Below are 111,384 nucleotides of genomic sequence, written 5' to 3' on the forward strand. Positions count from 1 at the left end.
TCGGCATCGGCGATCCGCCGACCGGCCCGTTGTGGAGCGCGGTCGCCGGCCGCGGACCGATCGACGGGGTGTCGGCGCCGGTCGGCTATCTGCCGCTGCTGCCCTGCCCGCTGTGGGGCGACGCCTGGGCGCGCGACGCCAGCACGGTTCGCGACCAGACCGACGAGACGGCCGAGGCCGGCGCCCTGGCGGCGCCGGAGCTGCGCAAGCGGTTCGCGGTGCGCCAGGACGAGGACCAGAATCGCAAGCGCGAGCCGTTCGCGCTGAACCGCTTCGAGAAGATCCTGGCGATCGCCGAGATGGTGAAGGTCGACCGCCCGACCGACGAGGACGAGGACGAGGACGCCAAGAAGGCGGCCGACGATCTCGACGAGATCACCGTCGGCGAGCGCCGCGAGAAGCCGGCGACGCGGCTCAAGTTCGATCTCGACCTGCCGCCCGACGCCGTCGACGGCACCCCCCTCGCCGCCGACTGCCTCTATCCCGAATGGGACTATCGGCGCGGCGCCTACTGGCCGGATCACTGCCGCGTGCTCGCCGGCCCGGCCGCCGAGGAAGGCGAGGCGTGGTCCGCCGACGACGACGGCCGCCGCCGCATCCGCCGGGTCCGCCGCCAGTTCGAGGCGCTGCGTCCGCGCCACGAGGTACTGCGCGCCCAGGCTGACGGCCCCGATCTCGATCTCGACGCGCTGGTCAGGGCTCGTTGCGACATCCGTGCCGGCAACGGCGGCTCCGACCGCGTCCACCTCGCGGTGCGCCCGCAGGGGCACGACCTCGCGGTGACGATCCTGGTCGACGTGTCGCTGTCGACCGACGCCTGGGTGGACGGCCGCCGGGTGCTCGACGTCGAGAAGGAGGCGCTGCTGGTGCTGGCGCACGGGCTCGCCGCCTGCGGCGATCACCACAGCATCCTGACCTTCACGTCGCGCCGCCGCTCGTGGGTGCGGGTCGAGACCGTCAAGGCGTTCGGCGAGCCGATGAGCACCACGGTCGAGCGCCGCATCGGGGCGCTGCGGCCCGGCTACTACACACGCATCGGCGCGGCGGTGCGCCACGCCGCAGCCGATCTCGCCAAGCAGCCGCAGCGCAAGAAGCTGCTGCTGGTCCTCACCGACGGCAAGCCGAACGACGTCGACCACTACGAGGGCCGCTTCGCCGTCGAGGACACCCGCAAGGCGGTACAGGAGGCGCGCCGGCAGGGGCTCGCGGTGTTCGGCGTCACCATCGACGCGACCGCGCAGTCATACTTCCCGACGCTGTTCGGCCGTGGCGGCTATGCCATCGTGGGCCAGGTGGCGCGGCTGCCGGCGGCGCTGCCGGCGATCTACCGCCAGCTCGTGCGCTGAGCCGTGCCGCCGCTCCCGCCGCCGGGCTCACACGCCGGCGGCGGCCAGGAAGCCCTCGACCATGCCGCGATAGCCGCCCCCGAACAGCCGCAGATGCACCAGCGCCGGCCACAGGCTGTATACGGCGCGGCGCTCGGCGTGGCCGGGCGGGAGCGCCCCGTAGGCGTCGAGAAAGGCGGGCGGCGGGCGGTCGAACAGCGCCAGCATGGCGAGATCGACCTCGCCGTCGCCGTGATAGCAGGCCGGATCGATCAGCCCGGTGACGCGACGGCCGGCCGCCATCACGTTGCCGCCCCACAGGTCGCCGTGCAGCAGCGCCGGCCGCGGCCGCGCCGGCAGCCGGTTCGGCAGATCGGCGGCGAGCGTCTCGATACGCCGGGCGAGAGTCGCCGGGAGATGCGGCAGATGAGTCCGCAGGCGCCGCTCGCCCCAGAAGGTCGGCCAGTCGTCGCACCAGCCGTTGGGGATCGCCACCGGCCCGAACGCAGAGTCGTCGGGCCAGCCGTAGCGCGGGCCGGCCGTCGTATGCAGGCGGGCGAGGGCGGCGCCGAGATCGGCCCATGCCTGGCCCGGGCCGCTGGTGCCGGCGATCTCCTCCAGCACCAGCACGTGGTCGTCGACGGCGAGCACCGCCGGGGCGGGCGTACCCGCCGCCGCGATGGCGCGCAGCATGGTGGCCTCGACGGGCGGCGCCGGGCCACCCTTGACGATGGCGCGGCGCCCGTCGGCGAGCACGATACGGATCACCTCTGAGAGATCGCCGCCGTGGATCGGCTCGGCACGGGCGAGCGTGGCGCCGAGCAGCGCGGCGGCGCGCGCCGCGAGCCGGCTCATCGGGCCGCAGTCGCCGCGGCGATGCGGCGGGCGAGCGCCGCGGCCCCGCTGGTCACGTCGGCCCAGGTGATCTCGAAACCCTCGGGGCCGCCGTAATAGGGATCGGCGACGCCCTCGCCGGCGCGGCCGTCCACCTCGTCGAGCAGCAATCGCAGCACGGCCGGGCTGCCGACCGGACGCAGCCGTTCGAGCGTCGACAGCACGCTGGCGTCGAGCGCCACCACATGGGTGAAGCGGTGAAAGTCGTCGCGCGTCACCTGGCGGGCGCGACAGTGGCCGATCTCGACGCCATGGCGCCGCGCCACCGCCTGGGCCCGCCGGTCCGGCGGCTCGCCGACATGCCAGTGGCCGGTGCCGGCCGAGTCGATCTCGACGTCGAGGCCGATGCGCTCCGCTTCGGCCCGGAACGCCGCCTCGGCGAGCGGCGAGCGGCAGATGTTGCCGAGGCAGACGAACAGGACGGCGGGCTTTTCGGACGCGGGCGTCATGGACGTTTCCGACGCGGGGGCTTGCGGCGCTGGCAGTTTCGACACGGGCGACGACCTCGGCACGAACGGACCGGCCGCCACTATGGCGACCGCCGCCGCCTTCGGGAAGCAGCCGCCGCCGGCCGGCCGCTCATGACAGCTTGGCGAGCGCCGCCAGCACCGCGACGCTCGCCGCGATGACGGCGCCGAGCCGGACCGTGATCTGAAGAGCGAGCTTGTCGAGCTTCGATTCGAGCAGGTCGATGCGGGCGTCGGAGCGCGCCGCCAGCGCGTCGATGCGCCCGTCGAGCCGTGTGGAGTGAGCGTCGATTCGGGCGTCCAGTCGCGCCACGGCGGCATCGATGGTCGCCTTCAGGTCCGCCTTGGTGACCAGCTCCGCCATGATGAAGTCCCGCGCCGCCGTGGCGTGCGCCTCCGCCTGTCCGACCGGCACGCCGGCCTCCTGCAACCGCTTGGCATAGCCGAGCGTATCGAACGCGAACGCCATGTCCACCCGCCCCGTCGGTGTCCCTGATCGGGACCAGCCTAGCACGACGCGACTTTTGGTTGTAGTCGGCGACATCAGCTATCCGCTGCGCCGCCGTCGCGCCGCCGCGCAGCCGAGGACAGTCGCCTGATGTACGGTCGCGCGCGTCCATGTCACAGTCGCGCTCCCCGCCTCGACCCTGGACTCGCCATGCCCAGCCTCGCCGACTTTCTCGACACCCTCCCGGCCAGCGACAAGCTCGTCGTCTCCACTCCGACCGAACTCGACTATCTGCCCACCGCCCTGGTGCTGGAGCTGGAGGCGCAGAAGCGGTTTCCCGCCGTCGTCATCGAGCGGCCCGACGGTTACGACGTGCCGGTGGTGACCAACCTGTTCGCCGATCGCGACCGCATCGCCCGCATGGTCGGCGTCGGCCCCGGCGAGTTCGCGCGCGCCTGGACCGAGGCGATGGCCAAGCTGGTGCCGGCCGAGGTCACCCGCGCCCGGGCGCCGGTGCAGGAGGTGGTGGCGCTCGGGCACGAGGCGGACGCCGGCGCGCTGCCGATCTCGCGCCACTTCGAGGCGGACGCCGGGCGTTACATCGGCTCCGGCATCCTGATCTGCAAGGACCCCGACACCGGCGTGCGCAACCTGAGCTTCCAGCGCATGCAGCTCAAGGGACCGCAGAAGTTCGGCGTCAGCCTGCATTCGCGCGGCCACATCTGGGATCATCTCCAGCGCAGCGAGGCACGCGGCCGCAACCTGGAGGTCGCCGTGGTGATCGGCTGCCATCCCGCCATCTACATCGCGGCCGCCGCCAAGGTCGCCATGGAGATCGACGAGCTCGCCATTGCGGGCGCCCTGCTGAAGCGGCCGGTCGAGCTGGTGAAGTGCCGGACCATCGACGTCGAGGTGCCGGCCGACGCCGAATACGTGATCGAGGGCGAGATCCTCGCCGGCACCCACGAGGACGAGGGGCCGTACGGCGAGTACACCGGCTACTCGACCTATCGGTCGACCCGCAACGTCTTCCACGTCAAGGCGATCACCCGGCGCGCGAAGCCGATCTTCCTCGACATCGTGCCGGGCTACTCGTCCGAGCACCTGCTGCTGAGCCGCTGCACCCGCGAGGCGCACGTCTTTCATCGCCTCAAGGAGATGGTGCCGACCCTGACGGCGCTGAACTATCCCAAGTCGGGCACCCACTTCCACGCCTACATGTCGTTTCGCAAGACCGCCGAGGGGCAGGCGCGCCAGGCGCTGATGCTGCTGATGGGGCTCGACTCCTACATCAAGCTCGCAGTGGCGGTGGACGACGACATCGACGTGTTCGACGAGGACGAGGTGATGTGGGCGCTGGCGACGCGCTTTCAGGCCGATACCGACCTGTTCATGGTGCCCAAGGTGTTCTGCAATCGGCTCGACCCGTCGTCGGTCGACGGCATGTCGGCCAAGCTGGCGCTCGATGCCACGAAGCCGCTCAAGTTCGAGGGCGAGCGCACCCGGTTGCCACAGCAGGCGCTCGACTGGGCCCGCGAGATCGCGAGCCGCCGGCCACGCTGAGGGCGCCGGGGCATCGTTGTGACCGCAACCCTGTGACGTCGCTGGCGCGTGACGCCGCGGACTGTGAGAGGGCCGGTTCACGCGCCTCTCGGCACGGTGTCGACCGCACTGATCGTTACAGGCAGGCGTGAGACAGGCGGGTTCGAAGCAGGCGGAGGCAGTGCAGGTACGCGGTGGTGCAAGCCGACTAGAGTTGGTGCAAACCGACTCGATCCGGATCGGATCGGTTCATCGGCTCGGTTCGGGCGCGGTTGTCGTCCGGCGCCGCCATGGATGGCCGGGCTCGCCCGGCCATGCCATCGGAGGTCACCCGCGGGCGACCGTGGTGGTCTTCGTCCCGGCACGCCAGCGGCGAGCCGCGACGCCGTCCGGCCGGTCAGGCCGTCTCGATCCTGAACTCCCAGTTGGCGAAGCCGTAGGTGTTGTCGGCCGACGGCGGGAACACGCCGCTGGCGATGTAGGCACGCACCAGGCGCTCGATGATGACGCGCTCCTCGGCGGTCGGCCCCTCGACGATCTCGCTCGGCGAGCGGTCCTCGGGCAGCTCGATCTCGGCCGCCACCTCGATGGCGACGCCGACGGCCGGATGCAGCCCGTGATGCTCGATCCAGTCGCGCGAGATGTAGGCGACGTCGCGCAGATAGTTGGGTCTGAGATGTTCCACGTGTCCTCCTGAGTGACTTCGGCGCGACCGCAGGCGAGCCGGGCGCTCGGCCCAGAGTCGTCGCCGTCGCGCACGCGACGGGCATCGCTTCCTCACACATCAGGTGCCGTGGCGAGCCGAACTGCGGTCCCGCACGGAACAGCGTGCCGGCGGGGCCGCGACACGCGACCCATCCCGCCCACCGACGCAGGGGTCCGGCTTCTTGCCCTGCTGGTCCGATCGGTCCGTCGCCGCGTCTTCGTCGATCGCCGTGCGCCGGCCCGTCGCCGGTCACGTCGTCGCGACAGCGGCTCGGGCGATCCGCATCCGGACCGCGCCCGCCCTCGGTCTCGATCGTCCCCGCGGTCGTGATGACCGCGCTGCGTCGCATACTTGCCGCGACGCACAATCACTTCGTCGCTGCACAAATGATGAGCAAGGCAGACTCCTGCCCTGCCGAGGTCGGGGATACAGGAAGATCCCGTGCGTCGGTATCCGGGAGACCACCGAGCCGTGTGTCCATACCGACGTCACAAACATCGAGGGACGACGCCGACACAGCACGATCTCACAACAACACGCACGCGATGTCGCAGCGGAGCATGCGCCCGGGCGATATCGTCGCAGCCTGCCCCACCCGGGCGACGACGAGTCGTCGCCGCTCGCCGAGCGGGCACGATGATGCGGCCTGCGGCATCCCGGGCGGCGACCGAACCCCGTGTGTTTCTTGACCCGTCCTGACCGATCGTCTATTCGTCGACACGTCGGTAGAAGCGGTCAGCCGAACACGTCCGCACCGTGATGCGGATCGGTTCGGTCGGAGATTGCTGACGAGCCAGTCGCATTCCGAGCCCGACCGGACGCTTCCCGTGACGTCCACCTCTCGCTGTCGATCCCATCGTCGTCGATCGCCTGCTGATCGATCACTTGTCGATCGATCGCGTGCACGTCGACTTCGCATACAGAGCCGGCGCGTCGCCTCGCCCGCGGCGATTCCGGCCGCCGATCCGACCCGCACCGCCGCCGCCCGCCGTCTCCGCGCCTCCCCTCCGCGCCCCGCCGATCCGCAAGGAGCGATCTCATGATCATCGACATCAGCTGTTACCCGACGAACCTCGTCGATCTCGCCTGGCGGCACGACGGCGAGCCGTTCACCGGCGAGCGCCTGCTGGCGATGATGGACGGCCCCTACTGGGTGAACGGCAAGCCGCGCCGCGTCGACAAGGCGTTCATCCAGCCGCCCCAGGGCAACACGCTCTACACCGACGGCGTGCTGGAGAAGGCCGGCCGGGCCGGCATCGACGAGTACATGGCCTACACGCTCGAGATGACGCGCAAGTATCCGGACCGTTTCATCGGCTGCTTCGTCTACAACCCGCGTTACGGGGTGCAGAACGGCGTCGAGGCGATCGAGCGCTACGTCAAGGAGCACGGCTTCAAGATGGTGCAGTTCCAGGCGAACATGCACTGCTATCGCCCCGACCGCGCCAAGGACTGGCTGCGCCCGGCACTCCAGAAATGCGCCGAGCTCGGCGTGCTGGTGAAGGTGCACACCGGCGACGGCCCCTACTCGATCCCCAACGAGTGGACGCCGATCATGTACGAGTTCCGCACCGTCAACTTCATCATGGCGCATTTCGGCGTGCAGACCGGCGGCGTCTACTGCTTCGAGCCCTTCCAGCTCGCCATGGACAACGACAACGTCTTCTGCGAGTCCGGCTGGTGCCTGCAATCGCGCATCGTCGAGTTCTCCAAGGATCTGCCCAAGCACAAGATCCTGTTCGGCACCGACACGCCGCCCAACGAGCCCGGCATGTGGCTGCGTCATCTCGAGGTGCTGTGCACCGAGCCGCCGCAGGGCCTCAACCTCGACGAGGACACGCTCGAAGACTACTTCGGCAACAACGTCGCCCGGATGATCGGGCTCGCGCCGACGGCGCCGCCGCGCACCCGCGAGGAGGCGGAAGCCTATCTCGCCGCCTGCAAGCAGCGCGACGCCGCCTGACGAACTCCGGAGAGCCCCGATGATCATCGACACCCACCTGCATCCGACCAATCTCGTCGACGAGGCGTGGCGCCACACCGGCACGCCCTTCACGGGCGAGCGCCTGCTGAAGATGATGGACGGCCCCTATATGATCAACGGCAAGCCGCGCCGGATCGACATGGGCTTCATCCAGCCGCCGCCCGGCAACACCGGCTATCGCGACGGCAACCGCATGGGCCGTGAGGGCATCCGCGACTACATGAGCTACATCGCGGAGCTGTGCCAGAAGTATCCGGACCGCTTCATCGGCAACTTCACCTTCAATCCGCGCTGGGGTCCCGAGAACGGCGCCGCCGAGCTCGAGTTCCATGTCAAGGAGTACGGCTTCAAGATGCTGAAGCTGCACGCCAACATGCATGGCTACCGGCCCGACCGCGCGCTCGACTGGCTGCGCCCGGCGATGAGGAAATGCGCCGAGCTCGGCGTCGTGGTGCTGATCCACACCGGCGACGGTCCCTACACCATCCCGACCATGTTCTATCCGATCATCCGCGAGTTCCCGATGGTGAACTTCATCATCGGCCACTTCGGCATCCAGACCGGCGGCAACTACTCGTTCGAGGCGTTCTGGATGGCGATGGACACGCCCAACGTGGTCTGCGAGACCGGCTGGTGCTTCCAGGCCCGCATCGTCGAGTTCGCCCGCGAGCTGCCCAAGCACAAGCTGGTGTTCGGCACCGACTCGCCGCCCAACGAGCCCGGCATGTGGCTGCGCGAGCTGGAGGTGCTGTGCGCTCCGCCGCCCCACGGCATGAATCTCGACGAGGACACGCTCGAGGACTACATGGGCAACAACATCGCCCGCATGTGCGGCATCAAGACCACGCCGCCGCCGCGCACCCAGGAGGAGGCGCTGGCACGGCTGAAGGACACCTACGCCATGGTGGAGCCGGCGCCGGCCGCGTGACGCCGCAGGCGGCGGCGCGCTCCGCGCCGCCGCGCTCCGCGCGCCTCGCCGTTCGAAACCTCGTTCGACTCCGGAACCCGCGGTCCATGCACCCGTTCGCCTATTTCGAGCCGACGACCGTCGACGAGGCGATCGCGCTGCTCGCCCGCCACGCCGGCGATGCCCAGCTCATGGCCGGCGGCACCGATCTCCTGGTCGAGATCAAGGAGAGCCTGCGCCGACCCGCCGTCGTGATCAACATCAAGAAGGTGCCGGACCTTGGCGGCCTCGCCTGCGACGAGGCGCACGGCCTGCGCATCGGCGCCCTCGTCACCGTGCGGGCGATCGAGACGTCGGCGGCCGTCGCGCGCTTCTATCCGGCGATCGCCGAGGCGGTGCGCGAGATCGGCTCGATCCAGATCCGCAACCGCGCCACCCTGGTCGGGAACGTGTGCCGCGCCTCGCCGTCCGCCGACACCCTGCCGCCGCTGATCGCGGCCGACGCCGTCGCGGCGATCAGCGGGCCCGGCGGCGCCCGCCGTGTGCCCCTCGGGGAGTTCTTCACCGGGCCGGGCCGCACCGTGCTGACGGCCGGCGAGATCGTCACCGGGATCGATCTGCCGCCGCCCGCCCCGCAGGCCGGCGCCAGCTACATCAAGCACGGCCGCCGCCGCGCCATGGAGCTCGCCACCGTCGGGGTCGCGGTATCGCTGCGGCGCGACGGTGACGTCTGCCGCGATGTCCGCATCGTGCTCGGCGCGGTGGCGCCGACGCCGATCCGCGCCGGTGCCGCCGAGGCGCTGCTGGAGGGCCGCGCGCCCGACCCGGCCCGGCTGGAGGAGACCGGCCGCGCCGCGCAAGACCAGTCCCGCCCCATCGACAATGTGCGGGCGAGCGCCGCCTACCGCCGCGCCATGGTGGGCGTCCTCACTCGTCGCGCCATCGCGACCGCCTGGGAGCGCACCCGATGACCGACGGTCTCCACGCCATCACCGTGACCATCAACGGCGAGGCGCGACCGCTGCGCGTCGCCCCCTCCCGCACGCTGCTCGACGTGCTGCGCTCCGAGCTGGGCCTCACCGGCACCAAGAAGGGCTGCGACGTCGGCGATTGCGGTGCCTGCACGGTGCTGCTCGACGGCACGCCGGTGAACGCCTGCCTGGTTCTCGCCGTGGAGGTCGACGGCGCCGCGGTGACCACCATCGAGGGCATCGCGCCGGCGGCGGGCCAGCTCCATCCGCTCCAGCAGAGCTTCATGGATCTCGGCGCCTCGCAGTGCGGCTTCTGCACGCCCGGCATCATCGTCATGGCCAAGGCGCTGCTCGATCGCCATCCCGATCCGAGCGAGGAGGACATCCGCTTCGGGCTCGCCGGCAACATCTGCCGTTGCACGGGGTATACCAAGATCGTCGAGGCGGTGAAGGACGCGGCGCGACGGCTCGCCGCAGCGCCGCCGCCGGCCGGCCGCTGAGCGCGGCGCACTCGTGACCGGCGCGACGCGGACGCGCTGGCGGCGTTCACGGCATCGCCCTACCATGGCGACATTGGACCACGACGGCCGGTTCGCCGATCGTCGGCCCGGGACACTGGAGTGTGACACCATGATCCGATCCCTGCTCGCCGGAGTCGTGGCTGTGCTGATGGCCGCCACCACCCAACCGGCCGTCGCCGACACCGACGTGAGATTCTCGCTCGACTGGAAGTTCGAAGGCCAGACGGCGCCCTACTTCGTCGCCCTCGACAAGGGCTACTACAAGGCCGAGGGCCTGAACGTGTCGATCGACACCGGCTCCGGATCGGTGGCCGGCATCCCGCGGGTCGCCATCGGCACCTATCAGATCGGCTTCTTCGACATCAACTCGCTGGTGCGCTTCCGCGACCAGAGCCCCGACAAGGACGTCAAGGCCGTCCTGATGGTCTACGACCGGCCGGCCTTCGCGGTCGCCAGCCTGAAGCGCACCGGCATCGCCAAGCCGAAGGATCTGGAAGGTCGCGTGATCGGCGCCCCGCCCGGTGACGGCGCCTTCGCCCAGTGGAAGGCGTTCGTCGATGCCGCCGGCATCGACGAGAGCAAGCTGAGGATCGAGAGTCTCGGCTTCCCGGTGCGCGAGCCGATGCTGGCCGACGAGCGGGTCGACGCCATCGTGGGATTCAGCTTCTCGATGTTCTTCAACTTGCGCCAGAAGAACATTCCGCCCGACGATATCGTCATGATCCTGATGGCCGACCACGGCCTGTCGCTCTATGGCAACGCCATCGTGGTCAACTCCGACTTCCTGAAGGCGAACCCCCAGGCGGTGCGCGGCTTCGTGCGCGCCACCATCAAGGGACTGATCGACACGGCGCGCGATCCCGACTCCGCCATCAAGGCGATGATGAAGCGCAACGAGACCGCCGACGAGAAGACCGAGCTGGCCCGCCTCCGGCGCGTGCTCGCCGAGAACATCGTCACGCCGTGGGTGAAGCAGAACGGCATCGGCGACGTCGACCCGGCGCGCCTCGCCAAGTCGATCGAGCAGATCGGCCTCACCTACGAGTACAAGAACAAGGCGAAGGCCGCCGACGTGTTCACCAATGCGTTCCTGCCGCCGGCGGCGGAGCGGATGCCGTGAGGGCATGACGACCGCCCGCGAGCGACACCCGGGACGCGAACTGCGAGGAGCAGCACAGCCATGACGTCCGTGATCGGCCGAAGCGTCACGCGCTGGGACACGCTGGGCAAGGTGACCGGCAGCGCCGTCTATGCCGGCGACGTGGCCCTGCCCGGGCTGCTGCACGGCAAGATCAAGCGATCGACGGTGGCGCATGCGCGCATCCGCGCCATCGACGCGGCCCGCGCCCTGGCGCTGCCGGGCGTGCGGGCCGTGCTGACCCACGCCGACGTGCCGCGGGTGCTGCATTACGGCTCGCCGCATCCGCGCTCCGCCTCGGTCACCAAGGATCAGTACATCCTCGACACCACGGTCCGTTATCACGGCGAGGGTGTCGCCGCGGTCGCGGCCGACAGCGAGGAGATCGCCGAAGCGGCGCTGGAGCTGATCACGGTCGACTACGAGCCGCTGCCGGCGCTGCTCACGGTGGCCGACGCGCTCGCCCCCGGCGCTCCGGCGATCCACGCGGTCGGTCCCGGCGGCAACCTGGTGCTCGACCCCGTGGTGGTGACGCGGGGCGACGTCGCGGCGGGCTTCGCGGCCGCCGACCTGGTCGTCGAGGGCACCTACACGCTCGGCCGCCCGGTGCCGGCCTACATGGAGCCGAACGTCTGCGTCTGCCAGTGGGACGCGCTCGGCAAGCTCACCATCTGGACCTCGACCCAGAGCCCCTTCATGGTGCGCGGCACGCTCGCCGAAGTCTTGGGCCTGCCGCTCACCAAGGTGCGGGTGCTGGTCGACCACATGGGCGGCGGTTTCGGCGCCAAGCAGGATCTCTTCCAGCACGAGTTCCTGTGCGCGCTGCTGGCGCAGCGCACCGGCCGCCCGGTGCGCATGGAGTTCTCCCGCAAGGAGACGTTCCTGGGCGGCCGCACCCGTCACTCCGGCTCCATCCGGCTGAAGCAGGGCTTCCGCCGCGACGGCACCATCACGGCGCGCGAGGCCGAGATCGTCTTCGACAGCGGCGCCTACGGGTCGCACGGGCCGGGCGTCACCGCGGTCGCCACCGCGTCGCTGACGTCACTCTACCGCTGCGACAACGTCCACCTGGTCGGCCGCTGCGTCTACACCAACACGCCGATCGCCGGCGCCTTCCGGGGCTACGGCGTGGTGCAGTCCTATTACGCGCTCGACAGCCAGATGGACGAGGCGGCCGAACAGCTCGGGCTCGACCCGGCGGCGCTCAAGCTGATGAATGCCGTGCGCGACGGCGACCTCGCACCCTCCGGCCACCCGATCGTCGGCCATGGCCTCGAAGACTGCATCCGCCGCGGCCTGGAGGAGACCGGCTGGGCCGCGCGCCGCGCAGCGCCGAAATCACACGATGCGGGCCGCCGCCGGCGCGGCTGGGGCATGGGTTGCGAGATGCACGGCTCCTCCGCCTATCCAGGCATCAAGGAGCAGGGCAACGCCATCGTCCGCATGAACGAGGACGGCACCGTCACGCTGTTCACCGGCACCACCGGGCTCGGCACCGGGGCCCACACGGCGCTCGCGCAGATCACCGCCGAAGAGCTGGGCGTTCGCTTCGAGGACGTCGCCGTGGTGCATGGCGACACCGACGTGGTGCCGTGGGACATCGGCGCCTTCGCCAGCCACACCACCTACATGGCGGGGCGCGCCTGCCAGATGGCGGCCGCGCAGGTGAAGGCCAAGGTCCTGGCGCGCGCCGCCGACCGGCTGGAGGTCGCGGCGGACGATCTCGATATCCGCGACGGCGTCGTCACGGTGCGCGGCGTGCCCGGCCTCTCCCTCACCGTCGCCGACGCCATCGCGGCGGAGCGCGGCATCCCGGCCCCGCAACTCGTCGGCGAGGGCAGCTATCGGCCGACCAAGTCCTACTCGTTCGCGGCGCATTTCGTCGAGGTCGAGGTCGACACCGAGACCGGGCAGATCGACGTCGTGCAGGTCGTGCCGGTGCACGAGATCGGCAAGGTGATTCACCCGGTCGCCGCCGCCGGCCAGATCGAGGGCGGCATCCAGCAGGGCATCGGCCACACGCTGACCGAGGACTTCCGCGTCGACCCGCGCGACGGGCGCCCGCTCAATGCGAGCTTCGTCGACTACAAGATGCCGCTCGCCATGGACATGCCGCCGATCCGCACCATCATCCTGGAGACGGCCCCGGACGAAGGCGGCCCGTTCGGCGCCAAAGGCGTCGGCGAGGACCCGATCATCGCCATCGGGCCGGCCATCGCCAATGCGGTGCACGACGCGATCGGCGTGCGCTTCCGCCACTACCCGATCACGCCCGAGCAGGTGCTCGCCGCGCTGGCGGAGAAGGGCGCGACACCGACGCTCTGCGCCGCCGACCAACACGACCAGACGGACCCATGACCAAGACCGAAACCACCACCCCCGTTCCCGTCACCATCCTGACCGGCTTTCTCGGCGCCGGGAAGACGACGCTGCTCAACTACATCCTCACCGAGCGCCACGGCCACCGCATCGCCGTGATCGAGAACGAGTTCGGCGAGGTCAACATCGATTCGGGTCTCGTCCTCACCTCGGAGGAAGAGATCTACGAGATGACCAACGGCTGCATCTGCTGCACCGCCAGCGTCCGCCAGGATCTGATCGAGGTGTTGCAGAAGCTGATGGCGCGGCGCGAGAAGTTCGACCACATCCTGGTCGAGACCACCGGAATCGCCGATCCGACCCCGGTGGCGGCCGCCTTCTTCGTCGACGACGCGGTGGCCCGCCAGGTGACGCTCGACGGCATCGTCACGCTGGTCGACGCCAAGCACATCGGCGCCCATCTCGACGATCCCGACCTGCACGGCGTCGATAACCAGGCGGTCGACCAGATCGTCGCGGCCGACCGGCTGATCGTCAACAAGGTCGATCTCGTCGACGAGCCGGAGGTGGCGAGCGTGGAAGGGCGCCTGCGCGGCCTCAACGCCACCGCCGACATCATCCGGTCGAGCTACGCCAAGGTGGAGCTGGAGCAGATTCTCGGCATCGGCGCCTTCGACCTCTCGAAGACGCTTGCGGCCGACGCGCATTTCCTCGACGTCTCCCATCATCACCATGCGCACGATCCGGCGCTGGAGACGATGTCGTTCGTCGATCCCGGCGCCTTCGTGCCGGCGAGGCTCGACGCCTTCCTGCGCGACCTGCTCGCCGCGCGCGGCGACGACATCTTCCGCCTCAAGGGCATCGTCGCGATGGCGGGCGACCCGCGCCGCCACGTCATCCAGGGCGTCCACCGGATGATGGAGATCCGCTCCGCCGATCCATGGGGCCGCCAGCCGCGCGCCTCGCGCATCGTGCTGATCGGGCGTCACCTCGACCGCGCCGCCGTCGAGGCGGGCCTGCGGGCGTGCCTGGCGGGGTAGAGTCCTTCTGCATCTCGCCCCGCCGTGCGGGGCGAGGCAGCGCCGGATGACGGGCGTCATACCAGATTCGATGATCAATTCGGTGGTCATTCCGGAAGCCGCGAAGCGGCTATCTGGAATCCAGCCGAGAGTTCCGAGTTGCCGCTGGGTTCCGGGTTCGCCGCTGCGCGGCGCCCCGGAATGACGGCGCGCTGATCCCCCGAAAACAGGATCAGAGCACCCCCGCGGCTCGCGTCAGATCGGCCGCGAGGTCGTCGGCGTGCTCGAGCCCGACCGAGAGGCGCAACAGCCCGTCCGAGATGCCGAGCGCTGCGCGCTCCTCCGGCTTGAAGCGCGAATGCGTCGTCGTCGCCGGATGGGTGATCAGGCTCTTGGCGTCGCCGAGATTGTTGGAGATGCGCACCAGCCGCAGCGCGTTCTGGAAACGGAACGCACCCGCCTTGCCGCCCGCGACCTCGAAGGCGATCAGCGTCGACGGACCGCTCATCTGGCGGGCGATCAGCTCGGCTTGCGGATGATCGGCGCGGCCCGGGAAGATGACGCGCGTCACCGGCGCGAGGCCCGCCAGCATATCGGCAAGCTTGCCGGCGGTCTCCGCCTGGCGGGCGATGCGCAGCGGCAGCGTCTCCAGGCTCTTCACCAAAACCCAGGCGTTGAACGGCGACATCGACGGGCCGGTCATGCGCAGGAAGAGCTGGATGCGCTCCTCGATCAGCACCCGTGACGCCAGAATGGCGCCGCCCATGCAGCGGCCCTGGCCGTCGATATGCTTGGTGGCCGAGTAGACGACCACGTCGGCGCCGAGCGCCAGCGGTCGCTGATGGAGCGGCGTCGCGAACACGTTGTCGACGACGAGCAGCGCGCCGACCGCGTGGGCGATCTCGGCGATCGCCGCGATGTCGAGCACCTCCAGCGTCGGATTGCACGGCGTCTCCAGGAAGAACACCGCGGTCTCGGGCCGCACCGCGGCGCGCCACTGGTCGAGATCGGCGCCGTCGACCAGAGTCGCCGTCACGCCGAAGCGCGGCAGCATCTCCTCGATGATCCACCGGCACGAGCCGAACATGGCGCGCGGCGCCACCACATGGTCGCCGGCCTTGACGAGGCTGACGATGGCGCCGTGCACGGCCGCCATGCCGGTCGCGGTGGCACGGCAGGCCTCGGCGCCCTCGAGCGCCGCCAGCCGATCCTCGAACATCGACAGCGTCGGGTTGCCGTAGCGGCTGTACTGGTAACCCGGGTCCTCGTTCTTGAAGCGCGCCTCGGCGGTCTCGGCGCGGTCGTAGACGAAGCCCTGGGTCAGATAGAGCGTCTCGGCGGTCTCCCCGAAGGGCGAGCGCAGGATGCCGGCATGCACCAGGCGGGTTTCGGGATGCAGGTCTTCGAGATGCAGGTCGGTGTCCGACACGGGCGGGCCGGGCGGAGAGGCTTTGGTATCGAGCATCGCGGCGGTTCACTGACGGGAGCGGCGCGGCCGCTCCGGGGACATGACGCCGCCGCGGCCTGCGGCGGCTCGGCTCGCCGCCATAGAGCACAAGCCACCGGCCGCCACCAGCGGCACCACGGGGGCGCTGCCGCGATGCCGTCCTCTGCGGCACTCCGATCCGGCCCACGGCCGCGGACGGCTTCTCCGAACAGGGGCGCAGACGATGGGTTCGTGGTTCGAATTTGGTCCGGCGGAGAAGGATGTTCCAAACTGTAGCCGCCATATTGCGGTCCGGAGAAACAATCGCCTTGTTGCAGCACACAACACCGTCCGCGTCACCCGGAGCCCGCGATGACCCGCACCCGTTCCCTCTCCCGCCGGACCATCCTGGCCGGCTCCGTTCTGGGCGGCCTCGCGGCCGGCTCCGTTCTGGGCGGCCTCGCGGCCGCCATGGCGGCCGGCCCGGCGCTCGCGCAAGGCACGGCTCCCGCGGCGACGCCCGTCAAGGCGCGCATCGGCGTGATCCCGATTCTCGGCGCCGCCCCGGTGTTCGTCGCCGACCGCGAGGGCTGGCTGAAGGCCGCCGGCATCGAGGCGACGTTCACCACCTTCGAGTCGGGGCCCAACATGATCGCGGCGCTCGCCTCCGGCACCATCGACATCTATGTGGCCGGCGTCGCGCCGCTGGTCGTCGCCCGCTCGCGCGGCGTCGACGTGCGCGTCGTCGCCGCCACCGCGGTCGAGGAGATGACCTTCGTGGCGACCGCCAAGCTGGCCCGCCACTTCGAGCCCGGTGTCACCCCCGCCGAGGCGTTCCGCCGCTATCGCGCCGCCGCCGGCAGCCCGGCCCGGCTCGCCACCCAGCCGGCCGGCTCGGTCCCCAACACCACGCTTCAGCACTGGCTGTGGGAGGTCGGCAAGGTCGACAAGGCCGACGTCACCATCGTGCCGATGGGCATCGACGCCACCCAGCAGGCCGTGCAGGTCGGCGCCGTCGAGGGCGCGACGGTGCGCGAGCCGGCGGTCGCCATCGTGCGGGGCCGCGATCCCGGCATCCGGCTGGTGGCGCTCGGCGGCGAAATGTTCCCGGGCCAGCCCGGCACCGTGGTGGCCGCCACGGCCGCGTTCCTGGACAAGAACCCGGCGCAGGCGCAGGCGCTGGTCGACGCGGTGGTGCGTGCCGTCCGGCTGATCCAGGAGGACCCGGCCCGCGCCGCGCCCCCGATCGAGGCGGCCCTCGGCAAGGGCATCGTCGACAGCGCCACCATCCGGGCGGCGCTCGCCTCGCCCGCCTCGAAGTTCGTGGCCGACCCGCGCAGCATCGTGACGGCGACGGCCGCGATGCAGCGCTATCAGGTGACGCTCGGCACGCTCGACCGCGAGCTGCCGCTCGATGGCCTGTTCGAGCCCCGGTATTTCGTGAGGGCGACGGCGACGCAGTAGCGCCGGCGGTTTCGTCTCACGTCGTCATGTCCGGCCTCGTGCCGGGCATCCACGGTCTTCCGGTCTCACCGGACGAAAAGGCGTGGGTGGCCGGGACGAGCCCGGCCATGACGAGCAAATGTGGTCACATCGGCGTCGATTTCGGCACGAGCTCGTTCAGTGCGCCTCTCCAGTGTCCTCCTCCCTCTCGCCGGCCTCGCGGTCTTCCTGGCCGTGTGGGAGGCCGTCCCTCGCCTCGGGCTGGTCAATCCGGCCTTCCTGCCGCCGCCGAGCGTCATCCCGTCCGCCTTCCTGCGCGAGCTGGCCTCCGGCCTGTGGCCGAGCGCGGTCGCGTCGAGCCTCGGCCATTATGCGATCGGCCTCGTGGTGGGGGCGGCGCTCGGCATCGCGCTCGGCATCGTCACCGGCATGTCGCGGGCCATGGAAGGGCTGACCGCCTGGGTGGTGCGGGTGCTGCGGCCGGTGCCGGGGCTCGCCTGGGTGCCGTTCGCCATCATCTGGTTCGGGGTGGCGCCGTCGGCCGCCGTGTTCATCATCGCGGTCGGGGTGTTCTGGATCGTCTACTTCGCGGCGCACGGTGCCATTCGCGGCGTCGACCGCGACCTGATCGAGCTGGCCGCCGCCTTCGGCTTCCGCTCGGCCCCGGCGCGTCTCGTCAAGGTGCTGCTGCCGGCGGCGGCGCCCGGCATCCTGGTCGGCCTGCGCACCGCCCTCGGGCAAGCCTGGATGGCCGTGGTGGCGGCCGAGATCTTCGGCGTGTTCGGGCTCGGGCAGCGGATGATGCAGGCGTCGAGCCTGCTCGCGACCGACATCGTGGTCGTCTACATGCTCACCATGGCGGCGCTGTACGGCCTCATCGACAGCTTGTTCGTGGCTCTCCAGGGATGGCTGCTGCGATGGAAAGCGTGATCGCGCTGCGCGGCCTGTCGCTCGCCTTCGCGCGCGACGGCACCGTCACCGAGGTGCTCCAGGGCGTCGACCTCGACGTCCGCCGCGGCGAGCTGCTGGCCATCGTCGGCCCGTCCGGGGTCGGCAAGTCGACGCTGCTGCGGGTCGTCGCCGATCTCGCGCCGCCGAGCGCCGGCACCGTCACGGTGGCGGGCGCCGGGGCGGGGCGCCGGGCGGTCGCGCTGGTGTTCCAGGACGCCCGGTTGATGCCGTGGCGGCGGGTGATCGACAACGTGGCGTTCGGGCTGGAGCACCGCGACGTGCCGCGCCGCGATCGCCGGCCGCGTGCCGCGGCGGCGCTCGCCGTGGTCGGCCTCGCCGACCTCGCGCGGCGCTGGCCACATCAGCTCTCCGGCGGGCAGCGCCAGCGTGTCGCCCTCGCCCGCGCCCTCGCGGTCGATCCCGCCGTGCTGCTGATGGACGAGCCGTTCTCGGCGCTTGACGCCATCACCCGCGAGAGCCTCCAGGACGAGCTGATCCGCATCCGTGCCGCGACCGGCAAGACCATCCTGTTCGTCACCCACGACATCGACGAGGCGACCTATCTGGCCGACCGCGTCGTGGTGCTGGCCGGCAGCCCGGGCCGCATCGCCGCGATCCACACGATCGACGCCCCGCGACCGCGGCGGCGCAGCGATCCGGGCCTCCAGGGGCTCGCGCTCGCGGTGCGGGCGGACCTCGAAGCGGACGTCGCCGGCGGCGCCGGCATCTGACCGGCCCCGTACACGAGACCGCACCGCGCCGCGACCGTCACCCGGCCACCCTCCGACCCTGAATCACCGGGACGTGTCCGGCCGTGATCGCTCGCCGTGATACGACGGTCACCGCGGGCGCCCATAATCAACGGCCGGCACACTCGTCGGTGGTGTCGCTCCACCGAACGAACGGCGACGGGCAGGGGAACCGAATCCCTGGATACCCGTTCGCACGAGACGGACCTCGGATTAGCTGCGCCGCACCGCGATCGTGGCGAGCGTCGATATCGATCAATGGAATCAGCATGACCCTCACGGCCCTCACGCCGCGTCGCGGCACCCCGGAGCCGCCGGCCAGCTCGCCGCCTCCCGGGTCGCCGGCCGCGCCGGCCCTCGCCGACGCCTACGCCCGAGTTCGCGCCCACACCGAGGCCCTGGCGGCGCCGCTCTCGGCCGAGGACCAGGTGATCCAGTCGATGCCGGACGCCAGCCCCACCAAGTGGCACCGCGCCCACACCACCTGGTTCTTCGAGCAGTTCGTGCTGGTGCCGCACGCGCCCGGCTATCGCGTTTTCGACGAGCGGCTGGCCTTCCTCTACAACTCCTATTACCTGGCCGCCGGGCCGCGGCACGCTCGTCCGCGCCGCGGCATGATCACCCGGCCGAGCAACGCCGAGGTCGCCGACTACCGCGCCCATGTGGACGCCGCCATGGCGCGGCTGCTCGCCGACCCCGCGGCGCTGACGCCCGCGCTCGCCGAGGTCGTCACCATCGGGCTCAACCACGAGCAGCAGCATCAGGAGCTGATCCTCACCGACATCCTGCACGCCTTCGCCGAGAACCCGATCGCGCCGGCCTACGACCCGGCCTGGCGCTGGCGCCCGGCGACCCCGGCCGACGGCATGGTGTCGCTGCCCGAGGGCATCCACACGATCGGGCATCGCGGCGACGGCTTCTCCTACGACAATGAAGGGCCGGCCCATCGCGTGCTGGTCGGCCCCGTCGGCATCGCGCGCGGTCTCGTCACCAACCGCGACTGGCTCGCCTTCATGGCGGACGGTGGCTACGCCGAGGCGGCGCTGTGGCTCTCCGACGGCTTCGCGGCCGTGCAGGCCGAGGGCTGGCAGGCGCCCGGCCACTGGCGCGAGATCGACGGCCAGTGGCACGCCGTGACGCTGGGCGGTTCGCAGCCGGTCGAGCCGGACGCCCCGGTCTGTCACGTCAGCTACTACGAGGCGGACGCCTTCGCGCGCTGGGCCGGCCGCCATCTGCCGAGCGAGGCCGAGTGGGAGGTCGCCGCCGCCACCGGCGAACTCGCCGACGCCTTCGGCGTTGTCTGGCAATGGACCCGCAGCGCCTACCTGCCCTATCCGGGATATCGGGCCGCGGACGGCGCGCTCGGCGAGTACAACGGCAAGTTCATGGTGAACCAGATGGTGCTGCGCGGCAGCTCGCTCGCCACTTCGCCGGGCCATGCTCGCCTCACCTACCGCAACTTCTTCCCGCCGTCGGCGCGCTGGCAGTTCACCGGCGTGCGGCTGGCCGCGTTTTCCGCATAAGGCGCGGCGTCCCCCGAGCGAGGCACCCCCGATGACTGCTCATGTGCGCGTTCCCCGCGGCCTCCGGTTGCCGTCCGATGTGGTATCGGACGTCGGCCGTGCGGCTTTCCTGACCGACGTGATCGCGGGCCTGTCGGCCGACCCGAAGCGCATTCCGCCGAAGTACTTCTACGACGAGCGCGGCTCGCAGCTGTTCGAGGCGATCACCCGCACGCCCGAATACTATCCGACCCGCACCGAGCTGGGCATCCTCACCGAGCACGCCGCCGACATCGCCCGCGTCATCCCCGATGGCGCCGCGATGATCGAGTTCGGGGCCGGCGCTCTCACCAAGGCGCGGATTCTTCTCGCCGCGTCCCCTGTCTCGGTGTTCGTGCCGGTCGACATCTCGGGCGACTTCCTGGCCGGCGAGGCCGCCAAGCTCGCCGCCGAGTTGCCCGACCTGACGGTGCGGCCGGTCGCGGCCGACTTCACGGCTCCGTTCGTGCTGCCGGCCGAGGCGGAGCATCGCCCCCGGATCGGCTTCTTCCCGGGCTCGACGCTCGGCAACTACGAGCCGCACGAGGCGGCCGCCTTCCTGCGTCACGCCGGCCAGATCATCGGTCCGGGCGGACGCCTGATCGTCGGCATCGATCTCGTCAAGGACGTCGACGTGCTCAATCGCGCCTACAACGACGCCAGCGGCGTGACGGCGGCGTTCAACCTCAACCTGCTGCGGCGGATCAACCGCGAGCTGGGCGGCAACTTCGATCTCGACACGTTCTGGCATCGCGCCTTCTACAACCGCGAGCATCACCGCATCGAGATGCATCTGGCGAGCCGGGTCCGCCAGCGGGTGCGGGTCGACGGCCGCTGCTTCGACTTCCGCCGCGGCGAGACGATCCACACCGAGAGCAGCTACAAGTACACGACCGAGCTGTTCCGGGCCCTCGCCGCCGGCTCCGGCTGGCGACTCGCGGAGACATGGACTGACCGCGACGGCTGGTTCGCGGTGCATGCGCTCGTGCGCGCCTGACGGGCGCGTCCGTCGAACGACCCGATCTCATTCTCTCCCCGACGGCCCGCCCCACAGGCGGGCCGTTTCGCGTTGCGGTCTGCGGTCCCGCGACGATCGCGCGGCACGGCGACGTCGCTCCCTTGCGGGGCGGCCACCTGTCATACACAGTAGGGTCGTGCCGGCTCCGCCGCCGCACCAAGCCGCGAACAACAGTCCGGGAGAAACGCATGTGCATCGCCTGCGCCGAAACGTCGTTCGGGTTCGTCACCAGACAGCCGTCGCGGCGCCGCTTCCTCGCCGGAGCCGCGGGCGCCGCCGCCCTCTACGCCGCCGCCCGGACGCTCGGGCCGATGCCGGCCGCCGCCGAGGGCGGCAAGGCCGACCTGATCATCGAGAACGCCACGATCGTGACGCTCGATCCGACGATGCCGCGGGCCGAGGCGATCGCCATCGCCGGGGACCGCATCGTCGGCGTCGGTACGCGCCGTGACCTGGAGGCGCTGCGCGGCCCCTCGACCCGGATCGTCGACGCCGGCGGGCGCACCGTCATTCCCGGCCTCAACGACGCCCACACGCACTTCATCCGCGGCGGCCTCACCTACTCCCAGGAGCTGCGCTGGGACGGCGTGCCGTCGCTGGCCCTGGCGCTGTCGATGCTGAAGGAGCAGGCGGCGCGCACCCCGGCGCCCCATTGGGTGCAGGTGATGGGCGGCTGGACGCCACACCAGTTCCGCGAGAAGCGGCTACCAACCCTCGACGAGATCAATGCGGCGGCCGGCGACGTGCCGTGCTTCGTGATGCACCTCTACGACCGCGCCTTCGTCAACAAGGCCGGGCTGCGGGCGCTCGGCTGGAGCCGCGACACGCCGGAGCCGTTCGGCGGCGTCATCGCACGCGACGGCAACGGCACGCCGACCGGGCTGGTCATCGCGACGACGAGTCTCGTCAGCCTGCTCTCGGTGTTCGCCAAGGTGCCGAAGCTGTCGGCCGACGAGCAGATCGCCTCGACCCGCCACATGATGCGCGAGCTGAACCGGCTGGGCCTGACCAGCCTGATCGACGCCGGTGGCGGCGGCCAGAACTATCCCGAGCACTACCAGGCGATCGCCCGGCTCGCCGCCGACAAGGCCCTGACGGTGCGCATCGGCTACACCCTGATGGCACAGCGGCCCGGGCGCGAGATCGACGACTATCGTGGCTGGCTGTCCAGCGCCAAGCTGCACCAGGGCGACGACTATTTCCGCCTGTGCGGAGCCGGCGAGTACGTGGTGTGGGCAGCCGGCGACAACACCAACTTCGCCAAGGACCCGGTGACGCAGCCGCCGATCATGGAGGAGAAGCTCACCGAAGTGCTGACCTTCGTGGCGCAGAACGGCTGGCCGTTCCGCATGCACGCCTCGTTCGACTATACGGCGCAACGCATTCTCGGCGTCGTCGAGAAGGTGCACCAGCAGGTGCCGGTCGACAAGCTCCGCTGGGGCCTGGAACACTGCGAGGGCATGACGACGCGCTCGCTCGAACGCCTGCGCGCGCTCGGCGGCAGTCTCGGCTTGCAGAACCGCATGTCGCTCGATGGCGAAGCCTATGTGGAGAAGTGGGGCCGCGAGGCCGCCGAGGATGCGCCGGCGTTCGGCCGCATCCGCGAGATGGGCATTCCGTTCGCGCTGGGCACCGACGGCAATCGCGCCGCGAGCCACAATCCGTGGGTCGGCATCCAGTGGCTCGTCGGCGGCCGCACGGTCGGCGGGCTGCGCCACGCGGCGGAGCGCAACCTGATGAGCCGTGAGGAGGCGCTGCGCGCCTACACGGCGAACGGCGCCTGGATGAGCGGCGAGGAGGACAAGAAGGGCACGCTGTCGGTCGGCAAATGGGCCGATCTGGCGATCCTCGCCGACGACTACTTCTCGGTGCCGGAAGAGCGCATCGCCCAGATGTCGGCCGTGCTCACCATGGTGGGGGGCCGCGTCGTCTACGGGGCCGGTCCCTATGCGAGCCTGGCACCGCCGGCTCTCGCGGTCGCCCCCGACTGGCTCCCGATCGGGCACTATGCCGGCTACGGACGGCAGGCGTCGCACGATGCCGGCCGCCGGCATGCCACTGCCGATACGGACGACGGCCGGGCCCTCGCGGCCGCGATGATCGCCGAGGCGATGCCGACCGTGCTCGGCGCCGACGGCCGGAGCTGGACGCTCGGCTGCGGTTGCGGCCTGCTCTGATCGGTGGCGGCCGATGCATGGGGGCGCCGGCGGGGCCGGCGTTCGGATCGAGGCGGGCGGCGGTCGTCAGTGGCGGCGGCGCGAGATGACGTAGGACTCGTCGTGGAACCACAGGCCGCCATGGGCGGCCAGCACCTCGCGGGTGGCGTCGAGCCAGTGGCCTTCGCGCACCGCGACGGTGAGCCGCTCGTCCTCGACCTGCGCCACGTACACGGCCGCGTTCCAGGCCGCGAACAGGGTCGAGATGCCGATGGTGTCGCCGATCTCGCGGGGCAGCGTATGCATGTCGTAACGGAACAGGGCACGATTGTCGGCGAAGGCGTTGAACACCAGGTCGCGCCCTTCGGCGCCGAGCTGCTCCTTGGTGGCGCGCAGGATCTCGTGGCGGTCGTGCAGGAAGGGCGCATCGTCGGGCCAGATGCGGCGGACGATCTCCTGACCCGGATCGTGGCCGTAGGCATGCACGCCGATCAGGCGGCCGCCGGGCGCGAGGGCGCGCGCGAGCGGCGCCACAACGCCGCGGACCTTGGTGTCGAGCCGCGCCCGCGCTCGGTAGGATTGCGACGCGACGACGAGATCGTAGCCCGCCACGGCGGCGCCACGACGCGGAATCACGGCGTCGAGCAGGAAGCGATGGTCCTCGCGGTAGATCACCAGCACGGCGGGCCGTTCGCTGCGGCGACCGCCGGTGCGCGGATCGACATCGGTGAGCCAGTTCTCCGCCAGAAAGCCTTCCAGCCCGGTGATCTGCTCCTCGAAACGATGGGCCGAGTCGCCGGACAGCGGCAGCTCGTGCCAGACGACGCGGCTGTCCGCCTCGGCGTCGCGCAGCGACAACCACGGCGCCGCCCCGTAGGGCAGATTGGTCAGCACCAGCACCTGGGCCGGATGCTCGTACAGACGGTCCGGCATCTTCTGGAGCACCAGCCGCACGTCCTCCAGGCTGACCTCCTTGCCGACCACGTAGAACGGCATGGTGGGGAAGCGGTGATGCATCGCCCGCATCACCCGCTCCAGCACGGTGCCGTCGCCGACCCCGGCGTCGAACACCCGCACGGCCGGCGGCCGCGGCACGATCGACGCGAGCTCCAGCGCGACGCGCTGGGCGATCACCCGCTTCTCGCTGCATGTCTGCACGAACAACAGATAGCGCTGCCGGTTGTCGAGAAAGCGGAAGCGCTGCTGCGGCGAGACGATCTCGGCCATCGGCGCCGGCGCCAGGGCGGCGCGCATCGCGAGCCCGTTGCCACGCGCCGCCGGCGCCCCGGCGAGATCGAGCGGCACCCGGTTGGCCTCCATGAAGGCGCGGATACGGTCGAGCGTCTCGGTGGTGATGCGCCCGCCGTTGCGCAGCCGCGCCGCGAGCTTGCCGTCGTTGACGGCGCGCCGGCCGAAGGTCGATTCGGCGAGCCCGGTCTCGCGGCAATAGGCGGAGATCTCCTGAATTAGCTCGTGGGCGTTCATCGCGGCGTCCTCCCGACCGTGAGCATCCCGCGTCTGACGCACGGGTTTCTGCCCACCATCATTCGATCGTCGCGGTTCCAGGCGGTCAACCCCCAAGGAGTCGCGCGGGACGGTCGGTCGCGGGTCTTCCGGTCACGTTCGCGTTGGCGGCGCAGCATCGGATCGCGTATCGATGCACGAAACCCGTCTCGCGTACGGCGTCTCGCCGCCGCCGGCGCCCCGTCTCCGGGAGTGGACATGATGCCGCGCTTCGCCGCCAACCTGGGTTATCTGTTCACCGATCGGCCGTTCCTGGCGCGCTTCGCCGCCGCGGCCGCCGCCGGCTTTCCGGCAGTCGAGCTGCAATATCCCTACGACCAGGACCCGGCCGCGATGCGGGCCGAGATCGTTCGCCACCGCCTGACCATGCTGGGCGTCAACACGCCACCGCCGCCCGACGCACCGTCCGGACTCGCCGGCGTGCCGGGCCGCGAGGCGGAGTTCGCGACGCTGCTCGACCGCGCCCTGGCGCTGGCCAACGCGATCGGAGCGCGGGCCATCCACTGCTTGGCCGGCACGGTGCCGGAGGCACGCCGCGCCGAGGCCGAGGACGTGTTCGTGGCCAATCTCCGCCACGCCGCCGATCGGGCCGCCGCGCACGGCCTCACCGTGCTGATCGAACCGCTGAACAGCCGCGATCGGCCGGGCTATCTGCTCGTCCGCGCCGAGCAGGCGGCGGCGATCATCGGCCGTGTCGAGCGCGCCAATGTGAGGATGCAGTTCGACGTCTACCATGCGCAGATCATGGGTGGCGACTTGATCCGCCGCCTGGAGCGGCACCACGACCTGATCGGCCACGTCCAGATCGCCGCGGTGCCGAGTCGGGCCGAGCCCGACGACGGCGAGGTGAACTACAGGGCTATCCTGGCCGCCCTCGATCGCCTGGGCTATGCCGGGCATGTCGGCTGCGAGTACGTCCCGCGTGGCCGCACCGAGGACGGCCTCGCCTGGGGGGCCGCCTGGGGGCTCGGCTCGGGCGCGGCCGCCCGCGGTGCACAACCGATTTTGTAGAGCGAAACCCGATCCAACGGGATCGGACCCCCGCTCCGGAAGTCCTTGCGTGATCGTATTTTCAGACGGCGAGCCGGCATCCACGTCGCCGGACGATGCTCCAGCGCCTGGGGGATCGGATTAGCCCTGCGTTAACGGATCGGGCGCACGCTCGCTCATCCGGCCCGTCCATGCGGGGCGGGCCGCACCCCCCGCTGCGAGGCCCGCCATGCTGAGCTCTCGCAAGACACGCTTCCGCTGGAGCAAGCAGGATCGTGAAAGCGATCAGCCGCTGTTCCGCGCCATGGCGCAGCAGTGGCATCCCACGGTCCGCCGCCACGCGCCCGACCCGGAGGAGACGCCCCGCCTCCGCACCCGCCCGCCCGATCCGGCCGGCAACGAGGCGCCGACCTGGACGCCGTGGCTGTGGATCGACTGAGCCGGCAACCGGCGAATCAATTCGGTGGTCGTTCCGGAAGCCGCGAAGCGGCTATCCGGAACCCAGCCGAGAGCTCCGAATTTGCCGCTGGATTCCGGGCTCGCCGCTGCGCGGCGCCCCGGAACGACGGCGAACTGATCACCCCGACACACGATGAGGCGTGGCAACTGCCCGCCGCGTCCGCTCACCTCAACCCGCCGGCAGCAGCCGGCGACGGGCGATCTCGACCACCCCGGTGCCGTCGGCCGCGAACCCGCGCGAGATGGCCTCGCACCGGAAGGCGCCCGCCTCCCCCTCGATCCGGTAGAGATTGTAGGCGGCCGGCTGGTGGTGACCGCCCGGCGCCGCCGAGGCGGAGGGCAGGCCGACCACCGGAATTCCGCCGGCCGGCCCGTCGAGCCACTCGAGCGCATGGACGTGGTCGTGGCCGTGCAGCACCAGCTCGGCCCCGGTGCGGGCCAGCACGGCGCGCAGCGCGGCGGCGTCGACCAGCCGCTTGTAGTGGCTCGCCGGGGTCCGATAGGGCGGATGGTGCAGCAGCACGACGCGGAACAGGCCGGCGGCGCCCAGCCGGCCGAGCAGCGTCTCCACGGCGGCGAGCTGGTCGCGGCCGATGAGGCCGGTCGCCATGAAGGCCGGCGTCGGCACCGCGCTCGACAGGCCGACCAGCGCCACCGGACCGCGCCGCCGCACATAGGGAAAGCGCGGCCCGGCGCCGCTGCCCGCCTCGCGGTCGCCGCGCATATAGGCGTCCCAATGCCGGTCCCACTGGGCGACGGCGGCCCGCACATAGGCATCGTGATTGCCCGGCACGAAGCTGACGTCCTCGGGCGGGCCGAAGGCCGTGAGCCAGGCGCCGGTCGCCGCGAACTCGCCCGGCAGTGCGAGGTTGACGAGGTCGCCGGTCACCGCGGTGTGGTCGGGCCGCTGGGCCGCGAGATCGGCGATCAGGTCGGTCAGGATCTCGACCCGGTGGCAGCGCCGCCGGTTGCGCCGCCAGTTGAGCCAGCCGAGCACCCGCTTGGAGGCCAGCTCGGCCAGCCGCGGCCGCGGCAGCGGCCCGATATGCAGATCGGTGAGATGCGCCAGGACGAACATCACGGTTCCATCGGCGGGGGTGCTCTCCTGATCGCCGATGGCGGCCCGATTGTCACGCGGCGCGCCCTCACGCGCTGCCGATCAGGATGCCGGCGAGGAACACCAGGACGCCGCCCAGCACCACCTGGAAGGTGGCCGAGAGGAACGGCGTGTCCATGTAGCGCCAGCGAATCCAGGCGATCGCCGCCAGCTCGGCCGCCACCACCACGAAGGCCACCACGGTGGCGACCCAGAAGCTCGGGATGAGATAGGGGAGCGTGTGGCCGATGCCGCCGATGGTCGTCATCAGGCCGCAGACGCCACCGCGCAGCCACGGCGAGCCGCGGCCGGTGAGCGAGCCGTCGTCCGACAGCGCCTCGGCGAAGCCCATCGAGATGCCGGCTCCGATCGACGCCGCCATGCCGACCAGGAAGGTCGCCCAGGTGTCGTGGGTCGCGAAGGCGGCGGCGAACAGCGGCGCCAGCGTCGACACCGAGCCGTCCATCAGGCCGGCCAGCCCGGGCTGCACGTATTGGAGCACGAACATGCGGCGCGCCGTGGCGTCCTCCTCGGCGCGGGCATCGGCGGGCAGCAGCTCGCCCTGGAGCCGCTCGGCCATCGCCTCGTGCTTGTCCTCGGCCTCGGCGAGCCGCAGCAGCAGCTCGCGCACCGAGGCGTCGCGGCTCTGCTCCGCCGCCCGGCGGTAGAAGCGCGCCGTCTCGTATTCCATGGTCTCGGCGTATTGGCGGACCTCGTCGAGGCCGAGCGGCCGCACCAGCCAGAGCGGCTTGTGGCGCACGAAGCCCTTCACGTCCTGCCGGCGGATCAGCGGGATGAAATCGCCGAACTTGCGCCGGTAGAGGTCGAACAGCGCCGTGCGATGCGTCACCTCCTCGTCCGCCATGGCGTCGAACAGGGCGGCGGATTGCGGATACTGCGGCCGCAGGCCGTCCGCGAAGCCGCGGTAGATCCGGCTGTCCTCCTCCTCGTTGGTGATGGCGAGGGCGAGCACCTCCTGCTCGCTGAGGTCGGCGAACCGCTTCATGGCATCGATCTCCGGGCGGGGCTGGCGTCGGGCTGGCGTCCGCGCCCTTCCTTACGGCAGGCGCGGGGCGTGGACCAGCACCGAGGCGAGACGGCCGACCCGCCGCGGCCGGGCGGGCCGGCCACAACCCTGTGGTGCCCCGCGATTGCCAATGCGCCGACGAGTCGGCCATGCTGCGGGCCGGGCGAGGCGCCCGCGCGGCGTTGAGATCATGGCAGACGAGGCAGAGGACCGGCTCGGACTGGCGGAGGCGGGGCCGCATTATCACGGCCACCGCGACCGGCTGCGGGCACGCTTCCGCGACGCCGGCGCCGACGCCGTGACCGACTACGAGCTGTTGGAGCTGGTGCTGTTCCGGGCGCTGCCGCGCCGTGACGTCAAGCCGCTCGCCAAGGCGCTGATCGCCCGCTTCGGCTCCTTCGCCGAGGTGATCGCGGCGCCGCCGCAGCGCCTCGCCGAGATGCCCGGCCTCGGCGACGCCGCCATCACCGAGCTGAAGATCGTCCAGGCTGCCGCCCAGCGGCTCGCCCGCGGCGAGCTCAGGCGCCGCACCGTGCTGTCGTCGTGGTCGGCCGTGCTCGACTATTGCCGGACCGCCATGGCGTTCGCCGACAAGGAGCAGTTCCGGATTCTCTTCCTCGACAAGCGCAATCAGCTCATCGCCGACGAGGTGCAGCAGGTCGGCACCGTCGACCACACGCCGGTCTATCCGCGCGAGGTGGTGAAGCGGGCGCTGGAGCTGTCGGCCACCGCCGTCATCCTGGTCCACAACCATCCCACTACCCCTTTTAGAGTCACGTTGGATCACGCTCAATACCGCTGAATCATCAAGCAAATAGCCGTTTTTTTCGCATTGCGTACAGGGGGCGGTTATGGCAAATTGGGGGCGGTTAGAGGGATTGAAAACGGCTTTCCGATCCCAGCAAACGATCCCCGTTTCTCCTCGACCGATCCCAGTTGGGGACCAGGAGAAACGCCATGCCAAGCCTGACCGACACCGCAATCCGGCATGCACTGAAGCGCGTCGAACTGAGCCAAAAGCAGGAGAATCTCGCCGACGGCGAAGGACGCGGCACCGGCCGTCTGGTGCTCGTGCTGAAACCCATGCCGAAGCGCGTTACGGCCGATTGGATGGCGCAGCAATGGCGAGACGGGAAACGCTCGAAGAAGAAACTCGGTTCGTATCCCTCAATGTCACTCGCTCAAGCGCGTGAAATTTTCAAACGCGACTTCGCTGACGTGATCCAGAAGGGTCGCAGCATCAAGATCGCGACCGACACTCGGCCGGGGACCGTCGCCGACCTGTTCGAGGGCTACGTTGCAGGGCTGAAAGCTGCCGGCAAGCCCTCCTGGAAGGAAACAGAGAAAGGCCTCAACAAGATTGCCGACACGCTCGGACGCAATCGCCTCGCCCGCGAGGTCGAGGCCGATGAAATCGTGGAGCTGATCCGGCCGATCTATGAGCGCGGCGCTCGATCGATGGCTGATCATGTCCGGTCCTATATCCACGCTGCCTTTAGCTGGGGGATGAAGTCGGACAACGATTACCGGAACACATCTCCTCGCCGATTCCGGATTCCCTTCAACCCGGCCTCAGACATCCCGACTGAGCCGAAGGTTCAGGGCACACGCTGGCTCAGCGAGGATGAGTTCGTCCAGCTCTATCGCTGGCTCGATTGCCCCGACACTCCTGTCCACCCCTCATATCCGCGCGCCGTGCAGCTCATCATGCTCACCGGCCAGCGCGTTGAGGAGATCGCGCGACTTCATATCGATCAGTGGGACGCGGCCGAGCGGATCATCGACTGGTCAAAGACCAAGAACCTTCAACCGCACGCCGTCCCGGTCCCATCGCTTGCAGCCGAGCTTATCGAGTCGATTAAGCCGAACGAATTCGGCTGGTACTTTCCTTCGGCGAAGGATCCGTCGAAGCCGGTCAGCCACGGCACGCTCTACAGCTTCGTCTGGCGGCAGCGCGACCGCGGCGTCATCCCCTACGCGACCAACCGCGACCTGCGGCGGACATTCAAGACGCTCGCCGGCAAGGCGGGGGTGCCGAAAGAGATCCGGGACCGCCTCCAGAACCACGCGCTGCAGGACGTTAGCTCCAAGAACTATGATCGCTGGAACTATATGCCCGAGAAGCGCGCCGGCATGGCGCGCTGGGACAAGTTCGTCCGCGCGCTCCTGAAAAAGAAGAAGGGCAACAGCACGTTGAAGGCTGCGGCGTGAGCCGCCGGTTCCTCCTTCTTGCCGGCGCGCTGGCCTCCCTCTGTTCCGCCGCTCCTGCCTATGCCGATCCGTGCGAGGCACCTCTGCCGACTCAACCTGGCGTGCGGTTCTCTGGCACCGTCCGCTATGTTGGCGACGGAGACGGCCTTTGCGTCGGCAAGACGGCCGATCCCAGCGAGTGGATCGAGGTTCGCCTCGCCGATTTTGATGCACCCGAGCTTCATCAAGCCGCCGGCGTGGCGGCCAAGGCGACGCTTAAGCGCATAGCCCTGCACCGTCGGGTCACCTGCACCACCGAGCGTGGCCGCAGCAGCCGCGTTGTCTCATTCGACCGGGTGATCGCGCGCTGCCGCATCGGCTCCGCCAGCATTGGAGACCTGTTGCGGCAGGAAGGTCTCGCGGAGGGGGGCATCTGACGCCTCCCTCGCCCGTTGCACGCGGTCAGGGCACATACGCTTCGAGGACCGGGACGGACGGCGTCACCACTTCGGCCCGACGCTTGGCAACGCGCTTCGCCGCATCGTGGACAAGGGCAAGCTTGCGCCGGTCCTTATCCACGCATGCCAAAATTTGGTCGTCGGTTGCAGCGTCGATCTGTTCGGGCTCACAGAGCTGCGCGGCGGCCAAGCGGCAATAGTCGCCCCGCAGCAAATCGGCTCCGGCGAACTGGGCGAGGTCGACGGCGGCGCTGGGCACGCCATAAGTCAACCGGATCGCCAGACGTCTCACACGATCACCGAGATCAAGCGTCGGGTGCAGGATTTCGGCGACGCGAGCTGCGACCGGCATCAGATCGCAAGTCCGCGCTGCGACCGCGCGTATCGGGCCGGCGGCGCCGCCAAACGCCCCGCCGAACTGCGTCAGCACGCGCTCGATCTCACTCATGGCGCGACCGGACACGAACAAGAGACAAGCGACCGCCTTCTTCGCACGCAGCGTCGCCTGATGATCGTCTGTGGTCCCCCGCTGAAACGCGTTCAGGACGTGCCACGGCACGTTTTGCCTCCGCAGCTCGTTGGGCCATAGCTGGGGTTCTTTCTGCGTGCTTTTCCGGTTGATCGGAAAAAGGAGTTGATCGACCTCGACCGTCGTTTGGGCTGCGGCAATCAGGACGGGATCGCTGATGTCTGGGGGCTGAAGCGAGCTGAGGCACTCTACGAGCGCGACGATGGACCCGACTTCGGCCGCGCTCTCGCCAGCGAGACGGCCCAGCTTGGTTAGCTCATACGCGCCTGTGGCGTTCTTCTGCACCAGGCCGTGGCGTTCCAAATCCGCCAGCGCCGCAAGTAGGTCCGGCCGGCTCCACTGCCAAGCGCTGTGGGCGCGCCGAGCCTGGAACGCGCCGAAGCTCGATTCCAGAAACTCAACAATCTCCTCGCTCGGCACGCCTTCGCCGGCCGCTCGTCGTGCCGCGACCAGGACGCGGATGATCAGGGAGCGCGGATCGGTCGTACCGTCGAGAAAGCGGGACACCAAGTCTTCCGGCTCCGCGGTCACGTAGCGCGACCACAGATCATGCTCGGCGCGCGGATCGAGCGCCAGCAGATACGAAGCCCCCCTCTCGGCGAAGCCGAGCCTTCCCGCACGGCCGACGAGGTTCTTGTATTCGGCCACCGAATAGGGCTCGTCGCCGGGATGATTCAAGCCGGCGATGACGACCGATGACGCGGGCGTGTTCACGCCCATCGCCAGCGTCGTCGTGGCTGCGATGACGCGCAGGCCCGAGCCGCTACGGCGAAATTCTTCCTCGATGACGCGTCGCTCTTCGCGGTCGAGATCCGAGTTGTGGAAAGCGACGCCGCGCGCGAGCGCGCTTCGCAAGTCGGCGCTGGCCTGAGAGGGGTCGCCGCCGGGCATCTGCGTCAGCGCCTCGGCAGCGGGAGGCAATCCGAGCGACTCCGCGAGATAGTTGGCGCAGCCGCGGGCTTCGCCCTTGGTTTCACGAAACACGATCACCTGCTGGCCTTCGGCGACAAGCTTGCGCACCAGCGGGATGATCCAATCCTGGCTGGATCCCTTGCCGCCGACAAGACGCCGAACGAGCGGCCCCTCCACCCGCTCATTGCCATTCTCGGGATCAAGGAAGCGGAAATGCCCGGTACCGAGCAACAAGCCCTCCTCAAGCGGAACGGGCCGCTCCGTGCGCCGCAACAGCCGCGCGCCGAGCCATTGCTCGAGCCCGTTCGTGTCCCCGATCACCGCCGAAAGCGCGATTAGTTGGGGCTCGATCCCCTCACGCCGGTGCATCCGGATGAGCGTCAGAATGAACTCCAGATTCGCGCCGCGGCCACGGTCCGCGATCATCTGCGCTTCGTCGATCACGATCACGCCGACCTGCGCCAGCACATGAGGGAATGTCAGCGCGATCGCAGCGAACTTCTCATAGGTCAGGAGGCCGACATCGTATTGGCCCCGCAGCAGAGGCGTGATGTCGTCCGTCTCGCCCGTCGCTTCCACCGTGCGGACCCCGAAACCGCCATAGACGCTCTCGAAGTGCCGCCGCTTGTCCGCCACGAGAGCCTTGAGCGGCAACAGAAACAAAGCCCGTTTGCGATCCAGCACGTTCCGGAGCGCCGCGAGCTCGCCCACCATCGTCTTGCCCGAGGATGTCGGGGCCGACACCACCAAGTTCTCGCCGTCCAGCACGCCGAAGTCGGTGATGGCGGCGATCTGAAGCGCATTCAAGGACGGGATCGCTCCAGCCCAGGCGGTGACCAGCGCGTCGGGGAAACCGGCCGACGAGAGGCTGGCAAGATCGGACGTCACTTTGGCAGGCAGGCGCGCCGGGAAGGCCGCCCGATACTTCGTGCCCGGCACGAACACGGGCCACTCGACATCGCCGTCGATGCTCCCGCGCATGGTCGGGTTCTGCTCTTTGCCGCCCTGCAGCGCGGCCGCCCTGACGCGGCTCGTGACATGCTCGAGAAGGCGGTAGAGCGAGAGCTTGCCGCCGCTCACGACTTCCTCGGCGCCACATAGCGCCTCCAGCAGAAAGTGAGTCAGAAACCCGTGCCCGAACCGGCGGTGCTCATAGGCGGGCTCAGTCGCCGCGGAGGCGGTGAAGATGATCCGGCCAGCGCCGCCAAGCTGAGCCAGGCGCGCTTCGGCGGACAAAAGGCTGCGCGGCTTCGCATCGACGTGCAGAACCTTCGCGCCAATGCCGCCGGAAAAACAACAGTCGAGAAACAGGATCAGGCGCTTCGCCGGTATCCGCGAGAACCATTCCTGCAACAGCTCGAGCGGGATCGCGGAGCCGGCGAGATCATCGGGATTCGCGTCGTGGGTTACGAGCTCATGCGTCTCCGACCCATGGCCGGAGAACGCAATCACCACCGTATCCTCGGGGCCGCAGCCGGCCAGGTCGGCAAATGCGTCCTCAATCCGCTGCCGCGTGGCCTCCGCATCTGCCAGCAAGACCGTGCTGCCGCCCAGCGTGTCGAAGAACAGGGCCTCCAGCGCCGTCGCATCGCGACGCGCGCAGGTCAGCTCATCAATGCCGGTCGAGCTATAACGGTCGATGCCGATGAACAGGCCGCGAAACGGCATGAGGCACCACGCTACGCCCGAACGACGCCGACGGAGAACGCGGCTCGTGGCTTCTCAGCCTTCTCCAGCACGACCGGCGCGAACGTGTCTTTCCGCGCGACCTGACGGCATCCTCCTCTAGCATGGCCGTCTTCCCGACCTGCTCGACGGTCATGATCGGCCCGCCTGACTTCACCCGTACAAGATCGCCGGGCTTGAATTCGGTCTCGTCCATTTTTCGCTCTCCTTCTTAAGGCCTGTATGTGTTCACCAGGCATCGGAGGAGGTCACAACATGCGCGTCAACCTTTCCACCACCGTGGATAGAAGCGCGCATGTTCTAGGAGGTCGCCCCATGCCTAACATCAATATATGGTGTGTCGGCGATTCCTTGCACAAGGAGTTCGCCGAAAATTTTGTAAGCCCTTGAATGAATGTTCTGAATTCGTTCTTCAAGGACTCCTTCGCTGCCAACCGGCCACCTGACTGCGCCGGCTTCGAGGCGAGATAAGCCCGACGGCAATTTGCCGCCGGGCTTATCGTTACGATCTGCCAGACACCCAGTCCCAAACACGGCGCCAGAAGCCTGATTCCGCCTTGACCGAAGTGGGCTGAACAGAAGGCTCGACCTTTGGCGTCTGCCCGTAGAAATGCGCTTTGGCGGCGCGATCACGACGGCGCTCGGCCTCAACCTGCTCGTCACTCCAAGGGCCGGCTTCGATCACCTTGCCGCGGTGGATCACGTAGTGTGACCGGCATTTCAGGGTCCAATTGCCGATCGACGGCCGAAGCGAGATGGTCTCGCCATCGAACGTCATCTTCCAGTCCGTCGGCGTGAAGGGCGCGACAACCTCCTCACCGCAACCACAGCAGCAGCTATGGGCCGATGTCGCATATTCCATCGAAACATAGAGAATGCCCGGCTCAAGGCGCTCGGGGATGTGTTCGACGAAACGATGATCGAGGCGCTTGTGCCGCATCACGCCAGGTCCCCGTTGATCAGCATGTTGCCATCGGTGGTGTAGGTGCAGTGATGCTCGCGCTCGAGATCGCGATAGAACCCGCGGATCTTCTTCCACTTCACGACCGCGAGGACGGCATTCAAGGCGTTGAGATCGGCGACCTGAATGTTGGAGGCGTAGATGTCCTTGGCGCCGCCGCCGACGAAGGAGATGCGCTGCCGGGCGCGATCCCGCTTCTCCGGCGTGCTGGCGGTCACCCGCAGGATGCCGCCGAGCGATCCGTCGTCGAGCTCAAGACCCATGCCCACATCGACGAACGCGGCGCCGATCGCCTCGAGCTTCTCGACGATCAACCGCTTCGCGTCACCCGCATCGAGAGACAGGAATGCGAAGGTGATGCCGTCAAGGAGGTGGATGTTGTCGGCTCCCAGCGCGACGTCGTGCGCCACGATGTTCCGGTGCATCCGGCTGTAGATGCGCTTCAGATAGTCGACCTTCTTCGGCGCTTCGCGCAGTTCCTCCAGACTCGGAGCCCCCGGCGCCCGAAACGCGTTGTGGGTTAGGAACTCGTCGCTGTCGAAGAGGCGGATTTCGCGGACCGGCGTCTTGGCGACGAAGTCCAGAATGTAGCCGCCGGTGCCGCCGCCGCCGATGATGGCGACCCGCTCGCTGATGAGCCGTTCGGTCAGGACGCCGATCCCGACACGATCGGAGGCGGTCTCGACGTAGTTGAAGACGCTCTCTTCCTCCTGTTCCGGCTCGCGGAAAGTGCGCGCCGTCGTGCCGGGTTTCAGCACCGCGGCCGGACCCGCGATGATGTTCGCGTAGCTCGTCATCTTGTGGTGGTAGTCGGTGTAACCCCCATCCGGCTTGCTGGAGAAGCTGTGCGTTGCCTTCAGGCCGTGGCCGAGATCGAAGGCGCCGGCCGCGTGCGAGATGCCCTGGATGCGCGAGCCATCGGCGTGGCACGGGAAGGCACCGTCCCAGTGGACGACATGGGTGTCGGGCGTGCGCGTCTGATCTCCGGCGAGCGTGAGGCTGGAGATGAGGGTGCCGATGCGCACCTCCCGGCGCGCATCGACATAGGGCACCTCGCGCATGACGAGATACCCGCCCTGCTGCTGGACGAAGTAGCCTTCGTCCAGCAGCCGCTTGAGGTCCGGATTACGACTGAACAGTGCGCGTGACATTGAACACCGTGCCCTTCTTCTTGACGTTGACGGTTCCGCCGGCCCCGAGCTCACCGGCGTGTGGCGTCGACGCCGCGTGCCGGTAGGTCATCGAGAAGACGACGTTGGGCTCGTGCTGGCCCGGGAAGGCGAGCTGGACGATCTGCTCGAACGTCACCATGCGGGCGTTCACCGTGCGCGGCCGCGAATTGACGATGATCTCGAAGGTCAGCCGCGCGGTGATGAACCGCTCGATGCCGGGCTGGGTCAGATCGATCAGTTCGCCGTGTTCGACCAGCCGGTCTTCGCCGCCGGGAACTTCGAGGAAAACCCCCTCGCCGTCGTCCGGCTTGGCGAGGCCGTAGAGGATCGTGCCGCTGATGACCGGCTTGCCCCAGCGCAGCTCGTCGTCGTTGAGGGTCAGCTTGAAGTCGCGGTCGGTCTGGAAGGCGATGAAACGCTCGGCGCCGCGCTCGCGCAGGTCGAACGGCTCGTTGAGCCTCACGTCCTCGAAATCGCCCGAGGGCAGGATCGCGACGAGGCTGTAGCCGTCCCGCGGGTCGAGTGCCGCGGCCTCAAGCAACTGGCGGCCGAGCGGCACCGGATCGCTCACCAGGCGGGACTGGAAGTTGAGATCGCCCTGCGCGAGGAGAAAGCGATACCCCCGCGCCGGACGCAACGCCCGGCCTTCGCGCAGGGCGTCGCCGAGATCGTCGTAGTCAAGAAGTTCTTCGGTATTCATAAGATTGGGTCCTTAGGTTCGGCCGAGGCAGCGCCGCGGCTCTAAGGGTCCAATCGGAGCGAGGTCGGCCGACCGGTAAGGTCAGGCGAACTTTTTTTGCAGGGAACCGTCGGGGGTCTGCCCGCAGATGAAGAAGGCCGGGCAGTTCGGGCAGGTGCGCGATGAGACCTCGGCCGGAAACCGTCCGGCGCGGATGTCGCCGAGAAACTTTGCGAGCTTGTCCTTGCGCCCCTTCAGTTCCCGATCGGACAAGGCGAGCGCATGCGTCTCGCCGTCGGAAAGATGAACGAGCTCTGCGACCGCGCCGGGAAAGGCTTGCTTGACCGCCAGCATCAGCGCCGCCGCGCCGACATCCTTGCTCTCGGCCGACCGCATGTGACCCGTGCGGATCCGGCGCACGGCGCGGACACCGTCTGGCCGCACCAGCACCTCGTCCGGCCGAACGATGATCTCTTCCCCGCCGAAACTGAGGCTGAGCGCGACCGGCGCTTCGGCGACTGCTTCGGCGCGGTTCGCCAGGAAGAAGCGCAGCATTGCCAGCGCCAGATCGCGGAATTCTGCGCGATAGCCGTGCTCGCCGAGCCCCTCGCCAGCGAGCGCCGCATCGATGCGATCTTGCAGCGCCTGCTCGGACACGGGTCCATCCGACGCGATCACCGCCTCGACCACCACGCGAACCGCCTCGTGCAGATGCATGAAGGCGGTCGCGGTTCGCCGGCCGCCGACCTGCAGGACATGCGTGTAGAAGAAGCGACGCGGGCAGGATTCATAGAGAGCAATCTGCGGGGCTCCGAGCCGCAGCCGTCCGTCGACTACCAAATCGATATCCCGAGCTTCCGCGGCCATGGGAAGCGGCCGCGCCGGCACGACCGAACGGCGCGTCAGGGTGGCCCCGAGACGGTCGAGGAATGGCGACAGCGGTCGGTTGTGACCGTTGCTCTTCTCGGTCGGCGCATAAAGGATGAGGCGGTCGCGGGCGCGCGACTGCGCCACGTAGAACAGGCACTCCTGCTCCTCGGCCTGACCTGCGCGGAACGCCTCCAGCGCACTGCCCTCCGCCCCCGCGATCATCCCGTCGGGCTCCGGACAGGGCGGCGCCGGCGGCGTGCGTGGGATCGTGTCGCTGTTGAGCCCAGGAATATGGACGCCGCCGAACTCCAGCCCCTTGGCGCCATGGATGGTCATCAGCCGCACGGCGTCGAGATGCTGGGCGGCCGCCGGCAATTGGCGCAGGTCGCGGTCGTCGCCGAGCCGCACGAGCCTGCGCACACGATCGAGCACGCGAGTGATCGGCAGTCCGCGGCCCGCCGGCTGGACCCGTAGGAAGTTGAGGAACTGCCAGATCGCGATCCCGCGCGTGCGATCGGCAAGATCTCCGGACGCCCCAAGGCGAGCGGCGATGCGGGTGCGATCGAGCAGCAGCGTCGCGAGCACGGTCCACGGCGAGGCCGTTTGGTCGAATCCGTCAAGCACGACCGCGAGCTTGCCGAGCGCCTGGCGGCCGGCATCGCTGACGCCAGGGATCGCGTCGGCATGCTGAAGCCAGCCGCCCGGCGCGTGCTCGGACGCCCGCAGATGTTCGAAGGTCGCCGCCACGTCGGCGAAGGACATGGTGAAATCGGGCCAGCAGGCGATCTTCACGAGGCCCATGGCGCGCCGATCTACAAGGACGGAGAGCAAGGCCAGGAGATCCTTGACTTCGGCACGCTCGAACAGACTGCCGAGAAACAGGACCGGTACGCCGAGCCGTTCAAGGTCCTGCCCGATGGTCGACAGCTTTTCGTTGCCGGTGCACAGGACCGCCTGGTCACGATAGGCGTAGCCGTCACGCCGCAGCTCCACGATCGCGTCGGCCAGGGCGACCTGCTGCTGCTCTGCGCGCTGGACCGTGCGCAACTCGGGCCTGTGTCCATTGGCGTCGCGGTCCGCGTCCAGGCCACTATCCGCATCGCCGGCGCGCATCGTGATCGCGAAGCTGGAGAAGCTGGCGACAATCTCCGGCACCGAACGATAGTTGCGCTTCAATCGACCGCGATCGCCACCGGCGAAGTCCTCCTTGCCGAACCGGGTCATGTTGAAGGATGAGGCACCGCGAAACCGGTAGATCGACTGCTTGGCGTCGCCGACCATCCAGAGATTGCGGCCGTCGGGCCGCAGCGCGCTCAGCAACCGCACGCTGCTGCGGTTCACGTCCTGATACTCATCCACCAGGACATGATCATATTGCGTCTGCAGCGCCGCGCAGATGGCCGCGTCCTTTTCGAGCAGTTGCACCGGCAAGGCGACAAGGTCGCCGAAGTCGATGCAATGCGCGCTGCGCTTGAGCTGTTCATAGGCCGCGTAGACGCGGGCCACCTCGCCGGCGCGTTCTGCCGTCTCGCGCGCATCCGAGTCCTGGGCTTTCGCCAGCATGGCGCCGGCGAGCGCAGCGTAGGCTTCGGCGTCGACCACCTCATCCTTCGCCCGCGAGACGGCGGCCAACATGTCGGCGATGATCTGGGTCGGATCGTAAAGATTGCGGTAGTACTCGAGCCTAAGCCGCGGGAACTCCTCCTCGAGGAGCTCGACCGCTTCGGTCCGGTCCATCATGCGCGGGTCCTTCGGCAGGCTGAGCTCCGCATGGAAACGGCGGATGATGTCGAGGCCGAAGGCATGGAACGTGCCGGTCCACATCGCGGCCGCAGCCTCGGGCCGCTTGCGCGCGATCCGCTCGGCCATCTCGCCCGCCGCCTTGTTCGAGAAGGTCAGCAGCAAGATGCGCCTCGGATCGACGCCCTCCTGTAGAAGGCCTTCGACGCGCGCGATCAGCGTCTGTGTCTTGCCGGTGCCAGGACCCGCCTCAAGCAGATAGGCTTCGCCGCGATGCGCCGCAGCGGCCGCTTGCAGCGGATTGAGCGGCCGTTCGACATGCGCCGCAGTCGCGGCGGGAGGCACCGGCGGCAGCAGCAAAGCATCGAACAACTGCTGCGCGACGACCTCGAACGGCGCGCCGAGCTTCGCGGCGATGGCGGACGCGGCGAGCCCTTGGTCGACATGGAGCGCCCGCGCGACGGTGCGCGGAAGCAGCAGCTCGCGCGCGAACAGATCCATCTGGACTTCGCGGCGTTGCCGGCGTCCATAATCGACAACCCGATCCATTCCGACTGGCGAGGGCTCGGCCGGGCGGGCTGGATCAATCGTCGGCGCCGCTTCGCCACCAGGATCATCGCCCAGCTCGACATGGCCGATCTCATGCGCCACGAGGAAAGCTTGCTCGAACGGAGAGCCCACATTCTCGTGAAGGATCAGATCGTCGGCGGCGACGAAGGTCGCGCGGCCGCCGTTGAGGACGGCTGCGCCGGCGGCAGTCGGTTCGACATCAATCCCCCGCCGCTTCGCCTCGGCGACAGCAAAGTCATAGGGCGACCAGGGATCGGCGCCGGATGCAACGAGGCGAGCGTGAAGCTCGGCGGCGACTTGCCTGGCGAGCTCCACGCTGTCCATGTCAGTCCGCCTCCGCCAACAGCCGGGCCCGCTTCTCGGCCGGGACGCCGGCATCGATCAGCACTTGCTCGAAGGTGACCTGCTCGCCGGTCACCGGCTTGCTGTCGGCCTTATAGCTGCGCGCGACAATTAGGTGCGCTGGCCCCCAGGACGACTCCAACTGCGCGACAGAGCTGCGCATCGCCTCCGCCAACCTCGCCAGGAAACGTCGCGGGATACTGACGAGAGAGACCCGCCGTTCGCGCAGCGCGGTCACGACCTGCCGGGGCACATCCAGACGCTGCGCGACGGCGCGCCAGTCATCGACCGTCAGCGCCGCGAAAGGGTCGGCTGCTGCCGCCGGCATAGCCTTCGCGTGTTGCGACCAGGCAGCGTCGATCAGCGCCCGATCGGCAGCAGAGAGGGGTGCGGCATCTTCATAAGCCTCGCGGCTGAGTTCGCGCGAGAGGTCGATGAGCTCCCCGGCATATTCCGGGTATAGCCGCAGATAGCGTTCCAAGGTCGACCGGCCAGGCTCGCTCTCGACCGCGAACGCGTCGAGCACGTCCTCGCGGGATGGACGTCCGCGGCCCGGGCTCACCGCTCGTCTCCGTCGGCCATGGCGGCTCGCAGGGCGGCGAAGGCCTTGTCGCGGTAGGTTCGGACTGTCTTTTCGGAGCGGCCCAAAGCCTTGGCGATGGTCATGACGTCCGGCTCCTTGGAGTCGATGGGGAAGCCCTGTCTCAACATGTGAATGATCCTGCTTTGTGCTGTCGGTAGAGCTTCAATCGCTGCATTCAGGCGCGACCGGTAAGCCGGGTCGTCGAAATCCGACGTGGCGAAGGGATCGTGGATCCCTGCGGCCGCCTCGACCTCCGGTGACAACTCACCACTCTCCTCGTCATATTCGAGGGGCTGGGAACGGTTTTCGTCGCGCCAGGCCTTTTCCTGCGCATCGCGCCGCAGGCTCGCCAGCGCGCCGTCGAAGCGCACCTCGAAGTAGTCGACCTTTTCGTTATGGGCGGCGCGGTCCGCCGAAAGGAGCTCGACGAACCGGCCGAACACCTTGTCGCGCACGACCCCGCGCGTCAGCGATTCCGTCTTGCCATCGGAGCTTTCCGTCCTGGGCAAACTGCGCAGCACCCGTTCGGTCAAGATCCGATAGAGGCGCTCGAACCACACCTCGTTGTTGTCGCGACGGCTCGCGCGAATGAAGTACACGAGACATTCGCTGGGGACGTAGCCCGGGTCCGAGCGCTTGGTGATTTCCGCCCTAGCGATCAAGCTATCACGCGGCAGGACTGCCAATTCGGCGATGAGGGCTTCTATCTTCGGGTCGCGCTCGTAGAGTTCGCCGCTGAGGCGGCGTTTCCGCAGCGGGGTTACGATCGCTTCGCCCGCTCCACGCGCATCTGTCTTTTGCACGGTGTCGACAGCTCCCCCCAACTGGTTCATCGCGCGGCCCCGCCTCCCGTATCGCCCTTTTTGTTGAGACGCGTCTCGAGCGAGCCGATGCTGTCGAGCACCGCCTCGAAATCCGGAGGGTCGCCGAAGATCATGCCTTGCATGGCCCTGTAGTCGACGCGCAACTGCTCGATCATCGCGTCATGCGGGGCAAGCGTGAACGAGCCGGGCTCGGCGCTCGCGAGATCGAAGTCCGGTCGATTGAAGAACATCCGGGCGTGCGCGACGCAATCCGCGCCGAGCGCCGGATCAGCGATGGCGGCGGCGCCGACGGGGGCTGCGGCGAGCTGGTGCAGGTCATAATAGTGACGGGACACGCGTTGGCCGCCCCCGCGCAGCTCGCCGCGTTTGTCGAACCACCGCCGCAACCCGTGGACGATGACGACCTTGTCCCAGAAGGTACGCTCCGGATCGACCGTGCGGACAGCAGGCACAGTCAGGTCGAGCGCCGGCAGATCATCGTCGACATAGGGTTTGATCGGCACTTCGCTGTTCGGATCGAGCGCGGATTTCGCGCCCGACTCGATCTTGATAGCCGCCCGCACATAATCCGATCGCGGCGTTGCCGCGGGATACCAGATCAGCAGCGTCTGCCCGTCGGGATCAGCGTCATCGGCTTCCACTCGTGCCGCGTCGGCTCCGAAACGGGCAGCCTGGAGCCGTTCCTGCAGGATCACCGTCAACTCGGCACGCAGCGGGCCGTTGATATAGGCTTGGCAAGCGTCCTTGATCGCATCGAGGCGCGCCCGGCGCTTTTTGCCACTCAGCGCTTCGAGCTCGTCGATGGTGGCCGGCTCGCCGATGTCGTCCCGAAACACCGTGACATCGATGTCTTCGGAGAAGCGGTTGATCAAACCAAACCCTTTGGACAGGGAGGTTCCACCTTTGAAGAGAAGGCGGGGGCCGCCCTCTTTCAAGCCATTGAACAAGGCATCCAGCGTCCAGCAGACCCAGAAGTCCTTCTCGATATTCTGGGACGCCGTGCCGAGGCGTAGCGCCGTCGTATCGAAGGCGCTCAACATCGCGTCCGACCCGGCCGCGAGAACCTCGTCGAAAGCCGGATTCATGTCTTCACCGCCCGGGCTGCACCGCGCTTGGCGGTTTGTGCCTTCTGCGGGGAGAGCGGCTTTCGCTTGGGCCGGGCGACGGCAGCGTGACGCTGATCATCGGCATCGTCCGCCGTTCGTTGCTGATGACGATCATGATCAGCATCAGCACGATCATCATCGACGTGCCGACGATGAACGCCAGCGTCGGTTTCAACGAGCGGCTTGAGAAACACCCACATCCATGTCGGAAGCGCTGTCATACCGGCAGTGAGATCCGCTTTGAGTGGCGGCCCCACCGTTGGATCTTCGAAAAGCTTGACCAGCTTGCGCCTGACCTGATCACTCTCCCCTTCACGAACCAGGAGATCGCGCAGCCAGTGAAGCGCTTGGACGACGCGCATCGCTGGTCGTCCGGCCCAGAATAGCTTGCTGGCCGCGGTCGGACGGAAGGTGATCGTTACATTGCCGAGCTTAATTGCGCGGCGCCGAGCGTCGGTGTGCACCACGATCTTGGCCGGGACGGCGTCAGTTAGGCCCAGATCGTTCGCCGCGGTCATGCCGTCGACAAGCATCCGGGTTTGGTCACGTCGCCCGACGGCGTCGATGACTGAGCGCGGATCAGGCGGATTGGGTTTTTGGGTGAGCTTGTTGAAGCCAGGCTGATCGTAGAGTCCACGATCGATCCGCCTGAGAGTTTCGGCCTTCGTCAGCCGCTGCAACGCCTTATCGACGGCGTCTCGCGAGGCGAGATCGACGAAATCGCTGGGCGTCCATACCTTGCGCGGCGCGTCCGCACGGATGCGCTCAAGTATGGCTGTCTTTAGATCGGGCAAGTCGCTCATGTCCGAAATTTGTAGTCCTTTTTCGGACAAGCGGCAACTTGTCCGAAAAACATATACAAACTTCGGACAGCCCTGATCGGCTGAACGGCATGACGTCGGGCAACCGAACTGGCTAGCGAGACTGTACGTACCCCGCTTCCGCATGGGACGCAGCAACGAACTCTACCATAAATCGCCCAGCGCCCGACCCACCCTGGCACGCGGAACTCATTTTCTGAAATCCTGAAGGGGAAAGCCTTCCCCTGCGGCCGAGCCAAGGGCTCGGCCGACCCCTTCTGCGGGGAGACCCCGCAACGCCCCCTTTTAGAGTGAGAGTGCGGACGGGTTTGCCGTGACGGGTTGAGGGCTGGAGGAGAGGCCTCCGGCGCCCGTCGCGGAGAACCGCGATGTCCAGACATGACCGCAACGCCCGCTCCGGCGCCGACCGGACGAGCCTTTACGACGACATTACCAACAAGATCATCGCCGAGCTCGAAGCCGGCCGCATTCCCTGGGTGCAGCCGTGGGGCTCGGCGGCGGCGAAGGCGCCGCTGGCGATGCCAGCGAACGTGGCTACCGGCCGACAGTATTCGGGGATCAATGTGCTGATCCTCTGGGGCGCCGTCATCGAGCACGGTTTCCCCGTCCAGAGCTGGCTCACGTTCCGCCAGGCGCTGTCGCTCGGCGGTCATGTCCGCAAAGGCGAGCACGGTACGACCGTCGTCTATGCCGATCGCTTCATTCCCGACAACGAGAAGAAGCGGGCGCTGGAAACCGGCGAGCAGGCGCAGGCGATACCGTTCCTGAAGCGCTTCACGGTCTTCAACGTGGCGCAGTGCGAGGATCTCCCCGAAGGTCTCGCCGTCGCTCCGCCTGCACCCGAACCGGGGTTGATCGAGCCCACCGTCGAGGCGCTGATCAAAGCGACCGGCATCGATGTTCGGATCGGCGGGAACCGTGCCTTCTACATGCCGGCGCACGACTATGTGCAGGTGCCACCTCCACAGGCCTATTTCGAGACCATCAACTGGCACCGCACGGCCCTGCATGAACTTGGACACGCGACGGGCCATGCGTCCAGGCTCGGCCGCGATCTCTCGGGGTCCTTCGGCTCGAAGAAATATGCTTTCGAGGAACTGGTCGCCGAGATGAACGCGGCGTTCTGCTGCGCTTCCCTCGGCATCGTCCCGACCGTCCGCCATACCGACTATATCGCCTCGTGGCTCGACGTGCTGCGCGAGGACAATCGCGCCATCGTTCGTGCTGCCTCTCACGCCAGCAGGGCCGCGGATTGGCTGCTCGGCTTCCTGCCGGATACCGCCAGCAGTCCCCAGACCGACGTCGACAGGAGGGCAGCATGATCCTCCTGACCCCTGACCTGCGCGAGCGCTTGCTCGCCAATGGCCGCGAACGCGGCGCCGACCATGTGCCCGTCGTCAAATTCTTCAACCCCCTGGGCGAAGGCGTCTGGCTCGCGACCGAGCTCGACGATGATGGCGACACGCTCTTCGGCATCGCCGACCTCGGCTGTCCCGAACTCGGCAGCTTCTCGCTCGAGGAACTCGCCTCGATCACCCTGCCGTTCGGTATGGGCATCGAGCGCGACATCCTCTTCACCGGCGATTTCCCGATCTCGGTCTGGGCGGAAGCCGCCCGCGAGGCTGGGAGCATCCGTGCCGCCGAACGCATTCTCTACCGCGCACGGCAGGCTCGCCGTGACGGCGTGGGACGCGCCTCATCCTGAACTCCGCAGAGCCGGAGATTCACGTTTGTGTGTTTCCGGCTCCGCGCTTCTCTGGGTCGCCGGAAGGTGGCGCCGTCCTCAGAGGAAGAGGGCGGCGCTTCGCTTCGTGACGGGTTTCAAGCCGAGAGAGAGGCTCTCGGCGCCCGTCGCGGAGTATCCCGACATGGCAAAGGCTGCCAAGAAGATCGTCTTCTCGCGCTCGCGCGACATTCCCTTCAACAAGCTCGTGCTCTCGGAGTCCAATGTCCGGCGAACCCGGCCGGAAGCCGAGCTCGACGAACTGGTCCACGACATCGGCCGGCGCGAGGATCTCGTCCAGGGCCTCAACGTCCGCGCCATTCTCGACGAGGACGGCAACGAGACCGGCATGTTCGAGGTGCCGGCGGGCGGGCGCCGCTATCGCGCCATCGAGCGCCTGGTGAAGGCCAAGCGCTTCCCGAAGGACGGCCTCGTCCCCTGCGTCGTGCGCAAGTCCGACACGAAGATCCTCGCCGAGGACGACTCCCTCGCCGAGAACCTTCTGCGCGCGGGCCTTCATCCACTCGACCAGTTCCGCGCATTTCAGGACATGCTCGACAAGGGCATGACCGAGGAGGAGATCGCCGCGGCCTATCTCACGACCGTGCAGGTCGTGAAGCAGCGGCTGCGCCTCAACTCCGTCTCGCCGGTGCTGCGCGACGCCTATGCGGAGGAGGGCATGACGCTTGAACAGCTCATGGCGTTCACCGTGAACCCGGATCACGCGCGCCAGGAGCAGGTGTGGGAGGCCGTGCAGCATTCCTACAATCGGCAGCCCTGGCATATCCGCCAGTTGCTGACCGAGACCACGATCCCGGCCTCCGACAAGCGCGCGCGCTTCGTCGGCATCGACGCCTATGTCGCGGCCGGCGGCGCCGTTCTGCGCGACCTGTTCGAGGATGATGACGGGGGCTGGCTTGCCGACCCTGCGCTCCTTCACCACCTGGTCGGCGAAAAGCTGAAGGCCGTCGCGGACGAGATCGCCAACGAAGGCTGGAAGTGGATCAAGGTCGATCTCGACCTGCCGTATGGCTACGACCACGGCCTACGCCAGATCACGGGTACCTTCGTCGATCTCACCGACGAGGAGCGGGCCGAACGCGAGGCGCTCCGCGCCGAGTACGACCGGCTCGAAGCGGATTATGAGGGCGCCGACGAGCTGCCGGATGAGATCGACCAGCGCCTGGGCGAGATCGAGGAGGCGCTCGAGGCCTTCGAGAAGCGTCCCGTTATCTTTGACCCCGCCGACATCGCGCGCGCAGGCGTCTTCGTCAGCGTGGACCGCGACGGCGACATCGTGGTCGATCGCGGCTATGTGCGACCCGAGGACGAGGCGCCTCTTGCCGTCGACGGCGGCGACGCCGAAGCCGATGGAGAGACCGGCGGGGACGATGCTCCATCTGCGCCGTCCGTCCAACGCGCGGTCATCACGATCGGCGGCCAGGGCACGGACGCGGACGATGACGAGGAGGACGACGCCGTCAAGCCGCTGCCCGAGCGGTTGGTGATCGAGCTCACCGCCCATCGGACGCTGGCGCTGCGCGACGCGGTCGCCAATCATCCGCACGTCGCTCTCACGGCGCTCCTGCACAAGCTGGCGCTCGATTCCTTCAAGCGCACCGCGCACGGCTGCGCCGTCGAGGCGTCGGTCCGAGAGGTCCACTTCCCCGTCCAGGCCACCGACCTGAAGGACAGCGCCTCCGCCAAGGCCATCCAGGCACGCGTGGAGGCCTGGAAAGCCGACATGCCGCTCGACGACGACGATCGGCTGTGGGACTGGATCGCAGCGCTCGACGATGCGAGCCGCCTCGCGCTGCTCGCGCATTGTGTCAGCTACGGGATCAACGCGCTGTACGAGCGTCCGAATCCGTATAGCGGCAACGGCGTCTCCCAGCACGGGCTCGACCGGCGCATGCGCGATGCCGATCGGCTCGCCCGTGCCACCGGCCTCGACATGGTGGAAGCCGGATGGCGTCCGAGCGTCGCCAACTATCTCGGCCGCGTGACGAAGAGCCGGATCATCGAGGCCGTGCGCGAAGCGCTCGGTGAAGAGAAGGCGCAGCTCATTGACCACCTCAAGAAGCCGGAAATGGCCAAGGAGGCCGAACGGCTCCTCGCCGACACCGGCTGGCTGCCGGAACCGCTGCGTCCCGCCGATCCCGACGCAAGCACCACAGAGGCGAGCGATACCGACGGCGACGCGCTGCCGGCCTTCCTCGCCGACGATGAGGACGAGCAGCCGGGCGACGGCGACGCCGACGACCCGGCGATAATCGCCGCCGAGTGACGCAACCTTGGCGGGGGCGGCTTCGGCCGCTCCTGCCTCCCCTCGATCAGGAGCAATCCGATGACCAAGCTCAACCCGGCCGCGCCCCGCCGCGTCGTCTTCCAGTATCTCGTGCCCGTCCATATCGAGGTCGAAGACGGCCTCGTCTGCAGCGTGACGGTGATCGACGAAACGCCCGTCGAGAACCCGACCGTCGTGGAAGGGGACGCAGATTATCTCGACGCGGCGGTGAAGGCCGCCGATGACGGCCAGCCCTGGCCGTCGTGGCAATTCGGCTACTAGCCCGACTTCTCTCCATCCAACCCCAACAGCCCGGCCATCGCGCCGGGCTTTCGCGTTTCAGGAGCCTGTCATGCCCACTTATACCGTCGAAACGACCTACCGCGTGCCGGTCTACCGGCAGCGCACCTATGACGCCGCGACTCCGGCCGAGGCCTGCCGTCAGGCCATCGACGACGATGACTGGTCGAACGACAAGCTCGACTACGAGGCCGCCGGCGAAACCTACGTCACCGGCATCTGGCTCGGCGCCGACGCCGCCTATTCGGGCGAGGCCGTCCCGGTCCCATCGCATTTCGATGAGACCATCCAGCGCAAGGCCGCGCACTTCGAGGTCCTGTTCGGTCTCCTCAAGATCGTCGTTGCGGACCAGGGCGCACAACGGCGGACGGATGCCTATTGGCTCGCGCGGGCGAATGCGGCGGTCGCAAAGGCAGAGGCGATCATCGAGGGCGCACGCGATCCCGACGAGCCCGTCGCGCCGCCGCGACCCGTTCACATCCTCGCGCAGCTCCAGGAGGACCGCGTTCGCGACCAGCTCGCTTCGGTCATCGAGACCGATCGTGAGTTCGCGAGTCTCACCCCGGACCAGGTGACGGACGGTGACATTCACAATGCATGCGTGTCCGTCGCCGCCGACATCGATTTGTCGGAGGAAATCGGCGCAGCGGAATTCCGCGCTGCGCTCGCCGCCCTGCGAGCAGCCAAACAGGCGAAGGGAGGCTGAGATGTACGGCACCTATCTCCGCCTCGGCGTCACGGTCTGGGCCAGCGACCGCGCAGTGATCCGTGCTGCTCGGCGCAAGCTCTCGCGAACGGCGCGGCGTGATCCGGCGAAGCGTGAAGCGCGCAAGCGCTTCTACCGCGAGATGCTCGCGCATCACGCCAACGCGCAGCGCCTCGTCGCCGAATTCCGGCTCTGACGCTCCAGCCGCAACCCCGTCTTTCAACCAGCCCGGCCATCGCGCCGGGCTTCGTCGTTTCAGGAGCCTGACATGGCTGACTTCTTCACGCACTTCTCCTGTCTTCTCGATGTCGGCACGCCGAAAAACGCCGCGCGTGCGCTCGATCTCTACAATCGCATGATGGAGGAGAACGCTGCGGAGGACCCGCCCTCCGAAGCGTTCCTCCTGTCCATCCAGCCCGAGCATGGCGGGACACAGCTCTGGATTCGCGATGACGTCACCGGCGATCCGCAAGCCGTCATCGACTTCGTGCTCCGCTGCGCCAAGGAATTCGGCCTCTCCGGACGCTGGGGTTTCCAATGGACGAACACCTGCTCGCGCCCGCGCGTGAACGCCTTCGGGGGCGGCGCACACGTCCTCGACCTCGGCCGTCGCAAGACCGTGGCATGGATCGCGACCAATGGCTGGCTCGACCGCACTTTGGCCGCCAGGTCCGGAAGGCGAGGTGCGCGATGAGCATCCCCGACCATGCGCGGGCGAATTTCGCGACGCTCCTGCGCGCCGCGGCCGACGGCAACCTCGCGCTCATGGAATGCGCCGACGCCGTCACCGGCGAGGCGCGCTACGTCATCTGCGCTGTCGGGCGCGACGGCACGGATTTCGTGTTCACGCCGTTCGGCCATCTCGCCGACGGCAACCCCTTCGACGCCTATGTGCCGCCCTCGGCAGCCCTGCCGGACGACCCAACCTCCTGACCGCTTGCGCCGTCGCCTGTCTGGACGCGGCGGCCCGCCGGTCAACGGGCGAGCCGTTCCCGCATCGCCTGCGCTGCGTGACCGAGCGTGCCTCGGCCCCGTCCGGTCGCCAGTCCGTCGCAACGGGATCAGGAGGCGATCGGCAATGTGCAGGGTTCTCAACAAGCATCACGCAGGCGTGCCGGCGGGTGCCGTCTACATCGGTCGCGGGAGCAAATGGGGCAATCCGTTCCGGATCGGCCCCGACGGCGACCGAGCCGCCGTGATCGCGAAATACGAGCGCTGGCTCGCCGATCAGCATCACTTGCTGCGCGCGCTCGACGAGCTTCGCGGCCGCGACCTAGTCTGCTTCTGCGCGCCGCGTCCGTGCCACGGCGATCTGCTGCGGCTCGCCAACGCAACGCGCGAGGAGCGCATCGCCTGGTGGCGCGCTGTAAAGGCAGCGTCGTGACGAGAGGGAGAGCTTGGCCGGGACGGATTTGAGCCGGAGCGGTCCAGAGAGAGCGCCGGCCGGCTCGCCCTTTCCCGCTCTCCCGAGGTTCACCGACATGACCCCATCCACCGCTCTCGCGGCCGCGCCTGCGGTCGCGGCGTCGCCGCTTGCGTCTCCCTCCGATATCGCCCGCTGCGTCGGCACAGCCGCGAACCATCTCCTTCCGCAGCTCGAACAGGGCCGGCAGGTCGACGCGGCGACCCTCCGCGCCGCAATGGAGGGCGCCTTCGGTGGCTCCGATGCGTCCGGCGCCTGGGATTGGAAAACGGCCTACGACGCCTGCGAGGCCGCGACCGTCCTGTTTCTCCGCAAATACGGAAAGGCGCTTCTGCGCAAGGCCGGTTCTCCGGCCCTGGCCCTCCCCATGCTGGAGAAGATCGTCGGCCTCCTGCCGACGCACACGCGCCGCTCGTCCGAGAGCGAGGCCCTCCAGCAGTTCTCGACGCCGATCCCGCTCGGCCTCGCGGTCGCGACGGCCGCGGCGATCACGCGAGCCGACCGCGTGCTCGAGCCTTCGGCCGGCACCGGCCTGCTCGCCATCCTCGCGGAGATCGCGGGCGGATCGCTCATCCTCAACGAGATGGCGGAGACCCGCGCCGGAGTTCTCTCCCTGCTGTTTCCGACCATCACCACGACCCGGCACGACGCCGCGCAGATTCACGATCACCTCGACACCGCCATCGTGCCGAGCGTCGTCGTCATGAACCCGCCGTTCTCGGCGATGGCCAACGTGCAGGGCCGTATGGCCGACGCCGCGCTCCGCCATATCGGCTCGGCGCTGGCGTGGCTCGCCGACGGCGGTCGCCTGGTCGCGATCACCGGCGCCAACTTCGCGCCAGACGCTCCGGCCTGGCGCGACGCCTATGTACGGCTACAGGAGCGCGGGCGCGTCGTCTTCTCCGCCGCCATCGACGGCCGCGTCTATGCCAAGCACGGCACGACATTCCCGACCCGGCTGACCGTCATCGACAAGCGCCCGGCCGACCATCCCACCCTGTTCCCGGGTGCGCCCGGGGTCGCACCGAATGTCGCCACGCTGCTGGCCTGGATCGCGGAGCACGTTCCGGCACGGCTGCCGGTCGAGGCCTCCGTTGCTGTGCCCACTGTCACCGCGCCGCGCACTGTTCGCGGCTACCTCGCACGAACCGCCCGGGCCACTTCGCAGTTCACGAGCGCGGCCGAGCCTGAAGGCGTCGAGCTCACCTATGAGACGGTCGACTGGACGCCGGCGCAGGGCGCACGCCTCTCCGATTCCATCTACGAGGACTATGCACTCCAGAGCATCCGGATTCCCGGCGCTCAGGATCACCCGACGCAACTCGTCCAGTCCGCGGCAATGGCATCGGTCGCGCCGCCCAAGCCGAGCTATCGTCCGCGCCTTCCGGCGAACATCATCAACCTGCTTTCGGGCGCGCAGCTCGAAACTGTCATCTACGCGGGCGAAGCGCATTCCGACTATCTCGCCGGCGCCTGGACGATAGACGAAACGCTCGATGTGGTGACGGCCGCACCGGAGGACGCCAAGGGTGCGGTGCGCTTTCGGCGCGGCTGCATGATCGGGGACGGCACCGGCGTCGGCAAAGGGCGCGAGTCTGCCGGCATCATCCTGGACAACTGGATGCAGGGCCGTCGCAAGGCGGTGTGGATCTCCAAGTCCGACAAGCTCATCGAGGATGCCCAGCGCGACTGGTCCGCGCTCGGCATGGAGCGTCTGCTCATCACGCCGCTCTCGCGATTCCCGCAGGGCAAGCCGGTCACGCTTCGGGAAGGCGTCCTATTCACCACCTATGCCACGCTACGCTCCGACGACCGTGGTGAACGCCTTTCCCGCGTGCGGCAGATCGTCGAATGGTTGGGCTCCGACTTCGACGGAGTAGTCATTTTCGACGAAGCCCATGCCATGCAGAACGCGGTCGGCGCCACGGGTGAACGCGGCGATCAGGAAGCGTCGCAGCAAGGCCGCGCGGGCTTGCGGCTCCAGCACGCGCTGCCGGATGCGCGCATCGTGTACGTCTCCGCCACCGGCGCGACGACCGTGCACAACCTCGCCTATGCGCAACGGTTGGGCCTGTGGGGCGGCGAAGATTTTCCGTTCTCGACACGGGCCGAGTTCGTGGAGGCGATCGAAGCCGGTGGTGTCGCCGCGATGGAGGTGCTCGCCCGCGATCTGCGCGCACTCGGCCTCTACACCTCGCGTTCACTGAGCTTTTCCGGCGTCGAATACGAGCTGGTCGAGCATGAGCTGACGCCCGAGCAAACTCGCATCTACGACGCTTACGCGGACGCCTTCGCGATCATTCACAACAACCTCGACGCCGCCATGCAGGCCGCCAACATCACCGGCGGAAGCGAAGGCGGATCGGGCACGCTGAACCGCCAGGCCAAGTCGGCTGCGCGGAGCGCATTCGAGTCCGCCAAGCAGCGTTTCTTCGGGCACCTCCTCACGAGCATGAAGACGCCGACCTTGATCCGCTCGATCGAGCGCGATCTCGAGGAAGGCCATGCCGCCGTCGTCCAGATCGTCTCGACGGGCGAGGCGCTGATGGAGCGGCGTCTCGCCGAGCTGCCGACCGAGGAATGGAATGACGTTCGCGTCGACATCACCCCGCGGGAATACGTTCTCGACTATCTCGCCCACTCCTTTCCGGTCCAGCTCTATGAGCCGTTCACGGATTCGGAAGGCAAGCTGTCGTCGCGTCCGGTCTATCGCGACGGCCAGCCGGTCGAGAGTCGCGAGGCGGTTGCCCGCCGTGATGCGCTGATCGCCAAGCTCGCGAGCCTGCCGCCCGTCCCCGGCGCGCTCGACCAGCTCGTGCAGCACTTCGGCACAGACATCGTCGCCGAGGTGACCGGCCGTTCGCGCCGGATTGTCCGCAAGTCCAGCGGCGCGACCAGGAACGACCGCCTTGTCGTCGAGACCCGCGCCGCCTCCGCCAATCTCGCGGAGGCGCAGGCGTTCATGGATGACGACAAGCGCATCCTCGTGTTCAGCGACGCGGGTGGCACAGGGAGGTCGTACCACGCCGAGCTTGCGGCGAGGAACACGCGCCTTCGTGTGCATTATCTTCTCGAGCCCGGCTGGAAGGCGGATGCCGCCATTCAGGGTCTCGGCCGCACGCATCGGACCAACCAGAAGCAGCCTCCGCTGTTCAGGCCGGTCGCGACCAACGTCAAGGCCGAGAAGCGCTTCCTCAGTACGATCGCACGGCGTCTCGATACGCTCGGCGCGATCACGCGCGGTCAGCGCCAGACCGGCGGCCAGGGCCTGTTCCGGCCCGAAGACAATCTCGAGTCTCACTATGCGCGCGACGCCTTGCGCCAGCTCTACATGCTGCTCGTTCGCGGCAAGATCGCGGGCTGCTCGCTTCAGCGGTTCGAGGCGGCCACCGGCCTGAAGCTCATGGATGCCAACGGCATCAAGGATGAGCTGCCGCCGATCACCACCTTCCTCAACCGCATGCTCGCGCTGACCATCGAGCTGCAAGGCATCCTGTTCACCGCCTTCGAGCAACTCCTGAACGCGCGCATCGAGGGTGCGATCGCCGCCGGCACCTACGACATGGGACTGGAGACGCTACGCGCCGAGAGCTTCCTCGTCACGGATCGGCAGACGATCTACACGCATCCCGGCACCGGCGCCGAGACGCGATTGCTGACCATCAAGCAGCGTCAGCGCAACCGGCCGGTCACGCTCGATGAAGCGCTGGGCCGGCTGCGTGAGCGCGGGGCGCGACTTCTGATCAACGAACGCTCCGGCCGTGCCGCCGTGCAGGTCCACGCGCCGTCCGTCATGCTGGACGACGGCGAGGTCGAATACCGCGTCCGCCTGATCCGGCCGATGGAAGCGCCGAACGTGCCCGTGCGCACGATGTCGGAGAGCCATTGGCAGGAGGCGCACGAGACAGCCTTCGCCGCAGCCTGGACCGCGGAACTGAACGAGGTGCCGCCGTTCGCGGACTCGACCATCCACATGGTCGCAGGTTTGCTGCTTCCGATCTGGAAACGGCTGCCCAACGAGTCGACGCGGGTGTACCGGCTGCAAACCGACGACGGCGAGCGCATCATCGGCCGCCGGGTCTCGCCGGCCTGGGCGGCCACGGCCACCGCGACCGGCCTGCCATCGCTGACGCCGGAGGACGCCTTCGCGGCCCTTATCGAAGGCAAGACCGTCATCGACCTGGCCGAGGGGCTTCAGCTTCGGCGCGTCAGGGTGATGGGTGGTCATCGTATCGAATTGTCGGGCTTCACCGACACGATGCGCGAACGGCTATCCGCCGATGGTCTCTACTCCGAGATCATCTCCTGGAAGCTGCGCCTGTTCGTGCCCACCGACGCCAGCGGCCCGGCCATCCTCGCCAAGGTGATGGATCGCTATCCGGTGGCGCGCGTCGGCGAGCGGGAGGCGGCGTGATGTCCCGGCTCGACGCTTCCGAACTCGCGCACCGTCTCGCGCGCAATGCCGAGGCGGTGTGCCGTCGCTACCTGTCCAACGGCCACCGCGAAGGCCGTTACTGGATGGTCGGCGACGTGCGTAACTCGCCCGGCCGCTCGATGTTCGTGCGCCTGACCGGCCCTGACAGCGGTAAGGGCGCGGCAGGGAAGTGGACCGATGCCGCCACAGGCGAGCACGGCGACCTGCTCGACGTCATCCGTGAGTCCTGCGGCCTGGTCGACTTCGCCGACGTCGCCAAGGAGGCACGCGCCTTCCTCAGCCTGCCGCAACGCGAACCGCAGGCGAGCGAGCGTCGGCGGACGATCCAGCCAGCGCACATTGGCTCCCCGGAAGCCGCCAGGCGGCTGTTCGCCATGTCGCGACCAATCCATGGCACGCTCGTCGAGGGGTATCTCCGCAGACGCGGCATTACGTCTTTGCACGGAACCGGGTCGCTCCGCTTCCACCCGCGCTGCTACTACCGGCCGGACGAGCATTCCGCGACCGAGACCTGGCCCGCCATGATCGCCGCCGTCACCGATCTCGATGGCCGCCTCACCGGCGCGCACCGGACCTGGCTCGATCCCGACGGCTTCGATCCCATCCGTCTCGGCAAGGCGCCGATCGGCACGCCGCGCCGCGCGATGGGCGATCTTCTCGGAAACGCTGTCCGCTTCGGCATGGCCGGCGAGGTCATGGCTGCGGGGGAAGGCATCGAGACCATGCTTTCGCTGAGGATGGCGCTGCCGGACATGCCGATGGTCGCCGCTCTGTCGGCAGCCCATCTCTCGGCCATCCTGTTCACGGACACGCTGCGCCGGCTCTATATCGTTCGGGACGACGATCCGGCTGGCGACGGTGCGATGGCAACGCTGATCGAGCGCGCGTCCGACGACGGGATCGAGGCGATCGCGCTGTCGCCGAGGCTTGGCGACTTCAACGAGGATCTCCGCATACTCGGCCCTGACATGCTACGCGCCGACCTTCGGGCGCAGATCGCACACCGGGATGTCGCCCGCTTCATGGCCGAGGCCGCTTAGAGCACGCGACCGTGGACCACGCCCGGGACGAAGGTGAGGTCCAGAACCTCGCCGGCGGCCGATGCTTCGTAGTGCCGGAGAGAGCCGCGCCCTCGGCCTTCAAGAGGGCGATCGGGACGGCAAACGGCCCGGCCCGGCAACCTTGGTGGCCGACTATTTTCCGTCGGCGGCAAAGCCGCCTTTACATCGCGAAGCAAAATAGTCGGCCCCCTTCGGCCCTCCGCTGCACTTCGGCCCTGCGCTCCGCTCCGGGTGCAGGGCCGGCCCGCCCGCCGTCTTCCGTCGCCATGAAGGCCGCGAGGGTCGCGGCCAGTCCAGCGACGGAGCATCCCATGACCACCGACGACGACTTCGAACCGCACCACAGCTCGTCCCCGACCGATCACGTTCTATCCGAGCTTCAGCTCTACGGCTTCCGCCCCTTTCAGGACGAACCGGACCCCCGGCCGCTTCCCGAAGGCAGCCTCGTCGCCGGAGCCGTCGCCGACATCTTCGATGCTCTCGTCGTCACGCTCAGCGACACCCGCCTCGAGCCCGATCTCGAAGACCTGCTCTGGTCGACCACCAACGTCTTTCACCGCGCCGCCAACCGCATCGCCCGCGAGCTCGACGACAATGAGCAGGCGCAGCGCCGCAGCCAGCGCGAACAGGATGGCACCGAGGTCAAGTCCGTCGAGCTGGAGCGACTGATCGCCGAGGGGCAGACGCTCATCGAGCGACGCGACGCCTTCGAGCTGATGCGCGACCAGGCCTGCGAGCACTTCGAGCGCCACACCGGCACGGCCTGGCGGCCGCGCAATGGCTCACTCGTCAACCACCGTGCGATGACCGCGGCGATGATCGACAGCCGCGACTTTCTCTCCGCGAAGAAGCGCGCCGAGACCGAGGTGTTGCTGCCCCCCGGCCCGAAGGTCGCGCTCAGCGGCGGGCTCGACTTCAACGATCACCGGCTGATCTGGGCCAAGCTCGACCAGGTGCACGCCAAGCACCCCGACATGGTGCTCATGCATGGCGGGTCGCCAAAGGGCGCCGAACGTATTGCAGCCCGCTGGGCCGACCACCGCAACGTGCCGCAGATCGCCTTCAAGCCCGACTGGACGAAACACGCCAAGGCCGCACCGTTCAAACGCAATGACGCCATGTTGGGCATTCTGCCGATCGGCGTCATCGTCTTCCCGGGCACCGGCATCCAGGACAACCTGGCTGACAAGGCCAGGAAGCTCGGAGTTCCCGTCTGGCGCTACGGCGACAAGCCGAAGTGACCGCCGTCAACACCTCCCGGAATCAGAGCGCCGCGGCGATTTCAACTCGCCGCGGCCTTCGATTTTTTGCTATAGTAACCGTTAGCGCCGTGGTGGTGGTGGAAGGCGCGACCGTCAGATGCTTCTTACGGAGGCCACCATCATGATTGTCGTCAGCATTCTCGCCAGCATCGTCGCCATTGGCGTCGTCTGCGCTCTCTTGTTCTACCTTGCGGTCTATGCACTGCCGCTGTTCGCGGGTGTGACGGCCGGGGTGTGGGCATACGGCACTGGCGCCGCTTGGCTTGGAGGTATCGCCGTTGGGTTCGTCGCGGGTCTCGCGACGCTCCTCGTCGGCCGCCTCCTGCTTGCGTTCGTCAAGCCGCTCTGGCTTCGCTTGATGATCGCGGCGGTGTTTGTCGCGCCCGCGGCCATCGCCGGCTATCACGCGACCCATGGTATCGTGAAGCACACCATGCCCTCGGAAACCTGGGCGGTTGCTTTTTCGGTGATCGGGGCTGTTGTCGTCGGCATCACTGCCTTCGCCCGGCTCGCGACGCTGGCCCCGCCCGGTCAATCCGGCCAGGGCGTGGCTCGGGCCTGACGCCATGCAAGCACGGTGGGATAACCAGATCACGCTGCCTTTGGTCCCTCCTCGTTGGTGGCCAACGCAGCCGCGCCGGACAACGCGGGTACTTGCTTGAGCCATGATTCGCTGATCACTCCGGAACGCAGGCTGGGCAGCACAACGAACATCGCGCCCCGAGGGGGCAGCGGCCGGATCGCTCGCCCTTTCGTCTCCTCCGCAGTCATGATGCGGGTTCTGATTGCCTCGACATGGTGAAGCCCTCGCCGCCATCCGCCGGGTCTCAACGGTTGCACGACGGAGTCGCCAGTTCTCCTTGATCCTTTCTCTGTCTGATCGAGCGCTCCAAGCGGCCTCTTTGATGGGCTGATCTGGCCGAAGGCCGGCTTCGCCTCGATCGCCTATGCCGCAATGGCGCCGATCGACTTTCTTCCCCTGGGCTGCGCCCATTCCTCGCGAAACAAGAAAGTCTCCCGGCTGCCATCCTCCGCTGCGCTACGGCCTGCGCGCAGGTGCGGCGTCGATCGCCTCCGGCCAACCGATCGCCATCGAGGCCGCAATGGTGCGGGCTCGAAACAGAGATCAAGGAGAACTACTATGGCGACCATCGGCACCTTCAAGAAGTCCGGCAACGAGTTCGTCGGCCAGATCGTCACCCTCAGCGTCCAGGCCAAGAACGTCCGCATCGTCCCGGAGACCAACCGCTCGGGAGAGAACGCCCCCAGCCACCGCGTCTTCGTGGGCCGCGTCGAGATCGGCGCCGCCTGGGCCAAGCGCTCCAACGAGGGCCGCGACTATCTCGGTCTCAAGCTCGACGACCCGTCGTTCACGGCTCCCATCTACGCCAACCTCTTCGACGACGAGGACGGCGAGGCCTACAGCCTGATCTGGTCCCGCCCCAACGGCCGCCGCAGCGCCGACTGAGGCGAGAGCCACCATGCCCCGCCCGGATCGACCGGGCGGGGCCTAGCTCGCTTGGATGGGCAAGGAAGGAACGACCGAATCAGCGCGGCGCGATTCGCGCCAATCGCCTGCCGTTGGCCCCTATTTCGACTCGCGCCGCCTAGCAAGAACGACTATTATAGTCGTAGTTCTGGCGCGCTCGGTCGGCCCAGTGGGAGGTGATCATGCATGATCACCGCCCGACAATCGCGGGCCGCTCGCGCGTTGCTGGGATGGACGCAGGAAACGCTTGCTGACCGGGCCCTTGTTTCGCTCACGGCGCTGAAGCGCCTCGAATCCGGTCATCGCGCCGTCTACGAATCGACGGAAGATCAGGTCCGTCGGACGCTCGAAGCGGCGGGCATCGTCTTCCTGTCGTCCGACCAGGGCGAAGGAGTGATGCTTGTCCGCGCGAAAGTCGAGGCCGGCACCAAACGATGACGCCGCACGATTCGTGAACGTCCCCATCATCGTTCAAGCTCCCCCCTTTGCACTCTGCGTCAGACCGCGTAGCGTTAACAGTTCGTTGACGCGAAGACGCGTCGACCCGCGGGTTTCGATTTGACACACGTTCCGTTCATGGATGAGCCGCCGCAGAGCATGGCTCTCACGAGCTATGACCGAACTCACATGAAGCTCTATCTGCGTCTCCTCGACGCCGAGAGCGACGGTGCCGACTGGCATGAGGCGGTCGAGGTTTTGTTCGGGATTGATCCCGCAAAGGAACCCGACCGCGCCCTTCGCGTGCATCGCAGCCATCTTGCCCGAGCTCATTGGATGACCGAGCAGGGATATCGACAGCTCGTGCGCGAAGCCGGCGTCTAACCGTAGGGTGGTGCCGTCCCGGCATCACCCGTTGCCACCCATGGGTCTTCCCGCAATTCGTACAACTGGCAATCGTGTCCGTCCTCCGCACCAACGTATCGCGGAAGGGAGGAGAGGGCATGCGACCCGACACGACGCATTGGCGATCATCCTCATCGTATGACTACGTGGATAGCCTCTACGCCCCCGATGCCGCCTGGGAAGCGCTCAGGCGCAACAAGCGCTATCAGCAAGATTACGGGCAAGGCGGAAACCTCATCGCCGACGCTGATCGTCTCGTAGACCTTGTGCGTCAGCGCTGGGGGTTACGCTTTCCCGATCGATCCATCGCTTGCCGCGACCGAGGCCACCGTGTTCTGGGCACCGGAGGTAGATCCAGGCACCGTCATCCTCTCCTCGGTGCCGCAGCTTACGTCCGTCGAGGTTAAGTCTCTCGCAGACCTTGCAAGCGATCACGCGCATAGCAGTCCCGATGGCCAAAGCATATTGTTTGGCCATGGCGCCAGAACAATCCGCGTCTTTTTGACGCCCGATACCTCGCCGGAACAGCCTGTCGTGGCGGTCTTGCCACTTGGCGCTGATGGCCATGATCGCATCGATGCCGCCATGCGCCTGTGGCGAGCCCTTAACAATCGCCGCGTTCCGCCCGATCCTCGACTCACCGCGCAACAACGGCGCAGGCTTCGACGCATGCTGCAGGCGGTTGACGGCCACAATGAGGGCGCCAGCTATCGCGAGATCGCCGAGGCAATCTTCGGACCCGCTCGCATTTCAGAAATGCCCTGGAAGACCTCACCGCTCCGCGACGTGACGATCGACCTTGTGAAAGATGGCCTCTCGCTGATCGATGGCGGTTATCGCGCACTTCTGCGTCGGCGCCGCCGTCGATAGCTTCGGCGCCTGCCCGACCCCGGGGGTGCGATTTAAGCGTTCGCATCTTCCCCATCCCCCACACTGCTTTTCCTCCGCCACCGTGGCCTTCGCTCGCCGGTGCTCGCCGGCAATCTGAACGAACGCCCGGAGGTGCGACAATGACCAATCTTGCCGGCTTGCCGCCGCGCTTTTTGCGCACGCCCGAGGCTGCGGATTTCCTCGGCCTTTCCAGCCGAACGCTCGAAAAGCATCGCACCTACGGCACCGGCCCAGCCTATCGAAAGCTCGGCGGTCGCGTCGTCTATGCGCTCGACGACCTGAAAGCCTGGGCCGACCGCGGCGCCGTCACATCGACATCCGACCCGCGCGGCTCGGTGCTGCCGGCCAAGCGTCATGACGCGGCCGCGGGGCAGGCCAGCCGCAGCCGTCGCTAAGAGGCACCGCATGTCCTTGTCGCGACGCACCAATGAGCGGGAACAGCTCGATCTCTTCCGGGCGCTGCCGGGTGATCTCGCGCCGCGCGATGCGCAGGACCTCATGGCCTACCCATTCTTCTCTCTCGCAAAGTCGAAGCGGCTGACGCCGATCGACTTCAAAGCCGGCACGATCGTTATCCGCGTCGAGGCGGTGCCCGAGCACGGCATGGCGACCATCTGGGACGCCGACGTGCTGATCTGGGCGGCCTCGCAGATCGTCGAGGCGCGCGATCTCGGCCTGCGGCCCTCGCGCCTGATGGCGGCAACGCCCTACGAGATTCTCTCCTTCATCGGCCGCGGCGTGAGCGCACGCGACTACGATCGTCTCAAAGCCGCGCTCGACCGCCTGCAATCGACCACGGTCGCGACCTCGATCCGCCAGCCAAACGAGCGGCGGATGCACCGCTTCTCCTGGATCAACGAGTGGAAAGAAAAGGCCGATCCGCACGGTCGCCCGCTCGGCCTCGAGCTGATCGTGCCGGACTGGTTCTACGCCGCGGTCCTTGACGACGCGCTCGTGCTCACCATCGACCGCGCCTATTTCCGCCTGACCGGCGGGCTGGAGCGCTGGCTCTATCGCCTCGTGCGCAAGCACGGCGGCCGCCAGCAGCACGGATGGAGCTTCGACATCGCCTATCTGCACGCGAAGTCCGGCAGCCTCTCGCCGCTCAAGCACTTCGCCTACGATCTGCGCGACATCGTTCGCCGGCAGACGCTGCCCGGCTACCGGCTGACCATCCAGCAGCCGCCGGACGCCCCCGAACGCCTTTCATTCGCGCCCATCGATCCCGCTGCCCTCGCTTCGCTGGAGCAGCGCGGGACCTCGCGCGCTGGGGATAAGCTGTGAATCGTCTCGAGCTATCAGGGACCGAACCTATCGTGCCATCGGGGACCCGATCCTCGTGCTATCGGGGACCGGAATCGTCGAATCCGCACGCTGATTCAAGCCATTGCGCGCGCCGTAACTCTTCTAACCAAGATTCCTTCGGAATCTTTCTAACGGCCGCTCCGAAATCCACACCTGTGCATGAGCGCCGCCGAGAGCGGGGCGCGCCATGATCGTCGCGCTGCTCAACCAGAAAGGCGGGGTGGGCAAGACGACGCTCGCTCTTCACCTCGCCGGCGAGTGGGCGCGGCGTGGCCAGCGTGTCACCGTCATTGACGCCGATCCGCAAGGCTCCGCCCTCGACTGGTCGCAGCAGCGCGCCCGCGAAAGCCTACCACGCCTGTTCGGCGTGATCGGCCTACCGCGCAACACGCTTCATCGCGAAGCGCCCGAGCTCGCGCGCAACGTCCATCACATCGTCATCGACGGCCCGCCGCGCGTCGCCGGGCTGATGCGCTCGGCGCTGCTCGCGGCCGACATCATCCTGATCCCGGTGCAGCCATCGCCGTTCGACGGCTGGGGCTCGGCCGAGATGCTCGCGCTGCTGAGCGAGGCGCGCGTCTACCGGCCACAGCTCGTCGCCCGCTTCGTGCTCAATCGGTGCGGCGCACGCACGATCATCGCGCGCGAGACGGCGCTCACGCTCGCCGATCACGATCCGCCGCTGCTCACCTCCAAGGTCGGCCAGCGCGTCGCCTTTGCCGACGCCGCGCAATCCGGCCGCCTCGTCTGGGAAGCCCACGCAACGAGTGCGGCGCGCGAGATCACTGCCCTTGCGAGCGAAGTCGGGAGGCTGGCGCGATGACTCAGCACTCTTCCAAACGCGCCTTCATCGCGCGACCGGCCGACCCCGAACGCTGGATCAAGGCGCCGGAACCGCGCTCCAGCGGCAACAGCGACGCGGCCGCATTCACCGCGCGGCTGACGATCGACATCACTCCGGAGCTGCGCGGCCGCATCAAGATCGTCGCCTTCCAGCGCGGCCTGACCGTCGCGGACATGCTGCGCGACCTGCTCGCCCGCGAATTCCCTCCAGCCGAAGGAGACCTGCCATGACCGGCGCGTCGCATCTGCGTCTCGTGCCGTCGCCGTTTCCCGTCGACGGCCTCACGCGCGTCGAGCTGACATGGATCGAGAAGAAGGTCGAATACTGGATTCGCTTCGGCAAGGAGAAGGATGAGCAGATCCTCGACCGACGCCGCCGCGTCCTGAGCTTCACGCCCAACAGCGTCTTCGCCTTCGTTCGCTGGGCCTCGAACGACCACGGCACGCTCATCTCGCGCATCGACATCGTGCGCACGATCACGCCGGGCGAGCGCTATTCCACACTGCCTTTCGTGCGGCCGGGCGGCGACATCCTCCTCAAGATGGAGAGCTGGCCGAAGGTCGAGCGCGTCCTCCAGGTCATCGACGCTATTGAGTCGGCTGGAATCGATCCGAGCGAGGTCTCACCGCATCACTGGCGGCATGTCCACAATCGCTTGACTGCGGGCCAGGAACCGCGCGCCTACACGGTCGAGCAACATCGCGCGATCCTACTGCGCCGCGAGATCGAGTCATGACGCGCTTTGGCTACGTCATGACCACGTACTTCGCCGCGATGTCGATCGGCGTCGGCTCCTTCGTCCCCGTGACGCCCCGACTCATCTGGAACGCTTCCGCCAGCATGCCGATTGGCTTCTATACGATCGCGCCGGCGGATCGGCTTGAGGTCACCGACCTGGTCGTCGTCAACGCGCCTGAACCGCTCTCCTCCTTCCTGGCTGAGCGCCACTACCTGCCGCGCGGCGTGCCGCTCCTGAAACGTGTTGCCGGGCTTCCGCGGCAAGAAGTCTGCCGCCATGGCATGCACGTCACAGTCGACGGCATCGACATGGGCGATGCGCTGGTGCGCGACCGGCTCGGCCGGCAACTGCCGATCTGGCAGGGCTGCCGCCGCATCGCCGACGGCGAGGTCTTCCTCATGAACTGGTGGGTCGAGGACAGCCTCGACGGGCGCTACTTCGGCCCGCTCCCCGCCAGCGCAATCGTCGGCCACGCGCTGCCGCTGTGGACCGATGAGGAAGGCACCGGACAGTTCGAATGGCGCGCACCGACGCGGTGACGGTGCGCACTGTCATCCCTCTCATCGCACCACCAAGGAGACCGAAATGCCTCAGATCGGAGAGTTCACCCGCATCAAGAATGGTTATTCCGGACGCATCCGCACGCTCTCACTCGACATCGAGATGGTGTTGGTTCCGGCGGAACATTCGGACGCCGAGAACGCGCCGGACTATCGCGCGCATCTCGGTGACGGCGATGGCCCGGAGATCGGCGCAGGCTGGAAGCGCACCGGTGAGAAGGCTGGCGACTACGTCTCGGTCCAGATCGACGACCCCGCACTCGGACAGCCGATCCGCGCCAATCTCTTTCAATCGGGCGAGGGCAAGTCCGTCTGGGGTTTGCATTGGACACGTCCGCAGAAGCGCGCCGAGCGGGACTGACGGAATGCCCATCTGCTGCACCTCACCAACGCGGATCATGAGGCCCGGGCGGCGTTTGCCCGCCCGGCGTCTCACCGCTCTTCTCCTTACCGGCCTGCTCTCGGTAGTCACGATCAGCGGTTCGGCCAGCGCTCAGGTGGTGCCGTCCGCCAGCGCCGATCAGGCGAGCCCCATCGCCCTCCACATCGACGTGGCCTCGCGCCGCTTCCGCATTCCGGCGTCCTGGATTCGCGCGGTCATGCGCGCCGAAAGCGCACATGATATCCGCGCCGTATCCTCTGCTGGCGCGATCGGCCTTATGCAAGTCATGCCGGAAACCTGGCTTGAGCTGCGCGCCCGCTACGATCTTGGTCGCGACCCCTTCGATGTGCGGGACAACATTCTCGCCGGCACCGCGTACCTGCGCGAGATGTACGACCGATACGGCAATGTCAGCGCCATGCTGGCCGCCTACAATGCAGGGCCCCGGCGTTACGACGAGTACCTTGCGGGCACGCGCGATCTGCCGGTCGAGACGCGGGCCTATGTCGCCACGATCGCACCCCTTCTCGGGGTTGACCCGCCGCCGTATGCAATGCCGTCGACGCGCGCTGATCCGCTTGCTTGGATGAGCGCCCCGCTCTTCGTCGCACGCTCTGATGACGTCGGAAAAGCAGCCGCAATGCATCCCGAGCGTCAGCGCGAGAGCGGACCGAACGCGCCACGAATGCAAGACACCAGCGCATTCTCAGCGCGTTCACCCGCTCTATTCGTAGCACGCGGCGGCAACGAGAGGCCGCAATGACGACTGCCGTCCCCATTCGCGTCATGGCGTGTTCAGGCGTGGAATGGAGTGCGTTGAGGCAGGAGCTTGGAAGCACGACCGCACGATGGCGAGATAAAAAGGCGCGATGTGCGCGCGAGGACGGTCGTGGTTTTTCAATAGCTTGCGAGCCGAATTCGCGAGGTGCGCCTTGTCGACGCAGCCTGCGACCTCGGCGCTCTCTCTGTTCAATCAGAATGTTAGCGCGATGTGCGGAGCTGTGGCTATGAGCGTTGAGGACGAGTTCCGCATCCGCCCCGGCCGCATCCGCTCGACGCGCGCCCAGCGCGCTCGGCCGTTCATCGCGCAGGCGCTTGCGGCCGCGCAGCGGGCCGGCGGTCACGTCTCACGCTCGGGCAACATCAGCTCCGGCACGGGATCGCGCTTCGGACGTGGCCGCCGCGCGACCGTGCAGGCGAACCGTCTGCTCACCAGCCGCTCGCGCATCACGGTCATCAAGACCCGCGTCGTTCGCCATTCGGCGCGCTCGGCGCCGCTTGCAACACACCTCAGCTATCTCCGCCGCGAAGGCGTGACCCGGGATGGGGAGAAGGCCCGTCTCTTCGGACCCGGCGGCGACGACTTGGATGCCAAGGAGTTTGCCGAGCGTTGCGAGGACGATCGCCACCACTTCCGCTTCATCGTCTCGCCCGAGGATGCGACCGAGATGTCGGACCTCAAGATCTTCGCCCGCGACCTGATGAACCAGATGGAGAAGGACCTCGGCACCAAGCTGGACTGGGTGGGCATTGATCATTGGAACACCGACAATCCCCACGTCCACATCATCCTGCGCGGCCGCTCCGACGACGGCCAGGATCTCGTCATCTCGCGCGACTACATCAAGGAAGGCATGCGTGCTCGCGCACAGGATCTCGTGACGCAGGAGTTGGGCCCACGCACGGATCAGGAGATCCGGCGCAACCTCGAACGTCAGGTCGAGTCGGAGCGCTGGACCAACCTCGACCGGCAACTCGCGCGTGACGCGTATCAGACAGGCGTCATCGATCTCGCTCCGAGCCCTGATCGCCAGCCTGACGAGTTTCACGTCCTGAAAGTCGGACGGCTGCGCAAACTGGAGGCTCTGGGCCTCGCCGATCAGATCGGTCCGGGCCAGTGGGTGATGGTCGAGAATGCCGAAACCACTCTGCGCGAGCTTGGCGAGCGAGGCGACATCATCAAGCGCATCCATCGCGGGCTGGCCGAGCGCAATATCGAGCGTGGCACCTCGAGTTTCGTGCTCGCCGGAGAGAGCCTCGACGACCAGATCGTTGGTCGTCTCATAGCGCGTGGTCTCGATGACGAGCTGAACGGCACGGCCTATGCCGTGATAGATGGAGTCGACGGCCGGACCCATCACATCAAGCTCGCCGACCTCGATGCTGCTGGGGACTCGGGCCCAGGTTCGATCGTCGAGCTGCGCAAGTTTGATGACGCGCAGGGCCGGCGACGCGTTGCGCTCGCAGTTCGATCGGACATCCCGCTCGAGCAGCAGATTACTGCCAACGGCGCCACCTGGCTGGACCGCCAAGCGATTGCGCGCGAACCTGTGGCCCTTGGTGGCGGTGGCTTCGGAGCCGAGGTGCGCGACGCGCTCGATCGCCGCGCCGAGCATCTCATCAGTCAGGGCCTGGCCGAGCGCCAGGCGCGCGGCGTGAGTTTCAGCCGCAACCTCATCGGAACACTGCGCGGGCGCGAACTCGACGCACTGAGCGAACGCCTGAGCGCCGAGACAGGACAAGCCGCCGTCAAACCGTTGGCCGGCGAATATGTCGCCGGCACATACCGCCGCCGCTTCGACCTCGCATCCGGTCGCTTCGCAATGCTCGATGACGGGCTCGGCTTCCAGCTCGTCCCGTGGTCGCCCTCACTCGAACGGAATCTCGGCCGCCACATCTCCGGTATCGCCCGCGGCGACGGCGGGGTCGATTGGAGCTTCGGCCGGAAGCGCGGGCTCGGCCTGTGAAGGCGCCAGAAAAGAAGGAGTGCCGACGATGTCAGCTACGAAAGTCCTCTGGGGTCAAATTCTGGTTGTCTCGCTGATCATTCTGGCGACCACGTGGGCAGCGACGCAGTGGACGGCATGGCAGTTGGGCTTCCAGGCACAGCTCGGCGAGCCGTGGTTCGATCTGTTCGGCTGGCCAGTCTACTACCCGCCATCATTCTTCATGTGGTGGTACTTCTACGACGCCTACGCGCCAGCAATTTTCGTGCGCGGTGCGATCATCGCCGCATCCGGTGGTTTCATCGCGATCGCCGTCGCCATCGCGATGTCGGTGTGGCGGGCGCGTGAGGCCAAGAACGTGGACACCTATGGGTCGGCCCGTTGGGCGCGGCCTGAGGAGGTCAAGGCAGCCGGCCTCCTCGGGCCCGACGGGGTCGTGCTTGGAAGGCTCGGCCGTGACTATCTCCGGCACGACGGACCCGAGCACGTCCTCTGCTTTGCGCCGACCCGCTCTGGCAAGGGCGTCGGCTTGGTCATTCCCTCGCTGCTAACCTGGCCCGGCAGCGCGATCGTCCATGACATCAAGGGAGAGAACTGGCAGCTCACCTCCGGATTCCGCGCGCAACACGGTCGCGTTCTGCTGTTCGATCCCACCAACGCGAAGTCCTCCGCCTACAACCCGCTACTCGAAGTGCGGCGCGGAGAATGGGAGGTCCGAGACGTCCAGAACATCGCGGACATCCTGGTCGATCCCGAAGGCTCGTTGGAGAAAAGGAATCATTGGGAGAAGACCTCCCATGCGCTGCTGGTCGGCGCCATCCTCCATGTGCTCTATGCGGAGGAAGACAAGACGCTCGCCGGCGTCGCATCCTTTCTCTCCGATCCGCGCCGCCCGATCGAGTCGACGCTTGCCGCGATGATGAAGACCCCGCATCTCGGGGAGGCCGGACCACATCCAGTCATCGCAAGCGCCGCCAGGGAGCTGCTCAACAAGTCTGACAACGAACGAAGCGGCGTTCTGAGCACGGCCATGTCGTTCTTGGGCTTGTACCGCGATCCCGTGGTCGCCGCTGTTACGCGCCGGTGTGACTGGCGGATCACCGACATTGTGGGCGACGCGCGACCAACGACGCTCTACCTCGTTGTGCCACCGTCAGACATCGCGCGCACCAAGCCTCTCATCCGGCTGGTCTTGAACCAGATCGGACGGCGCCTGACAGAAAACCTGCGTGCGAAAGGGCGCCGCCACCGGCTGCTTCTCATGCTCGATGAGTTTCCCGCGCTTGGCCGCTTGGATTTTTTCGAGAGCGCGTTGGCCTTCATGGCGGGTTACGGCTTGAAGTCGTTCTTGATCGCGCAATCGCTGAACCAAATCGAGAAGGCCTACGGGCCAAACAACTCGATCCTCGACAACTGTCATGTGAGGGTGAGCTTTGCTACGAACGACGAAAGGACCGCCAAAAGGATCAGCGACGCACTCGGCACGGCGACCGAGATGCGCGCAATGCGCAACTATGCCGGCCATCGCCTGAGTCCCTGGCTCGGCCACCTGATGGTGTCGCGATCAGAAACTGCGCGACCGCTGCTTACGCCGGGTGAGATCATGCAGCTCTCGCCAACGGACGAAATCGTCATGGTTGCCGGCACGCCACCTATTCGCGCCCGGAAGGCGCGGTACTTTGAGGATCGCCGCTTTCAAGAGCGCATCCTTCCGCCTCCGGAGACCGCAAAGGCATCCGACCCGCAGTCGAATGAGTGGACGTCCATGCCCGTCCCACCGCGCCCGGCCCTCGAACTGGTGGGATCGGCGAACGGCAGCAGCGAAGGCGAAGACCCAACCGGCTCCGAGAAGCGGCGGCAGCCCGAGCTGAACCGCACGAGCCCGGTGGAGAGGAAACTTCCTATGGAAAACGAGTTCGAAATCGACCAGGTCGACGACGATGCGGACGACACTGCACGCCTGAGCCGTGTGAACCGCCTCATGCAAGGCATCGCGCGACAAGTGTCCCTCGATCCGAACGATGGCATGGAACTTTAGGCAGCCTATGGCAAATCCGGGCAAAAAGCAGCGGCTCTCGGTCTATCTTGAACCGGCCGTCACCAAATCCCTCGCCGAGTATGCGGCGCGCCGTGGCCAGTCGCGGTCGCTAATTGCCGAAGCAGCGATCGCCTCTTTCCTATCACCTGACGCTGCCGAGCGACAGGAAGCTGCTATTGCGAAGCGCCTCGATCAGCTCGACAGGCGTATGACGCGCCTCGAACGGGATCTGGGGATTGCGGTGGAGACGCTCGCAGTTTTCGTCCGGAACTGGTTGATGACGAACCCGCCGCTGCCTGAGCCGGCCCAGGCGGCCGCCCGCGCCCAAGCGGGCGAACGCTACGATGCGTTTGTCGCTGCGCTCGGTCGCCGCCTCGCCAAGGGACCTCGCCTGCGTCAAGAGGTCTCCGAAGACGTCCCGGGCGACTCCCCAGCCGAATAGAGCGCGCGGGCCGAGGCACTACTTCTGCCGTTTCGCCGTTTCCCTGTATTTGCACGCCACAGTACGACGACCACATTCCGGTTGTTGCGTCGCCCGAATTTCTGCCTCTTCTACTCATCCCCGATCCAGGGCCGCTCTCGAGTGGTCCCGCGCACAACGGGGACGACATGGCGAATTCCTTCCAGCAAACAGAGGCGATACTTCGCGGCACGCGCATGCTGCGGACGGCCCTAGGGCCAGCGGTCGCCGGATTCCTGGAGGACCCGTCGATCGTCGAGGTGATGCTCAACCCGGATGGGCGGCTCTGGATCGACCGGCTCTCGGAAGGCCTCGCCGATACAGGCGAGCGCCTGTCGGCCGCCGACGGAGAGCGCATCGTCCGCCTCGTCGCCCACCATGTCGGCGCAGAGGTCCACGCCGGAAGTCCGCGGGTCTCGGCAGAGTTGCCCGGAACGGGGGAGCGCTTCGAGGGCCTGCTGCCGCCTATCGTCGCCGCGCCGGCCTTTGCAATTCGGAAGCCCGCCATCGCGATCTTCACGCTGCAGGACTACGTCGCGGCCAGCATCATGTCGGCCGAGCAGGCGGAGACTCTTCGCAGCGCGGTCACCGATCGCCGCAACATTCTCGTCGCCGGGGGAACAAGCACCGGCAAGACTACGCTCACCAACGCGCTCCTTGCAGAAGTGTCAAAATCGACCGATCGCGTCGTTCTCATCGAGGACACGCGCGAGCTTCAGTGCAGCGCGCCCAATCTCGTGGCGATGCGCACGAAGGACGGCGTCGCGACGCTGTCCGACCTGGTGCGCTCTTCTCTGCGCCTGCGGCCCGATCGCATCCCCATCGGCGAGGTGCGCGGCGCCGAGGCCCTGGACCTCCTGAAAGCTTGGGGCACCGGGCATCCCGGTGGCGTCGGGACCATTCACGCCGGCACAGCGATCGGGGCTCTGCGGCGTCTCGAACAGCTCATCCAAGAGGCGGTGATCACGGTGCCTCGTGCCCTAATCGCCGAGACGATCGACCTCGTCGCTGTCCTCAGCGGCCGCGGATCGTCGCGTCGCCTCGCCGAGCTCGCGCACGTCCACGGCCTGTCCGCCGATGGCGACTACCACGTCACCCCCGCAACCTTGCCCGCCACAGGAGATCGTGCGTGATCCACAAGCTCCAGAACCTTCGTCGTCTTCTTGCCTCCGCAACCGCGGCCGCTGTCGTCAGCCTCGCGCTCGCCCCGGCCGCACATGCCTCTGGCTCCTCAATGCCGTGGGAGCAGCCGCTTGAACAAATCCTTCAGTCGATCGAAGGACCCGTCGCGAAGATCATCGCGGTGATCATCATCATCGTCACCGGCTTGACCCTCGCGTTCGGCGACACGAGCGGTGGCTTTCGGAGACTCGTTCAGATCGTCTTCGGCTTGTCGATCGCTTTCGCAGCCAGCTCGTTCTTTCTCAGCTTCTTCAGCTTCGGCGGCGGAGTGCTCGTCTGATGCAGGGCATTGCCGACAACGCAGAAGTCCCAGGCTTTTCGGTGCCCATTCACCGGGCGCTGACCGACCATATCCTGCTCGGCGGCGCGCCGAGGTCGATCGCGATCCTCAATGGCACGTTGGCGGCCGCTCTCGGCCTTGGCCTTCGGCTCTGGCTCGTCGGTCTCGGACTCTGGGCTGTCGGCCACTTCGCGGCCGTATGGGCAGCCAAACGCGATCCAATGTTCGTGGAAGTGATCCGCCGGCATCTGCGCATCCCCTCCTTCCTCGCGGTCTGAGCCTGCCATGATGAACCTCGCCGAATATCGCCGCACCGCTACTCGCCTCGCAGATTTCCTGCCTTGGGTCGCGCTTGTTGGCCAAGGAGTTGTTCTGAACAAGGACGGCTCATTTCAACGCAGCGCAAGCTTTCGCGGTCCAGATCTGGACTCCGCTGTTGCAGCGGAACTGGTTGGCGTGGCGGCAAGGCTTAACAACGCTTTCCGCCGTCTCGGTTCGGGCTGGGCGATTTTTGTAGAGGCGCAGCGCTACCCCTCCAACCGCTATCCAGACAGCATCTTTCCCGATCCCGCGTCGGCGTTGCTCGATGCCGAGCGCAAGGCTGATTTCGAGGAAGAAGGCACGCATTTCGAGTCCCGCTACGTCCTCACGTTCGCCTGGCTGCCGCCGGCCGAGGATGCCGCGCGCGCGGAGACTTGGCTCTACGAGGGAAGGGAACGGTCAGGTGTTGACCCTCACGAGATTCTGCGAGCCTTCGTCGACCGCACCGACCGTGTGCTCGCGCTGCTCCACGGCTTCATGAAGGAATGCCGTTGGCTGGATGACAGCGAGACGCTGACCTACCTGCATTCCTGCGTTTCCACCAAGCGCCATCGTGTCCGTGTCCCCGAGACACCGATGTATCTCGATGCGCTGCTGGCCGACCAGCCTCTCACCGGGGGCCTTGAGCCTCGTCTCGGCGATCAGCACCTGCGCACACTCACCATCGTAGGCTTCCCGACCGCGACGACGCCCGGCATCCTCGACGAGCTGAACCGGCTCGCATTCCCCTATCGTTGGGCAACACGCGCGATCCTGCTCGACAAGACCGACGCGACCAAGCTGCTCACCCGCATCAGGCGGCAATGGTTCGCAAAGCGGAAAAGCATTGCGGCCATCGTCAAGGAAGTCATGACGAATGAGGCGTCGGTCCTTGTAGACACCGACGCCGCCAACAAGGCCGCCGACGCCGACATGGCCCTTCAGGAACTCGGCGCGGATCTCGCCGGCATGGCCTACGTGACGGCTACGATTACCGTGTGGGACGGCGATCCACGCTTAGCCGACGAGAAGCTGCGCCTCGTCGAGAAGGTGATCCAGAGCCGCGACTTCACTGCAATGATCGAGGCCGTCAACGCGGTCGACGCCTGGCTCGGGAGCCTGCCCGGCCATCTGTACGCCAACGTCCGGCAGCCGCCAATCTCCACGCTCAACTTAGCGCACATGATTCCACTCTCGGCCGTCTGGGCCGGCCCCGCTCAAGATGAGCACTTCAAAGCGCCGCCGCTGTTCTTCGGCAAGGCCGAGGGAAGCACGCCATTCCGCTTTTCGCTCCACGTCGGCGACGTAGGCCACACGCTGATCGTGGGGCCAACCGGCTCCGGTAAATCGGTGTTGCTGGCGTTGATGGCCCTGCAATTCCGCCGCTACGACCGCAGCCAGGTCTTCGCATTTGACTTCGGCGGTTCGATCCGCGCCGCCGCACTCGCAATGGGCGGAGACTGGCACGACCTCGGTGGCGGCCTCACGGAAGGTTCCGAAACGTCCGTCTCTCTCCAGCCGCTCGCACGCATCCATGACACCTATGAGCGGGCTTGGGCAGCCGACTGGATCGTCGCCATTCTGATGCGCGAAGGCGTCACGATTACCCCGGAAGTCAAGGAGCACATCTGGACGGGGCTGACCTCACTTGCCTCCGCCCCTGTCGAGGAGCGGACCATTACCGGCCTGACGGTGCTGCTCCAATCGAACGACCTCAAGCAAGCAATTCGACCCTATTGCGTCGGAGGCCCCTATGGCCGGCTGCTGGACGCGGAATTCGAGCATTTGGGTTCGGCCGCTGTTCTAGCCTTCGAGATCGAAGGCCTTGTCGGGAGTGGAGGCGCGCCGGCCGCCCTGTCTTACCTGTTTCATCGCATCTCCGACAGGCTCGACGGCTCGCCAACCCTGCTCATCATCGACGAGGGGTGGCTGGCGCTAAACGATCCCGGATTTGCCAAGCAGCTCACCGAGTGGCTGGTCACGCTCCGCAAGAAGAACGCGTCGGTCGTCTTCGCAACCCAGTCGCTTGCACAGATCGAGAAGAGCACGATCGCTGCCGAAATCGTCGACAGTTGCCACACGCGGCTGCTGTTGCCCAACGACCGGGCGATCGAACCGCAGATCACCAGCATTTATCGCCGGTTTGGGCTCAATGATCGCCAGATCGAGATTCTCGCGCGAGCCACGCCGAAACGAGACTACTACTGCCAATCCCGAAGCGGCAATCGCCTTTTCGAGCTGGGTCTCTCCGACGTCGGCCTCGCCCTCTGCGCTGCGTCCGCAAAGGATGATCAGGCGCTGATTGCCAGCATCATGGCTGAGCACGGCCGGGAGGGGTTCCTCCCTGCGTGGCTCGAAGCTCGCGGCGTGAGCTGGGCCGTCGATCTCCTTCCTAACTTCCCGACGCTCCTCCCCGAACCCTCAAAGGAGGCTCAACCATGAGCACCCGCCAATCCCGCTCGCGCGCGGCACTCCTCGCCGCCACCATCTTCTCGCTTCCAATGTCGCTTGTGCCGCTGGCGATCACGCCCGCGTCGGCGCAGTGGATCGTCTACGACCCGACGAACTACGTGCAGAACGTGCTTCAGGCGGCACGCGCACTTGAGCAGATCAACAATCAGATCACCTCGCTTCAGAACGAAGCGCAGATGTTGATCAATCAGGCAAGGAATCTCGCAAGCCTGCCGTACTCCTCGCTCCAGCGGCTGCAACAGTCGATCCAGCGGACCCAGCAGCTCCTCGGCCAAGCGCAGAACATCGCCTTCGACGTCCAGCAGATCGACCAGGCGTTTCAGACGACGTATGGCAGTGCCTCGCTGTCCGCGTCCGACCAGCAGCTCATCGCCGACGCGCGCACCCGATGGCAGAACACTGTGGGCGGCTTGCAGGACGCGATGCGCGTCCAGGCGACGGTGGTCGGCAACCTCGACACCAATCGCGCCGAGATGTCAGCCCTCGTCGGCCAGAGCCAGGGTGCGGCCGGCGCCCTGCAAGCCGCCCAGGCTGGCAACCAGATCCTCGCCCTTCAAGCGCAACAGCTCGCAGACCTCACCGCCGTTGTGGCCGCTGACGGCCGCGCCCGTGCGCTCGCAGAAGCCGAGCGCGCGGCCGCCGCGGAGCAGGGCCGCGAGCAGCGCCGGAGGTTTCTCACGCCCGGCTCCGGCTACCAGCCCGGCAACGCCAGCATGTTCCCCGCAGGAAACTGAGACATCGCTATGGACGGAAAGATGCTCGCCCGGCTCGGTGCCGTCACCTTCGTTGCCGTCGCAATCACCGCGACGGTCGTCGAGCTGACCCGGAAGGAGGAGCGGCCGGAGATGGAGCCCGCCCGTCCGCCGCAGACAAACGCCGTTGACCCACTGAACGCCGAGCTGTTCCGTTGTCAAAGTCTCGGAGAGGCCGGTCCGCGCGATCCCGCATGCTTGCGCGCCTGGGCGGAGAGCCGCCGGCGCTTCCTGACGCCTGGGACCGGCAACACGACAGCGGTTCGAGAGCAGTCGCGAGCACCCGGTGGAGCGCCCGCCGAAGGCTCATCCGCGAGCGAAGCGCGTCGCCATGAGGCGACGCCGCCGACCGAGGACGCCGAGTAGCGCCATGGGGGGCACGGGGGTCATCGATCATTTCCTGGAGGTCTTCACCCGCTACATCGACAGCGGGTTCGGCCTGTTGGGCGGCGAGGTCGCATTCATCGCGACAACGCTGATCGTGATCGACGTGACGCTCGCAGCGCTGTTCTGGAGCTGGGGTGCGGACGACGACATCATCGCTAGGCTCGTCAAGAAAACATTGTTCGTCGGTGTCTTCGCCTACATCATCGGCAATTGGAACAATCTCGCCCGCATCGTCTTCGAGTCCTTTGCCGGCCTCGGTCTCAAGGCTTCCGGCACCGGCTTCTCGACCGCCGATCTGCTACGCCCCGGCCGTGTTGCGCAAACCGGCCTCGACGCCGGGCGGCCGCTGCTCGACTCGATCTCCGGCCTCATGGGCTACTGGTCGTTCTTCGAGAACTTCATTCAGATTGCGTGCCTCTTCCTCGCCTGGACGCTCGTACTGCTCGCCTTCTTTATTCTCGCCGTGCAGTTGTTTGTGACGCTCATCGAGTTCAAGCTCACTACGCTTGCCGGCTTTGTGCTCATCCCATTCGGGCTGTTCGGCCAGTCCGCCTTCATGGCCGAGCGCGTGCTCGGCAACGTCATCAGCTCCGGCATCAAGGTGCTGGTGCTCGCCGTGATTATCGGCATCGGTTCGACGCTGTTCGGCGAGTTCACCGCCGGCTTCGGTGGCGCCAGCCCGACGATCGATCAGGCCATGGCGATCGTGCTGGCGGCGCTGTCGCTGCTCGGCCTCGGGATATTCGGTCCTGGGATCGCAAGCGGCATTGTCTCGGGCGGCCCACAACTTAGCGCCGGAGCCGCCGTCGGCACGGGCCTCGCGGCTGGTGGCGCCGCCGTCGCCGCAGGCGCGGCCGGCGGGCTTGCGGTACGAGGCGGCGCTGCGGCCCTATCTGGCACGGCCGCCGCCGCCCGCGGCGGAGCAGCCGTGGCGGGAGGCGCGGCAACTGCCTACAGCCTTGGTGCTGCCGGGCAATCCGGCGCTGCCGGCGTGGCTTCGGGCCTTGGTGGCGTCGCCCGCGCCGCCGGCAGCGCGGCGGCCTCGCCGCTCCGTCGTGCTGCGACCCGCGCTGCCGACAGCATGCGAGCCAGCTACGCGCGAGGCGCTCAGTCCGCTTTCGAAGCGACGGGCGGCGCATCGACCATGGGGAGCGTCGGCGGCAGCGCTGCCCAGGCACCGTCTGCGCCCCCGTCTGAAGGTCCGCCGGCTTGGGCCCGCCGCATGAAACGCTCTCAGCACATATCGCACGGCGTGATGGCCGCCGCTCACGCGATCCGCAGCGGCGACAGCCATGGCGGCGGCGCCTCCGTCAACCTCTCCCAGCGAGACCAATGATGTTCAAACGGCCATCGACACACTACGGAAAGACTCCCGTACCCGAGACACCATACCAGCGCGCCGCTCAGGTCTGGGACGAGCGGATTGGCTCGGCTCGCGTGCAGGCAAAGAACTGGCGCCTCATGGCGTTCGGCTGCCTGTTCCTGTCCGCTGGATTTGCCGCGGCGCTCGTTTGGCAGTCTGCCCGTGGCACCGTGGTGCCATGGGTGGTTCAGGTCGACAATCTCGGCCAGGCCCAGGCCGTGGCGCCTGCCGTCGCGGACTACCGCCCCACCGATCCGCAGATCGCCTACCACCTTGCGCGCTTCATCGAGCAGGTCCGTGGCCTGCCTGCCGACCCCATCGTCGTGCGCCAGAACTGGCTGCGGGCCTATGAATTCACCACCGATCGCGGCGCGGCCGCGTTGAACGATTACGCAAGGGCGAACGATCCGTTCACCCGCGTCGGCAGACAGCAGGTCGCAGTCGAGGTGTCCAGCGTGATCCGGGCATCGCCGGACAGCTTCCGGGTGGCCTGGACCGAACGCCGCTACGAGAACGGCCAGCTCGCGGCGACCGAGCGCTGGACCGCCATCCTCACTGTCGTTGTTCAGCCTCCGCGGGACGCCGAGAGGCTCCGCGCGAATCCGCTCGGCATCTACGTCAATGCGATCAACTGGTCGCGGGAGATGGGACAATGAGTTCGACGGGCGTCCCGGCCAGACCGGCTTTCCGCAACTCCGCTTCTGTGTGCCTCGTGCTCGCTGCAATCGCGTTGGGCGGATGCGCGACGAACAGGCCGCCGCAGATCAGCTACGACTCCGATGTACCGCCGCTCCCTGCCGTACCTGCCGTGTTGACGGATGAGCGACCGCGGCCGTTGCACATACCGCCGGCCTGGACTCCGAGCCGCGGAGGCGCCGCATCGAATTCACCGACCGGCCGGGTCGAGAACGCCAACATCGCCGCCCGTGTCGAGCCTCGTCGCGAAGGCTATTTCAACGCGATCCAGATTTATCCCTGGAGCGAGGGGGCGCTCTATCAAGTCTATGCCGCGCCGGGACAGATCACCAACATCGCGCTCGAGCCCGGCGAAAGCCTGACCGGGACGGGGCCAATCGCGGCGGGCGATACCGCGAGATGGATCATCGGCGACACCGAGAGCGGATCAGGCACCACCCGGCGCGTCCACGTGCTCGTAAAGCCGACGCGCGCGGACATCTCCACGAATCTTGTTATTACCACTGACCGCCGCATCTACATGATCGAGCTGCGCTCGGGGGAACGTCCCTACATGCCGGCCGTGGCATGGGCCTACCCGCAGCCCCCAGCCTCACAGCGCCCGGGCGTGCCGGCGGCGCCCATCATCCCGGCAGTGGCAGCACGCAATTACCGCTACGCGCTGACCGGAGACAGTCCGCCGTGGCGGCCTACCACTGTCTACGATGATGGCCGTCGCGTCTATGTCGAGTTTCCGCGCGGTATCGTCCAAGGCGAGATGCCGCCGATATTCGTCATCGGCTCGGAAGGTGAACTCCAGATTGTCAACAGTCGCATTCACCAGAACATCCTGATCGTCGATCGGCTCTTCGGCGCCGCGGAACTTCGGCTTGGCAGCGGTAACCGGCAGCAGACCGTCAGGATCGTCCGCAGCGATGGAAAGCCCTCATCATGAGCGACACCGATAATCAGGGCCACAATGGCGAGACTATGGGAAGAGCGAGCGACGCCACGGCTCCGATGCGGCTGCGTGGCGAGCCGCCTCGTGTCACCCGCCTGTCTCGCAAGGCATTGATGGCGATCGGCCTGATCGCTTGCGCGGGCCTTGGAGGCGCGTTGATCTACGCCCTTCAGACCCGACACGGCGGCCCTGCCAGCGAAGAACTTTACTCGACGAGGAACCGCCCCACCGCTGATGGTCTCACCGACCTGCCACGCGACTATACCGGCCCGCGACTCGGCCCCCCGCTGCCTGGCGATCTCGGTCGACCGATCCTCGATGCGCAGAACCGCGGCCAACCGGTCGTACCTCCACCGATTCGACCGGCGGTCGACCCGGCAGAGCAGCGCCGGCTCGCGGAGGAGGAAGCAGCACGCACCAGTCGCGTGTTCTTTCAGACTGAGGCACGCACACATACGGCTCCGGCCGGGCCGGGCATCGCCGCGACCACCACGAACCTTACCGGCCTTGGCCTGCCCGGGCAGCTCAACGCACCAACTGCGCAGGACCGCCAGGTCGCCTTCCTGAACGCCGCCATTGATCGCCGCACCGTCGCTCCCGACCGCGTGCTAGCGCCTGCATCGCCCTATGTCCTGCAGGCCGGGGCGGTGATCCCGGCAGCGCTGATCACGGGCATCCGCTCGGACCTGCCGGGACAGATCACAGCTCAGGTCACCGAACACATCTATGACAGCCCGACCGGCCGATTACTTCTCGTGCCGCAGGGCACGCGCATCATCGGCCAATATGACAACGCCGTGCAGTTCGGTCAGCGGAGAATATTGCTGGTGTGGAATCGCCTCGTTTTCCCGAACGGACGCTCCATCGTTCTGGAACGCCAACCGGGGGCAGATTCACAAGGCTACGCCGGCCTCGAGGACGGGGTCGACTACCATTGGTGGGAACTCGCCAAGGCCGCGGGCCTATCCACGCTGCTGAGTGTTGGTTCCGAGCTTGCGATCGACGACGAAGATCGCCTGCTGCGAGCGATCCGCAATGGCGGCCAGGACACGATCAACGATGCCGGGCAACAGATCATTCGGCGTCAGCTTAACGTACCGCCAACGCTCACAATCCGGCCCGGATTTCCAGTGCGCGTGATCGTCACGCGAGACCTAGTCCTCGAACCCTACGGAGGATAGCTCGTGGCAAAACTCAAGCTTGGGGCCCTGGAGACGACAAGCCGGTGAAAGTGACGGTGGAACTGTCGGCCACCGTCCATCGGCAGCTCGTCGCCTATGCCGATTATCTGAACAGGCGACATGTCTTTGTCTCACGCGCAGGAGAAAATACATGCCTCAATTAAGACTCGGCCCGCTGCCCAAGGTCGGCCTCGTCCGGCTGACGATCACGCTGCCGGAGCCGCTCAAGGAAGAACTCGACCAGTACGCGGCCGAGCACCGCCGCCTCTACGAGCCGGTGGAAACGGCGGCGCTGATCCCGCATATGCTGGAAGCGTTCATCCGCTCGGATCGTGGCTGGCGGAGCAGGAAGGCCAAGGGCGGTGGCGCACCTCGACGCCCAACACTTCCGGGAAACGCTGCGACATCCAGAAATTCCGATGGTGATACCAACGCCTGATGATTCAGGCACGTTGCGTCATGAAAATCTGAAAGACATAGCCGTAGGGCACTTTGCCGTCATTGTCGCTCAGCCTGCTGCCGATCGCCTGGAGCCGTACAGTCGCTTCGGCCTCTCCCATATCCTCGACGATCTTGCGCGCGTGGGAGGACGAGAGAGCCAGTCCCGCAAACTCCGGAAGGGTGAGGTGAAAAGTCACCGGCTCTCTCACCTCCTCCAATTGTCTGAAGCCGGCAAGAGCACCAAGCTCGGCGGTGTAATCGGGACGGGAGTAGGCGCGCTCTTCCCCATGCCGCGCAAGGAAGTCGATCACAGCGCACGCGACCGGAGACTGTTCGTCACGGACATACTCGACGATGGCGAGGATACCACCTGAAGGTAGGGCTCGGGCGGCTTCGCGGTAGAAGGCCGGCCGGTCGAACCAATGTGCGGCCGTCGCCGCCACCACGCCTCGCGCGCCGCCATTCTCGACAGGCAGGTGCTCGGCGTTGCCGTCGCGATAGGAGACGGAAGGAGAAGCTGGCTGCATCATCGCCTGCTCGCGCATCCGGAACGATGGTTCTATCCCGATTATCGGCATGCCTTGGGGCAAGCCGGCTGCGAGTTGGCGTGTGAAGATGCCCGTGCCACTGCCGACATCGAGCACAGGCAATGTGGAATTCACGGGAGCCGCCCCGATCCGTCCGGCGACCCTGCGGACGAGGCTATCCGGGTATCGCGGGCGGAACTGCGCATATCGATCGCTGGCCGTCTGAAATCTGTCGCTCTGCTTTGACATGACGTCACATTACCCTTGAGTGTCTTGGAAGAACAGGATGGACCGCCCTGTTCAGTGCAATCGTCGTGGGTAAGTGTCGGCGTCCTGTTCATTGCAGACAAACAGCATCGCGGCCTTGAGACATCTTCATAGAGTCCGGATAACGCAGATGTCCTCGCACAGGAGACCGGTAAGCCTATCCCAGATCCCGCCAAGCTCATCGCGCCAATGATTGAGCGATTCATGGCGACTGATCGGGCATTCGCGAAGGCTCGCCGCGGCCCGAGAGCGCGCCCATCCCAGCCATAGCCCGCCGCCTCTCATCATCCGCTTTGTCGATCCTGCCGTTGGCGTTGGATCGCTCGCGCGACATTGCCTTGGCAAGGCTGAGCAGCCGCCTCAGAGCCGGATTGTCATTCTGGCGCGACCAGATTGCGCAGAATGGCAGCAAATGCCCGCTAAGCGGTCTATACGCGATGCCTGGAAAGCGATCCGCGGTCGTGGCCTCGCTAGTCAGAGTTAGGCCCTGACTCATTGCCACCAGATGCATGAGATTGTCCCGTCCGACCGCGTGACGCTCCACACTCGGGTGGTGGCCAAGGTCGGCTAAGTGCTTGACGAGGTAGTCTTCGATCTCAGGTCCGGGATCACACTCGCTTACAATGAAGCGGTACGCGCGGAGGTCATTCCATGTGAGTCTTCGCCGTCCGGCAAGTTTATGCGCTGCGGGGAGTACGACAAATATCCGCTCCGTCCAGAGGTCCTCCCGATCGCAATCGTCTGCAGTCGGGGCGCCGGTCAGAAAGGCGACATCCATCTGAAGACGTTGAACTGCTGACACATGTGCGGCAGGCCCCCCTTCCACCAGATCGAGTCGGACAGCCGAATGACGTTGGCCATAAATGCGTAGCAAATCCGCCAGGAACCCACAGGACAATGACGAAAATATTCCAACACGAATTCCGCCAACTTCCCCACGACCGCCGGAGGCTGCGTCCGACGCAGCATGTCTAATGTGGCTCAGTGCACGCTGGGCCCGGCCCACGAAGGACTGTCCGGCGTTTGTGAGGCAAACGCCGCCATGGCCGCGCACAAACAACGAGACACCGAGGCGGTCCTCCAGGTCGCGAATTCTTCGGCTGATTGCCGATTGCTCGACATTGAGCGCGCTCGCAGCACCGCGAAAGCTACCCGATTGCGCGGCAGCTAATACATAGCATAGGTGCCGCACTTCAATGCGTAGGCTCACATGCCCAGCGAGCAGTAGCCGCGATCCAGGGTCCATACGGAATGCCCTTCATCGGTACAGAACCGCGTTAAATTGGAGGCGGCTCTTTCTCAAAGCCCACCGTGGAAGGCGGACATCGTTGGTCCGCGCTTCCACTCTTGGGTAGCGTGCGCTTTACACAGCGATGGTGATGCGGTTGTCGACCTTGGTGACCCCCGGCGCCCGCCACGCGGCTCGCTCGGCCTCCTGGCGTTCGGCCCAGGAGCGTACCGAGCCGGTGAGCGTTACCTCTCCGCCACTGGCCGTGACGGTGATGCGGTTGGCGTCGATCTCGGCGCTGCGCTTGAACGCGTCCTCGATCTTCGCCTTGACTTCCGATGGAGCAACGCGCGGCTTCAACGTGATCAGGTTGGAGATTCCCTTTAGGCCTTTCATACCGCGCACCGCCCGTTCGGCGCGTGTGCGCTGGTAGTCCCACTCCACGTTGCCTTCCAGCGTCGCCCAGCCGCTCTTCACCACCACCTTGATGTTCTCGTGCGCATACGGAAGCTCGGCCTTAATGGCGGCGACGGCCTCGCGCGCCAGCTCGGGATCAGGGCGCTGGTTTTCAGAGGGTAGCCGCACCTCGATGTCGTTCGCCACGCCGAGCACCCCCGACACACGTTTGGCTGCCAGCTCCGCCTCGTACTTTTGCGCGTAGCTGCGCACGAAGCCGGTGAGCGTCACGACGCCCGACTTGACGGCCACGCCAACGTCGGTGGCGTCGATGTCGGGGTCCCACTTCAGTTCGGTTTCTACGTCGCGCTTGATGTCGCTGTCGGATCTCATTGTCGTCCTTCCTTCCGCTAATAGGGCATGCCTCGCTGCGAGACCAACGCTCGGTCCTCCGCAACTTGCAGCGAGATCACGCTACTACCAGCCAGGTGAAACGCGCTGACGGGCGTCAGTTTCGAACTGATAGCAGCAGTTTCGCCGAAGGCTACAGTCGAACGAACAACGCCAATGACAGCGGAGATCAGCGGCTGAGCGTCGCCGAGGTTCGAACCCAGTGAAGCGGAAGGACGGCCATCGTCAGGGTGGGGGCTGCGGATTAGGCCAGCCGGGCGACTAACGTCTTGAAGTGTTCGGAGGGCATACAATCAGCAGCCGCGACAGCGACAGCAGCCGGATGCACCAATCCATCTTCGACCAGATAGCCTAGATGCAACACCTCGACGACCGCGCCCTCAGCTACAGTCGTTTCGATTCGCAGATACACCGCGTGCTGCTCGCTCGGGTCAAATCGTATCCAATAGGATCGATCCTGCACACACCATGCCGGGTGAGAGCCGACAGCAGTAAATACTCACTCGCCCGGACACCAGCGATAAGCGATGCCGCTGAGGCCTTACCCGGATGTATGCACGCATATTCGATCGAGCTATTCAATCTCTCAATAGTGTCGAGCAGGTCGGCTGCGAAGCATCCAACTGCTCGCTCTACGGCCTCATCCCGTTCACGCCGCATCCGCTTGCGAATGTTCTCCTGTTCGGCGAGGGCGGGCATGAGTTCGTGCTCGAGCTCAGCGATTCTCGCTACCGGATCGATAGCGGGCGATGCTGGCGGCATCGACCGAAGGGCCGTGCCAAGCCTCAGATCGACCAGCCTCTTAGTATCGCGGCGATCAAGCATGTCGCTTGTCGTCCTTGTCGTCCAACTCCTCGAAGTCCGCATCGACGACATCATCGTCGGTCGGGCTCTGCCCGCTCGCGCCACCGGCTGAGCTGTCCTTCATCTTCGCTTTGAAGTTCAACAGGGCAATCTGCAACATTTGCGCCTTAGCTTCGATGTCTGCAGCCGAGTCGCCACCGACAACCGACTTCAACTCCTCGATTGCCTTCTCGACCGCCTCCTTCTCTGCGGCCGGCGCGTTATCCTTGGACTCGTCGAGAGCTTTCTGGCTTGCGGCGATCTCCGCGTCCGCCCGGTTCTTCGCCTCGACCAACGCGCGCCGTTTCTTGTCGGCTTCCGCGTTTGCCTCGGCTTCCTTGATCATCCGCTCGATGTCGGCTTGCGACAGGCCTCCCGAGGCCTGGATACGAATCTGTTGCTCCTTTCCTGTCGCCTTGTCCTTGGCCGAGACATTGACGATGCCGTTCGCATCGATGTCGAAGGTGACCTCGATCTGGGGGAGGCCCCGAGGCGCGGGGGGAATACCGACGAGATCGAACTGACCAAGCAACTTGTTGTCTGCCGCCATCTCGCGCTCGCCTTGAAAGACACGGATCGTGACGCCGGTCTGGTTGTCTTCTGCTGTCGAGAAGACTTGGCTCTTCTTGGCAGGAATCGTGGTATTGCGCTCGATGAGGCGGGTAAATACCCCGCCAAGGGTCTCAATACCAAGCGACAGTGGTGTCACGTCGAGAAGCAGCACATCCTTGACGTCGCCTTGGAGCACGCCAGCCTGGATCGCCGCGCCAATCGCCACCACCTCGTCGGGATTGACACCCTTGTGCGGTTCTCTGCCGAAGAGGTCGGTGACGATCTGCTGAACCTTCGGCATGCGCGTCATGCCGCCAACGAGAACGACCTCGTCGATCTTCTCGGGCTTGATCATCGCATCCTTCATTGCGTCCCGGCAGGGCTTTTCGGTGCGGTGGACCAGGTCGTCGACCAATTCCTCCAGCTTGGCGCGCCTGAGCTTGATCTCCAGATGCTTCGGGCCATTCTGATCGGCCGTGATGAAAGGCAGGCTGATGGTTGTTTCCAGCGCCGAGGAGAGCTCGATCTTGGCCTTCTCTGCCGCCTCCCGAAGCCGCTGCAGCGCAAGACGGTCATTGCGCAGGTCGATGCCCTGGTCTTTCTTGAACTCGCTTGCGAGCCAGTCGATGATCCGCTTGTCGAAATCTTCGCCGCCTAAGAATGTATCGCCATTGGTGGCCTTCACCTCGAACACGCCGTCACCGATCTCGAGCAGCGAAATGTCGAACGTTCCGCCACCGAGGTCATACACCGCGATCGTTCCGGCCTTCTTCTTGTCGAGGCCATACGCAAGAGCGGCCGCCGTCGGCTCGTTGATGATGCGCAGCACCTCGAGGCCGGCAATCTTGCCGGCATCCTTCGTTGCCTGCCGTTGGCTGTCATTGAAATATGCAGGGACCGTGATCACCGCCTTCTCAACCTTCTCGCCGAGATAGGCTTCAGCGGTCTCCTTCATCTTCACCAGTATGTACGAACTGATCTGGCTCGGACTGTATTTTTTACCCTGCACCTCGACCCAGGCGTCGCCATTGTCGCCCCTGACGATCTTGTAGGGCACAAGGGCCTTGTCTTTTTCCACCATGGGGTCGTCATACCGCCGGCCGATCAGGCGTTTGATGGCGAAGATGGTGTTCTCGGGATTTGTGACCGCTTGTCGCTTCGCCGGTTGGCCAACGAGGATCTCGCCCTCGCTCGTGAATGCCACAATGGAGGGTGTCGTGCGGCCACCCTCGGCGTTTTCGATGACTTTGGTCTGGGAGCCTTCCATGATCGCGACGCAGGAATTCGTCGTACCCAGGTCAATGCCGATCACCTTGCCTGCCATGCTGTGCCTCCATCGGTCGGGAACTTCGATGCGATACGTGCCTCGCAGTATGACCAGGGGGCAGGTCATCGACGTTGACGGACATCAGTCCGACGGCAATCAAAACCGCCGGACAGGAGGGTCGAGCTCGACAATCACCAGCCGCCGAGCAATGAGGTCAACCGACTCGCGCAACCGTGCGGCGGTGTACACGCTGCGCTCCAGCCGGCGCGGTTTCAATCGGCTGTGCGTTCCCGGGACTGGAGCCGTCTTGCCGCAGTCCGCGGAGAGCCATCTTGAGTCTCTCGCGGCCCTAACCGCTGGTCTGCACGTTACTTTCCAGCCACGGGTCCGGCTGAACTTTCGCAAGCGGTATGTCCTCCAGCCGCTTCACCATATCAATCTCATGCACGCGGATCGCTTCAGCACCGAATTTGGCCAGAATCTCCTGTGCTTCCGCTTCCTTCTCCGCGGTTCGAGCGCGCACCCAGATCACAATGCCTCCGGACATGAGCTGAAGCTCGAGCTCCTCCGCCTGCTTCTTGCCAAGCAGTCGAACTGCAGCAGCGCCGATACCCGCTCCGACCGTCCCGGCTGCCATTGCGGCTGCGGCGATCACTGCAAGACTTCCGCCGGAAGCGACGACGGACATCATGGCCGCGGTCGCGCCCACATAGAAAAGAATTCCAGCCACGCCGGCGGTCGCCGTTGCAAGATCGTCTCGTGCGACAAATGCCCGACGCGGGGTCCCCGGTACGTCGGCGATCTCCTCCGGCGGAATGTAGAGCGTGCCCAGACGGCGTCGGACCGCCTCGAGCTCACCCATGATGTCAATATCCGCGCGGTCGAAACCGGCATGCAAGAGGGCTTCGATCGCATTCTCAAGGGCGCTCTCTCCGTGAAACACACCGGCTACTTCACGCACCCTACGCGTCTCAAGAATCCCTTCGTCATCAGAATTGGTCATAACCATCGTCCCTTAGCAGCAACCGGCAAAGACTCCGCTACGCGACAACTCATTCCCAGCAACTGAGGGACACGCTGTCTAGTGCGCCATGACGAGCGACACTGGCGACTTGCGAAGGAGCCGATACGTCGCGCCCCCGAGCAGCCATTACCGCAATCGGGAATGACCGTAGCCCCCCATGACGAGCAGGTCGCCCTTGCGTGCAACCACTTCGTCCACCAGCACCGTCGCGATGTCGGTAAGTCCCTTCTGTGCAACCCGCTCCAGCACCGCGTTAATGCCATGTCGTCGAAGATAAGCGACAAGCCTGTCATCCTGCGTCGCGGTCAGAATTGACTCCGTCCCCGCACCGATACGTAGCACGGTGACTGCTTTCGATTTCTCAAGATACGGCAATGCCTCGGCGACCGCCCGGGTCGCCTCGCGGCTGCCGTTCCAGGCGACCACCGCATGCTGAAACCCCCCGTCGAAGCTCCTCTGGTCAGCCACGAGGAAAATGTGCCTCCCCGCCTCAAACAGGGTTTCCTCCACCACGTCGTGCAGCTCAATCGCATCATCCTCATCGCTGAGGCGAAGACCGACGAGAGCATCTCCCGTCCGGCATTCCCGTGCGGTGAGGCGCGCCTGCTCATGGGCGTACGCATCGATTCGACGCACTTCGGATGACGGCGCTAGACCCTTCAGGCGATTCTTGGTCTTCTCCTCCAACTCTCTTCCTGCCGTCCGTGCCTGATCGAGAAGTCGAGACCAGTCGCTTACGTTGACCACGCTGTCAACGATGGTTGGCTCGGGCAGAACGTTAATTATCAATCCGACCACATGGGCATTGAACAGTTTCGCCAGGCTTTCCGTGGCCGCAAGTCTGAAATCATCTCCGCCCGTTCCGTCGAGCCGGACCACCAACACCTTAATCATGACTTCCTCCTAAGCGCGATCGCGGTCGGCCTCTTGCATTGAAGGCCCGGTCCTCCTCCTAGGATGAGGGCCAGGAGGCGGCCGTTCACTGACGCTCGTCAGCGTTGCCGCACATTTATGGTTGCAGACTGCGATGTAGCCGTCGGGAGGCGAACGGTGCCGACTTCGAAAAGCTGGTTCGCAGGCTAAACATTTCGTCCTTAGGCCACCGTTGAATAGCGGGTCGCAATTCGACACCAGAATTCGCCGTAAGTCCCTCGCTACCGGAACTCTCGAGCCGGCCGTATCTGCGTCAGAACCAGCTTTGGGGGCTTAGCCTAGCGCGACCATCATGGATGGCGCCCTATCACCGTCGCTGACGCACCCCGGCCTTTCCAGGCGCATTCATCACGCTAGTTCGGCGCGTACACAGGCGCCCTCGCGACACTGACAAACATCAGTGCATGCCCAATCGCGATGCTGAACCATTAGCTATCGCACATCCAATCGATCGTCAGTGACGGAGACAACAATGAAAGCTCTCATCTTTGAAGGGCCCGGAAAAAAATCGCTCCAGGAGCGTGACATTCCGAATGTCCAGAACCCGACGGACGCCATCGTTAGGGTGACGAAAACGACCATCTGTGGCACGGACCTCCACATCCTCAAAGGTGACGTGCCCACTTGCACGTCAGGGCGCATTCTCGGGCACGAGGGCGTAGGCATTATCGAACAAGCGAGGCTCGGGAGTGACACAATTCAAGAAGGGCGACCGCGTCCTAATCTCCTGCATCTCCTCCTGCGGCAAATGCGAATACTGCCGGCGCGGCATGTATTCCCACTGTACGACGGGCGGCTGGATTCTCGGCAACACCATCGACGGCACGCAGGCGGAATACGTCCGCATTCCCCACGCTGACACCAGCCTCTATCCCATCCCGGACGGCACCGACGAGGATGCCTTGGTAATGCTGAGCGACATCCTGCCGACTGGCTTTGAATGCGGCGTGCTCAATGGCAAAGTCCAGCCCGGTGCCTCCGTGGCGATCGTCGGCGCGGGCCCCGTCGGCCTGGCTGCTTTGCTCACGGCGCAGTTCTACTCACCTGCGGAACTGATCGTGATCGATCTCGACGAGAACCGGCTCGAAGCCGCGAAGCGCTTCGGTGCGACAAAAACGGTCAAAGCGACCGGACAGGAAGCGAAGCAGCAGCTTCTCCAGCTGACGGAGAACAAGGGCGTGGATACTGCCATCGAGGCGGTCGGCATCCCCGCCACCTTCGAACTGTGCCAGGAGATCGTCGCCGCGGGCGGCATAATCGCCAATATCGGCGTCCATGGCGTCAAAGCCGACCTTCATCTGGAAAAGCTCTGGTCGCATAACATCGCCATAACCACGCGCCTGGTGGACACAGTCACCACACCGATGCTGCTGAAGACGGTGCGCTCCGGCAAGATCGATCCGAAGAAGCTGATCACTCATCGCTTCAAGCTCGATGCCATCCTGGACGCCTACGACACCTTCTCGAAAGCAGCGGACACACAAGCGCTCAAGGTCATCATCGAGGCGGCCTGACCGACGCATTATCCGGGACGGTGGCGTCCGGACCCCTCGGTCCCCATGGCATGAGCCAAGTAAACAACTTTCACCCGGTGATCGCCGGACTGCCTACGGTTCGCACGTCTTGCCGGGGCCGGCTGGTTAAGCAATCAGGCCCTCACGCTGACAGGCGAGACCACTTCGAACCGCCTTTACGGGATTTTACGATACGGGTTCCCACACTCGCGTAGTCCACGTTGTCAACCAGAATACGCCAGAGAGCCTCAGTTGCCGATGGTCAGGGCGCCCACGCCCGATCTACGGCAGCTTGAACCGACACCAACCCGTATATACCGAGCGCAATCGACACGCGTTGACGATGGTCAGTTGGTCCATTCTTGCGGAGCGCTAACCTTTCTGTGCTCGCATCGAACACCAAACAGGAACCTCCATGGCCAGCGCGATCAGGACGATACTATTGCCCGCGGGAGAGCCGATACCGCTGCTCGGACAGGGCACATGCGGGATGGGTGAGCACCGCGAATCGCACAAAGCAGAAGTGGCCGCACTGCGAACCGGCATCGACCTCGATATGACGCTCATCGACACGGCAGAAACCTATGGAGACGGAGGCGCTGAGGAAGTTGTGGGAGAGGCTGCTGCGAGTCAGCGCGATAAAGTCTTCATCGTTAGCAAGGTGCACCCGCATCGCTCCTCCCGTCTCGGCGTCCTGACGTCTTGTGACCGGAGCCTAAAGCGTCTCCGCACGGACTGGATCGATCTTTATCTGCTTCATTGGCGGGGCAACGTCGCGCTGAGCGAAACCATCGAGGCCTTCGAAACCCTAAAAGCCGCGGGAAAAATACGGTACTGGGGGGTCAGTAACTTCGGTATTGACGACTTGCGAGACTTAGCGGCCGTTCCGATGGGAAAATCCGTTCAGACCAACCAGGTCGCCTACAATCTCATGAGACGCGGCATTGAGCGCAATCTCCTGCCTTGGTGCCGGGAGAGGGGAATTCCACTCATAGCCCATTCACCCATCGAGCGAGGTCAACTCGCTCGCGAGGGAAGGCTGGCGCGCATAGCCGACCGATACGGGGTGAGCCGCGCCCGCCTGGCGCTCGCTTGGATCTTGAGCCAAGAGGGTGTCGTTGCCATTCCGAAGGCTGCAACCGCAGAGCATGTCAAAGATAATCGGGAAGCACTCGAGTTGCGGCTTGCTCCAGCCGATCTGGCTGAACTCAACCGGCTCTTTAGTCCGCAGATTGGGAATCGATAATCCCGAAGACGGTCGGCCGACGTCGTAGGCCGACCCGGCGGGCACGGGTGGGGATCGAGCAGCTGCACCCTCGATCACGAACCACTGCACGGATAGCGGACACTTCCGGCGATCTGGACACGCGGATGATCATCATACCGAGATGTTGGCTTGCTGCTCAAAGGAATGCCCGCCATCCGGGGGGCAGGATGGCGGGCAGGCAAGGCGGGTGGGGCTAAGAAGCGGCGATGTCAACCCGCCTGCACAGGGATACGCTTGACGTTGGCAAGGGCCTCGGCTGTCTTTGGAAGCACCACCGTCAGTAGACCGTTCTTGAATGTCGCGCTGGCCGCGTCGGGATCCACTCCCTCGGGTAGCGGCAAGGTGCGTTCGAAGGCGCCATAGGCTCGCTCGTGGACTATGAGCCCGTTGTCCTCTGATTGCCGGTCGGTCCTCTTTTCACCGCGGATCGTCAATTCTCCATCAACGATGGAGATGTTGACATCGTCTTCGGTGAGACCCGGCAATTCGGCCGTGACGGTTACTTCTTTGCCGCTATCGCTGACATCAACGCGAACGACATCGGCAAACTCAGACTGACCGAGCGCCGGAAATGAAGACGGTATTATCCGCCAGAAATTCTCGAATGCGCGATCGATGTCCTGCCGAAATGCGCGGATCGGGTCCGCCGGCTCCGTTCGCACGGCCACGTCCCGACGGGAGGTACGCCAAGGAATAAGATCGGTGATCCTCATTGTCTTTCCTCACGCGGCCTTGACGGGGATCTTGGCGGCGGGCGCAGGCGTCGCCTTCGGTAGCGTCAACCGCAGGACGCCGTCTTTGAACACGGCTTCGATTTTTGCCGCGTCGACAGGTTCGGAGATGACGAAGCTCCGCTCGTAGTTCCCATCCCGGTACTCCGCGTGCTGCAACGTGCAGCCCTCCGGATGGCTTGATGCCGAGCGGGCGGCGATCCGCAGCACCCGCTTGTCGAGCGTCACATCGAGGCTGTCCGGATCGGCGCCGGGGACGTCGAGGACCATAAGCAGACTGGACTCGGTCTCGATGATGTCTGTGGGGGGTACGAAGACCGGAACATCTCGTGTGGTCTCTGCAGCCGCGCTTCCGTTGGTTTCCTGATCGGCCATGACTATTCTCCCTAAGAGCGGCTGACGGTGATCTTGCGGGGGCGATCGGCCTCCGGGCGAGGCAAGTCGAGGCGAAGAAGCCCGTTCCGAAACATTGCCGCTGCCTTGTCCCCGTCCACCCGAAACGGCAGCACCAGGCTGCGCGCGAAGGCACCGGCAACGCGCTCGCGACGATGCAGAATGTCGCCTTCGCCGACCGGCTCGGCCATGCGCTGACCACGAAGCGTCACTGTGTTCTGGTGGACGGTGATTTCGAGGTCGTCCGGCGAGACGCCGGGAATCTCCGCGGTGATGACGGCTCCGTCGGGACCCGTCCAGATGTTTATCAGCGGGAACTCGGGCAGCGCCGGCGCCCGGAGGCTGTCCATCAGGCGATTCATATCCTGTTGCATGAGCCGCATTTGGCGGAGCGGATCGAACCAGCGCCCCGCATTTCCCTGGTAAGCGAGCATCACCGAACTCCCTTGCTGATGTTGCAGACATGATGGCAGCTCAGCTCCGGGATCAGCACTGATGACCGTCAGTTTCTCGAAAAATGGCGGAGATGCGCGCCACGCCGCCCGAGTCATCGGGCGCAGCAAGCCCCGTGCTGGCGCTTGCGCGTCCAGTTCTGCTGACCGTCCTGGATCATCGCGGCGACGGCTTCAGCGACGCACGAGCTCGCCCCAAGCCGGATCCCAAAGGTCTTCATGCTCGAGCACGATCACGATCCTCCGGAACCCATAGCGCCGCTGAAGGTGTCGGGCCCGAGCAAGTGCGAGACCGACTTCGACCTCGTCACTCTCGTCCGGCCCAACTTCGGCCTCCTTCCGGGCATGCGCTATCCATCCGAGGGTGGCCCGCACAGGGGCCTTTCCCTGCCAGTCGAAGATGGTCACGATAATCTCGTTCCCGGCAGCTAGCCCGGGGTCATCGAGAACGGTGTAGATCGGTCGCTCCTTCGTAGTCACGTTCGTGTCCAACCTCATGATCTCACTTTCCGGTTCGAACTTTCGCCGCTCCGTCTGGACAGAACATAGCCACCGCTGCAAATTTAGATTGTCCATCGATCCTGACAACTGCCCGTGGCGGCTGATAGGGCGGGCTGCCGCTTGATGAACACAAATCGAATTGTAGCCGAAATCCGATCCTGCTTGTAGCCGGCAAGACCCGATCCGCAGGATCTTCCGGACACCCGGATCGGCGGAGACGCGAATGCCTGAAGCGGAAAAACAGAACCTGGTCCGTGCGCTTGACGATCTCTTCCGCCTCTCCGCGCTTCAGGCGGACTGGAAGGATCTCGACGAGGATGCCGTCGCCGAAAGCCTTGCCTCGGTGCTCGTGAAGACCCTCCGCGCCGACTTTGCGTATGTGTCGATCGCGACGCTGCATGTCGTTGTCGAACTCGCTTACGGTCCCAGCGGACGCCTTCCGCCAGCGTTCATTCCCACGATCCGGAATTCCCTCCTGAACGCGGTCGGCGACGGCGGGAAGATCGTCAGTCCCATCAGTGGCAATCAGGTCACGGTCCACGCAACACCTATTGGCAATCACGGAGAGGCAACCCTCATCGTCGCATCGGAACGACCGGATTTCCCGACGGACGTCGAGACGCTACTCCAGCGGATGGCCGCGAGCCAGGCCATGCTGGAGCTACGCCGGCGCGAGAAGACCGCTCCCAATGCATATCTCGCTAGGCTTATCGAGGCTTCCTCCGACTTCATGGGAATCATGAACCTCCAGGGCCGGCCGCTGTTCGTGAATCCCGCCGGCCTACAGCACGTCGGCTTGGCCGACATGCGCGAGGCCTCGGAGTTGCATATCGCCGATTTCCTGGTGATCGGCGACCGCGATCAGTTGCGCTACGGTGTATGGCATCGACTTCTCTCCGAGGGGCACTGGACCGGTGTGCTGCGGCTCCTCAACACCAAATCAAAGGAAGCGAGGCCTTTCCTCTTCGATTGCTATCGCCTCGATCTGCCGCCGACGGGCCCGGTCGCAGTGGGTGTCATTGGCAAGGAGGTTTCCAGAACCTCAAAGACATTGATTGAACTAAAGGACGGAGCGTCCCCCGCGATCACCGATGAACGCGAGGAAGCGGCCGCGCGCTTGCAGAGCCTTAGCGAGCGCGAGCGGCAGGTGCTCGTCAGGCTAGCGGCTGGCCAGGCGCACAAGCAAATCGCCCACGACCTTGGCATCAGCATCCGAACCGTCGAAGTCCATCGCTCGCGGATATTGCGGCGCCTCGGGGTGAAAACCGTCGCTGAGGCGATCAAGCTCGCGGTTCTCGCGGGTCTAAAGGAGTAGCGCTGCCTGCGACGATCTTCACCCTTGACCTTTCGATCGTCCCATCGGGTTGGACGGTCGCAGCGTTCGGTGGCGCGTCCGAGACGTCGGAACGAGAAACGATGTATTTGGGCATCGTTCGAGTAACGGCTCAGCATATGCCTTGCAGTCCTATCGGCTAAAGACGCTCCAAGCTCAAATTCTACTATAATCTGGCCATTTGTCCGTTAAGAGAATGCCCGTAAGGGGATTCCACAAATAGTCCCTTACACCTGCCACTTCATATCCTCACCCCGACCGTCCCCTTTCCTTGGGCGGCGCCGTTCTCGAAAGGGGTGCCGATGTTTCGTTCCGCGGGATGTGCCGACTCAGATTTTCGATCAAGTACTATTCGAAACGGGAAGGACTTCCACTCGATCAGCATTCTGCGTACGTTTCAGCGCGATCAAGATGTCTTTGAATGCGATCATCGTTGTGATTGGTGGTATCGAATAGTCTCGGGTGCTACCCGCAAATATCGAATCCGCAGCGATGGACGCCGGCAGATCGCGGATATCCACCTGCCCGGAGACTTCTTTGGCTTCTCGTCAAATGAGAAGCACGGGTTCTCGGTTCAAGCGATAGTGGAAGGAACAACAATCGCCTGCTATCCACGAGGGAAGACCGAGGCTCTCGCGGATTCGGATCCATCGATTGCGCGGTTCATCCGAGTGAACACGTTTGCAGCGATCGAGAGGCTCGAACAGCAGATGCTGGTTGTCAGCACAATGTCGGCTCCTGAGCGCGTGAAGGCATTCCTGGTGCATTTCCGAGACAGAGTTGGACGGTCTGGTGAAGATGATCTGGCGCTCCCCATTACACGCTACGATATTGCCGACCTGCTCGGCCTCTCAACTGAAACCGTTTGCCGAGCGTTCACCGATCTTCGCGAACGCGGGGCAATATCTCTGGAAGGCCCCCGGCAGGTCACCATAATTCGGCCTGGGAGCGGTAACGATTGATTTGCACACGCCTCGACTCCCTTGGACAAGGAGGGCCCTACTCTTGGTGAGGGCGCAACTCTGGCGTACTATGCATCTCTTCGGGAGTGCCAGAAGCATCAGCGGTTTTTGCCTGCTCATGCTGTAGCGCATCCACCGTAGCCGTTGCCTTCGTATGCGTTAGACCAAGCCCGCTGAGGGTCGCCTCGGCCATTGCCAGACCCGCATTGTGCTCTCCCAAGATCGCCCGCGTCGCGCCGTGCGACAGGAGATATGAGCGATCCGAATCATTGTGTGCGCGCACCAGAATCTCGACGCGCGCGTTTATTTCTCGGGCGCGCTCCAGCACACGCCGGGCCTCATATCCGTCTGGAACTGCAATAGCGATAAGCCGAGCACGGTCTGCTCCCGCAGCTTCAAAGATGCCTGGCGCTGAGGCATCGCTCTGTATCACCGGGGCACCCTCGTCTCGGAACCTTTCCGCACGTCGGCGATCGCGCTCGATCACAATGTGCGACACCCCCGCTTGTCGCAGGGCTGCGGCGACCGTACGTCCCACCCGACCGGCACCAACAACAATAACGTGGTCCGCCCATTTCCTTTCATGCCCTTCAATATTCAAATCGGATAGGCGGTCCGCTCGCGCGTTCGTCGCAGCTCCAACTCTCAATTTCGCCAGGCGTGGTTCGGCGAGTTTCGCCACGGCAAATGCAAACGGGTTGAGGGTAATCGAGAGCAAGGCTCCGGCAAGGATAAGATCACGGCCTTCCGTTGGCATCAGTCCCAATGACACACCGAACTCAGCGAGTATGAAGGAGAACTCGCCAATCTGCGCCAAGGCGGCCGAGACGATCGCAGCGGTTGAAAGCGGATAGCCGAGTGCGACCACAATCGCCGCAGCCGCAAGAGCCTTGCCTACAACGATCACCAAGACCACGGCAATCACAGCCAACGGGTCCGTGACAAGGATGGAGGGATCGAACAACATGCCGACGGAGACAAAGAACAGCACCGCAAAGGCATCCTGCAGCGGCAGAGACTCTGTGGCTGCCCGATGGCTCAGTTCGGACTCGCTGAGCACCACGCCCGCGAAGAATGCGCCAAGTGCAAAGGACACGCCGAACAATTCCGCTGAGCCATAGGCGATGCCGAGCGCTATCGCCAGCACAGCCAGCGTAAAGAGCTCCCGAGAGCCTGCGCGGGCTGCCTGCTTGAGAAGCCAGGGTACGATACGCCGTCCAACGACCAATACGAGAGTTGCGAATACGCCCACCTTAACGAGCGTCAGCCCGAGCGTGAGACCAATATTGGCCGCTCCTGTGTGGCCCACCATGTCCGGAGCATGCACGGCGACGGGCGCAGCGAAAACTGGCAATACCACGAGCGCGAGGACCATGGCGATGTCTTCCACAACTAGCCAGCCGACTGCAATCCGTCCGTTGGCGGAGTCGAGCAGGTTCAGCTCATCCAGCGCGCGCAACAGGACAACCGTGCTCGCGACCGAAAGCGCAAGGCCGAACACCAGCCCAGCGCTCAGATCCCATCCCCATGCCCTTGTCAGGAGGGCGCCAATGGCCGTTGCACTGACAATTTGGATAATCGCGCCGGGGACCGCGATCACACGCACGACGAGAAGATCGTTGAGCGAGAAATGCAACCCTACCCCGAACATCAGAAGGATGACACCAAGCTCGGAGATTTGCTTGGCCAACTCCACATCGCCGATAAAGCCAGGCGTATTCGGACCGATTGCAACTCCTGCCAGGAGATAACCGATCAACGGCGGCAGGCGCAAAAACCGTACAAACAGCCCCAAGCCAAAAGCAAGCACCACCCCGAGGGCCAGCATTGCGATAAGCTCAGTCTGGTGAAGCGGCATGGTGTCGTGTGATCGGTGTTGGTCATCGATAAAAAAGAGATAAGCTTCCCGCATTATAATCGAACTGACGGACGACAGAATTATGCTGACTTGCAGCGTCCGCCGCCTCGTAGGGACCACGGCGCCCTTGGCGCAAGAGAGGCAGCCCACGAAAAATCGCTGGTCTCGTGTAATCCCGCTCCACCATGCAAGTTAGCCCGCAACCTCGCTAGCGACCATTCCCTACAGGGTGACGTTTCGTTGCGCGCCTTGGTCTGATGGGCGCCGCGGTAGGTACAAATGCACTTGGGTCCCAGCCCCTACCTCACTGTCGATGCGCACTCGTCCGCCTGACTGCACGACGAAGCCATAGACCTGGCTCAATCCCAATCCCGTACCCTTGCCGTCGCCCTTGCTGGTAAAGAAAGGCTCGAACGCCCTGGCCTTCGTCTCGGCATCCATGCCGATTCCTGTGTCCTTGACCGTGATACGGATGAAATCCGGCTGGTCCTCCGGCCCGCTCTCGCCCGCTGCCACGCTGGTCTCGATCGTCAGCGTGCCGCACCCATTCATGGCATCCCGCCCGTTGACCGCAAGATTCAGCAGCGCGACATCAAGCTGATCGGCATCGACCTCCACGACTCCGACATCCTCATTCAATTCGGTCCGAATGCCGATAGCGCCGCCCAACGTCTGGCCGAGAATGGATGCTATCGACGCAATTCGTTCGTTAACGTTCACGATTTTTGGCGCCAGGACCTGATTACGCGAGAATGCCAACAGTTGCCCGGTGAGTGCCTGGGCATTCTGCGTGCGCTGCATGATCTCGTGAATGAGCGCGTCCACATCCGACGCTGGCGCTCCTTCCCGAATCTTCGTGCCAATAAGCCGCAGACCGGCCTGGACGACCATGATGAGATTTCCGAAGTCATGGGCAATGCCGGCAGCAAGTCTGCCCAGCGCCTCCAGTTTTTGCGGTTCACGCAGTCGCTCTTCCTCGGAGCGCTGAGCAGATACTTCCCGTAGGTTGGTAAGAAGGCCTTCGGTCATGCCATGGCCGTAGCTGCTGGTTTCGTCCTGGCGAGCGCCGCGAGCTCCTTTTCATCGAGCGTCTCCTTTTCCAAGAGCTTTCGGGCAATCCGGTCCAAAGTGTCTCTACGCTCACGCAGCAGATCGACAGTCCTCTGGAAAGTCTCATCCACAATGCGCTTTACCTCTTCGTCAATCGCGGAGGCGGTTTCCTCGGAGTAGGAACGTTCCTGCGGCCCGTAATAGGGTTGGTCGGCGGCGAGGGAGGAGCGCCCGTCCTTCTCCAGCGCGACATGGCCGAGCCGCTCCGACATGCCGTAGCGGGTGACGATGGCGCGCGCGATGTCGGTCACCTTGGCGAGGTCGTCGGCGGCGCCGGTCGACAGATGCCCGAACACGATCCACTCCGCGGCGCGGCCGCCGAGAAGCACCGCCATCTTGTTCTCCAGCTCCTCGCGCGTCATGAGAAAGCGGTCCTCCGTGGGCCGCTGGATGGTGTAGCCGAGCGCGCCGACGCCTCGCGGGATGATGGAGACCTTATGGACGGGATCCACGCCGGGCAGCGCCATGGCGACCAGCGCATGACCCGTCTCGTGACAGGCAACGATCTCGCGCTCCTTCGGGTTGAGCAGCCGGTTGCGCTTCTCGAGCCCGGCCACGATGCGCTCCACCGCGTTGTTGAAATCCTCCATCGTCACGGCATCGGCCTTGCGGCGCGTCGCCAGCAGCGTCGCCTCGTTGACGAGATTTGCGAGATCGGCGCCCGTAAAGCCCGGGGTGAGCGCGGCAATCTTCTCCGCATCCACCTCAGGCGCGAGCTTCGCCTTCTTCAAATGGACGTTCAGGATCTGGATGCGACCAGTCTTGTCGGGCCGGTCGACCAGGACCTGGCGGTCGAAGCGGCCGGCTCGCAGCAGGGCCGGGTCGAGAATCTCGGGGCGGTTGGTCGCGGCCAGCAGCACGAGGCCTGTCGATGAATCGAACCCATCCAGCTCGACCAGGAGCTGGTTGAGCGTCTGCTCCTTCTCATCGTGACCGCCTACAAGCGGTCCGATGCCGCGAGCCCGGCCGAGCGCATCAAGTTCGTCGACGAAGATAATCGCCGGCGCCTTGGCGCGGGCCTGCTCGAACAGGTCGCGCACGCGGGCTGCGCCAACGCCGACGAACATCTCGACGAACTCGGACCCTGAGATCGAGAAGAAGGGGACGCCGGCCTCGCCGGCGACGGCCTTGGCCAGCAGCGTCTTTCCGGTGCCGGGCGGGCCGACGAGGAGGACGCCCTTGGGCATACGGCCGCCGAGCCGGCCATAGCCCTGCGGGTCCTTGAGGAAGTCGACGATCTCCTTCAGCTCGTCCTTCGCCTCGTCGACGCCGGCGACATCATCGAATGTCACGCCCGTATCTTTTTCGACATAGACCTTCGCCTTCGACTTGCCGATTTGCATCAGTCCGCCGCCGATGCCTCCGCCCATTCTCTTGAGCATGAACATCCAGATGCCGATGAAGAGCACCACGGGGATGACCCAAGATAGGAGGTCGCGCAGGAAGGTACTTTCGATCTGGCCGCTGACGACGACGCCGTGCTGCTGCAAATCGCGCGCGAGGTCCGGCTCGACCCGCGTCGTGATGAACATTGACCGGCCCTCGACGGGCTCTCTGAACCGCCCTTGAATAAAGCGATCCGACACAGCCACCTCGGCGATCCTGCCGTCCCGCAGATAGCTCTCGAATTGACTATAGGGTATCTGCGCCACCTGCGTGGCCGTCGTGAACAAATACTGAAACGCCATCAGGAAGAAGAACGCCGCGATCCAGTACCAGATGTTGAACTGCGTTTTCTTGTCCATTTCCATCGCCGCCGACTCCGGTTACCTGATGATCAATAGCAGGCGGCCGCCATTCCGCAGCAGCTCTACGGCGAGTGTGGTGAGACGGTCGGAGGTCCAGCGGCGGATATCATCGACCGATGTCACGGGCATCCGATTGATCGCCAGGATCATGTCGCCCGGGCGAAGGCCGGCACGAGCGGCGCGACTTCCAGGAGTTACGCTGTCGACAATCACGCCGTCCGATCCGGCCTCTCGTGCTTCCTGGCGAGAAGCGTTCCGCAGACTTGCGCCTTCGAACGCCGTTCCGGCCAACTGCGAGGACGCAGTGCGCCCGCCGGCCTCGATCCGAACCCTGACCTCGCGCACGCCGTCGCTGCGCGCCACCGTCAGCCTGACATCGGTTCCGGCGGGCGTGAGGCCGATCCGGTTGCGCAGGTCGGCCGATCCGAGAACAGCGCGTCCATCAACAGCGGTGACGACATCCCCAACCCGCAAACCGGCCCGCTCAGCCGGTGAGCCTGACTCGACATTGGCGATCACGGCACCCCTCAGGTCGCCAAGCCCCAGCGCCTCCGCAAGGTCCGGAGTGACGTCCTGGATGCCAATGCCGATCCGGCCGCGCCGAACCTCGCCATGAGCAACAAGTTGGTTCATGACGGTGACGGTCATATTGCTGGGCACCGCGAAGCCTATGCCGATATTGCCGCCGGCCGGGCTGAGGATCGCTGTGTTTATGCCGACGAGCTTGCCATCCAGCGTGACCAATGCGCCGCCCGAATTCCCCGGGTTGATCGAGGCGTCTGTCTGGATGAAATCCTCATAGCCCTCGTTGTTGATCCCGCTGCGCCCAAGCGCGCTGACGATGCCGGAGGTCACCGTTTGACCCAGGCCGAACGGGTTACCTATAGCAACCACATAGTCCCCGACCTTGAGACGATCGGAATCGCCGATCTCTAAAGCGACGAGATTGCGGCTCTCGACCTTGAGCAAGGCGATATCCGTCGCCTGATCCGAGCCGATAAGCTCGGCAGGCAGGCGCCGCCCATCCTTCAGAGTCACCGTGATTTCCCGGGCGTTCGCCACAACGTGGTGATTGGTGAGCACATGGCCTCTCGTCGCGTCGACGATCACACCGGAACCGGCGCTCATACGCTGCTGAGGCGGCGGCGTGTCCGGCAGGTCAAAAAAGCGCCGAAAAAAAGGGTCGTTGTAGAGCGGATTGGACGCTGCGGGCGTTTCCGAAATGACAGAGATGTTGACGACCGCAGGTGTGACCCGTTCGAGGACGGGCGCAAGGGTCGGAAGTTGCCCCGCTATGCCTGGAACCGCCTGTCCGATGGAGGGAGAGGGCAGTCCGACCGCAATTGCCGCCACCGCGCAGAGAACGATGATGGTCCGGCGGGCGACCGTATCCTTTCTGATCATGTGCAATCTCCGTTTGATCCTACGATTGGCTTCCTCCTTTCCGTCTGAGGTCAGACGGAAGATATGCAAACCGGCCCGGCCTTCTGGCCGGACCGGTCATGCCGACATGCATCACGCCGTTGAGAACGGACGGTTACGGACCAACCAGATGCTGCCGCCGGCCACCACGGCGACCACGATGCCGGCAATCACATGCGCCCACATCGCGGCCGTCACGGCCGAGAAGCCAAGTGCCCAGGGCGCGATCACGGCCCAAAGGCCAGCCACCAGATTGATCCACTCTTCAGCCTCATGGAACGCAAAGACGGCAGCAGCCGCGATCACGGCGACGGCCGCGCCTACGATCCAGGCGTTCCACGCGGCATAGGCTTCGCTGGTGAAGCCGAAATACCAAGGCGAGAGCAGAAGACCGAGACCGGCAACGATATTGACGACATCGAAGGCCGTCCGGTTACTGGAAGACAGTGACTTTACCATTGTTCATTCCTCCTTGTCGGTTGGATGCGTCATCAGCAGGCGTTTGCATGCCCATCGACGAGTGGTCCCGCGATGACGATCATCAGTGAACGATCTGGCCATGAGAGAGCGCCGCACCAGCACCCCCGGCGCTGCCGTGACACTCATGGCGCACTGGGGGTGGAAGCAGGCTTGTCGGTTCCCGGCTCGGCAGGAAAGGACCGAGTTCCTCCTTCGTGAAGGCGCCCGCTGCGATCTCGTGCAGCGCGAGATCGACCGTGCTGGTCGCCGGCCGGTCGAGCCGCGGAGGGTGCCCCCTGTTGAGTGCCCGGCTGCGAGCTGCGGCTGCCAGGGTCAACGCGAAGCGGTTTGGCAGAACCCTTTCGCAATCAAAGACGACAGACGGGTCCATGGCTGCACCTCACGCCGCCTTTCGTCTGCTGCGAGCAACGCTGCCGGCCGCCGCTTCGCGTTCAAGCGCCAGCAAGGCCTGCTCGACCTCGTCCAGACGAGAGGGCCGGTTGTTCTCCGGCATCCCCTCGTTCGTGGCCTGATCGATCAGGTACTCGGTATAGGCCCAGTTCATCAGGATCGACCGTTTGGCGTCGAGCGACAAAGCCGCATCCGCCAAAACCTGCATTGGCGACTCCCAGGCTTCCGGACCAGAGGGGTCGTTCCGATTGGCGGCATCCTCCAGAGCCTTTCCGTAGGTCCCCTGCAGATGCGTCAGGCCGAGCTTCTTCAAGGTTGCATTGGAGAACGGATGCGTCATGTGCTCCGCGCGAGCTGCTCTCTGAGCTCGATGAACGTTACCCTCCACGACATAGGCCAGACCTTGCCGTTCGGCGTAGCGAACCGCCGAGTCGAGCGTCGGAAAGCTGAGCTCGACCTGAGCCAGCGTGTCGTCGCTGCCGGTCCAGCCCATCAGCGGCTCGATGAACGGTGCGCGGCGCGGCTCAAAACGGAGCTTCCAGCCCTTCGTGCGCGCCTTTCCCGAAGTCATCACCGAGCGGGACGGCCTATAGATGCGGGCAACAGCATCTTCAGGGAAAACCGAACGCCCCATCGAAAGCGGCGGAATCCGATTGTCGTTGAGGGGCCATACCGATGGCACCGTGGCTGATCTGCTATTTTCTGTCTGTTTGACTGTCTCCATCATTGCTTATCCCTCCCATTCTGGCGAAGGATGCCGCTGACGGCGGCCCGTCGGCCCGCCGTCAACGGTCAAGGCTGTCAGCTCTTGATCGCGATGCGCTTCACCTGCGACTGCGCCCTCGGGCTCTTGGGCAGCACGATGCTCAGCACGCCATTCTTGAAGCGCGCCTCGATCTTGTCTTCCTCGACCTCGACGCCGAGCGGAATGCGGCGCTCGAAGCGGCCATAGAAGCGCTCCGAGAACTGCTTGTCCTTGTCCTCAGTTTCCGAGCGCTTCTCGCCCTTCAGCGTCAGCACACCGTCGTCGAGCAGGACCTCGATATCCTTTTCTTCAAGGCCGGGGACTTCCGCACTCACCCGGATGTCCTTGTCGGTTTCGGAGATCTCGACATTCGGCCAGGCCGCGCTGAACGACGACAGCGAACCGAACGCCGGCAGGCGACTGTCGAAGGAACGGAAGACGTCGTCAAAGAGCCGGTTCACCTCGCGGTGCAGCGAGAGAAACGGATTGCGATCCTCGTCGCGAAACACGGTGGGGGCCTGGTTGCTGGAGCGGCCCCAAGGGATCAGATCACGGACACTCATATTTGCTTCTCCTTCTGTTCGTTGATTTGGCAAAGCTATCCGGTGGGTGCCGGGCACGCTGCCCGGCACCTTGCAGGAACCGCGCTGTGGCAAGCCTCAGGCGGCGAGCTTCTCGGTTTCGGTCTTCCTGGCCTCAACCCTCGGCAGCGCCTCGCCGGTGGCGATAGCGATCCGGCGCGGCTTCATCTCCTCGGGGATTTCGCGCTTCAGCTCGACCGTCAGCAGACCGTTGACAAGGCTGGCGCCGACGACCTTCACGTGGTCGGCAAGCTCGAAGCGGCGCTGGAAGGCACGGCCCGCAATACCGCGATGCAGATATTGCCCGTTCTCTTCAGATTCGCCGGACTTGTGGCCCGCCACCATGAGCATGCTCTGCTCCTGCGTGATGGTCAGTTCGTCCTCGGTGAAACCGGCCACCGCCATGGTGATGCGGTACTCGTCCTCCCCCGTCTTGACGATGTCGTAGGGCGGCCAATTGTCGATAGACGCGACGCGCCTCGCATTCTCGAGCGCGTTCAACATTCGGTCGAAGCCGACGCTCGACCGGAACAAGGGAGAGAAATCCAAAACGGTGCTCATAGCCACATCCTCCTTTGAGCAACATGGATACAAGACTTCACGGCGGACGCCGGGCGCTGTTGGCGCCCAACCGATCGCCGCCGGCCCCGGAGTGGCAGCCGGCGTTTTTTGATTTAGTTCAGCGCTTTAGCGGTTCAAGAGGCGAATCCCCCCGATCAGCCTGGATTCGAACAGACCACCAGGCGCTCGACCCACCCGTGCAGCGTGTTCGCGTCGGTCAAGCCGGCTTGCCGGGCTACCACCTTGCCTTCCGAAAAGGCCAAAAGAGCCGGGATCCCCTGGACCCCATATCGGCGCGCCGCCTCAGGATTTTCATCGACATTCACCTTCGCGAACCGGGCTCTCGGCTCAATCGTTTTCGCGGCTTGGGCGAAGATCGGCGCCATCGCCCGGCAAGGGCCGCACCAGGGCGCCCAGAAATCCACGACCACCGGAATGTCGGAATTGGCGATGTGCCTCTCCAGTCGGGCGGCATCAAGTTCGGCCGGCGTTCCTTGGAACAGCTTCGCGTGGCATCGGCCACACTTTGCCGCCTCGGCCGGCCGATTCACCGGCACGGCATTGATACTGTCACAGTTCGGGCAAACGACGCGACGTTTCTCCATCGACGTGATTCCTTATGCAAACACTTTCCCTTCATTTGGGGAGCGTTCGCACCGGCTACCACGATTGGCATCTCTCAAATGCCGTCCTTATATCACCACTGCTCGTGGCGTCGTCCGGCGTTCACGGCACATCACTCAAAGGAACGAAAGGATACAGGTTGAAGAAGGAGGTTTAGCCATGGACAGCCATGCAGGCCCTTTAAATGTCCGGCCGAGCCGAATTGAGCAGCTTGAGGCTGATTTTGCTTCACTTGCGCCGCAGCTTCCCGACAGTGCCGAAAGGAAGGCTTTGTCCGTCCTTCATGGCATGGTGCAGGAGCTCTGGCGCATCCAGGTGTCCGGCAATGCGAGGCAGGTCCGGTCCGGCCCCACCATTGATGACATCGTCGATCTCCATGAACACGCGCCCCCAATGGAGGGCGATGCTGTCAACACGCCGCTTGCCGTCGGAGAACCCGCGCCCGACTTCGCGCTTCCCGACGCGAATGGCCGCACCATTCGCCTGTCCGACTATCGCGGCCGGCGTGTCGTCCTCGCCTTCTATCCGCTCGACTGGAGTCCGGGGTGCAGCCGCCAGCTCGATCTTTATCAGCACGAGCTCGATGAGTTCCGCAAGCGCGGCGCCGAGGTGATGGGCATCTCCGTCGACAGCCTTTACAGCCATGGGGCGTGGGCGACCGTGCGCGGCCTGACCTTCCCGCTGCTCGCCGACTTCAATCCGAAGGGCGACGTCGCGCGCCGCTACAAGGTCTGGCGCGAGGCCGACGGCTTCTCCGAAAGGGCGCTCTACATCGTCGACGAGAGCGGCATCATTCGCCACGCACAGGTCTCGCCGAAGCTCCAGCATGTCCCCGATATCTACGAGTTGCTCAACGCACTGGACCAATTGGCAACAGCTAAGGCGGCTTGAGGAGATTTGGACCATGTATGCGTCAACCTACTCCCCTTTTGCGTACCGTCCCCAGGTCGCGGACGTGGCCGTGTATGGCAGCCGCTGGTGCGGCATCACGATGATGGTGCGCCGCCATCTGGACCGAGCAGGCATCCCCTATCGGTTCATCGACTGGGACCTCCATCCCGACGCTCGCAATCAGCTCGAATGGCTGGCGGGTGGGCGGATCGGAAGCCCGACTGTGACGATCGGCGGCCAAGTGCTCGTCCAGCCATCGCTGCGGGAGCTCGACTGGGCTCTGAGTCGAGCGGGATATCGTTGAAGCACGCAATTTGACCGCGACGGCCGGCGACCGAGATCACAACGTCTCGGCCGCGCGGTCGTCGCCCACCACGACAAGGACACGACGGAGGACGGTCATGACCAAGGAGGAAGTCACCGCCATTCTCGGGCCCGTCGACGAGATCTTGATTGCGGAGATCAACCAGACGGGAGCGACGTCTGAAGAGCTGGCGGAGGCGTGGGCGTGGCTCAACGCCGATGAGGCGCTGATCAACGAGGCGCGGCCCCATCCCTCCGGACGCGTCGGCGCGCTTGTTAAAATTCTTGAATCAATCGAGCCCGATCTGGAAGCGTAACGCTGTCCCGTCTGGCCGAGCACATGGGCCTTCAGGGCTCGTCATCCACCGCTCTATGCCATGCCGGCCTTGCGTCAAGGAGGCAGACTGGAACCGTTCCCACGTTCACGGGCTTCGCGCTCGCGAATCTCCTGTGCAATCTCGAGACAGGCGAGCAATTCGACATAGCTTGGAGCGCTCCCCAGTGAGCTGAGGTGCAGGCAGCGCGTGCGATCCGCCGGCGAGAACTTAGGCCACGAAGCCTTCAATTGGTCGCTCGCCTCCCGCTCCCTGTCTAGACATATTTGTAGGAATTCCGGCTCTCGGAGAAGCTCGGCGATCCCGCGGCAGAAGGGTTCGGCACTAAAGTTCGGCACGGGTCCTCCCGCCAGCACGAGAAGCACCATGGCCGCTCCTTGCAAAGCAGACGGCATGCTACTTCATCACCTCTATGGGCGAAGCCCTTTGACGCCGCGCGAAGAGATCAGGCGTGGTTCGTTCCCCCCGCTCCACTTGCGGATTTTCTTGGGCAGCTCGTGAAGGCGGCGCTGCTCCGACCCGCTCGACGGTGGCGCTTGAAATTCGTTTAGCCGGACCTAACTCCAAAGCGACGGCGGATGGCCATCCGCCGTCGCTTTGGCACAATTTGGTTTGGTGGGCCGGAGGACGAGGACGCGTTTCCGGCCGTTGCGTGATCGCGTTGTCAAGCGCATCGAGGCCGAAGAGCGCATAACAGATGGCTTCATCATTCCGGTCACCACCGCGAAGGAGAAGCCGCAACAGGATGAGGTCGTGGCCGTGGCTCAGCCCTTCGGGCCCTTTGCCAATAATCCGGGAGGCTAGCGAGATGTTCACAGGGGCGGTTCTCTCGATGGTATTCGTCTCGCATATGAGCGTTGCCGCAGCATTTCCGTTTCTCGCGTTGCAGAGCATCGCACTCAGAAGCCTGCAGACTGCCCCAGTTGAAGGTCCGTCCAATCCCGCGCTGCGCGTTCCGAATTGGGAGCGATCGGTGTCGGCAGCGGAAGTCGGATCTGATCCCGACGCGCTGATCAGGGAGCCGGAAAGCAGGAAGGCTGCGTAGGCGGCGCCAACGTTTCCCAGGTTGCGCTCCGCGTCTTGCGATTATGGCAACGCGCCCGTGCCGTCATGCTGCTGGCTTTTCTGCGACTACCACCCGAAGCAACTCTGACGCGGCATGGTGAGCCTCGGCCCATCCCGACCTCTGTTTGCACGACCTCCAGATCGATCCCGCTGCTCACTCGTTGCATCGCTCTCGCGAAGCCTCACCTGGCTGCCGTAGGCATTCCTCAACCGGTCGGCGATGTTAGCCATCAGATCGCATCGGCTTCGCTACTACCACTCTCGCTGGTCTCAGAAGGCGTTCATGGATAGTGAAGCCTTCTTCCAGGACCTGCGTGACAGTTCCTGGCGGGTGAGATTGGTCCGCAGATTCCATCAGCGCCTCATGCAGGGTTGGAACAAAGCGCTCTCCCAGGGCAGCGATCTTCTTGATCCAAAGCGCTCGAGGGTCTGAAGAAAAAGGCGCAACGTTGTCGCGACGCCTTCTACCAACGCGTCACTCACCTGGTCCTCCGTCCGCCTTTTCGCGTCGAGAACGCGCTGCAGATTGTCGAGAATCGGTAAGAGCTCGCGCGAGAATTCCGCTACGGCAAATTTGCGCGTCTCTTCCATGTCACGATCCGCCCGTCGCCGAACGTTCTCAGCTTCAGCCAACGCACGCAGCAGGCGATCTTGGAGCGACGCATTCTCCGCGAGCAACGTTCCAATATCTACGGCCTCGGTTGCGACTACCTCATCTTCTTTGTTGTGTGGCGACGACATGCTCGCTCCTGACACATCCCATGAATCCCGATCCTCGCCGGCCTTTGTCAGCCGGCCTGAACAGACTGCCTTCGGCCGACCATTCGCACAGGCTAGGAACAGCCGCCCTGACAACCGTCAGTTCACCTGTAGGGGGCGCCTGGCCGAAGCGACGCACCGCGGATCGGCCGGCGGGTCCCATTACTCGTCCGAAGGCCCTGCAGACCCAGCCCGCGCGCGGTAGAAAGTCGGGACGAACCATCGAGACCGTGGCCAAGTTCGCGCTGGATATTCGATCTACGCGTGAATCATGCGTGGTCGCGGATTTCGCGCGTGCCCCTTTCCAGAACGTCGATCTGGTCCTTTCGGTCTTGTTCGCGAACCAGCCAGTAAACGGCGCCTAAGGCAATAATGGCTGCAGCCAGCGCCAAGACGTGGCTTGCTGTCGTTGTCGAAATATCAATGATGATAAACTTTCGAATCACCGCCAGCATTGCGATCAGAACAACTGTGCGGACCTGTACAACGCTCTGCTGACGTCTGACCATTATCAAGATCGAATGCTTGAACTCCAGAGCGATAATAACGGTCAGAATCATTCCGAAGACGGTTTGGAAGACCGCCGGATCTGTCGGGTCGAAACTTGACAGAATGAGGCTGAACAAGATTTTGGCGGCCAAATGCCAGACAGCAGAAGCGATGACGACGATGATCAGCCCAGTCAGAGCCAGCACGACCACCTGCTCGAACTTCTCGTAGGTGCTCGCCAGATGCCATTGCGCTGTGTTGATATCCAACCGTTCGAGCAACTTCATACTCCGCTCCCTTCGCACTTACGCAGCACGACCTTCAGGGCGGCAAGCAGGTCACGGTTCGTCGTTCCCCTTCAGCAGAATGGGGCGCCGACTACGGACTTCCGCCAAGATGCGATGCTGCAGCTCGGTCGGCTGTACGCCGATCGCATCGCACAATTCGCGCAACGTCTTTCGTAGACCGTGCATCTGATCAATGAGGTCCAGGATGATTGCAACGCCCTCTTCATTGACGCCCAGGTCATTGCGCAGGTCTTGAATCAGTTGCACACGTGAGACGTCCATCTCCGAAAAGGCCGGTCCCTGCTCCGTTCGCCGCGGGCGCAACCAACCCTCAGCAACCCATGCCTCAATGATCTCCTGACTGAGCCTCACGCGCAGAACAAACTCATTGAACTCGAGCATTCATTCCCCCATGCCGCCGCGCGGATTGTGGCTCTTGCCTGCGGCCCATCCTTGTACGAACCGCTCCAGTTCCGGGTCGGGCTTGTCCGGCAGAACGATCTTCAGCCTGACGTATTCATCACCACGCGTTCCGTTTGCCCGCGGCACACCCTTGCCGCGCAGGCGCAGAACGGTCCCGGAATTGGAGCTTTTGGGAACCCTCATCGTCACCGGCCCACCAGGCGTTGGAACGGAAATCTTGCTCCCCATGACGGCTTCGGTAAGCGAAATAGGAAGCTCCAGGTGGATGTCGTCCCCCTTGCGGGTGAAGATCGGATGGGGTTTGACGGTGATCTCGATAAAGGCATCGCCGGGCGGGCCTCCGCCGACGCCGGCGCTTCCCTTGCCGGTGAGCCGCAGTACCTGCCCGTCGCGCGCGCCCGGCGGAACCGTCACGTCCACCGTCGAGCCGTCGGCGAGGGTGACACGGCGCACCGCACCGTTGACGGCCTCCAGGAATTCCACCGGCAGGCGGTAATGCGCATCCTGCCCCCGCATTCTCAGGTTAAAACGTCCGCCGCGACCGAAAATGCTGGAGAACAGGTCACCTTCATCGCTGAAGTCTGAGAAACCCTCCGCCGTGGCGTAGGGATGCTCGCCGGCGCCCGCTCCGGCAAAATCCCGGTAGTAGCGCTGGCGCGGGCGCTCATGACCCTCGGCGTCGATCTCTCCGCGATCGAAGCGCGCGCGCTTTTCGGGATCGCTCAGCAGGTCATACGCCGCCGAGGCCGCCTTGAACTGCTCCTCGGCCTGCTTGTTGCCGGGATTGAGATCGGGGTGCAGCTTCTTTGCCAGCTTGCGGTAGGCCTTCTGGATCTCCTCCTGACTGGCCTCCTTCCTCACACCCAGCACCCTGTAGGGATCTTCGCTCAATCAACACTCCGTCGCGGTTCGATAGAGACCTATATTCTTGCCATGGATATGAGGATGCTACCGGGGAGCGCAAAACCTGGTCATCGGCGAGGCGAAGCCCGCCCTCATGATGAATCGCTTCGCCTATTCAGGCGGCCACGACAATGACGGTCGTCAATTCACGACCGATCTGCATCGGGCACACTGTGGTCAGCCCACAATGACCGCGCGGCGTTTCGGATTCCGCACGGAGGCGAGACGTCGCGTCCTACCCTCCTGGAGCACCACGCGTCATAACCACACAGGAGATTCCACATGTCCGTCCGACAACTCTCCAAGAGCGAATGGCAATCGTACTGCGATCGCGTATCCAAGGGATTGCAGGGAAAGTGTGCTCAGATCGAGGTCGCTGCACTGCCTTTGGGGGATCAAATCGCCACCAAGTGGGTTCCGATCCTCGGCATCACCTATGATCCCAGGAACGATATCGTCGACATCGCCCTCGAGGGCCTCGATCACCTGATACATCGTCCGCGCAGCATGGCCGTAGACGAAGGCGCCACTGGCCTCTCGAGCATGGAAATCATCGACGGCGAGGGGCGGAAGCAGATCGTCAAGCTCGCGGAGCCGCTCATGCTTCCGCCCCCCGGCCGGTAATGTCGGCCCGACGCCTGGTTCGCAACCGATCGGCGCTCGGGCGCTGCCCGTCACGTTCACGTCGTCGTCACCACGCGGACCGGCCCCTGGCGCTGCAGCACATCGACGACCACCTGTGAACGAGACCTGCGCAGCGTAACGTCCGCCGAACCTCCATCGAGCGCCAGATTGCGGATGGTGACCTCTTCGAGGAACGCCGGCAGGACCGGCTCGTCGAACCTGATCTGAATCCGCTCCGCATCGAAACCGAGCCCCAGGCAAGACTGGAGCATGAACAAGGGCGCTCCGGCCGCCCAAGCCTGCGGTGTACAGGCCACGGGATAGAAGGTCGGACCCCTGGTCTGCTGACGCGCGAAGCCGCAGAACAGCTCGGGCAGGCGCCGAAGATCGATATAGGTCGACGCGGCGAACAGACCTTCGAAAATCCGGGCCGCTTCACGCTTGAAGCCGTAGCGTGCAAAGCCGGCGGCGATCAGGGCGTTGTCGTGGGGCCAGACCGAACCGTTGTGGTAGCTCATCGGGTTGTACCGCGGCTCCGTCGTTGCAACGGTGCGGACGCCCCAGCCCGAGAAGCACGCCGATCCCGTCAGGGTCCTCACCACCGCTTCCGCGCGTTCCGGAAACGCCAAGCCCGTCAGCAGGACATGCCCTGCATTGGAGCCGCGCACCCGGCAAGGCCGCTTGTCTCCGTCCAGCGCCAGCACATAGGTGCCGAGCGACTCATCGAAGAAGCTTGCATCAAAGGCAGTCCTGATCGCCTCCGCCCGCCGCTCGAAGCCCTCGGCCTGCTCCGCCCGTCCGGAAGCTCGCGCGATAGTGGCTGCCGCACGCCAGGCCCCGTAGGCATAAGCCTGCGCTTCCGCGAGCGCGATCGGTCCCCTGGCAAGGGAACCATCGGCATGGAAGACCGAATCGTGGCTGTCCTTCCAGCCCTGGTTGACCAGGCCGTCGCGATTGCGCCGGCCGTATTCGATGAAGCCGTCGCCGTCACGGTCGCCGTGCCGATCCATCCAGGACAGGGCCGCCTCGATATTCGGCCACAATCGATGAAGCGTGACGGCATCGCCCGTCCGTTCCAGATAGGCGCCGGCCAGCATGACGAAGAGGGGCGTCGAATCGACGCTTCCGTAATAGCGGCGGAACGGCACCTCCTTCAGTTCGGCCATCTCGCCGTAACGCACCTCGTGCAGGATCTTGCCGGGCTCGGCATCGGCGATCGGATCGAAATCGGTTGCCTGGTTCGCCGCGAGATGGAGCAGGACGCCGCGCGCGATCGCCGGGTCGAGCCAGAGCGTCTGCAGTCCCGTGATCAGCGCGTCGCGGCCGAACGCCGTGCTGAACCAGGGAATGCCGGCATAGGGAAAGGGCCCCTCCGGCGTATCGGTGACCAGCATGTAGAGATCGGACACCGAGCGGCGCACCGCCTCGTTAAAGATCTCGTTCGAGGTCTCCACTGCCGCGGCCCGTGCCGACGACCCGCGCAGCGCGGCCCGCGCGGCCCGCAGCGCGGCACCGAAGCCGCGCCGCAGCGGCCCGCCACCGGCGCCGTCGCAGGCGATCTCGATCACCACCGTCCTGGCCTGGCGCGGCGAAAGGTCCAGCACGAACGAAGCGTGGCTGGCGCTGATCTCCTGCGGCGCGGGATCGAACCGG

At 65.8% G+C, this 111,384-nt stretch carries 112 protein-coding genes and 5 pseudogenes (2 of these 117 only partly in view); 71 read left to right on the plus strand and 46 right to left on the minus strand.

Annotation, left to right across the window (positions count from 1 at the left end):
* Positions 1-1,346: the 3' portion of a nitric oxide reductase activation protein NorD gene (locus tag ACFQUV_RS17825; protein ID WP_129608386.1), read on the plus strand. 571 nt of this gene lie to the left of the window's left edge; 1,346 of the gene's 1,917 nt are visible here — the last part of the coding sequence; its start codon lies beyond the left edge, outside the window; its stop codon occupies positions 1,344-1,346.
* Positions 1,347-1,373: 27 nt separating this feature from the next.
* Here the strand turns inward: ACFQUV_RS17825 and ACFQUV_RS17830 are convergent, their stop codons facing one another.
* The 3 genes from ACFQUV_RS17830 to ACFQUV_RS17840 form a co-directional block, all read right to left on the minus strand.
* A complete protein-coding gene (locus tag ACFQUV_RS17830; protein ID WP_129608385.1) occupies positions 1,374-2,180 on the minus strand; it encodes a fructosamine kinase family protein in 807 nt (268 codons plus the stop codon).
* Entirely contained in the window at positions 2,177-2,668 is a 492-nt protein-coding gene (locus tag ACFQUV_RS17835; protein WP_129608384.1) for a low molecular weight protein-tyrosine-phosphatase, read from the minus strand. The genes ACFQUV_RS17830 and ACFQUV_RS17835 overlap by 4 nt, the downstream gene beginning before the upstream one ends.
* A gap of 130 nt (positions 2,669-2,798) precedes the next feature.
* Complete coding sequence (locus ACFQUV_RS17840) at positions 2,799-3,155, minus strand: hypothetical protein (RefSeq protein WP_129608383.1); 357 nt, start codon at positions 3,153-3,155, stop codon at positions 2,799-2,801.
* Positions 3,156-3,344: 189 nt separating this feature from the next.
* Between ACFQUV_RS17840 and ACFQUV_RS17845 the strand changes: the two genes are divergently transcribed.
* Entirely contained in the window at positions 3,345-4,697 is a 1,353-nt protein-coding gene (locus tag ACFQUV_RS17845; RefSeq protein ID WP_158859378.1) for a UbiD family decarboxylase, read from the plus strand.
* Positions 4,698-5,073: 376 nt separating this feature from the next.
* Here the strand turns inward: ACFQUV_RS17845 and ACFQUV_RS17850 are convergent, their stop codons facing one another.
* Positions 5,074-5,361, minus strand: a complete 288-nt coding sequence (locus tag ACFQUV_RS17850; protein ID WP_111383204.1) for a hypothetical protein — start codon at positions 5,359-5,361, stop codon at positions 5,074-5,076.
* 1,060 nt (positions 5,362-6,421) lie between these two features.
* Between ACFQUV_RS17850 and ACFQUV_RS17855 the strand changes: the two genes are divergently transcribed.
* The 7 genes from ACFQUV_RS17855 (at position 6,422) to ACFQUV_RS17885 (ending at position 14,262) form a co-directional block, all read left to right on the plus strand.
* Positions 6,422-7,345: an amidohydrolase family protein gene (locus tag ACFQUV_RS17855; protein WP_111383205.1), complete on the plus strand. Its 924-nt coding sequence runs from the start codon at positions 6,422-6,424 to the stop codon at positions 7,343-7,345.
* A 19-nt stretch (positions 7,346-7,364) separates the two neighbouring features.
* The gene (locus ACFQUV_RS17860) at positions 7,365-8,294 is read left to right on the plus strand and encodes an amidohydrolase family protein (protein ID WP_111383206.1); all 930 of its coding nucleotides are present in this window, start codon (positions 7,365-7,367) and stop codon (positions 8,292-8,294) included.
* A gap of 86 nt (positions 8,295-8,380) precedes the next feature.
* On the plus strand, positions 8,381-9,244 hold the full coding sequence (locus ACFQUV_RS17865; RefSeq protein ID WP_129608382.1) for a xanthine dehydrogenase family protein subunit M: 864 nt from the start codon (positions 8,381-8,383) through the stop codon (positions 9,242-9,244).
* Positions 9,241-9,744 (plus strand): (2Fe-2S)-binding protein, encoded by a 504-nt coding sequence (locus ACFQUV_RS17870; protein WP_129608381.1) that lies wholly within the window; start codon positions 9,241-9,243, stop codon positions 9,742-9,744. Before ACFQUV_RS17865 ends, ACFQUV_RS17870 begins: the two co-directional genes overlap by 4 nt.
* A gap of 130 nt (positions 9,745-9,874) precedes the next feature.
* The gene (locus ACFQUV_RS17875) at positions 9,875-10,885 is read left to right on the plus strand and encodes an ABC transporter substrate-binding protein (protein ID WP_129608380.1); all 1,011 of its coding nucleotides are present in this window, start codon (positions 9,875-9,877) and stop codon (positions 10,883-10,885) included.
* Positions 10,886-10,945: 60 nt separating this feature from the next.
* A complete protein-coding gene (locus ACFQUV_RS17880) occupies positions 10,946-13,261 on the plus strand; it encodes a xanthine dehydrogenase family protein molybdopterin-binding subunit (protein ID WP_129608379.1) in 2,316 nt (771 codons plus the stop codon).
* On the plus strand, positions 13,258-14,262 hold the full coding sequence (locus tag ACFQUV_RS17885; protein ID WP_129608378.1) for a GTP-binding protein: 1,005 nt from the start codon (positions 13,258-13,260) through the stop codon (positions 14,260-14,262). Before ACFQUV_RS17880 ends, ACFQUV_RS17885 begins: the two co-directional genes overlap by 4 nt.
* Positions 14,263-14,473: 211 nt before the next feature.
* Here ACFQUV_RS17885 and metZ read toward each other — a convergent pair whose 3' ends face one another.
* Positions 14,474-15,706 carry an O-succinylhomoserine sulfhydrylase gene (metZ, locus tag ACFQUV_RS17890; protein WP_129608377.1) on the minus strand — a complete coding sequence of 411 codons (1,233 nt, stop codon included), beginning with the start codon at positions 15,704-15,706 and terminating at the stop codon, positions 14,474-14,476.
* A gap of 432 nt (positions 15,707-16,138) precedes the next feature.
* Here metZ and ACFQUV_RS17895 point away from each other — a divergent pair, with 432 nt between their 5' ends.
* The 6 genes from ACFQUV_RS17895 to ACFQUV_RS17920 all read left to right on the plus strand — a co-directional run bounded on the left by ACFQUV_RS17895 (position 16,139) and on the right by ACFQUV_RS17920 (position 23,546).
* Positions 16,139-17,131 (plus strand): ABC transporter substrate-binding protein, encoded by a 993-nt coding sequence (locus ACFQUV_RS17895; protein WP_165363825.1) that lies wholly within the window; start codon positions 16,139-16,141, stop codon positions 17,129-17,131.
* Between the two features lie 159 nt (positions 17,132-17,290).
* The gene (locus ACFQUV_RS17900) at positions 17,291-18,040 is read left to right on the plus strand and encodes an ABC transporter permease (RefSeq protein ID WP_129608375.1); all 750 of its coding nucleotides are present in this window, start codon (positions 17,291-17,293) and stop codon (positions 18,038-18,040) included.
* Complete coding sequence (locus ACFQUV_RS17905) at positions 18,028-18,792, plus strand: ABC transporter ATP-binding protein (protein WP_129608374.1); 765 nt, start codon at positions 18,028-18,030, stop codon at positions 18,790-18,792. Before ACFQUV_RS17900 ends, ACFQUV_RS17905 begins: the two co-directional genes overlap by 13 nt.
* Before the next feature lie 287 nt (positions 18,793-19,079).
* Positions 19,080-20,333, plus strand: coding sequence for an ergothioneine biosynthesis protein EgtB (egtB, locus tag ACFQUV_RS17910; RefSeq protein ID WP_129608373.1), 1,254 nt, complete (start codon positions 19,080-19,082; stop codon positions 20,331-20,333).
* Between the two features lie 31 nt (positions 20,334-20,364).
* Positions 20,365-21,348 carry an L-histidine N(alpha)-methyltransferase gene (gene egtD / locus ACFQUV_RS17915; protein WP_129608372.1) on the plus strand — a complete coding sequence of 328 codons (984 nt, stop codon included), beginning with the start codon at positions 20,365-20,367 and terminating at the stop codon, positions 21,346-21,348.
* 209 nt (positions 21,349-21,557) lie between these two features.
* A complete protein-coding gene (locus tag ACFQUV_RS17920; protein WP_207211416.1) occupies positions 21,558-23,546 on the plus strand; it encodes an amidohydrolase in 1,989 nt (662 codons plus the stop codon).
* Positions 23,547-23,612: 66 nt separating this feature from the next.
* Here the strand turns inward: ACFQUV_RS17920 and ACFQUV_RS17925 are convergent, their stop codons facing one another.
* Positions 23,613-25,010, minus strand: a complete 1,398-nt coding sequence (locus ACFQUV_RS17925) for a hypothetical protein (protein ID WP_129608371.1) — start codon at positions 25,008-25,010, stop codon at positions 23,613-23,615.
* A 237-nt stretch (positions 25,011-25,247) separates the two neighbouring features.
* Between ACFQUV_RS17925 and ACFQUV_RS17930 the strand changes: the two genes are divergently transcribed.
* Together ACFQUV_RS17930 and ACFQUV_RS17935 are read left to right on the plus strand one after the other, a co-directional pair.
* On the plus strand, positions 25,248-26,060 hold the full coding sequence (locus ACFQUV_RS17930; RefSeq protein ID WP_244601507.1) for a hydroxypyruvate isomerase family protein: 813 nt from the start codon (positions 25,248-25,250) through the stop codon (positions 26,058-26,060).
* Between the two features lie 208 nt (positions 26,061-26,268).
* Entirely contained in the window at positions 26,269-26,478 is a 210-nt protein-coding gene (locus ACFQUV_RS17935; protein ID WP_111383219.1) for a hypothetical protein, read from the plus strand.
* A 189-nt stretch (positions 26,479-26,667) separates the two neighbouring features.
* Here ACFQUV_RS17935 and ACFQUV_RS17940 read toward each other — a convergent pair whose 3' ends face one another.
* Together ACFQUV_RS17940 and mbfA are read right to left on the minus strand one after the other, a co-directional pair.
* Entirely contained in the window at positions 26,668-27,576 is a 909-nt protein-coding gene (locus ACFQUV_RS17940; RefSeq protein WP_129608425.1) for a metallophosphoesterase, read from the minus strand.
* 67 nt (positions 27,577-27,643) lie between these two features.
* A complete protein-coding gene (gene mbfA, locus ACFQUV_RS17945; protein ID WP_129608370.1) occupies positions 27,644-28,600 on the minus strand; it encodes an iron exporter MbfA in 957 nt (318 codons plus the stop codon).
* A 211-nt stretch (positions 28,601-28,811) separates the two neighbouring features.
* Here mbfA and ACFQUV_RS17950 point away from each other — a divergent pair, with 211 nt between their 5' ends.
* The 3 genes from ACFQUV_RS17950 to ACFQUV_RS17960 all read left to right on the plus strand — a co-directional run bounded on the left by ACFQUV_RS17950 (position 28,812) and on the right by ACFQUV_RS17960 (position 31,248).
* A complete protein-coding gene (locus tag ACFQUV_RS17950; protein WP_129608369.1) occupies positions 28,812-29,423 on the plus strand; it encodes a RadC family protein in 612 nt (203 codons plus the stop codon).
* Positions 29,424-29,578: 155 nt separating this feature from the next.
* Complete coding sequence (locus tag ACFQUV_RS17955; protein ID WP_129608368.1) at positions 29,579-30,832, plus strand: site-specific integrase; 1,254 nt, start codon at positions 29,579-29,581, stop codon at positions 30,830-30,832.
* Positions 30,829-31,248, plus strand: a complete 420-nt coding sequence (locus ACFQUV_RS17960; RefSeq protein ID WP_129608367.1) for a thermonuclease family protein — start codon at positions 30,829-30,831, stop codon at positions 31,246-31,248. Before ACFQUV_RS17955 ends, ACFQUV_RS17960 begins: the two co-directional genes overlap by 4 nt.
* Before the next feature lie 25 nt (positions 31,249-31,273).
* On the opposite strand, the gene ACFQUV_RS17965 is transcribed toward ACFQUV_RS17960, so the two are convergent.
* From ACFQUV_RS17965 to ACFQUV_RS18010, 10 genes are all read right to left on the minus strand, one after another.
* The gene (locus ACFQUV_RS17965) at positions 31,274-34,378 is read right to left on the minus strand and encodes a DEAD/DEAH box helicase (protein ID WP_129608366.1); all 3,105 of its coding nucleotides are present in this window, start codon (positions 34,376-34,378) and stop codon (positions 31,274-31,276) included.
* A complete protein-coding gene (locus ACFQUV_RS17970; RefSeq protein WP_244601506.1) occupies positions 34,338-34,592 on the minus strand; it encodes a DUF2158 domain-containing protein in 255 nt (84 codons plus the stop codon). Before ACFQUV_RS17970 ends, ACFQUV_RS17965 begins: the two co-directional genes overlap by 41 nt.
* A gap of 306 nt (positions 34,593-34,898) precedes the next feature.
* The gene (locus ACFQUV_RS17975; protein ID WP_129608365.1) at positions 34,899-35,339 is read right to left on the minus strand and encodes a DUF6527 family protein; all 441 of its coding nucleotides are present in this window, start codon (positions 35,337-35,339) and stop codon (positions 34,899-34,901) included.
* On the minus strand, positions 35,336-36,508 hold the full coding sequence (locus ACFQUV_RS17980) for a ThiF family adenylyltransferase (RefSeq protein ID WP_129608364.1): 1,173 nt from the start codon (positions 36,506-36,508) through the stop codon (positions 35,336-35,338). The genes ACFQUV_RS17975 and ACFQUV_RS17980 overlap by 4 nt, the downstream gene beginning before the upstream one ends.
* Positions 36,483-37,229, minus strand: a complete 747-nt coding sequence (locus tag ACFQUV_RS17985) for a multiubiquitin domain-containing protein (RefSeq protein ID WP_129608363.1) — start codon at positions 37,227-37,229, stop codon at positions 36,483-36,485. Before ACFQUV_RS17985 ends, ACFQUV_RS17980 begins: the two co-directional genes overlap by 26 nt.
* Positions 37,230-37,310: 81 nt before the next feature.
* The gene (locus ACFQUV_RS17990; protein ID WP_129608362.1) at positions 37,311-40,712 is read right to left on the minus strand and encodes a UvrD-helicase domain-containing protein; all 3,402 of its coding nucleotides are present in this window, start codon (positions 40,710-40,712) and stop codon (positions 37,311-37,313) included.
* 1 nt (position 40,713) lies between these two features.
* Positions 40,714-41,292 (minus strand): hypothetical protein, encoded by a 579-nt coding sequence (locus tag ACFQUV_RS17995; RefSeq protein WP_129608361.1) that lies wholly within the window; start codon positions 41,290-41,292, stop codon positions 40,714-40,716.
* Positions 41,289-42,146: a response regulator transcription factor gene (locus ACFQUV_RS18000; RefSeq protein WP_129608360.1), complete on the minus strand. Its 858-nt coding sequence runs from the start codon at positions 42,144-42,146 to the stop codon at positions 41,289-41,291. The genes ACFQUV_RS17995 and ACFQUV_RS18000 overlap by 4 nt, the downstream gene beginning before the upstream one ends.
* Positions 42,143-43,222: a nucleotidyl transferase AbiEii/AbiGii toxin family protein gene (locus tag ACFQUV_RS18005; RefSeq protein ID WP_129608359.1), complete on the minus strand. Its 1,080-nt coding sequence runs from the start codon at positions 43,220-43,222 to the stop codon at positions 42,143-42,145. The genes ACFQUV_RS18000 and ACFQUV_RS18005 overlap by 4 nt, the downstream gene beginning before the upstream one ends.
* Entirely contained in the window at positions 43,219-44,046 is an 828-nt protein-coding gene (locus tag ACFQUV_RS18010) for a DUF6088 family protein (protein WP_129608358.1), read from the minus strand. The genes ACFQUV_RS18005 and ACFQUV_RS18010 overlap by 4 nt, the downstream gene beginning before the upstream one ends.
* A 386-nt stretch (positions 44,047-44,432) precedes the next feature.
* Between ACFQUV_RS18010 and ACFQUV_RS18015 the strand changes: the two genes are divergently transcribed.
* From ACFQUV_RS18015 to ACFQUV_RS18215, 41 genes and pseudogenes are all read left to right on the plus strand, one after another.
* Complete coding sequence (locus ACFQUV_RS18015; protein WP_129608357.1) at positions 44,433-45,386, plus strand: ArdC family protein; 954 nt, start codon at positions 44,433-44,435, stop codon at positions 45,384-45,386.
* Positions 45,383-45,769, plus strand: a complete 387-nt coding sequence (locus ACFQUV_RS18020; protein ID WP_129608356.1) for a DUF2958 domain-containing protein — start codon at positions 45,383-45,385, stop codon at positions 45,767-45,769. The genes ACFQUV_RS18015 and ACFQUV_RS18020 overlap by 4 nt, the downstream gene beginning before the upstream one ends.
* 163 nt (positions 45,770-45,932) lie before the next feature.
* Positions 45,933-48,074, plus strand: a complete 2,142-nt coding sequence (locus ACFQUV_RS18025) for a ParB N-terminal domain-containing protein (protein WP_129608355.1) — start codon at positions 45,933-45,935, stop codon at positions 48,072-48,074.
* 60 nt (positions 48,075-48,134) lie between these two features.
* The gene (locus tag ACFQUV_RS18030; protein ID WP_129608354.1) at positions 48,135-48,356 is read left to right on the plus strand and encodes a hypothetical protein; all 222 of its coding nucleotides are present in this window, start codon (positions 48,135-48,137) and stop codon (positions 48,354-48,356) included.
* Positions 48,357-48,426: 70 nt separating this feature from the next.
* Positions 48,427-49,080: a hypothetical protein gene (locus ACFQUV_RS18035; RefSeq protein WP_129608353.1), complete on the plus strand. Its 654-nt coding sequence runs from the start codon at positions 48,427-48,429 to the stop codon at positions 49,078-49,080.
* 1 nt (position 49,081) lies between these two features.
* A complete protein-coding gene (locus ACFQUV_RS18040) occupies positions 49,082-49,276 on the plus strand; it encodes a hypothetical protein (protein ID WP_129608352.1) in 195 nt (64 codons plus the stop codon).
* 72 nt (positions 49,277-49,348) lie between these two features.
* A complete protein-coding gene (locus ACFQUV_RS18045) occupies positions 49,349-49,774 on the plus strand; it encodes a hypothetical protein (protein ID WP_129608351.1) in 426 nt (141 codons plus the stop codon).
* Entirely contained in the window at positions 49,771-50,013 is a 243-nt protein-coding gene (locus ACFQUV_RS18050) for a DUF6117 family protein (protein ID WP_129608350.1), read from the plus strand. Before ACFQUV_RS18045 ends, ACFQUV_RS18050 begins: the two co-directional genes overlap by 4 nt.
* A gap of 145 nt (positions 50,014-50,158) precedes the next feature.
* Positions 50,159-50,464 carry a DUF4326 domain-containing protein gene (locus ACFQUV_RS18055; RefSeq protein ID WP_129608349.1) on the plus strand — a complete coding sequence of 102 codons (306 nt, stop codon included), beginning with the start codon at positions 50,159-50,161 and terminating at the stop codon, positions 50,462-50,464.
* Between the two features lie 97 nt (positions 50,465-50,561).
* Complete coding sequence (locus tag ACFQUV_RS18060; RefSeq protein ID WP_129608348.1) at positions 50,562-54,917, plus strand: strawberry notch-like NTP hydrolase domain-containing protein; 4,356 nt, start codon at positions 50,562-50,564, stop codon at positions 54,915-54,917.
* Entirely contained in the window at positions 54,917-55,978 is a 1,062-nt protein-coding gene (locus tag ACFQUV_RS18065; RefSeq protein WP_129608347.1) for a toprim domain-containing protein, read from the plus strand. Before ACFQUV_RS18060 ends, ACFQUV_RS18065 begins: the two co-directional genes overlap by 1 nt.
* 332 nt (positions 55,979-56,310) lie before the next feature.
* Complete coding sequence (locus ACFQUV_RS18070) at positions 56,311-57,240, plus strand: DUF2493 domain-containing protein (protein WP_129608346.1); 930 nt, start codon at positions 56,311-56,313, stop codon at positions 57,238-57,240.
* Positions 57,241-57,382: 142 nt separating this feature from the next.
* Complete coding sequence (locus ACFQUV_RS18075; protein ID WP_129608345.1) at positions 57,383-57,823, plus strand: hypothetical protein; 441 nt, start codon at positions 57,383-57,385, stop codon at positions 57,821-57,823.
* 579 nt (positions 57,824-58,402) lie between these two features.
* The gene (locus tag ACFQUV_RS18080) at positions 58,403-58,729 is read left to right on the plus strand and encodes a DUF736 domain-containing protein (RefSeq protein WP_129608344.1); all 327 of its coding nucleotides are present in this window, start codon (positions 58,403-58,405) and stop codon (positions 58,727-58,729) included.
* A gap of 207 nt (positions 58,730-58,936) precedes the next feature.
* On the plus strand, positions 58,937-59,188 hold the full coding sequence (locus ACFQUV_RS18085) for a helix-turn-helix domain-containing protein (RefSeq protein ID WP_129608343.1): 252 nt from the start codon (positions 58,937-58,939) through the stop codon (positions 59,186-59,188).
* A 138-nt stretch (positions 59,189-59,326) separates the two neighbouring features.
* A complete protein-coding gene (locus ACFQUV_RS18090) occupies positions 59,327-59,572 on the plus strand; it encodes a DNA -binding domain-containing protein (RefSeq protein WP_129608342.1) in 246 nt (81 codons plus the stop codon).
* A 119-nt stretch (positions 59,573-59,691) separates the two neighbouring features.
* Complete coding sequence (locus tag ACFQUV_RS18095) at positions 59,692-60,000, plus strand: transcriptional regulator domain-containing protein (RefSeq protein WP_244601504.1); 309 nt, start codon at positions 59,692-59,694, stop codon at positions 59,998-60,000.
* Positions 59,924-60,463 carry a DUF2285 domain-containing protein gene (locus ACFQUV_RS18100; protein WP_129608341.1) on the plus strand — a complete coding sequence of 180 codons (540 nt, stop codon included), beginning with the start codon at positions 59,924-59,926 and terminating at the stop codon, positions 60,461-60,463. Before ACFQUV_RS18095 ends, ACFQUV_RS18100 begins: the two co-directional genes overlap by 77 nt.
* Before the next feature lie 140 nt (positions 60,464-60,603).
* Positions 60,604-60,879, plus strand: a complete 276-nt coding sequence (locus ACFQUV_RS18105; protein WP_129608340.1) for an AlpA family transcriptional regulator — start codon at positions 60,604-60,606, stop codon at positions 60,877-60,879.
* A 10-nt stretch (positions 60,880-60,889) separates the two neighbouring features.
* Positions 60,890-61,768: a replication initiator protein A gene (locus ACFQUV_RS18110; RefSeq protein ID WP_129608424.1), complete on the plus strand. Its 879-nt coding sequence runs from the start codon at positions 60,890-60,892 to the stop codon at positions 61,766-61,768.
* Between the two features lie 208 nt (positions 61,769-61,976).
* Positions 61,977-62,612 (plus strand): ParA family partition ATPase, encoded by a 636-nt coding sequence (parA, locus tag ACFQUV_RS18115; RefSeq protein ID WP_129608339.1) that lies wholly within the window; start codon positions 61,977-61,979, stop codon positions 62,610-62,612.
* A complete protein-coding gene (locus tag ACFQUV_RS18120; RefSeq protein WP_129608338.1) occupies positions 62,609-62,863 on the plus strand; it encodes a hypothetical protein in 255 nt (84 codons plus the stop codon). Before parA ends, ACFQUV_RS18120 begins: the two co-directional genes overlap by 4 nt.
* A complete protein-coding gene (locus ACFQUV_RS18125; protein WP_129608337.1) occupies positions 62,860-63,369 on the plus strand; it encodes a DUF2840 domain-containing protein in 510 nt (169 codons plus the stop codon). The genes ACFQUV_RS18120 and ACFQUV_RS18125 overlap by 4 nt, the downstream gene beginning before the upstream one ends.
* On the plus strand, positions 63,366-63,911 hold the full coding sequence (locus ACFQUV_RS18130) for a S26 family signal peptidase (protein WP_129608336.1): 546 nt from the start codon (positions 63,366-63,368) through the stop codon (positions 63,909-63,911). Before ACFQUV_RS18125 ends, ACFQUV_RS18130 begins: the two co-directional genes overlap by 4 nt.
* A 46-nt stretch (positions 63,912-63,957) precedes the next feature.
* Complete coding sequence (locus ACFQUV_RS18135) at positions 63,958-64,293, plus strand: DUF736 domain-containing protein (RefSeq protein ID WP_129608335.1); 336 nt, start codon at positions 63,958-63,960, stop codon at positions 64,291-64,293.
* 4 nt (positions 64,294-64,297) lie between these two features.
* On the plus strand, positions 64,298-65,077 hold the full coding sequence (locus ACFQUV_RS18140) for a lytic transglycosylase domain-containing protein (protein ID WP_129608334.1): 780 nt from the start codon (positions 64,298-64,300) through the stop codon (positions 65,075-65,077).
* Positions 65,078-65,321: 244 nt separating this feature from the next.
* Positions 65,322-67,061 carry a VirD2 family relaxase/mobilization nuclease gene (locus ACFQUV_RS18145; protein ID WP_129608333.1) on the plus strand — a complete coding sequence of 580 codons (1,740 nt, stop codon included), beginning with the start codon at positions 65,322-65,324 and terminating at the stop codon, positions 67,059-67,061.
* 28 nt (positions 67,062-67,089) lie between these two features.
* A complete protein-coding gene (locus ACFQUV_RS18150) occupies positions 67,090-69,078 on the plus strand; it encodes a conjugal transfer protein TraG (RefSeq protein WP_129608332.1) in 1,989 nt (662 codons plus the stop codon).
* 7 nt (positions 69,079-69,085) lie between these two features.
* The gene (locus ACFQUV_RS18155) at positions 69,086-69,520 is read left to right on the plus strand and encodes a ribbon-helix-helix protein, CopG family (protein WP_129608423.1); all 435 of its coding nucleotides are present in this window, start codon (positions 69,086-69,088) and stop codon (positions 69,518-69,520) included.
* A 167-nt stretch (positions 69,521-69,687) separates the two neighbouring features.
* Entirely contained in the window at positions 69,688-70,671 is a 984-nt protein-coding gene (gene trbB, locus ACFQUV_RS18160) for a P-type conjugative transfer ATPase TrbB (protein ID WP_129608331.1), read from the plus strand.
* Entirely contained in the window at positions 70,671-71,000 is a 330-nt protein-coding gene (locus tag ACFQUV_RS18165; RefSeq protein ID WP_371851694.1) for a TrbC/VirB2 family protein, read from the plus strand. The genes trbB and ACFQUV_RS18165 overlap by 1 nt, the downstream gene beginning before the upstream one ends.
* Complete coding sequence (locus ACFQUV_RS18170; protein WP_129608329.1) at positions 71,000-71,278, plus strand: VirB3 family type IV secretion system protein; 279 nt, start codon at positions 71,000-71,002, stop codon at positions 71,276-71,278. Before ACFQUV_RS18165 ends, ACFQUV_RS18170 begins: the two co-directional genes overlap by 1 nt.
* A gap of 7 nt (positions 71,279-71,285) precedes the next feature.
* Entirely contained in the window at positions 71,286-73,742 is a 2,457-nt protein-coding gene (gene trbE, locus ACFQUV_RS18175) for a conjugal transfer protein TrbE (protein ID WP_129608328.1), read from the plus strand.
* Positions 73,739-74,506, plus strand: coding sequence for a P-type conjugative transfer protein TrbJ (gene trbJ / locus ACFQUV_RS18180; protein WP_129608327.1), 768 nt, complete (start codon positions 73,739-73,741; stop codon positions 74,504-74,506). The genes trbE and trbJ overlap by 4 nt, the downstream gene beginning before the upstream one ends.
* Positions 74,507-74,515: 9 nt before the next feature.
* On the plus strand, positions 74,516-74,890 hold the full coding sequence (gene trbK-alt, locus ACFQUV_RS18185; protein WP_129608326.1) for a putative entry exclusion protein TrbK-alt: 375 nt from the start codon (positions 74,516-74,518) through the stop codon (positions 74,888-74,890).
* Positions 74,891-74,894: 4 nt separating this feature from the next.
* Positions 74,895-76,247 (plus strand): P-type conjugative transfer protein TrbL, encoded by a 1,353-nt coding sequence (gene trbL / locus ACFQUV_RS18190; protein ID WP_129608325.1) that lies wholly within the window; start codon positions 74,895-74,897, stop codon positions 76,245-76,247.
* On the plus strand, positions 76,247-76,930 hold the full coding sequence (gene trbF / locus ACFQUV_RS18195; protein WP_129608422.1) for a conjugal transfer protein TrbF: 684 nt from the start codon (positions 76,247-76,249) through the stop codon (positions 76,928-76,930). The genes trbL and trbF overlap by 1 nt, the downstream gene beginning before the upstream one ends.
* Positions 76,927-77,904: a P-type conjugative transfer protein TrbG gene (trbG, locus tag ACFQUV_RS18200; RefSeq protein ID WP_129608324.1), complete on the plus strand. Its 978-nt coding sequence runs from the start codon at positions 76,927-76,929 to the stop codon at positions 77,902-77,904. The genes trbF and trbG overlap by 4 nt, the downstream gene beginning before the upstream one ends.
* Positions 77,905-77,939: 35 nt before the next feature.
* Positions 77,940-79,091: a TrbI/VirB10 family protein gene (locus tag ACFQUV_RS18205; RefSeq protein WP_371851693.1), complete on the plus strand. Its 1,152-nt coding sequence runs from the start codon at positions 77,940-77,942 to the stop codon at positions 79,089-79,091.
* 3 nt (positions 79,092-79,094) lie between these two features.
* Positions 79,095-79,207 (plus strand): annotated as a pseudogene (locus tag ACFQUV_RS18210) (DUF2274 domain-containing protein); the annotation flags it as partial.
* A 35-nt stretch (positions 79,208-79,242) separates the two neighbouring features.
* Positions 79,243-79,530: a DUF2274 domain-containing protein gene (locus ACFQUV_RS18215; protein ID WP_129608322.1), complete on the plus strand. Its 288-nt coding sequence runs from the start codon at positions 79,243-79,245 to the stop codon at positions 79,528-79,530.
* A 4-nt stretch (positions 79,531-79,534) separates the two neighbouring features.
* Here the strand turns inward: ACFQUV_RS18215 and ACFQUV_RS18220 are convergent, their stop codons facing one another.
* Positions 79,535-80,308 (minus strand): class I SAM-dependent methyltransferase, encoded by a 774-nt coding sequence (locus tag ACFQUV_RS18220; RefSeq protein WP_129608321.1) that lies wholly within the window; start codon positions 80,306-80,308, stop codon positions 79,535-79,537.
* Between the two features lie 144 nt (positions 80,309-80,452).
* On the opposite strand from ACFQUV_RS18220, the pseudogene ACFQUV_RS18225 reads away from it, so the two are divergent.
* Positions 80,453-80,596, plus strand: a pseudogene (locus ACFQUV_RS18225) (DUF2274 domain-containing protein); the annotation flags it as partial.
* On the opposite strand, the gene ACFQUV_RS18230 reads toward ACFQUV_RS18225, so the two are convergent.
* From ACFQUV_RS18230 to ACFQUV_RS18260, 7 genes are all read right to left on the minus strand, one after another.
* Positions 80,529-81,572, minus strand: coding sequence for a LysR family transcriptional regulator (locus tag ACFQUV_RS18230; RefSeq protein WP_129608320.1), 1,044 nt, complete (start codon positions 81,570-81,572; stop codon positions 80,529-80,531). The pseudogene ACFQUV_RS18225 and the gene ACFQUV_RS18230 overlap by 68 nt on opposite strands.
* 117 nt (positions 81,573-81,689) lie before the next feature.
* Positions 81,690-82,343: a BON domain-containing protein gene (locus ACFQUV_RS18235; RefSeq protein WP_129608319.1), complete on the minus strand. Its 654-nt coding sequence runs from the start codon at positions 82,341-82,343 to the stop codon at positions 81,690-81,692.
* Positions 82,344-82,605: 262 nt separating this feature from the next.
* The gene (gene grpE / locus ACFQUV_RS18240) at positions 82,606-82,824 is read right to left on the minus strand and encodes a nucleotide exchange factor GrpE (RefSeq protein WP_129608318.1); all 219 of its coding nucleotides are present in this window, start codon (positions 82,822-82,824) and stop codon (positions 82,606-82,608) included.
* Positions 82,746-83,240 carry a nucleotide exchange factor GrpE gene (locus tag ACFQUV_RS18245; protein WP_129608317.1) on the minus strand — a complete coding sequence of 165 codons (495 nt, stop codon included), beginning with the start codon at positions 83,238-83,240 and terminating at the stop codon, positions 82,746-82,748. The genes grpE and ACFQUV_RS18245 overlap by 79 nt, the downstream gene beginning before the upstream one ends.
* Positions 83,179-85,080 (minus strand): molecular chaperone DnaK, encoded by a 1,902-nt coding sequence (dnaK, locus tag ACFQUV_RS18250; protein ID WP_129608316.1) that lies wholly within the window; start codon positions 85,078-85,080, stop codon positions 83,179-83,181. Before dnaK ends, ACFQUV_RS18245 begins: the two co-directional genes overlap by 62 nt.
* A gap of 292 nt (positions 85,081-85,372) precedes the next feature.
* Complete coding sequence (locus tag ACFQUV_RS18255) at positions 85,373-86,026, minus strand: hypothetical protein (protein WP_129608315.1); 654 nt, start codon at positions 86,024-86,026, stop codon at positions 85,373-85,375.
* 147 nt (positions 86,027-86,173) lie between these two features.
* Positions 86,174-86,941 carry a universal stress protein gene (locus ACFQUV_RS18260; RefSeq protein WP_207211415.1) on the minus strand — a complete coding sequence of 256 codons (768 nt, stop codon included), beginning with the start codon at positions 86,939-86,941 and terminating at the stop codon, positions 86,174-86,176.
* Positions 86,942-87,452: 511 nt separating this feature from the next.
* Between ACFQUV_RS18260 and ACFQUV_RS18265 the strand changes: the two are divergent.
* A pseudogene (locus ACFQUV_RS18265) lies at positions 87,453-88,494 on the plus strand (zinc-dependent alcohol dehydrogenase family protein).
* A 415-nt stretch (positions 88,495-88,909) separates the two neighbouring features.
* Positions 88,910-89,740: an aldo/keto reductase gene (locus ACFQUV_RS18270; protein WP_129608314.1), complete on the plus strand. Its 831-nt coding sequence runs from the start codon at positions 88,910-88,912 to the stop codon at positions 89,738-89,740.
* A gap of 230 nt (positions 89,741-89,970) precedes the next feature.
* Here the strand turns inward: ACFQUV_RS18270 and ACFQUV_RS18275 are convergent, their stop codons facing one another.
* The 4 genes from ACFQUV_RS18275 to ACFQUV_RS18290 form a co-directional block, all read right to left on the minus strand.
* Positions 89,971-90,474 carry an Hsp20/alpha crystallin family protein gene (locus tag ACFQUV_RS18275; protein WP_129608313.1) on the minus strand — a complete coding sequence of 168 codons (504 nt, stop codon included), beginning with the start codon at positions 90,472-90,474 and terminating at the stop codon, positions 89,971-89,973.
* A gap of 9 nt (positions 90,475-90,483) precedes the next feature.
* Entirely contained in the window at positions 90,484-90,867 is a 384-nt protein-coding gene (locus ACFQUV_RS18280) for an Hsp20/alpha crystallin family protein (protein WP_129608312.1), read from the minus strand.
* A gap of 11 nt (positions 90,868-90,878) precedes the next feature.
* The gene (locus tag ACFQUV_RS18285) at positions 90,879-91,319 is read right to left on the minus strand and encodes an Hsp20/alpha crystallin family protein (RefSeq protein WP_129608311.1); all 441 of its coding nucleotides are present in this window, start codon (positions 91,317-91,319) and stop codon (positions 90,879-90,881) included.
* A 192-nt stretch (positions 91,320-91,511) separates the two neighbouring features.
* Entirely contained in the window at positions 91,512-91,745 is a 234-nt protein-coding gene (locus ACFQUV_RS18290) for a hypothetical protein (protein WP_244601502.1), read from the minus strand.
* Between the two features lie 316 nt (positions 91,746-92,061).
* Here ACFQUV_RS18290 and ACFQUV_RS18295 point away from each other — a divergent pair, with 316 nt between their 5' ends.
* Entirely contained in the window at positions 92,062-93,153 is a 1,092-nt protein-coding gene (locus tag ACFQUV_RS18295; RefSeq protein WP_129608310.1) for a LuxR C-terminal-related transcriptional regulator, read from the plus strand.
* 320 nt (positions 93,154-93,473) lie between these two features.
* Positions 93,474-94,133, plus strand: a complete 660-nt coding sequence (locus ACFQUV_RS18300; protein WP_129608309.1) for a helix-turn-helix domain-containing protein — start codon at positions 93,474-93,476, stop codon at positions 94,131-94,133.
* Between the two features lie 37 nt (positions 94,134-94,170).
* On the opposite strand, the gene ACFQUV_RS18305 is transcribed toward ACFQUV_RS18300, so the two are convergent.
* The 10 genes from ACFQUV_RS18305 to trxC form a co-directional block, all read right to left on the minus strand.
* Complete coding sequence (locus ACFQUV_RS18305) at positions 94,171-95,991, minus strand: cation:proton antiporter (protein WP_129608308.1); 1,821 nt, start codon at positions 95,989-95,991, stop codon at positions 94,171-94,173.
* Between the two features lie 222 nt (positions 95,992-96,213).
* The gene (locus ACFQUV_RS18310; RefSeq protein WP_129608307.1) at positions 96,214-97,020 is read right to left on the minus strand and encodes an ATP-binding protein; all 807 of its coding nucleotides are present in this window, start codon (positions 97,018-97,020) and stop codon (positions 96,214-96,216) included.
* Entirely contained in the window at positions 97,017-98,852 is a 1,836-nt protein-coding gene (gene ftsH, locus ACFQUV_RS18315) for an ATP-dependent zinc metalloprotease FtsH (protein ID WP_207211414.1), read from the minus strand. Before ftsH ends, ACFQUV_RS18310 begins: the two co-directional genes overlap by 4 nt.
* A gap of 15 nt (positions 98,853-98,867) precedes the next feature.
* The gene (locus tag ACFQUV_RS18320) at positions 98,868-100,253 is read right to left on the minus strand and encodes a DegQ family serine endoprotease (RefSeq protein ID WP_129608306.1); all 1,386 of its coding nucleotides are present in this window, start codon (positions 100,251-100,253) and stop codon (positions 98,868-98,870) included.
* 111 nt (positions 100,254-100,364) lie between these two features.
* Complete coding sequence (locus tag ACFQUV_RS18325) at positions 100,365-100,730, minus strand: SPW repeat protein (protein ID WP_129608305.1); 366 nt, start codon at positions 100,728-100,730, stop codon at positions 100,365-100,367.
* A gap of 82 nt (positions 100,731-100,812) precedes the next feature.
* Positions 100,813-101,121, minus strand: a complete 309-nt coding sequence (locus tag ACFQUV_RS18330) for a DNA-directed RNA polymerase subunit omega (RefSeq protein ID WP_129608304.1) — start codon at positions 101,119-101,121, stop codon at positions 100,813-100,815.
* 9 nt (positions 101,122-101,130) lie between these two features.
* Complete coding sequence (locus tag ACFQUV_RS18335; RefSeq protein ID WP_371851691.1) at positions 101,131-101,865, minus strand: ETC complex I subunit; 735 nt, start codon at positions 101,863-101,865, stop codon at positions 101,131-101,133.
* Between the two features lie 77 nt (positions 101,866-101,942).
* The gene (locus tag ACFQUV_RS18340) at positions 101,943-102,449 is read right to left on the minus strand and encodes an Hsp20/alpha crystallin family protein (RefSeq protein ID WP_129608302.1); all 507 of its coding nucleotides are present in this window, start codon (positions 102,447-102,449) and stop codon (positions 101,943-101,945) included.
* A gap of 96 nt (positions 102,450-102,545) precedes the next feature.
* Complete coding sequence (locus tag ACFQUV_RS18345) at positions 102,546-103,028, minus strand: Hsp20 family protein (RefSeq protein WP_129608301.1); 483 nt, start codon at positions 103,026-103,028, stop codon at positions 102,546-102,548.
* Between the two features lie 155 nt (positions 103,029-103,183).
* Positions 103,184-103,633, minus strand: coding sequence for a thioredoxin TrxC (gene trxC, locus ACFQUV_RS18350; protein WP_129608300.1), 450 nt, complete (start codon positions 103,631-103,633; stop codon positions 103,184-103,186).
* A gap of 178 nt (positions 103,634-103,811) precedes the next feature.
* Between trxC and ACFQUV_RS18355 the strand changes: the two genes are divergently transcribed.
* From ACFQUV_RS18355 to ACFQUV_RS18365, 3 genes are all read left to right on the plus strand, one after another.
* A complete protein-coding gene (locus tag ACFQUV_RS18355; RefSeq protein ID WP_129608299.1) occupies positions 103,812-104,543 on the plus strand; it encodes a peroxiredoxin in 732 nt (243 codons plus the stop codon).
* 13 nt (positions 104,544-104,556) lie between these two features.
* The gene (locus ACFQUV_RS18360; RefSeq protein WP_129608298.1) at positions 104,557-104,847 is read left to right on the plus strand and encodes a glutaredoxin family protein; all 291 of its coding nucleotides are present in this window, start codon (positions 104,557-104,559) and stop codon (positions 104,845-104,847) included.
* Between the two features lie 97 nt (positions 104,848-104,944).
* The gene (locus tag ACFQUV_RS18365) at positions 104,945-105,163 is read left to right on the plus strand and encodes a hypothetical protein (RefSeq protein WP_129608297.1); all 219 of its coding nucleotides are present in this window, start codon (positions 104,945-104,947) and stop codon (positions 105,161-105,163) included.
* A gap of 74 nt (positions 105,164-105,237) precedes the next feature.
* Here the strand turns inward: ACFQUV_RS18365 and ACFQUV_RS18370 are convergent, their stop codons facing one another.
* Positions 105,238-105,549 (minus strand): hypothetical protein, encoded by a 312-nt coding sequence (locus tag ACFQUV_RS18370; protein ID WP_165363820.1) that lies wholly within the window; start codon positions 105,547-105,549, stop codon positions 105,238-105,240.
* A 247-nt stretch (positions 105,550-105,796) separates the two neighbouring features.
* On the opposite strand from ACFQUV_RS18370, the pseudogene ACFQUV_RS18375 reads away from it, so the two are divergent.
* Positions 105,797-105,943, plus strand: a pseudogene (locus tag ACFQUV_RS18375) (hypothetical protein); the annotation flags it as partial.
* Between the two features lie 526 nt (positions 105,944-106,469).
* Here the strand turns inward: ACFQUV_RS18375 and ACFQUV_RS18380 are convergent.
* The 4 genes and pseudogenes from ACFQUV_RS18380 to ACFQUV_RS18395 form a co-directional block, all read right to left on the minus strand.
* Positions 106,470-106,987: pseudogene (locus tag ACFQUV_RS18380) on the minus strand (nucleotide exchange factor GrpE).
* Positions 106,988-107,274: 287 nt separating this feature from the next.
* Positions 107,275-107,781 (minus strand): phosphate-starvation-inducible PsiE family protein, encoded by a 507-nt coding sequence (locus ACFQUV_RS18385; RefSeq protein WP_129608295.1) that lies wholly within the window; start codon positions 107,779-107,781, stop codon positions 107,275-107,277.
* A gap of 51 nt (positions 107,782-107,832) precedes the next feature.
* Positions 107,833-108,183 (minus strand): chaperone modulator CbpM, encoded by a 351-nt coding sequence (locus tag ACFQUV_RS18390; RefSeq protein ID WP_129608294.1) that lies wholly within the window; start codon positions 108,181-108,183, stop codon positions 107,833-107,835.
* Positions 108,184-109,095, minus strand: a complete 912-nt coding sequence (locus ACFQUV_RS18395; RefSeq protein ID WP_129608293.1) for a DnaJ C-terminal domain-containing protein — start codon at positions 109,093-109,095, stop codon at positions 108,184-108,186.
* Positions 109,096-109,389: 294 nt separating this feature from the next.
* Between ACFQUV_RS18395 and ACFQUV_RS18400 the strand changes: the two genes are divergently transcribed.
* On the plus strand, positions 109,390-109,731 hold the full coding sequence (locus tag ACFQUV_RS18400) for a DUF5335 domain-containing protein (protein WP_129608292.1): 342 nt from the start codon (positions 109,390-109,392) through the stop codon (positions 109,729-109,731).
* A gap of 56 nt (positions 109,732-109,787) precedes the next feature.
* On the opposite strand, the gene ACFQUV_RS18405 is transcribed toward ACFQUV_RS18400, so the two are convergent.
* A protein-coding gene (locus ACFQUV_RS18405) for an amylo-alpha-1,6-glucosidase (protein ID WP_129608291.1) crosses the window boundary here: on the minus strand, positions 109,788-111,384 show its 3' portion. 614 nt of this gene lie beyond the right edge of the window; the window shows 1,597 of its 2,211 coding nt (coding positions 615-2,211); the start codon falls outside the window, past its right edge — the gene reads right to left on this strand; it ends in the stop codon at positions 109,788-109,790.

The organism is Rhodoplanes sp. P11, from assembly GCF_964266735.1.
GTDB lineage: Bacteria > Pseudomonadota > Alphaproteobacteria > Rhizobiales > Xanthobacteraceae > Rhodoplanes > Rhodoplanes serenus.

Bases quoted from the DNA above. Each gene is read 5' to 3' on its own strand.
- ACFQUV_RS17830 (WP_129608385.1), bottom strand. From the start codon at position 2,180: ATGAGCCGGCTCGCGGCGCGCGCCGCCGCGCTGCTCGGCGCCACGCTC.
- ACFQUV_RS17835 (WP_129608384.1), bottom strand. From the start codon at position 2,668: ATGACGCCCGCGTCCGAAAAGCCCGCCGTCCTGTTCGTCTGCCTCGGC.
- ACFQUV_RS17840 (WP_129608383.1), bottom strand. From the start codon at position 3,155: ATGGCGTTCGCGTTCGATACGCTCGGCTATGCCAAGCGGTTGCAGGAG.
- ACFQUV_RS17845 (WP_158859378.1), top strand. From the start codon at position 3,345: ATGCCCAGCCTCGCCGACTTTCTCGACACCCTCCCGGCCAGCGACAAG.
- ACFQUV_RS17855 (WP_111383205.1), top strand. From the start codon at position 6,422: ATGATCATCGACATCAGCTGTTACCCGACGAACCTCGTCGATCTCGCC.
- ACFQUV_RS17860 (WP_111383206.1), top strand. From the start codon at position 7,365: ATGATCATCGACACCCACCTGCATCCGACCAATCTCGTCGACGAGGCG.
- ACFQUV_RS17865 (WP_129608382.1), top strand. From the start codon at position 8,381: ATGCACCCGTTCGCCTATTTCGAGCCGACGACCGTCGACGAGGCGATC.
- ACFQUV_RS17870 (WP_129608381.1), top strand. From the start codon at position 9,241: ATGACCGACGGTCTCCACGCCATCACCGTGACCATCAACGGCGAGGCG.
- ACFQUV_RS17875 (WP_129608380.1), top strand. From the start codon at position 9,875: ATGATCCGATCCCTGCTCGCCGGAGTCGTGGCTGTGCTGATGGCCGCC.
- ACFQUV_RS17880 (WP_129608379.1), top strand. From the start codon at position 10,946: ATGACGTCCGTGATCGGCCGAAGCGTCACGCGCTGGGACACGCTGGGC.
- ACFQUV_RS17885 (WP_129608378.1), top strand. From the start codon at position 13,258: ATGACCAAGACCGAAACCACCACCCCCGTTCCCGTCACCATCCTGACC.
- metZ (WP_129608377.1), bottom strand. From the start codon at position 15,706: ATGCTCGATACCAAAGCCTCTCCGCCCGGCCCGCCCGTGTCGGACACC.
- ACFQUV_RS17895 (WP_165363825.1), top strand. From the start codon at position 16,139: ATGGCGGCCGGCCCGGCGCTCGCGCAAGGCACGGCTCCCGCGGCGACG.
- ACFQUV_RS17905 (WP_129608374.1), top strand. From the start codon at position 18,028: ATGGAAAGCGTGATCGCGCTGCGCGGCCTGTCGCTCGCCTTCGCGCGC.
- egtB (WP_129608373.1), top strand. From the start codon at position 19,080: ATGACCCTCACGGCCCTCACGCCGCGTCGCGGCACCCCGGAGCCGCCG.
- egtD (WP_129608372.1), top strand. From the start codon at position 20,365: ATGACTGCTCATGTGCGCGTTCCCCGCGGCCTCCGGTTGCCGTCCGAT.
- ACFQUV_RS17920 (WP_207211416.1), top strand. From the start codon at position 21,558: ATGTGCATCGCCTGCGCCGAAACGTCGTTCGGGTTCGTCACCAGACAG.
- ACFQUV_RS17925 (WP_129608371.1), bottom strand. From the start codon at position 25,010: ATGAACGCCCACGAGCTAATTCAGGAGATCTCCGCCTATTGCCGCGAG.
- ACFQUV_RS17930 (WP_244601507.1), top strand. From the start codon at position 25,248: ATGATGCCGCGCTTCGCCGCCAACCTGGGTTATCTGTTCACCGATCGG.
- ACFQUV_RS17935 (WP_111383219.1), top strand. From the start codon at position 26,269: ATGCTGAGCTCTCGCAAGACACGCTTCCGCTGGAGCAAGCAGGATCGT.
- ACFQUV_RS17940 (WP_129608425.1), bottom strand. From the start codon at position 27,576: ATGTTCGTCCTGGCGCATCTCACCGATCTGCATATCGGGCCGCTGCCG.
- mbfA (WP_129608370.1), bottom strand. From the start codon at position 28,600: ATGAAGCGGTTCGCCGACCTCAGCGAGCAGGAGGTGCTCGCCCTCGCC.
- ACFQUV_RS17950 (WP_129608369.1), top strand. From the start codon at position 28,812: ATGGCAGACGAGGCAGAGGACCGGCTCGGACTGGCGGAGGCGGGGCCG.
- ACFQUV_RS17955 (WP_129608368.1), top strand. From the start codon at position 29,579: ATGCCAAGCCTGACCGACACCGCAATCCGGCATGCACTGAAGCGCGTC.
- ACFQUV_RS17965 (WP_129608366.1), bottom strand. From the start codon at position 34,378: ATGCCGTTTCGCGGCCTGTTCATCGGCATCGACCGTTATAGCTCGACC.
- ACFQUV_RS17970 (WP_244601506.1), bottom strand. From the start codon at position 34,592: ATGGACGAGACCGAATTCAAGCCCGGCGATCTTGTACGGGTGAAGTCA.
- ACFQUV_RS17980 (WP_129608364.1), bottom strand. From the start codon at position 36,508: ATGTCACGCGCACTGTTCAGTCGTAATCCGGACCTCAAGCGGCTGCTG.
- ACFQUV_RS17985 (WP_129608363.1), bottom strand. From the start codon at position 37,229: ATGAATACCGAAGAACTTCTTGACTACGACGATCTCGGCGACGCCCTG.
- ACFQUV_RS17990 (WP_129608362.1), bottom strand. From the start codon at position 40,712: ATGGACAGCGTGGAGCTCGCCAGGCAAGTCGCCGCCGAGCTTCACGCT.
- ACFQUV_RS18000 (WP_129608360.1), bottom strand. From the start codon at position 42,146: ATGAACCAGTTGGGGGGAGCTGTCGACACCGTGCAAAAGACAGATGCG.
- ACFQUV_RS18005 (WP_129608359.1), bottom strand. From the start codon at position 43,222: ATGAATCCGGCTTTCGACGAGGTTCTCGCGGCCGGGTCGGACGCGATG.
- ACFQUV_RS18010 (WP_129608358.1), bottom strand. From the start codon at position 44,046: ATGAGCGACTTGCCCGATCTAAAGACAGCCATACTTGAGCGCATCCGT.
- ACFQUV_RS18015 (WP_129608357.1), top strand. From the start codon at position 44,433: ATGTCCAGACATGACCGCAACGCCCGCTCCGGCGCCGACCGGACGAGC.
- ACFQUV_RS18020 (WP_129608356.1), top strand. From the start codon at position 45,383: ATGATCCTCCTGACCCCTGACCTGCGCGAGCGCTTGCTCGCCAATGGC.
- ACFQUV_RS18025 (WP_129608355.1), top strand. From the start codon at position 45,933: ATGGCAAAGGCTGCCAAGAAGATCGTCTTCTCGCGCTCGCGCGACATT.
- ACFQUV_RS18030 (WP_129608354.1), top strand. From the start codon at position 48,135: ATGACCAAGCTCAACCCGGCCGCGCCCCGCCGCGTCGTCTTCCAGTAT.
- ACFQUV_RS18035 (WP_129608353.1), top strand. From the start codon at position 48,427: ATGCCCACTTATACCGTCGAAACGACCTACCGCGTGCCGGTCTACCGG.
- ACFQUV_RS18040 (WP_129608352.1), top strand. From the start codon at position 49,082: ATGTACGGCACCTATCTCCGCCTCGGCGTCACGGTCTGGGCCAGCGAC.
- ACFQUV_RS18045 (WP_129608351.1), top strand. From the start codon at position 49,349: ATGGCTGACTTCTTCACGCACTTCTCCTGTCTTCTCGATGTCGGCACG.
- ACFQUV_RS18050 (WP_129608350.1), top strand. From the start codon at position 49,771: ATGAGCATCCCCGACCATGCGCGGGCGAATTTCGCGACGCTCCTGCGC.
- ACFQUV_RS18055 (WP_129608349.1), top strand. From the start codon at position 50,159: ATGTGCAGGGTTCTCAACAAGCATCACGCAGGCGTGCCGGCGGGTGCC.
- ACFQUV_RS18060 (WP_129608348.1), top strand. From the start codon at position 50,562: ATGACCCCATCCACCGCTCTCGCGGCCGCGCCTGCGGTCGCGGCGTCG.
- ACFQUV_RS18065 (WP_129608347.1), top strand. From the start codon at position 54,917: ATGTCCCGGCTCGACGCTTCCGAACTCGCGCACCGTCTCGCGCGCAAT.
- ACFQUV_RS18070 (WP_129608346.1), top strand. From the start codon at position 56,311: ATGACCACCGACGACGACTTCGAACCGCACCACAGCTCGTCCCCGACC.
- ACFQUV_RS18075 (WP_129608345.1), top strand. From the start codon at position 57,383: ATGATTGTCGTCAGCATTCTCGCCAGCATCGTCGCCATTGGCGTCGTC.
- ACFQUV_RS18080 (WP_129608344.1), top strand. From the start codon at position 58,403: ATGGCGACCATCGGCACCTTCAAGAAGTCCGGCAACGAGTTCGTCGGC.
- ACFQUV_RS18085 (WP_129608343.1), top strand. From the start codon at position 58,937: ATGATCACCGCCCGACAATCGCGGGCCGCTCGCGCGTTGCTGGGATGG.
- ACFQUV_RS18090 (WP_129608342.1), top strand. From the start codon at position 59,327: ATGGATGAGCCGCCGCAGAGCATGGCTCTCACGAGCTATGACCGAACT.
- ACFQUV_RS18095 (WP_244601504.1), top strand. From the start codon at position 59,692: ATGCGACCCGACACGACGCATTGGCGATCATCCTCATCGTATGACTAC.
- ACFQUV_RS18105 (WP_129608340.1), top strand. From the start codon at position 60,604: ATGACCAATCTTGCCGGCTTGCCGCCGCGCTTTTTGCGCACGCCCGAG.
- ACFQUV_RS18110 (WP_129608424.1), top strand. From the start codon at position 60,890: ATGTCCTTGTCGCGACGCACCAATGAGCGGGAACAGCTCGATCTCTTC.
- parA (WP_129608339.1), top strand. From the start codon at position 61,977: ATGATCGTCGCGCTGCTCAACCAGAAAGGCGGGGTGGGCAAGACGACG.
- ACFQUV_RS18120 (WP_129608338.1), top strand. From the start codon at position 62,609: ATGACTCAGCACTCTTCCAAACGCGCCTTCATCGCGCGACCGGCCGAC.
- ACFQUV_RS18125 (WP_129608337.1), top strand. From the start codon at position 62,860: ATGACCGGCGCGTCGCATCTGCGTCTCGTGCCGTCGCCGTTTCCCGTC.
- ACFQUV_RS18130 (WP_129608336.1), top strand. From the start codon at position 63,366: ATGACGCGCTTTGGCTACGTCATGACCACGTACTTCGCCGCGATGTCG.
- ACFQUV_RS18135 (WP_129608335.1), top strand. From the start codon at position 63,958: ATGCCTCAGATCGGAGAGTTCACCCGCATCAAGAATGGTTATTCCGGA.
- ACFQUV_RS18140 (WP_129608334.1), top strand. From the start codon at position 64,298: ATGCCCATCTGCTGCACCTCACCAACGCGGATCATGAGGCCCGGGCGG.
- ACFQUV_RS18145 (WP_129608333.1), top strand. From the start codon at position 65,322: ATGAGCGTTGAGGACGAGTTCCGCATCCGCCCCGGCCGCATCCGCTCG.
- ACFQUV_RS18150 (WP_129608332.1), top strand. From the start codon at position 67,090: ATGTCAGCTACGAAAGTCCTCTGGGGTCAAATTCTGGTTGTCTCGCTG.
- ACFQUV_RS18155 (WP_129608423.1), top strand. From the start codon at position 69,086: ATGGCAAATCCGGGCAAAAAGCAGCGGCTCTCGGTCTATCTTGAACCG.
- trbB (WP_129608331.1), top strand. From the start codon at position 69,688: ATGGCGAATTCCTTCCAGCAAACAGAGGCGATACTTCGCGGCACGCGC.
- ACFQUV_RS18170 (WP_129608329.1), top strand. From the start codon at position 71,000: ATGCAGGGCATTGCCGACAACGCAGAAGTCCCAGGCTTTTCGGTGCCC.
- trbE (WP_129608328.1), top strand. From the start codon at position 71,286: ATGATGAACCTCGCCGAATATCGCCGCACCGCTACTCGCCTCGCAGAT.
- trbJ (WP_129608327.1), top strand. From the start codon at position 73,739: ATGAGCACCCGCCAATCCCGCTCGCGCGCGGCACTCCTCGCCGCCACC.
- trbK-alt (WP_129608326.1), top strand. From the start codon at position 74,516: ATGGACGGAAAGATGCTCGCCCGGCTCGGTGCCGTCACCTTCGTTGCC.
- trbL (WP_129608325.1), top strand. From the start codon at position 74,895: ATGGGGGGCACGGGGGTCATCGATCATTTCCTGGAGGTCTTCACCCGC.
- trbF (WP_129608422.1), top strand. From the start codon at position 76,247: ATGTTCAAACGGCCATCGACACACTACGGAAAGACTCCCGTACCCGAG.
- trbG (WP_129608324.1), top strand. From the start codon at position 76,927: ATGAGTTCGACGGGCGTCCCGGCCAGACCGGCTTTCCGCAACTCCGCT.
- ACFQUV_RS18205 (WP_371851693.1), top strand. From the start codon at position 77,940: ATGGGAAGAGCGAGCGACGCCACGGCTCCGATGCGGCTGCGTGGCGAG.
- ACFQUV_RS18215 (WP_129608322.1), top strand. From the start codon at position 79,243: ATGCCTCAATTAAGACTCGGCCCGCTGCCCAAGGTCGGCCTCGTCCGG.
- ACFQUV_RS18220 (WP_129608321.1), bottom strand. From the start codon at position 80,308: ATGTCAAAGCAGAGCGACAGATTTCAGACGGCCAGCGATCGATATGCG.
- ACFQUV_RS18230 (WP_129608320.1), bottom strand. From the start codon at position 81,572: ATGGACCCTGGATCGCGGCTACTGCTCGCTGGGCATGTGAGCCTACGC.
- ACFQUV_RS18235 (WP_129608319.1), bottom strand. From the start codon at position 82,343: ATGAGATCCGACAGCGACATCAAGCGCGACGTAGAAACCGAACTGAAG.
- ACFQUV_RS18245 (WP_129608317.1), bottom strand. From the start codon at position 83,240: ATGATGTCGTCGATGCGGACTTCGAGGAGTTGGACGACAAGGACGACA.
- dnaK (WP_129608316.1), bottom strand. From the start codon at position 85,080: ATGGCAGGCAAGGTGATCGGCATTGACCTGGGTACGACGAATTCCTGC.
- ACFQUV_RS18255 (WP_129608315.1), bottom strand. From the start codon at position 86,026: ATGACCAATTCTGATGACGAAGGGATTCTTGAGACGCGTAGGGTGCGT.
- ACFQUV_RS18260 (WP_207211415.1), bottom strand. From the start codon at position 86,941: ATGATTAAGGTGTTGGTGGTCCGGCTCGACGGAACGGGCGGAGATGAT.
- ACFQUV_RS18270 (WP_129608314.1), top strand. From the start codon at position 88,910: ATGGCCAGCGCGATCAGGACGATACTATTGCCCGCGGGAGAGCCGATA.
- ACFQUV_RS18275 (WP_129608313.1), bottom strand. From the start codon at position 90,474: ATGAGGATCACCGATCTTATTCCTTGGCGTACCTCCCGTCGGGACGTG.
- ACFQUV_RS18280 (WP_129608312.1), bottom strand. From the start codon at position 90,867: ATGGCCGATCAGGAAACCAACGGAAGCGCGGCTGCAGAGACCACACGA.
- ACFQUV_RS18285 (WP_129608311.1), bottom strand. From the start codon at position 91,319: ATGCTCGCTTACCAGGGAAATGCGGGGCGCTGGTTCGATCCGCTCCGC.
- ACFQUV_RS18295 (WP_129608310.1), top strand. From the start codon at position 92,062: ATGCCTGAAGCGGAAAAACAGAACCTGGTCCGTGCGCTTGACGATCTC.
- ACFQUV_RS18300 (WP_129608309.1), top strand. From the start codon at position 93,474: ATGTTTCGTTCCGCGGGATGTGCCGACTCAGATTTTCGATCAAGTACT.
- ACFQUV_RS18305 (WP_129608308.1), bottom strand. From the start codon at position 95,991: ATGCCGCTTCACCAGACTGAGCTTATCGCAATGCTGGCCCTCGGGGTG.
- ACFQUV_RS18310 (WP_129608307.1), bottom strand. From the start codon at position 97,020: ATGACCGAAGGCCTTCTTACCAACCTACGGGAAGTATCTGCTCAGCGC.
- ftsH (WP_207211414.1), bottom strand. From the start codon at position 98,852: ATGGAAATGGACAAGAAAACGCAGTTCAACATCTGGTACTGGATCGCG.
- ACFQUV_RS18320 (WP_129608306.1), bottom strand. From the start codon at position 100,253: ATGATCAGAAAGGATACGGTCGCCCGCCGGACCATCATCGTTCTCTGC.
- ACFQUV_RS18325 (WP_129608305.1), bottom strand. From the start codon at position 100,730: ATGGTAAAGTCACTGTCTTCCAGTAACCGGACGGCCTTCGATGTCGTC.
- ACFQUV_RS18330 (WP_129608304.1), bottom strand. From the start codon at position 101,121: ATGGACCCGTCTGTCGTCTTTGATTGCGAAAGGGTTCTGCCAAACCGC.
- ACFQUV_RS18335 (WP_371851691.1), bottom strand. From the start codon at position 101,865: ATGGAGACAGTCAAACAGACAGAAAATAGCAGATCAGCCACGGTGCCA.
- ACFQUV_RS18340 (WP_129608302.1), bottom strand. From the start codon at position 102,449: ATGAGTGTCCGTGATCTGATCCCTTGGGGCCGCTCCAGCAACCAGGCC.
- ACFQUV_RS18345 (WP_129608301.1), bottom strand. From the start codon at position 103,028: ATGAGCACCGTTTTGGATTTCTCTCCCTTGTTCCGGTCGAGCGTCGGC.
- trxC (WP_129608300.1), bottom strand. From the start codon at position 103,633: ATGGAGAAACGTCGCGTCGTTTGCCCGAACTGTGACAGTATCAATGCC.
- ACFQUV_RS18355 (WP_129608299.1), top strand. From the start codon at position 103,812: ATGGACAGCCATGCAGGCCCTTTAAATGTCCGGCCGAGCCGAATTGAG.
- ACFQUV_RS18360 (WP_129608298.1), top strand. From the start codon at position 104,557: ATGTATGCGTCAACCTACTCCCCTTTTGCGTACCGTCCCCAGGTCGCG.
- ACFQUV_RS18365 (WP_129608297.1), top strand. From the start codon at position 104,945: ATGACCAAGGAGGAAGTCACCGCCATTCTCGGGCCCGTCGACGAGATC.
- ACFQUV_RS18370 (WP_165363820.1), bottom strand. From the start codon at position 105,549: ATGGTGCTTCTCGTGCTGGCGGGAGGACCCGTGCCGAACTTTAGTGCC.
- ACFQUV_RS18385 (WP_129608295.1), bottom strand. From the start codon at position 107,781: ATGAAGTTGCTCGAACGGTTGGATATCAACACAGCGCAATGGCATCTG.
- ACFQUV_RS18390 (WP_129608294.1), bottom strand. From the start codon at position 108,183: ATGCTCGAGTTCAATGAGTTTGTTCTGCGCGTGAGGCTCAGTCAGGAG.
- ACFQUV_RS18400 (WP_129608292.1), top strand. From the start codon at position 109,390: ATGTCCGTCCGACAACTCTCCAAGAGCGAATGGCAATCGTACTGCGAT.